This is a genomic window from Meishania litoralis (assembly GCF_042611095.1).
Taxonomy (GTDB): domain Bacteria; phylum Bacteroidota; class Bacteroidia; order Flavobacteriales; family Flavobacteriaceae; genus Meishania; species Meishania litoralis.
The window spans coordinates 807,400-922,742 of the sequence record NZ_JBHFPV010000001.1; the positions used below are offsets into that span (position 1 = coordinate 807,400).

A 115,343-nucleotide genomic window follows, 5' to 3' on the forward strand; every position below is an offset into this window, starting at 1 on the left:
GCGCGATTGGGTCATCAAGGCTTTTCAGGAAAATATGCCATACGATGAATTCGTGCGCTGGCAAATGGCCGGCGACATGATGCCCGACCCGACGAAAGAACAGATCCTCGCAACGACTTTTGGTCGTTTACACCCTCAGAATTCCGAAGGAGGAATTATCGATGAAGAATTTCGTTCAGAGTATGTCGCCGATCGCACCAATGTTGTTGGCGAAGCTTTTTTGGGTTTGACCATGGCCTGTGCCAAGTGCCATGACCATAAGTACGACCCCATCTCGCAAAAGAACTATTACGAGATGTATAGTTTTTTTAATAATGTGAACGAGTCAGGGCAGATATCCTACGATTTTTCGATGCCAGCACCGAACCTGATGTTGACCACTGAAGAACAAGACAAATTTCTCGAGTATGTCGAGGGTCTGATCGAGGAAAAAAAGCAATCTGCCGTAAAGACGATTGCGTCAGAGAAGCCCAAGGTTACTGATTGGATAGCCTCCGGCGGATATAAAAATATCGATGCGAAAGGAACTCCCAGAGGGTTGGTGGCCAAAATCGATTTTAAAAATGGTAGTTTGAACAATGCCCTGAATCCATCGCAAAAAGGAAAAATGAACCGTCAATTCGCGCCAAAACAAATCGCTAATATTGTTGAAGGCTATTCCGGAAAAGGTTTGAAATTCGATGGTGACGCCTGGTTGGAACTGCCAAGTCTAGGTACCTTTCATCGCTATGAGCCCTTTAGCATCGCCTTAAGGGTTTTTATTCCCGAAGATCTTGAAAACGGCGTGATATTCCACAAAGGCATCGGGGCCAAATTGTATAATTTCAGGGGGTACCACTTGGCACTCAAAGAAAATAAATTCGAGTTGCTCTTGGCCCATTTACATCCTGCAAATGCCATTGTCAAATATAGTATTGAAGAAGTGCCTAAAGAACAATGGCTACAGTTGACCTTCACCTATGACGGTTCGAGCAGTGCCAGTGGCGTGAAACTCTTTTTGAGCGGGGCGGAACAACCAACAGATACCTTTGTCGATAATCTGTACAAAGATTTTGTTTTTAGACCTGATACGTATGGTACGAGCGGCGTCCCTCAAGATCCGGGGCTTCAGTTGGGTGCGCGTTGGCGAGGCAAGGGAATAGGAAATGCCATTGTTGATGATATAATGGTATTTGACCACGAGCTTTCCGAAATAGAAGTGCTTCAAATTTCCGATCCCGAAAGATTGAAAGGGCTATTGGCCAAAACCTACCAAGACTTGACAAATGATGATAAGTTGGCACTGGAAAAGTATTATCTATGGACAAATTCAAAAACGTACCGGCAGTCAATATACGATCTTAAAGAAACCCGAAAGATATTGGCGGACAGTATTGAACCCATTCAGGAAATAATGGTCATGAAGGAGATGGACGAACCCCGAGAATCTTTCGTTCTTGAACGCGGATTATATGATCAATTTGGGGAGCGTGTCTATCCGAATACTCCGGAAAAAATATTTGCATTCCCAGACAGTCTTGAAAAAAATCGATTGGGCTTGGCCAAGTGGGTAACCGACGCGAACAACCCCTTGTTCGCTCGGGTAACGGTCAACCGCTACTGGAAGAATATTTTCGGAACCGGTATCGTTCGTACTGTCGAAGATTTCGGCAACCAAGGCGAGTTGCCGAGCCACCCGGCCTTGTTGGATTGGTTGGCCATTCGATTTGTTGAATCAGGTTTTGACGTAAAGGCTTTGCACAAGCTCATGGTCATGTCGAATACCTACCGACAATCTTCTTTGGTGAGTGAAGAATTGATGGAAAAAGACAAGGCGAATCGACTTTTGGCCAGAGGTCCATCACGCAGGTTGACTGGCGAAATGCTCCGTAACAATGTGCTACTGGCCTCGGGACTTTTAAATCGAAAAATAGGAGGAAAAAGTGTAAAACCATATCAACCCGCCGGACTCTGGAAAATCAACGGGGCGGCCTACGAGGAAGATGAGGGAGAAAAATTATACCGTAAAAGCATGTATACCATTTGGAAACGTTCTGTGCCACATCCGACGATTGCCACTTTTGATGCTCCCGAGCGATCTTTCTGTGCAGTGCGTCGCCAAGAGACCAATACCCCGCTGCAAGCTCTGGTCTTGATGAACGATCCTACCTATGTAGAAGCCTCAAGAGTGCTAGGATACAATATGTCGCAATATTCCGACCCCAAAGCGGATATTTCGAATACCTTTAAAAAACTGACGGGAAGAAGCATTCAAGATAGGGAACTGAAACTTTTAGCCGATTTACGCCTGGAAGAATACGAAAAATTCAAAACAAACGAACAAAAGGCCGAAGGATGGTTGAATACAGGGGAATTCCGTATTTCAAACACCAATGACGAAGCCCTAGTTGCCGCAAATGCGGTGGTTGCAAGTACCATCATCAATTCGGATGCCGTGATAACAAAAAGATAAGGTCTCGCCTGACCACTCCGAAGGTGGGGACTTTTATCTCAGAAGTTAAATGTATTTAGTGTTGTTATTAAAAAGTAAAGCAAGAGTTCCCTCCCCCTCGGAGAGGGTTAGGAAAGGGACTCAGGGTATTGAAACTAAAAGACATGTGCCATAACCACGAGAATTTAAGATCGAACAACAGAGACCTGCAAGAAGTAGAACGACAAATGGATCGTCGTAACTTTTTGACCAAAACCTCCATGGGTCTGGGCGCCATTGCCCTAGGCTCGTTGTTAAATGCCGATAAAGCTTTTGCTTCGGTAAAAAATGGTGTTCTTGATACTGCAAGTGCCGATGCGTTGTTGAAATCGTATAACAAAAATCGATTGGGACTGCCACATCATGCGCCCAAGGCCAAACGAATCGTCTACCTATTTCAAAGCGGCGGCCCTTCGCAACTTGAAATGTGGGACTATAAACCGAAGCTAAAGAATATGTTCGGGCAAGATTTGCCCGACTCCGTGCGACAAGGGCAACGCCTTACCGGAATGAGTGCCGAGCAAACGTCTTTCCCCATGGCGCCCTCGCTATTTGATTTCAAACAATATGGAGAAACCGGAACATGGGCCAGTGATCTATTGCCATACACTTCGGAAGTTGTCGACGACCTCTGCTTTATCAAATCGATGCAGACCGATCAGATCAACCATGACCCAGCCATTACCTTTATGCAGACCGGGAATCAATTACCGGGCAGACCATCGATAGGTGCCTGGTTGAGCTACGGCTTGGGTTCCGATAACGAGAACCTTCCAACTTTTATAACATTGATTACAAAAAATATGGGTGGACAGCCCTTGTATTCCCGTTTATGGGGCAATGGTTTCCTTCCAACGGAACACCAAGGGGTGCAATTCCGTTCCGGGAAAGACCCTGTACTCTATCTAAGCGACCCCGAAAATTATGACGGCAATGACAGAAGGCAAATGTTGGACTATCTCGGCAAACTGAACGAAGTGCAACATGATACCTACGGCGATCCTGAAATACAAGCACGAATGGCGCAGTATGAAATGGCATTCCGTATGCAGACCTCGGTTCCTGAAGTGACCGACATGTCCGATGAACCCGATTACATTTTCGATATGTATGGCGAAGACAGCAGAGATCCCGGCACCTATGCCGCAAATTGCTTGATGGCCAGAAAACTTTTGGAAAAAGATGTAAAATTCGTGCAATTGTACCACCAAGGATGGGACCAGCACAGTTATTGTCCCGGTGGTGTGAAGGCACAATGCAAACGAACAGATCAGGCCAACGCAGCATTGATCAAAGATTTGAAACAACGCGGCATGTTGGAGGATACTTTAGTTGTCTGGGGTGGCGAATTCGGGCGAACGGTTTACTCCCAAGGGCAACTGACTCCTGAAAATTATGGTCGCGATCATCACCCAAAGGCCTTTACCATGTGGATGGCCGGCGCGGGTGTAAAAGCCGGACACACCCATGGCGAAACCGACGATTTTAGCTATAATGTGGTCAAAGACCCGGTACACGTACATGATTTTCATGCGACGCTTATGCATCTATTCGGTATCGATCACGAACGGCTTACTTTTAAACATCAGGGAAGGCGTTATCGATTGACCGATGTACATGGGCATGTGGTCAATGATATACTTTCGTAAATACCAAACCCTTAATTGCAGCAAGCAGATAGTATGAGCCGTCAAAGCTTGTATCGGGCCAACACATTTATTAAACCATATATTTCTCGCTCAATGGAAAAAAATGAACAATGAGCTTTCATTCCGTTATAAGTTGCCGATTGCGTTCTGAATTACACCGATATACTTTACTTTTATGTACTAAGATTCGAATACCTAAAGCATGAAGCAGAATGAAAAACACGCCATGTCGAAAGAGCTGGCACAAAAAATAGACGAAAGTGGCGTTGTTGCCGTACTCATAATCGATGAGGTCAAGCATGCCGTGCCAATGGCAAAAGCTCTTTTGAAAGGCGGTGTCGATGCCATTGAACTGACGCTTCGAACCCCTGCGGCCATCGATTCGGCCAAGGCCATAAAAAAGGAAGTTCCTGAAATAACTTTGGGTTTTGGCACAGTATTGACCACGGATCAAGTGAAGGCAGTAGTAGATGTAGGGGCCGATTTTGCGGTTTCGCCAGGTTGCAACCCTAAAATAATCGCAGAGGCCAGAAAACAGGGCCTAGACTTTGCCCCAGGCGTCATGACCCCCACCGATATCGAAATTGCCATCGAACACGGGTGTCGGGTCTTAAAGTTTTTTCCTGCCGAAACCTCGGGGGGCATGAAACATCTTGAAAGTATGGCTGCCCCATATATACATCTGGGCCTGAAATTTATTCCGCTGGGCGGATGCAACATAGACAATGCGCCGCTATACCTTAAATCTCCTTTGATAACGGCAATCGGGGGCACTTGGATAGCCAAAAGACCCTTGATCCAATCAGAGGATTGGGAAGCCATAACAACTAACGCCAAAGAAATAAGAACATTGATCGATCGAATCAAAAAGAACTGATTAAACCCGAATAAATCCTTATATTCCTTGTCTTACTTATTAACATTCCAACAAACATGAAGAAAGTCGTAACCTTTGGGGAAATTATGGGGCGTGTGGCCTCTCCGGAAAACCTGCGCCTAAGACAGGCAAGAAATTTCGAAGTTACCTATGCAGGTGCCGAAGCCAGCGTGGCGGCTTCGATCTGCAATTATGGTGGAAAAGCCCGTTACGTGACCGCCCTTCCAAAACATCCGCTAGCTGAAGCTGCAATGGATTCAGTACGTGCCGTCGGTATCGATACCGAATATATCTTGCGTACCGACGAAGGCCGACTGGGCCTCTATTTTCTGGAGACCGGTGCCAATCAACGCCCAAGCAATGTTGTATATGACCGGGCCGATTCGGCCATATCGATTACCCCTGCCGACAGATACGACTGGAAAAATATTTTTAAGGATGCTCAATGGCTCCATCTTAGCGGCATTACTCCCGCCTTGTCCAAAAATGCGGCGGAGGCGACCCTTGTCGCCGCCCAACAAGCAAAAAAAGCAGGGGCCTCCGTTTCTATTGACCTGAACTTTAGAGGCAAACTATGGAAATGGGATTCAAACTATTCCCAAAAGGATTTAGCCCAAAAAACCATGCGTGAAATTTTACCTTTTGTAGATGTCGTAGTCGGCAATGAAGAAGACTGCCATGATGTACTGGGCATTCAGGCCGGTGATACCGATGTTCATTCGGGCAGTTTGGATACATCACGCTATCCCGAGGTGGCCAAGCAGGTCGTACAGCAATTCCCGAACATTAAAAAAGTGGCCATAACGTTGCGGGAAAGCCTCTCTGCCAGTCACAACAATTGGGGCGCCATGCTTTATGATGCCTCCGAAAATCAGTCCTTTTTCGCTCCTTTGGATGCAAATGGAGAATATAATCCCTATCAAATCAAAAACATAGTCGATCGTGTGGGTGGTGGTGATTCGTTCGCTGGCGGGCTCATCTTCTCATTGATAACGTCCGAACTTAGCGAACCACAGACCGCATTGAATTATGCCGTGGCGGCTTCTTGTTTAAAACATTCCATCAAGGGCGATTTCAACTATTCGACAAGGGCCGAGGTCGAACGCCTGATGGGCGGCAATGCTTCTGGCCGTGTGGTTCGCTAAAAACTTCCTTGGAATAAATATTGAACGAACATGAAGCAATTGAGCATTGAGGGAAGCATCGTTTTAGGACTAATCCTTTGTCTTGTCGGGTGTAAGCGCGAAGGTGCAAAGTCCGATCAAGAAGTAGCGACCAAAGAAATAACAAAACCCAATATTGTAATAATATACGCCGATGATCTGGGATATGGAGAGCTAGGTGCCTATGGTGCCACTATATTGAAAACACCCAATCTGGACAAATTGGCGAACGGGGGAATACGATTCATAAATGGATATGCTTCTTCAGCCACTTGTACCCCGAGCCGATATGCCCTTCTCACCGGAGTGTATCCTTGGCGGAACAAACAGGCCAAAATTCTTCCCGGAACGGCCCCATTGATTATCGACACTGCGCAAACGACACTTCCTAAAATGCTCAGGGAACAAGGTTATCACACAGGCATCGTCGGCAAATGGCATTTGGGATTGGGAACCGGAAACGTCGATTGGAACCAAAGAATTTCACCGGGACCTAACGAAGTAGGTTTCGACTACAGCAATATTCTCGCGGCGACCCAAGATAGGGTTCCTACCGTTTATATCGAAAATGGCCATGTGGTCGATCTCGATCCGAACGATCCTATTGAAGTCGATTATGAAAAGAACTTTCCGGGAGAGCCGACCGGTCTTGAAAACCCGGAATTGCTCAAAATGAAATGGCACCACGGACATAACAACAGTATCGTAAACGGAATTCCGCGAATCGGGTTTATGAAAGGGGGTGAAGCCGCCAAATGGGTCGATGAAGATATGGCCGATTACTTTTTGACCGAAGCACAGCAGTACGTTCGGCAGCATAAGTCAGCGCCTTTTTTTCTATACTATGCGCTGCAACAACCACATGTTCCGCGCACCCCGCATCCTCGATTCGTCGGCAAATCGGGTATGGGTCCAAGAGGTGATGTCATCGTAGAAGCCGACTGGGTCATCGGAGAATTCATAAAAACCTTGAAAGACGAAGGCCTATTGGAGAATACTTTGATCATCTTTTCCAGCGATAACGGGCCTGTGGTAAACGATGGCTATTATGATGATTCTGTTGAAAAATTAGGCGATCATAAACCTGCCGGAGTTTTAAGGGGCGGCAAGTATAGTTTGTTCGAGGCCGGTACCCGTGTACCTTTCATTACCTATTGGAAGGGCCAGATCGAGCCAGGTATGTCGAATGCACTAGTGTCACAAATAGACCTGCTTTCGTCGTTAGCGGCACTCACTGGGAGTACTACCCGCGGAGCGGATAGCAAGAACTTATTGGATGTTCTTTTGGGAAAAACTGAAAACGGGCGACAAGAGCTCGTTTTAGAAGCTTCGACAAAAACCGCTTTCCGAAAAGGCGATTGGGCAATGATACCGCCTCATGAGGGGCCACCAATCAACAACTATGTAAATATCGAACTGGGCAATTCAAGCGAATATCAACTTTATAACCTTAAGGAAGATATCAGTCAACAGACCAATTTGGCCGAATCAAATCCTGAAAAGCTAAAGGAACTGATCGACGCCTATGAAGCAATTCGAGGGACCGATGAATAAAAAAGCCCTTTTTAGACGAACAGCAACAGTATTGTCAAGATTATACCACCAATAGTAAAATATATTCCTTTTTTAAAAACAGAGGTGGTCGGTTTGAACATCCAAAAAGCCGATACCGCAAAAAATAATAGTGAAATCCCGAAGAAAATTCCGAGCCAAAAAAGAGGGTGGCCCGAGTGCATCTTATGTATCTTGTTCATGTTCTCTAGCAGTAGCGGCAGTTTCTTTTCGGTATATTCGGCAACACCTGTTCTTTTGTTATAAGTACCCCCTTGAAAATACAACAGGTCTCCTTCTTCCTTATCGACCCTAAAACGGCCCATTTCCAAAGCCCTTCCCAAATCTTCGGCCGCAAGATTGGGTTCCAAAACCTTTTCATGATGGATTTCCTTTTTCAAATAATCGGTATTTCTAAAGGTCAATACAATGCCGCTGATCGCATAGACAATCATAATTCCGGCCAAAAAGAAACCCAGATATCTGTGAATTACCCTAAATGTTTGTTCGGTCTTTCTTCCCATAATCCATACGTGTAAAAAACTATACTTAACCACAAGCCATTATCCAGATCAATACGGCTACATAAATCAAATATACTGCGATATGCTTGAAATATTTTCTTCCGTTTTGCATCTGATCCTACGCTGATTCTATTTTTCCAAAATATCGAAGTCGATTAAAACGGCCTAAAAGAATAATACCCCTAGACCGCTTATCTAACAAACAACGCTTAAAATTTATTGTTGTGCCATTTCAAGATTAATGGTCATATCGACCTCATCGCCCAAAGTCGGGGTGTCGCCCCCCACCTTGAATTCCAATCGGTTTACGGTACCGGTCAATTTCAGTCCGGCCTTTAATTTTTTGCTACGTTGGTCGGTAATAATACCATTGAGCTTTCCTTCCAAAGTCACCGGTCTTGTAACACCGTGCATGGTCAAATCGCCCGTCAACTTAAACGTTTTCTCCCCGGTCTTTTCAAAAGAAGTAGTTTGAAAAGAAATCGAAGGGTATGTTTCTGCATCAAAAAAATCGGCACTTCGCAAATGTTCGTTCCTACGGTCATTACGGGTTTCTATGCTCGCGGTTTGTATATCGACGGTAAACTTAGGTTCGGCAAATGAGTCATCAGCTACCGCGGTAATGTCGAATTCACCAAAATGGCCCTCTACTTCTGAGATCATAAGGTGGGTAATCGCAAAACCGACCTTCGAATGGGCCTTGTCGGACTTCCATGTACTCTGAGCCGTAAGCGAAGCACAGATGACAAACGATAAAATTGAAATTGTTCTTTTCATAGTGTTAAAGATTTTAGTTTAAGATGATTTATTAAATTCTAGATATAGGTTGCTATTAATTATCTTGGGCATCAACGACCAATGTCTTCAGAAGTGCGTAACCATCTCCAACGTTTCCCCTGATGTCGTCGGCCATGTTCTGTTCAAGACTGTTGCGAAAAATGCCATCACGCTCGTTGGGTACATAATCGGTTCCCTGATAACGTTCCGTCTTATAAACGGTATCACAAATATCTTTGGGAAAAGCGATTTGCGTCACCAGCAATGACTTCTTTGCCCCGGTCAAAACTTCTATATGAATATGTGGTGCCCTGCCCCGATAATAGCCTGGAAAGATGCTGACAAACGAAACTTGCCCATTGGCATCGGTTACCTGCCTGCCCCTTAAAAAATGTTCATGGGTCAAATCTTCACGTTGCATACCATAACCGCCATATTCAGAATAATGGCCTTGGTTATCGCAGTGCCAAATATCGACCAGGACATCGGCAAGCGGTTTACATGTGTTATGTTTGTTCAAAATGGTCAATGTCGTCAACAATGCAACCCCTTGTCGGTCGCCCACAATATTTTCCCGCACATAATCGGACGGCGTTTTGTTCGGAAAAGGCCCTTTGGTTTCCCTTGGGGATGTTTCACAATCATCATCCGAATTGCCCGTAAGTACCCCATCATTATCAGAACTGGTGGCGGCTATGCCGGTGAGGGCAACAACCCCGCCTAGGGCAACAAAACCTTTGGTCAAAAACTCCTTTCTTTTCACGTTTTCAAATTACGGTTTTCGGTCAAAATCTTCGTCGCTGACCCGAATATTGCATGGCTTCACCTTTGCCAAAGCCATAGCTAAAACCCAATGCGATAAAGCGGCCTCGTTGCCTTCTGCTATACACTTCGAAATCGTTTTGGGCGATCAGGTCTTCATTGATCCGTGAAGCGAACAAATCCCTAACACTGAAATTCAACACCGCCTTACCTTTCAAAATGTCCTTTCGCAACCCCAGATCCATGAAAAGAAAATCGCTACGTATACCCTGTACTGTCTTGACCTTGGATCTATAGTTTCCTGTCATTTCCAATTCGAAATCGGCAGGCAGTTTCAGCTTTGTCATCAGTTTAGAGGACCATTGATCACCATTGAAATCAAAGACCGTGTTTTCAAAACTTCCTTTTCTGTCGAATTGACTGTAATTAAAATCCCCGTTGAGCGTCATCCAGTTGAACGGACTAAATTTTGCATTGAATTCGATGCCCGTCGTATTGTTCTCCCCAATATTTTCAGGTCGCACCGTATTTACGTTATTTTCAAAAACCGATACCCGTTCGATGACATCGGTCGTATAGCGATGGAAGATTCCGAAATTCAACGAAGCTTTTCCTAGAATATAGATACTTGTAATCTCATAAGAATCGGTGAATTCGGGTTGAAGGTCAGGATTTCCCTGTCGGATACTGAAGTTGTTACGGATATTGAAAAAAGGATTCAAATCCCACAATCTAGGTCTGTAGACACGCTTCGAATAACCTGCCTGCACCGAAATCTTATCGGTGAACTTATACGATGAATGTACACTTGGAAAAAGGTTCGTATAATTCTGTTCATTGACCTCATTGGTATTGGCAAGCAAGGTGTTCAAACTGGTCTGTTCTAGGCGCAAGCCCGTCTTGACCCCCCATTTTTTTCCTTCGTACGATCCTGTACCATATAGGCCAAGCACATCTTGGTCAAATTCAAAAATATTGGTCAAGCCCGGATCTATAATAAAATTGAAGCCGTTAAAATCGCTCACCTCATAGTCGTTGGCCACATCGTTTAGTACATATTGGACGCCTGATTCCAACTTCCATTTTTCTGAAAAAGGCCTGGTATAATCCAACTTAAAAGTGAATACGGATTCCTTGAAATCAGTTCTTGTCCGTTGTTCTTCATCTTCGGCGTCACCACTGATGGCCGTATTGACAAACTCGGAAGACTGATCTTTTGCGAAAAAGTTGCCCAATGAGCTAAACACAAGGGTATGATCCTCGTTTCCGTCAAAATCCTTTTTATACTGCAGTTCAAATTGAAGTTTCGGGTTCTTGGCCTCGGTCACTTCGGTGCGCTGCCATTCCGAGGTTGTTTGATCGGTGGCATCAAGCGCCGCAAAATCGGTAGTGGAAGGCTGATCTTCAATTTCGAGCGCATAATTGCCCGAGAGCGTCAATACGTTATCGTCATTGATATAATAATCCGTACCGAGCACAAAATTGTAGTAGGTCTCGTTTCTATATTCTGTTCCGTTTGACAAGATGGTGGTATTGTTCACCAAATCAACATTTCGGTTTTCACGATCATCGGGCAACTCGCGCAAGCCAAAACCCAACTGACTGAACAAATTGAACTTTTCGCTTCGGCGGTTCAGGCTCACCCCGATGCTATGCGCATCAGGCGCACCCGTATTGACCGAAACAGAACCGTTGAACCCTTTGCGCTGATCCTTCTTGATTACGATATTGATGATTCCCGACGTACCTTCGGCATCATATTTCGCCGAGGGATTGGTTATTACCTCGACCCTATCGATCATGTCGGCGGTAATCGTACCCAAGGTATTACCTTCCTCGCTTGCGATTACAGAAGGCTTTCCATTGATCAGAATCTGAACGCCCTGACTGCCCCTAAGACTTATCTGCCCTTCGATATTCACATTGACCGATGGTACATTGTTCAATACCTCCAGTGCGCTCGCGCCCGTACTGCTCAAATCTTTGCCAACGTTAAAAACACGTTTATCAAGTTTGAATTCGGTACGCGATATTTCCCCTTCCACAACCACTTCCTGCAACTGTTGGGCATCTTCCGACAACGCAACAGTACCCAGGTCAATGGATTTGTTCTGAGCGGGTGGCTGCGCAAATGTTTTGCTTTGAAAGCCCAAAAAACTTATTTCGATATAGAAATCGGTGGCATCGGTCTCCAAAGTAAAACTACCATCTTCTAATGTTGTCGTACCTTCTATCGGTTTTTTGGTTTCATTATCGGCAACGAGAACGGTCGCAAAACCTATGGGTTGACCACTGGTTTCCTCGATTACCTTTCCGACAATGGCAGTAGTCTGCGACTGCGCCATAATCTTATCAACCTTCAAAAATAGAAGTCCGAATAGGGTCAGGCTAAAAAGAAACTGTTTGCGCATGATCTTACCACTTTAGATTAGATATTTCAAAACTCGCACTTTTATTCGACCTTGAGATTCAATTTTCCGTGAACGACCTAGGTTGACGTGCGAACGACGCGCCTATTATCGATATGCCGTTGACCCTTCTAAATCTGTCGATTACGGTTTTTAAAAAGGGGGACTAACATAAAAACGTAATTTTGAAAGATGACGGCAAAAAAACACTTTTTAAATAATACCGGCCAAGAGGTGCTTTTTCAGGTGCTGTTGCATATCGTACTCTTTCTTTTCTTCTCGTTTGACAAAGATGAACCACAGATACAGCAGTTCGAAATCGTTGTCTTTATGAATTACGCGATCGGAGCCTTTATTATCAACTATGTTTTGCTTCCTACGTTCTTTTACAAAAAAAAGTATCTACGATTCTTTTTTTCGGTTGCCTTCATCATCGCGGTGATCATCTTGGTCGAAGAGTTTGTTCTTGAGCAAATCTATTTTCCGGATACAAAGGGAAGATATTTTCCCGGAGTCTTTTACTGTCTGCTCGATGTGATGCCGGTAATTACCATTTTGGCCGGTTTTAAATTCGCATGGGATGCCTCGAACAAACAAAGAGAAGTCGATGAGTTGCGCTCTTCAATGCAGGAAAGCGAACTACAATTCTTGAAATCGCAGATCAATCCGCATTTCTTGTTCAACAACCTCAACAACCTTTATTCATACGCCATCGAGCAATCGCCGAAAACACCTTCGATTATTTTGGAACTATCATCGGTTCTTAGATATGTGCTATACGACTGTAAGGAGAAATTCGTGGCGCTTCAAAAGGAAATCGAACATCTCAAAAACTTTACCCAATTGAACGAGCTTCAAATTGAGGAACGTGGAAAGGTCACTTTTAAAACCCAAAACATCAAACCCGAATTTCGTATCGCACCTTTGATCTTGACCGTATTTATCGAAAATGCCTTTAAGCATAGTACGGCCAGCCAATCAAAGGATATAAGGATCGATATCGATATTAAGGTCACCGATAACGGAATGTTGGAATTCAAGTGTGAAAATTCATTTCAACCACACGGAAACACCCAAAATCTTTCAAAGGGAATCGGCCTACAGAACGTAAAAAAACGTTTGCAGATCTTGTACCCCAGTGCCCATGAACTCAGTATAAATGAGAACGATGGACTTTACAGCGTAATTTTAAAAATGCAATTAAAGACCCAAGGCAAATGATACGCTGTATTATTATCGAAGATCAACCACCGGCACAGCGGGTATTGAAAAGGTTTATTTCCGAAATCGGAAATATTGATTTAAAAGGTACTTTTTCAGATGCCTTGCGGGCCATGGATTTTTTAAAGACCGAGCCTATAGACCTAATTTTTCTGGATATACATTTGCCCAAAATCTCAGGTATCGATTTTTTAAAAACCCTGAAGCACAAACCGAATATCATTTTGACCACCGCTTTTTCGGACTATGCGTTGGAAAGCTATGATTATGACGTGGTCGATTATCTATTAAAACCTTTTTCCTTTGAACGTTTTGTACAAGCGATTTCAAAGATACCCCAACCGACAAGGCAAGCGACGAGACATGAGGGCGAAATAAAAACCCGGCCCACTCCCGATGTGCTTTTCATTAAATCGGGCTATGAACTTATCAAAATTGAGATTTCCAATATCAACTATATCCGATCGGATTCCGACTATACTGAAATCGTGACCGACGAGCGAAAATACCTGTCTCAAGAACCCCTGCGCCATTGGACGGAATATCTCGATGACAATCAATTTGTACGGATACATAAATCGTATATTGTAAACACCACAAAAATTGAAAAGATAGTCGGCAACCAAATCCGTTTGGATAAAAAAACCACCTTGCCGATCGGTAGGGCGTTCAAGGAAGGTTTTATGAAACATGTTATAAAATAAAAAACGTACAATATGAAAAAGCTGAAAAAAGAAGACATCAAACAAGAGGTATTCGACCTCTATGACGACTATGCCCACGATAGAATACCCAGAAGGCTATTTCTTGACAAGTTATCTGCCTATGCCGTTGGCGGGATTACCGTAGGTTCGCTATTAAGTTTCATCTCGCCCGATTATGTCAAGAAAATTCAGGTTCGACAAGATGATCCAAAATTAGTATCAGAATTTATTTCTTATGATTCACCCAAAGGCGGGGGCTCTATCAAAGGGTTGTTGTCAAAACCTTCCGATTCCAAGGGAAAGCTTCCGGGTATTGTTGTGGTTCACGAAAACCGTGGGTTGAATCCACATATCGAAGATGTTGGTCGCCGTGCCGGTCTTGCCGGGTTTATTTCATTGGCCCCCGATGCATTGACTCCGTTAGGCGGGTATCCAGGAACAGATGACGAAGGGCGCGAACTACAGCGCAAACGCGACCGTAACGAGATGCTACAAGACTTTATCGCTGCCTTCGAATATCTAAGAAACCATCCTGATTGTACTGGAAAAGTCGGTGTTGTCGGGTTTTGCTTCGGGGGATGGATCTCGAATATGATGGCCGTCGAAGTGCCCGCTTTAGGGGCTGCCGTTCCTTTTTATGGTGGCCAGCCCAAAGAGGATATCGAAAAAATCAATGCCCCTTTATTGCTGCATTTCGGTGAATTGGACAAGCGCGTCAATGAAGGTTGGCCCGCTTATGAAGCTGCTTTAAAAAAACATGGCAAGGAGTATACGGCCTATATGTACGAAAATGCGAACCATGGTTTTCACAACGATACCACACCGCGATATGACCGCGAGGCCGCCGAATTGGCCTGGAAAAGGACGATCGACTTTTTTAAGGAGAAACTTGCTTAACAATATTGTATTCAACGGAAACCACTTGTAACCCATCAAGACTATGAAACTTCGAATGAAGCATCTTTTTTGGGTCATTGCCCCTTGCCTTCTGATTTTTGGGGCATTCGCGCTTCAGCAAGGTCCTGCGTCACAAAACGAAAATGGCGAGAAAAACGATTCTTTGCCTAGCCGCCGACAGCTACGCCGAAACTTTTTTCAAAAGCGGGAGGTTTTGGTCGTTTATGGGGCGAAAGAAAAACTACTTACGGACAAGTATCGGATTCTCCTGGATTCTTTGTCTCAAGCCCCGGAAGAAGATTCAAGAAGAAATATTACTATCAAGTTCAAGGAAGCATCTCTTGTAAGCGATTCCGATATTCAGACCAATATTCTCTTCTTGGTCGGTACTGCGGAGGGCAATCAGGTCTTGAAACGACTGGTAAGGAAAACCCCATTTGAAATCGGACCGAATAGTATTCGTTTCAATGGAAAGGACTATATTTTCGATGATGCGATACTCTCCGTTGGTTTTTATCCCAATGCCGAAAATGACACGTTGCCCATCACCTTTCTGACGGGAAACAATGAAACCAAAATCCATGCTTCTTTTGAAAACAAGGTCAATCAGGGTAATCGTTATTTTTTTCGGCAAAACATGGATTATGAACTCTACGACAACAAGACAAGAACCGTTTTAGGCGATTTTGATGAGCAATGGCAATTGGATACCTCTATTTTTTTTGACTTTTCATCGGGAAATGATCTGGCACATAGTTCAAAACATTACGATTTTGTCACACATCAAAATGCAATCGATAGCGACACCATTTCAGAACTTGCCGACGAAATCGAAAAAACCACAAGTTCTATATTGGATTTCCTTGGCAAGTCTGATGAAAATCCGAAATACACCTATCATATTTATAAAAGTGCCGAAGAAAAAGGCTTGATGACGGGCAATACGGCCCAGGCCCATTTTGAAAGCTCCGACAATTCGGTCCATACGGTCATCAACGAAATTTATCAGGATAATTTCATCGAAAAGGAAAATGCACTTTTGATCAATCAATTTCTTGACGCCCCAAAATTATCAGCTTTTGAACATGGGCTACCGGTTTACTTTACGAATCGATGGCAACGAAAAGGTTATCATCACTGGTCGGCACAATTGTTCGCTTCGGGCAATGCGCTCACTTTATCGGAGCTTTTCGACAATGAAATCATATCAATCGAATCTCCTTTGATCGTCGATTGTATGTCGGCATCCTTAGTCGATTTTCTATTGAAAACCTGGGGCAGGCAAACATTCCTAAAAAGGTATACGAACTGGCTACCTTCCCAGCAAGAAATTCAACACCTTGAACCCTTATGGCAAGATTATCTGTCGGAAAAGGCAAGTATTGCTGCTTTAAGGGATAAAAAGAAAACCGAACTCCCCTACCTAAAGGGTTTCAACTTTGCCCACGAAGGATATAGCATTTATAACGGGTACGGTTCTAAAAAGGGAACCGAAGCCATCGAAAAGCAGCATGAAATGGGTAGCAACGCCATTGCTATCGTACCATATAGCTATATACGCGACAAAAATAAACCGGCCCCTTTTCATTTTAGTAGCAGCGCAGGTTCAGAAAATGACGAAAGTGTGGTCCATTCGGCCTATCAAGCGAAGCAATTGGGCATGTACAGTCTCTTAAAACCCCAAATCTTCGTCGGGGGCAGTTGGCCGGGCGATATAGAGATGTCGACCGCGAACGATTGGAAAAAATTCTTCGACTATTATTATCGGTGGATCAGGCATTATGCCTTCTTGGCCGAAATACATAAAATGGATGCACTATGTCTCGGGGTCGAATTTACAAAGGCAACCCTTGGCCAGGGCGAAGCATGGCGAAAGATGATACAAAAGACCAGGGGACTATTTCATGGCAAAATCACCTATGCGGCGAATTGGGGGCAAGAGTTCGAAAATATCGATTTTTGGAACGAACTTGATTTTATCGGATTGAACTGCTACTATCCCCTAAGCAAAAAAGACGATCCTACCGATGCTGAAATGAGGGCCAAGTTCGATACGATCAAAACAAAGATCAAGACCGTTTACGATAGGTTCAACAAACCGATTGTCTTCACCGAAATCGGGTTTAGAAGTATTAATATGCCCTGGAAAAATCCACATGCCGAAGGTGATGACAGTTTTAACGAAACCCATCAACAACGCTGTTATGAAATCGTGTTCGAAGGCATTAAAAATGAGCCATGGTGCCAAGGTATTCTATGGTGGAAATTTCCCAGTTATCTCGAATACCGCGGTCGTGAAAACAGTGCCTTCACACCGAACAACAAGAAGGCCGAAATGACCGTACGCAAATGGTTCACGAAATGAAACAAGTACCTCCTTTAAAAACTTAGCGCATCATCCCTTTGGGGGAGGTGGGCCATTCCTTTTAGGAAAGGCCAGACTATCGGCCGGGTAGGTCCGTTTCAAATAATCCATTTGGGTTTTGGCCCAATCGATAATCATCGCGCGCTGTTCGTCGGATAGATTTGCCTCTGCGTGAAGGCCAAAGTTGGTATACGAGGGCAAGGGCATTTCACCTTCCTCGACCATTTCAACGATTTCTTCGAACTTGTGGTTTTGAACGAACAACGGACGCTTGGTGAATTCTGAAAAATTCAAATCTTTTTTACCGTGTTCTATATGGTCGTTGAGCCACCAAGCTATAGGCTGCACGTTAGAATACCAAGGATATATCGTTTTATTCGAATGGCAGTCGTTGCAGGAAACTTGAAGCAAATGGTTCACTTCGGCCGGTACTTCGTATTTGGTCGAAATGTCATAGGTAAGGTCGTTCGATTCGTTTTTTTCAGGTCTGAAAAACTGAATGATTACGAACAGAATTACAAGTGCAAGTAAAATCTTTTTTAGCATAACCAAGGTTCAAATTAAGTTATTATTTATCGGATTTAGAATTTCAAGTTTGCCATAAACTCTGCTCGGTTTAAAGAAGTTCCATCAACTTGATATTCATGTATAATTTTACAATTGATAGATATTACGGTTCAAATAATCGTTTCTAAATTTTCCCTGTGGGTCGAAATTCTTCGCTAAAGCAAGAAAATCATCGAACCTTTCATAACGTTCGGAAATCTTTAAAGGGTCCATCGAAAAGAGTTTCCCCCAATGGGGCATATAGCCAAAAGGTTCCAGCTCTTTTTCGATCATGGTGATCAATTCACCTACTTCTTTTGGATTTTGCTTCCAAGTAAAGTGAATGGCGACACAATCTTTATTATAGCATGGGCTCATCCATAGGTTGTCCGCTGCGATTGTCCTAATTTCGGTGATAAATAGTTGAGGGTGTATTTGTTCCCGCTTTTTTTCCAAGGCCAATATCGCTTCCAAAGCTTTTTCCCGGGGAACGAAGAATTCCGATTGCAGTTCTTCACCACTGCTCGGGGTAAAGCCCATTTTAAAATGGGGCAGCCTATCGTACCAAGGCCCCGGTACACCCATTTGGTCCGTACAGTTGACCGCCGATAGTTCGGTAATGGGATGTAGGTTTCTAGTGGCGGCTTTCGCTCCGTAGTACTCATTTCCCAAATCTTTGACTTCTTCGTCCATCCTTCTTTTGACCCAGACTTGGCTCACTTTTTGATCAAGCCAATCGGTAAACAGGCTGACACTGTAGCCCCCGGCAAGAATGGCATCGAAATTCTCCTTTAAGGATTCTAGGAGAAGATCTTGAAACACATCTTGCCGCACTTCAAAGGTCTTCTGAATATGCAATGTCATTTCAGTTACGATTCCCAAGGCACCCAAATTGACAACGGCACCATCGAATCGATCATCGCCCCTTTTCAATCGAACGATCTCACCTTTTCCGTTGACCAATTCCAGGGCGGATACCGAACTGGGCAGATTGCCATTGTTGACGCCCGAACCATGGGTGGCCGTGGCACAAGCCCCGGCCACCGAAATATGTGGCAATGATGCCAAATTATGGACGGCATACCCTTTTTTATGCAACTCAGGAGCAAACTCACCGTACTTGGTACCGGCACCGACCTTTACAGTCATGTTTTCTTCGTCTATTCCGATGACACCTTTGAGGTTCTTTGTCGAAATCTGGTTCAACGGACTATCGGCAATATTGTTGAAACAATGGCAAGAGCCCAATGCTTTTTGTACATCCAGATTTTTGACCAATGCCTGTACCTCTTCGACCGTTTTGGGCTCGTGAAGATTCTTGGCCCTATACGCATAATTACCCGCCCAGTTCTTGCGAACGACCTCAGGGGCCACTTCGTCTACGACTTTTTTCGTTTCCGTTTTGCAGGATGTCAACGGTGTCAGGGCGGTGGCCGCGGCAAAAGTTGCCGTTGTTTTGATGAATTCTTTTCGCTTCATGCGGCAGCTTATTTAAAGCCGATATTCCCGATTCCTTCATGGCTGATTTTAATGGCTTCCAAAGGTTCAAGGCCGTCGAAGGTCATGTCTTGCTCCACAAAGTAATACTGCATTCCGGAGCGTTCTTTTTGCGCTAGGATAGTCTTAAAATCGATTGTGCCCTCGCCCACCGGCGCAAATCGGCCTTGCTCGTCCATATCCTTAACATGCCAAGCCTTAAAACGACCAGGATATTTATCGAAATAAGCGATGGGATCCGCCCCTGCCTTGGTTACCCAATAGAGATCCATCTGAAAATTGACGAACTCGGGATTACAATGCTCCAAAAGGTAGTCGATCGGCACAACTCCATCCTCGTTCTCCTTGAATTCAAAATCATGGTTATGGTATAGCAATTTGAGTCCAGCGGCATTCGCCTTCTCGCCTAATGTATCCAATATTTCCGCCAAATTTTTTGCCCCTCCGGTCATTCCCATGGTCCTAGTTTCTTGATCAAAACTGAAAAGCCCCATTGGAGGTACGGGTATTACAAAATATTCGAATCCGGCGGTCTTGACATCGGCCATCATGGCATCGGCATTTTCAAGCGTAACGGAACCTTGATGCGTACTTATGGGGTTTAAACCAAGTTCTTCGAGATAGCTCTTAAAAGCATCGGGAGCCATATTGTAAAACTTTCCATCGACATAACCGGCCGCCTCAATATTTTCGTATCCCGCATCAGCTACCGCTTTTAGGGTAGCCCTTGCATCTTCGCCCATGGCATCACGCACAGTGTATAGCGCCAAGCCTCCGAACTTGGCAACGTCGCTTTCTTCCACATTGGTTTCCGCCCTATTATCCTCTTCTTTGGCCGCATCTTTACTAGTCGTATTTTTGCATGCATGGCTTCCTACCATGATAAAGGCCAATAGTAGACCCTTAACCAGTACATCGATTCTTTTTCGTTTCATTTTGTTCATTTTTAAGTGGTTATTTCTTGTTCTTGTGATTTATTAATATGGTTCGACTTGAAACTATAAAGATAGGGTGCTTTGTGGGCCTTACCTTGAAAAAGTTTTTCATGCCGTTCCAAAATATTCATTCCTAAAATACGTCTTTGAAAAGTGGTACGGCGCAACGCTTCACCTAAAATAGCTTCATATACCTTTTGCAACTGTTTCATGGTGAATTTGGAAGGCAACAGGTTCATTCCGACCAATTTTTTTTCGAGATTATCACGAAGCACTTGTAGCGCCTTTTCTACAATCAGGTCGTGATCCATCATTAATGAAGGAAGTTCGTCGATAGCATACCATTCGATACTATCGGAAAGCGAATCGGGCTTCGGACTGACCTCATCATAGTTGATCAAGGCATAATAAGCCACTGTAATAAACCGATCGAGCATCCATTCATTATGTTTCAGGTCATGGCCGTTCTCCTTCAATATTCGTTTCATGGCCGATGGGTTCGAACGCGTCAGACTTCCAAACGTATGAAATTGTTCGAGATAGATGTCATCAAGCCCCGTGCGTTCTTTTACGCCCCTTTTTACGGCATCGTCTAGACTTTCATTTCTTTTTACAAATCCTCCGGGCAAGGCAAAAAGCCCTGTATTATGGTATTCTAGAACGAGTATCTTGAGTTGCTTTCCATTAAATCCGAAAATGACCGAGTCATAAGAGAGATTGTTTATAAAATCTTCACTACTAAGGTCTTGCACTGTTCTTTGCTCGTTCAAAAAAGAAAGTTTTTTCAAATAAAGGATAATAATCCAAGAAAACAAAGTATTATTGTAACAAATTGAGACAATAATATTTTCAAAGAACACCACTATGAGAACCATATTATCATTTCTACTTATTTTACCGATGATCATGACCTTTGCTCAAGACAAAAATGCCTTTCCTGTCCAAACGAAAACGGTACACGGCATCATAGAAGGAAACTACAATACCCATTCTGGCATCCAGACCTATTTTGGAGTGCCCTTTGCCAAACCACCCATTGGCGAACTACGTTGGAAGGCCCCGCAACCTTTGGACGATTGGGAGGGGGTAAAAGAGACCAAGACTTTCGGCCCGCGCCCTATGCAGACCATGGTCTTTGGCGACATGAAATCGCGATCGAACGGGGTCAGTGAAGATTGCCTTTATTTGAACGTATGGACCCCGGCGACCCGCAATACCAAAGACTTGCCCGTTCTTGTCTATTTTTTTGGTGGCGGCAACGTTGCCGGTGATGCCTCGGAATACCGGTACGATGGGGAAAGCATGGCTAAAAAAGGTATGGTCGTGGTTACGACCAATTACCGTCTGAATATTTTTGGATTCTTCGCCCATCCCGAGTTGAGCGCCGAAGCGCCTTATAAGGCTTCGGGCAATTACGGCCTACTTGATCAACATGCGGCCTTGAAATGGGTAAGGGACAATATTGCAGCTTTTGGTGGCGATCCAAAGAAAGTGACCATTGCGGGCGAATCGGCCGGATCTATCGGGGTAAGTCAGCAAATGGCCTCTCCTTTATCAAAAGATCTTATTGCAGGTGCGATCGGTGAAAGTGGCGCGAGCATCAAACCGACCATGGCTCCCATACCTCTGAAGGAAGCCGAAAAAATCGGTCTCGAATTCGCCAAAAACGCTGGATATACGAGTTTGGCCGAACTTCGAAAATTAAGTACCCGTGAAGTCTACGAAATCTATAACGAGTCGCAGCGTTTCGGATTTCCGGCGGTCATCGATGGGTATTTTCTGCCCAAAACCCTCCCGGAAATCTTCGAGGCCAAAGAGCAGGCCCAAATACCGTTGTTATTGGGATGGAACTCGGCCGAAATTCCAGGAATGGCATTTACCCAAGGGCCTTATTCCAAAGAAAATTATGAAGCCAAGGTAAAAGAGGCCTTCCCCAAAACCTATAAGGAAGCCCTTGAACTCTACCCTTATGGAAGCGAAAGGGAAATCGAAATCTCCGCAACGGCCTTGGCCTCGGATCGGTTTATTGCTTATAGCACCTGGAAATGGTTCGACCTACACAGAAAAAATAGTGCCCAGCCTGTTTATCGCTATCTGTATAGTAAATTGCGTCCGCCTTTGAGGGACAATACTTTGACTTCGGGACTTGCTGGAGGTACGGTAAAAAAAGATGCCGATGCTCCCCAGGCCCCGACTCCCCAACCTGTCGGGGCGCCCCATGCCTGTGAAATAGAATATTGTATGGGCAACCTACATTTGGTGGACGATTATGCGTGGACTTCCGAAGATTATAAGGTATCTCAAGATATGCAGAACTATTTCGCGAATTTCATCAAGACGGGAAATCCCAACGGCACCGATTTGCCCGAATGGAATCCGGCTCAGGCCAAAGACGATTCCCCATCGGTAATGATAATCGATGTAGAAAGCAAAGAAAGCAAAGCAGTAGATGATGCACGCTATCGCTTTTTGGATAAGTTCTATTTAGAAAAATAAATTCGCTACCTTAATGCGATAGATTTCAAACTTAGGTTTCTCCATGAAAGGCAAAAGGACAAGATTTACATTTTTATTACTTGTTTTAACGGGATTGGCGGCGACCGCCCAAAAAGAAATCGGACAATTTGATAGAAATCTTGATATAGGCAACCCTAAGATCAAGGGAGAGGCCAAATACAATGAACAGGACCAGACCTATACGCTTAAGGGTTCTGGAACAAATATGTGGTTCGGAAACGATGAATTCCAATACCTGCATACCACACTTCAAGGAGATTTTATACTCAGAGCGGAAGTCAAGTTCTTGGGAGAAGGCGCAGATCCGCATAGAAAAGTTGGCTGGATCATCAAGAACGATCTCGATGCAAACTCACCACATGTCAATGCTTCGACACATGGCGATGGTCTGACCGCGCTGCAGTATAGAAAACAAATTGGTGGTGATACCGAAGAAGTGATTTCAGAAGCAACATTTCCCGATGTGATTCAATTGGAAAGAATTGGACAGACCTATATCATGTCAACCGCTAAATTCGGGGAAGAATTCACAAGTGTGACCTTGAACGATATGGAAATGGACACCGAACTTTACGTCGGCCTGTATATTTGTTCGCATAATCCCGATGTTTCCGAGACCGCCGTTTTTCGAAATGTCAGGATCATAAAACCAGTCGATCCCGACTATAAGCCCTATACCGACTATTTGGGAAGCAATCTCGAAATTCTCGATATCGAAACCGGACTGCGTAAGATAATCTATCGGTCGGTGCATTCCATTCAGGCGCCCAATTGGACCGTCGATGGAAAAAAATTGATCTATAATTCCAAAGGTCACCTCTACAATTATGAACTTGAAAACGGACAAATTTCTCCCCTCAACACGGGTTTTGCCGTCAACAACAACAATGACCACGTATTGACATTTGACGGCACGGTCTTGGGAATCAGCAACCATAATCAGGATGATGGCGGCACCTCCGCACTCTATTATCTTCCCGCCGAGGGTGATTCCCTTCCAAAAATGGTCACCAAACCAGGTGTTGGCGCCTCTTATTTTCATGGTTGGTCGCCCGATAACAAGAAAATGGTCTTCACTGGAAATCGGAATGGCGCCTATAACATTCTTACGGTGGATATCGATACAGGCGAGGAAGTTCAACTGACAAATCTAAAAACGTTGGACGATGGCCCGGAATACAGTCCCGATGGTAAATTTATTTTCTTTAATTCCACACGCACGGGTAAAATGAAGTTATGGCGTATGGAACCCGACGGGTCGAAACAGACCCAATTGACCTTTGACGAGTATAATGATTGGTTCCCCCATATCAGTCCCGATAAAAAGTGGATCGTGTTCATCTCTTTTCCAAAAGATTTGGATCCAAGCACGCATCCGTTTTACAAGCACTGCTTGCTTCGCATTATGCCCTATGAAGGTGGTGAACCCAAGGTTATCGGTTATGTATACGGAGGACAGGGAACCATCAATGTGCCCAGCTGGTCGCCCGATAGTAAGAAAATAGCCCTTGTTTCCAATACAGGATTTTAGGGAAAATCCGGGTTTGACGATCAGCTAAGGGTAAATTCGGGCAGTTTTATGATTTCCCCGCCCCTTAATGCCGATTCGTGCGCCAATATGCCCACGCAGGTAATGTTGGCCGATTGTTTCGCGTTCGGATAGGGCGATTCGTCTTTGATCAAGGCGTCGATAAAGGCATGCACCAAATGGGGATGCGAACCCCCGTGTCCGGCCCCTTGGGTAAACGAAAGATGTTGGTTTTCGTCTTCGTCGTAAACCCCTTTCGTGGTAAACCCCTGGATTTCTTCAGGAAGCAGTTTTGCAAAATCAGGACTTTCAATTTCCTCAGGTATTTCGGGTTCGGGTTTCTTGGCCGTGTGTACGACCAAAGGTTTCCCTTCTATCAATGGCCATTCGACGGATTTCTTGGATCCGTATACCTCGAAACTCTCGCGATATTGTCGTGCCACATCAAAAAGCGAGCGATATACCTGGGCACTCAAATCAGAGTTTTTGAATTTGATATGGGTAGTCTCAACAGCATAGGGCGAATCGTATTCTTTGATCAATTCATCCCGAATGGTGCCGGATCCAAAACAGGAAACGTATTCTGCCTCATCTTTGGTCAATGCCAGTACCGGACCAACACAGTGGGTCGCATAATGCATCGGGGGCAGTCCGGGCCAATAATTGGGCCAACCGTCCATATCTTGTTGGTGGCTCGCCTTTAGAAATTGTATTTTGCCCAATTCGCCATTCTCGTACAACTCCTTCATATAGAGAAACTCACGTGCATATACGACGGTTTCCATCATCATATAGGTTAGTCCGGTTTCTTCGGTCAACCGTACGATTTCCTCACACTCTTCGACGGTGGTCGCCATAGGTACCGTACAGGCCACATGTTTCCCGGCCTTTAATGCCTTGATCGATTGTTCGCCGTGATTCGGGATGGGTGTATTGATATGTACCGCATCGATTTCTTCATCCTTCAAAAGCTCGTCGTACGAGGTATATAGCTTTTCTATGCAGAAGACATCCCCGATTTCGTTCAGTTTGGTCTCGTTACGCTGGCAAATGGCGACCAGATTCGCATTGGGGTATCTTTGATAAATGGGGATGAACTCGGCACCGAATCCTAGACCGATGATAGCTACATTTATTTTTTTTGTACTCATTTTTCGTTTTATGAATTGAATGTTTTCTTTAAAAATTTCAGGCCCTGCGATGCAAATTCATCTTGACTTTCGGCCAAGTGTTTCCAAATACAAACGGCACCGGCCAGTTCCTTGATCTCAGGGGTAAAACTTTCGATGACGATGGCACCTTTGTAACCGATATCCTCTAGACCATCCTTAAAATCATTCCAAGGAGTAAGTCCGGTTCCAGGAATACCCCTATGGTTTTCGGATACCTGAACATGGATCAATTTGTCTCCTACCGAATTAAAGGCCTCTTTAATGTTCTTTTCCTCGATGGTCATATGAAATCCGTCCAACAAAACCTTTGCCCGGTTATGGTCGATATCGCTTACCAACCGCATTACATCTTCGGCGGTATTGACCATGTCCGATTCAAATCGGTTCAAAGGTTCCAAAGCGATCGATTGACCAAAGGTATCGGCCATTTCACAAACTTTCCGAAGATTGGATACGGCCAGTTGCCATTCAAACCTTCGCTGTTCTTCGGGAACCATACGAGCTTTGCCAACGGCAGAGTACATCGGCCCAGCCAAGAAATCGACCTCCCATAAACTGCACAATTCAAAGCATTTTTCCAAATAGCGAAAACAGTTTTCGTGTAGCGAAACGTCTTCGGAGGTCAGGTCTTTCGTAGGGCCGAAAACACCGCAAACGGTAGGAAGGAGTCCGTTGTCTGAAAGCGCTTTCTTTACGGTATTACCATCGATCAGATCGGGGTCTTCGACCGGAATCTCAACAACGTCGAAACCCATCGCCTTGATCTTTGGAAAAAGCGAAATCGAATCGGTCGTAAAAGGGGACTGCCAAAGCCACGTACTCGCCCCAAACTGCATTTCCTTATTCATATATGCTTAAAAAACCTGTTCTACTTTACGATCATTACCCCTTGCATAATGCGCCAATGCCCTGGAAAAGTACAAATAAAAGGATACGTACCCGGTTCTGTAGGCGCCGTAAACCTTAAGGTTGCCTTCTGTTGAGGATCCACAAGACCGGTGGCAAACAAAACCTCGCCCATCTTTGGTATATATTGGGCATCGGCCCCATTGGGATTCATGGCCAACTTGTCAGCGGCGGCACCGACTTTATCTTTGGTACCCGGCTTTACAATGACCAGATTGTGTTGCATAAAATCGATATTCTCCAAGACCAATTCGACTGGTTTTCCGGCCTTTACGGTAAATTCGGTAATATCGTATTTCATTTCATTTTGAACGGTCTTGATGGCTATTTTTGTTGCACCACTGTCGGTTTCCCCTGAACCATTGTCCAAAACATCAAGATTGCCCACATAGTTTTTTGCGAAAACTTCCGCTATAGAAGCCCCTCCGAACGCATTGTTGGCACTTTCATTGAAATCGGTCTCGACCTCGTATTTCCAACTTCCTGCTAGAGAGACCGTCTTGTTGCCCGACCTTATATACATTTGATCGGGTCTTCCATAAATTCCTCCCCTCCCGCCAATGTCCTCCACCCGTATAGCTATAACATTACCGCTATTTTTTAATAATCCATTCGGAACACCATAATAGCGGTTCTGCGTATGTTCTTTTTCTGTGGCCCCAATTTGTTCGCCGTTGATATAGACCACATCAGAATCATTAATAGGCCCCAAAGAAATATATGTGGAACTGCCAGCGCCACTGAAATTAAAATTACGCCTGAACCATATGATTCCATCCATATCAAGGCCAGCATCTTCAATATACTGCGGTAGTTGCATGGTATTCCAGTCTCGATCATTATAAGCGATGTCTTGTTCCCTTTCAGGTGCTGACGATATCAGTTTGAAATCAGGATTCTCTTGTACGAACATCCCCATAAAACCTTCAGAATGTCTATTTGCCAACGCATATACAGCCTTTGACAGCCAATCATCGCCCAGTATTTTCTCATCTTTGCTAAGTTCATAAACCATTTTTCCTACCGCTGCGGAGGAGGGCCTCTCTGTAAAGTACAGCAGGGCTGCCAACCGGACCGAAGCATCACGATCATTCAACACTTGTGAATTCATAATCGCGCTATCGGTCGCCTCATCTTTCGTAAGTATCTGTATCGCCGCCTTTCGAACGGCGGCAACGGGATGGTACAGTCCGCCTTGCACCACTTTTCGTGCTTCGTCATGGGTGTCGATATCTACCAAGCCCTGAATCGTCCAGAGGGCGTGTAGGGCACCGGGATTCAGACCCAAGGCATCAACCCTAGAATCGTTGGCCATTTCATAGAGTTTTGGCAGCACGTCGACCACCTTACCCTCGATCAAAAGACGTTGGGCGGTCAAACGCCAAAACATATTATCATTCGAAAGTGCATGTAGCAAATCATCGTTATTTTCCTTATCCAAAGTGCGTGGAGCTTGTTCATCATTCCACTTGGGCACAACACGCCAGATACGCCCCCTTGATTTATCACGCAACGGGTTGACATAGGCGTTACCATCACCATTTTCGGCATCGAATCCGCCACGTTCCGTAGTCGGGGTGGGGTTGTGCTGAACGATAAAGTTATACCAATCGGCCACCCACACGTTGCCATCAGGCCCAACTTTTGCCTCTACGGGCGATACCCATTCATCGGAACCGGCGAATAGATTGCCGCCATCCATTTCAATATACCCGGCACCCTCTTTCACGATTTTAGCCGTATGGACGAGCCCTCCAGTGGGCTCACAGACAAAGGCGACCTTGTTCCAATATTTTTCAGGATAATTGCGTGCCGTATAAAAATGATGCCCGGCGGCCGCGGTAAAGCCACCGAAAACATCGACCTGTCTCACGTTAGGGGTGATCGGCTGCATGGCATAATGTCCGTCGATCTTTAAACTACCCTTGGCAGGGATACCGACCAAGCCTTCCATCGCGGCATTCGGTATGCCCAAAAAGACACTATGGGTATTGTTGGCGGTGGAAGCAAAGAGCGAATTGTCTTCGGTAATGCCCAACCCCCAAGTATTGTTACTGGTGTTCGTCAAGACTTCGAAGTATTCTTTTTTCGGATTGAAACGATACATATTCTGATTGAAATCGAGATCTTGACCGTAGATATTACCTTCAAAACCAGAGTAACCGACCACGCCATAAACATTGTTGTCGATACCATATTGCAGGTTCGATGGCCCGGCGTGCGTATCGAAGGTGCCCCAACCATCGATCAGTATTTCCCTAACATCGGCCCTGTCATCACCATCGGTATCCTTTAAAAAAAGGAAGCGCGGTGCTTGGGAAACGATAATGCCGCCATCATAAAATGCAAAACTGGTGGGAATATTTAGATTCTCGGCGAAGACGGTAACCTTGTCAGCCTTTCCATCATTATCGGTGTCTTCAAGAATCTTTACCCTATCATCACCTACACCATTATCTTCGCGCACGGTATTCGGGTAATCGACGGTCTCGATGACCCATAGCCTTCCTTTTTCGTCCCAATTCATGGCAATGGGGTTGATAATATCAGGTTCTGACGCGAAAAGTTGCAAATCGAAGCCCGCGGGCACCTGAATCAATTTGGCCGATTCTTCGGGCGAAAGTGGCAGTTGATATTTCAACGGTGGGTCGCGCTTTTCGTAATTGGGAATGTTATCACGTGGCTCGTATTTCAAAGTCGGGATGTCCTTTGCGAAAGCTTCCCAATTTTTCTTGCCGTTGTCATCAACTGCCCATAATATGCCGTTTTTGACCAATTGTTGAAACCCGGGATTGGTCCAAGTACGTTCGTCATGTCCGTAAGCCGTATAAAAAACCTTGCCCGAACCATATTGCTTGACCCAAGTCCACGGTTCACGATGATCGCCCTCGACACGCTCCATTAAAACCGTAATGTCGTCGGCTATCTTGTCATGCACATAGGTTTCGTCCCAAGTTGAAAATTCATTCAACCCCTGCATCGTGGGGTGCTCTTTATCAATAATGGTCGCACCGAACGTGTCGGTGCCATGATCCATGAACTGTGCTCCCACCAAGTCAATGTATTCGGGTGAATTTTTAAAACAAAAACTAGCGGAATGAATGGGAATAAAGGCATGCCCTTCAGAAATATAATCCAACAACGCTCTCTCCTGTCCTGGTTTTATGGTTTCGTGGTTGGCATATACGATCAAACCATCGTATTGTTGCAAGTTTTCCAGATTCAAATCATCGACATCTTCGGTATAGGTTATATTGATACCGTCTTTTGTCAACGCCGAGGCCAAAATCGGAAAATAAGCCCTAGAGTTATGGTGTTCGATCTCGTGCCCGAGAAAAAGAAGTTCAATGCGGCGTGGAATATCATCGGCAAACTGTTTTTTGGATTCGGACTTACATGCCAGTAAGAATATTACGGCGATTGAATATGCAAAGATCAGGCGGGTAATTTTTTTCATGAGGATGGATTTATTGCCGTTGACCGTTCTGGCAAAACAATAGTAAGTATTAATCCGATTCAAAAATTCCTTTCTTCTATCCCATTCTGACTTTATTATATCATAAAATTCGCTTTTTATAGTTATTATAGATAAATTAGTATTGTTATCTTCAAAAACAAGAACAAAGGTATTTTGAAATCAGCACTGCAAAAATCGCTCATTCCAAGAACGCACGCGTTCATGGTGCAAGAATTGAAACAGCCTGTATTTGACCCCAATTGGCACTTTCATCCAGAGTATCAATTGTTTATGGTGTTGAAAGGAAAAGGAACCCGGTTCATCGGAGACCATGTCAAGCCGTTTCAAGAGGGCGATATCACTTTTCTTGGTCCAAACTTGCCCCATTTTTGGAGAAGCGATACGGAAGACTCCGCCAGTGATAGCGATATTCATGCCGAAGGCATTGTCGTTTATTTTCAAGAAGATTTTCTAGGAAAATCGTTGTTGGACAAAGAAGAGGGTATCATGTTGCGAAAACTTTTCAAAAAAAGCCTTAGAGGTTTTGACGTCACCGGTAAAACGGCTACTTCCGTACGGCGGATGCTCTTGGATTTACCTACCCTTGAAGGTTTTGATACCGTGCTAGGGCTTTTGCGTATTCTGAACCTACTTTCAAGAACCGATGACATTGAACTCTTGGCCAGTTCAGGATATACGAACACGCTACGCGAGGGAGACACGGAGAGAATGAACCGTGTTTACGCGCATGTATTGAAACATTTTAAACGAAAAATACCGATTTCGGAACTAGCGGCCTTGACGCACATGACGCCTACTTCTTTTAGTCGCTATTTCAAGACCCATGCCAACAAAACATATTCAGAGTTTGTCAGCGAAATACGTGTAGGCCATGCTTGCAAGTTATTGATCGACAAAAAAATGAACGCTTCACAGGCATGTTATGAAAGTGGATTTCGAACCCTGTCAAATTTCAACAGACAGTTCAAGGCTTTCACAAATAGAACCCCTTCGGCGTATAAAAAGCGATATGAAATGACCTGATCTCTGAATTTCCATACCATTTAAAATAGTCATGACCCCATCAAATAGTATGCGAGATGACCGGTCTGACTTATTCAGCGGTGAAATCGGTTTTCTTGGTTCGTACCGTACAACCGGTTATTTTGTTATATTGTACAGTTCATCCTTACCTTAATTTATGCTCTCTCCGATTGAAATCACCAAAAATCACAAATTCGGACAAATCGTTCGTACAGCCGATTGCCTTACGCAAAAAAAGGCTCCCAAACTGAATAAAAATTTGTTTTTCAAGCTTTTGTCAACTGTGCTTCTTGGTTTTGCCACAAGCTGTAATTTCTCGGATACCAAAGAAAATAAGGAATCGGTAACCCAAAAAAACAATTTGTACGTAGGAAGCGAGCTAGCCGTTCAGCACGGCATGGAATTGTTCAACCAACACTGCGCCAGCTGCCATAATTTTAGGGAAAACGAAATCGGTCCCAATCTAAGCGGGGTTACTTCCGAAGTACCTAAAGATTGGCTAAAGACATTTATAAAAGACCCCAAATCGGTTATCGAAAATGGCGACCCTAGGGCAAGCGCACTTTTCGAAAAATATAAACTGTACATGCCTCCCTTTTCTAATTTTAATGACGAAGAACTTGAAGACCTCTTAGGTTTCGTACGCAAGTTTTCGGAGGCCGAAAAGAAAAACAAAAGCACACGTAAAGATGGAATACTCGACCCTATCGTAGATAAAATTCCGACCGGGGACCTAAGTTTGGTTCTTGAAGAGTGGCTCACTTTACCACCAAGCTCTCAAGCAAGCCCATTGGCTCGCATAAATACGATGAGGGGTATAAAAACCCGAACGGGTGAGCGGTTGTTCTTGGCGGATCTTCGTGGAAAGTTATACGAAATAACGAACGGGAATATTAAGGTGTATCTTGACCTCAATTTGGAAGAGGATAATTTCATGGATAATCCCGGCTTCGGAACCGGACTCGGAAGTTTCGCCTTTCACCCCGATTTTGAGACCAACGGACGCTTCTATACGACCCATACCGAGCCGCCAAAAACCGCCACCGCCGATTTTGCGGTACCTGATAGCATTCGAACTACCTTGCAGTGGGTATTGACCGAATGGCAGGTCGATGATACGGCCGCTATAAAATTTAATGGCCTAAAGAGGGAAGTGTTGCGTGCCGATATGGTCACCGGCGTCCACGGATTTCAAGAACTAACTTTCAATACCACTGCGGAAAAAGGAACGGACGATTATGGCCTATTATACCTTGGTATCGGTGATGGTGGCACAGCACTGTCAGGATACCCCGAATTGTGCGATAATCCAAGAAAAATATGGGGCAGTGTATTAAGGATCGACCCTACCGGTAACAACAGCAAAAACGGCAAGTATGGTATTCCAAAAGACAACCCTTTTGTAGATCAACCCGATAAACTTGGTGAGATTTGGTGCCGGGGCTTTAGAAACCCGCACCGTATTTCATGGAATCATGATCGACCCGATCAAATGTTCATCTCCAATATCGGGCAACACAGTGTAGAGGAAGTCAACTTGGGAGAAAAGGGTGCCGATTTCGGCTGGCCCGATCGTGAGGGCACTTTTCTTTTCGACCCCAATGCGAATACCGAACTGGTTTATCCGCTTCCAAAAGACGATGCCGGTTATTCCTATCCCATAATCCAATACGATCATGATGAGGGCAATGCGGTATCAGGCGGTTTTGTTTACACGAACACTACTATTCCATTGCTAAAGGGTAAATACATTTTTGGCGACATTCCCAGAGGTACGCTTTTTTATGCTGAAACCGGTAATATGATAGAAGGCGCACAAGCTACTGTGTCAAAGTTGGGCGTAACTATGAACGGGCAAATGTCAGATATGGAGGCCATTACCCAAAACCAACGTGTAGACCTTAGATTTGGTCTCGATGGTTCCGGTAACCTCTATATTTTTACCAAAAGCAATGGCAAAGTATATAAGGTGGTCGATTGCATATCGACGTCGTTGTAATGAAGGCTTCCCTGTTTTTGTACGAAAACGGATAAGTCTTCATTGTGACCTTGCCGGCCTGGTTGCTCTAAGGCATTTTGTTTTTAATGTTCAGCAAAAAAACTTGATCGCTAAACCTTTATAGGGTTATAATAAGAAAATAAAAAAGCTCTCAAGAATTTGAGAGCTTTTTGCGGTCTGGACGGGACTCGAACCTTGCTTTGCCAGCCCTGTCGCTGTGGCACTTCTGCCAAATATCTTTTTTATTGTTGACGATTTGTGACCTAATTCCCGTGGGTTATAGTTCATTTTGATTCGTCCGATGCAAAAATAGTAATTCTTTTCAATTAATAACATTTAAAATGAATAAAATTTAAAAGTTTTAGGTCATAAAAAGTGGTAATTCATTTGAAATTTTAACTGCCCGTTAGTAGTGAAATATTCTATTGATTTACAATAACTTTCGTGGTATCAAAATCTAGTAAGGAGAGTTTATTATCATACAATATTACCGCAATTTAAACTCGTAAAATACATCCATCAAAAGACTACGGCATAAATCCAACGCTCTTTCCTTTGCTTATTTATTCCGTTTCCTTTTGAGCCAAGATTTTATCTTCCGTTTGGTTCCTGCTTAAATATTGTTTAATCTAAAATTTAAGTATTATGACAACAAAAGCAAGTATCACAAGTAGAAACGGTAAATCAAGTACAGCCGTTAAAAAGGAAGTCAAAGAAAAATTGACACAAAGAGCAATTGGACTTCAAATTCAAAACCTGAGTATTGATAAGGTCATTCCAGACCCAATGCAACCAAGAAAGACATTCAACGAAGCATTATTACAACAGCTTTCCGAGAGTATCAAAAAGCACGGTGTACTTCAACCTATTACTGTACGTAAATCTGGAAAAGAGTATGTCATTGTAATGGGCGAACGCAGGTTTCGCGCTAGTAAATTGGCCAGTAAGAAAACGATACCCTGTATCGTGAGAATGTATAAGAATAATGATGTTTTGGAAGTTCAAATCATCGAAAATCTACAAAGACAAGATGTCGAACCTACCGAAGAAGCAGAAGCAATTGCCTTTCTGAGTGAGAAATATGCACCTTCTGAAATAGCAAAACGATTGGGACGAAGTGATAATTTTATAAGACAGCGTTTGAAATTAGCTGGACTTATAGAAGGGTTTAAGCATTTTGTTCGCAAAGGGGATATGACCATTTCATTAGGGATTGGCGTTGCACTATTTGGACCAGAAGAACAGCAAATGATGCTTGAAACTATGGGCGAAGATTTCAATGCCCATCAAGTTAACAGAATGATTAAAGACCAGACCTTTGATTTAGAAAAAGCATCTTTTGATGTCGCTGACAAGAAATTGATTGCAAAAGCTGGAGCTTGTATCGAGTGTCCGTTCAATGCGGCAAATCAGGGTAATTTGTTCGGGGATGGTAAAATGGTATGTACTAAATCAGCTTGTTATGAATCGAAGAAAAGCAAGTCGTTCTTGAACCTGATTGATAAATCGAAGAAAGAAAAAATCATTCTTATTCCGGAGATACAGAAGTACTGGGCAGACGAAGAACGAAATCAGCATATTATCGCGCAACTAGAAAATAGCGGATTGAAAGTCTATCTTCTTGATGATGTGGAAATAATTGAATGTCCAATTGAACCAACCAAAGAGGCAATCAAAAAAGAGTACCAGCATTACGATTACTCTGAAGCAGAACTAAAGGAGGAATATGACAATGTCTTTGAAAACTACACAGAGGAATTGGTAACGTACAATTCTGCAAAAGAAAATGGATTTGCAAATGGTATCGTTTTCCATCCTGAAACATACAGACACAAAGAAGTCTTTGTAAAGATTATTGAGAAATCTCAAAATGAATCGACAATGCATTCAGCACCATTGGCTATCAGAAAAATGGCAGATTGCTCGCCAGAAGAACAAATCATTAAAATCAACGAACGGGAAGTCCGAAAAAAGCAGATTGAGAACAACAAACAGTTTGAAGAAGTTGTACAGATGATTAGAGAGACCAAATACATTGATACGAAGAAGACACTTTCGACAGATGAAATGGTCGCCTTTTCAATATCACTTTTTGAAAATAATGTGGACTATATGAGCCAACAAAAGTACTTCTCAAAGTTTTTGGGAACTACTTCCAAAATGACTAAGGTTGAAATGGTTCAGCACTTTAAGAAGAATTTCAAAAAGGAAATTTTCCACAAGCTAATACGGTATATACTTACCAAGCAAGTCCATTTTGGAGACAGCAATCACGTCAATAACCTAACGAACATTTCATTCTATGCTGCAATGCAAGGGTATTACAAATCTAAGATTGCCGGCATAGAAAAAGAATATGCCGAGAAGCGAAACAAGCGTGAAGAACGTTTGAAAGAGCGTATCACAGTTCTTGAAAAGCAAATTCAGGAACTTAAAGATTAGCTTTTGTTGTTTGAAGAAGGGTTGGCATTCGTGCTGGCTCTTCTTCTTTTTTTTGATAATACTTTAATAAAAATGGTTATGAAGTAGAATAATAATCAATCAATAGTAGCGCAAAGGTAAACTCGTAAAATACACCCATCAAAAGACTACGGCATAAAGCCAACGCACCATCCTTTACTTATTTATTCCGTTTCCTTTTGAGCTGAGATTTTAGCTTCCGTTAGGGTTACCGCCCAAATATTGTTTAATCTAAATTCAAAAGCTATGTATTTACAAAATTTACAGCAGGATGAAATCTTTGTTCCATCAGAAATGAAATCCTTAAAAACACTTACGCAGATGGAATCTCGACGTGGGCTTGAAAACGTCATTATTTCCAATGGAAAAATTGTCAATGTAGTATCAAACAGCTACGGACACATTCCAAATCAATTGTTCTTCAAGAAAGCTGAAGAAATGCTATCCGATGCACAACTGAACTATCACAAACGTACCATCAATAAAAATGATAGGTCTTTCATTACAGACTTCATTATTGACGATAAAAGTCAATTCTCTGTGAAAAATAAAGAGGATTTGATACTGCCGATGCTTCGGTTTAAAAACTCTTATGATGGTAGCGAAAAGACCTCTGGCCACTTTGGTTTTTACAGAAAAGTATGTTCCAATGGTTTGCACGTTTCTCAGGCAGAAATCGAGTTTTCAATTAAGCACAGTAAGAATAATACACACCTTATTATGCCAAGGTTGAACAACTTATTTGACAAGTTTTTGAATAATGAGTTCTATACCATTACCAAGAAATTTGATAAGATGAAAGAATTTAAAATCATCGATACACAAGAGTTCGTAAAGGCCATTCTTGACAAAACTAAACTGTTTAGATACGAGTGTAGTGATAAGAATAGTGACCCTTCAAAAAAGTCTCGTGAGGTCATTGAGATTTTGAATTACGAAGTCTTGTTACTTAATGAAGAACCGAATCTATGGTTAGGCTACAATGCTTTTAACTCGGTACTGCATAATACATTGAAGAAAAGTTTTGGCCAACAAGAACGATGGGATAAGAAATTATTCGATGAAGTCTATGAAATGGCTTAGAGATATTTAAAGGTTTATCCAGTACCTATCTAAACTGGATTTTTTCTTACATCTACATCTACATTCAATATTCGATTTAAGAAATAGTTCCTAACAAAAAATTGAGAACATTTAGTTCATTAGCGGTGCTTCTAGAACCAACAAGCCCGCAAATAAATTGCGGGCTAAAATACCTTCGTATCTGCGGATAGAGAGAGATTCGAACTCTCGGTACAGTTTCCCGTACGCCTGAGCTTCAATCAGGAGCCTTAGACCACTCAGCCATCTATATTTTGACCCGTAATTTATCCTTTCTTTGAATAAACTGGCTTGAGATAACTAGTTCTAAAGCCATTGGGCGTTAAGTTATGTATTCCTAATAAATCTGCAATTTCCTTAGTTGTAGCCGCCGTAAATCCTGAATTATTGATTCCATCAACAAATCTTCTTAAATTATCCTTCAATAAATTTAAAGATTCTTCATCAATGACACGGGTGTTTTCGCTGGTATTTACATTCCAACCTTTAATGTTCGGCGGTTGTAATGTAACCAAATTATGATTAGCTGCTGGTCCATATAAATTCTTAAACCATTCACCAGAGCCTAAAAGTTGATTGATATTGTCCCTTGTTATAACATCGTGGATGGCTCTCGATTTTGCTTCGAGCACTAAGTAATGCTGGTCGGTCATCACCCATAGAACATCTGGTCCATTTCCAAATTCAGCTTCTGGTTCTTGTGTATAAAAACCAATTAAACTTCCAATTTCTGCCAATGCATTTTCAAACTTTGTATGCGGTATGTCTTGACTAAAACTAAGATTTTCAAAGAGACTTTCAATATACATTTTAAAGTCTTGGGATGTTTCAAAGCGCTTAACAAAAGTAAGTGCCTGAATCGCTTGTTCTTCATTAGCAGTAATCTTAGTATAACTGTGCCCATTTTTAGACTGAAGCATATGAGAAGTCGTTTGGGCAGCTTTTAATTGTAAATCATTCGATTTCGGAGCATTATCAAGGAATAAATAATTTGCAGACTTTTCAAAGTACCATCCGCGCTGCTTGGAAGTTAAATCAACAGAGTCAACAATATCCTTTAAAATAAGGTTACTCGCACCTTCATAATCCCTTCTTCTGAATTGGTCTATAGCTTTCGACTCTACGTCTGCAATTTCCAAATTTTTCAAAATACGGTCATCTGTTTTATCGACTTCGATTTTTGATAAAATATCTGAGTGGTATTCTCGCCAACTCATATCTTGTACTAAGCATAGGCTTGCTGTTTCTTTAATTGTTTCTAGAGCATTGTCTTTCGATTCTTCATCTAATAGGGAAAGCCCCAATTTAAGTTGTTCCCTAGTAACAGGCGTGAAGTATTGAAGATTAGATTTGTTACCTACAAATTGTAGTAGGTCTTTACCCATTAGAAATACCGTACAGTAATCACTTCCAGACCGTACAGCTCTACCTAATCCTTGCTCTATTATCTGTGCTTTGAGGGAGGCTTTGACAGATTCTAAACGGAGTTCTGCATATAGCTGTTCGTAAGAGCTAAAAGATGGGTAACCGTCAAGAATGAGTACTCTACACATATCCCCATTTAAGTCAACCCCATCATATCTGTTGACTAACACATAAAACAACCCTTTTTTTTCTTTTAATTTCCCAATGTCTGTATTAATACTATCATTTTTTAAAATTTCAGCCCCAATATCTTCCCACTTAGCAGCTCTTTCTGAGGAAGGTGTCAATACCATTACATTAATTCCAGATTTAGAATAATCTCTTGCTAAGGTCATTATCTGCTCATCGACTATTCTGGAATCAAAACGTTGTGGAGCAAGTATTAACCGCTGACCAACATCTTTACGGTCTTTTGGTATCAAAGCATTTTTGATGCTGTTTTTGTCAATTCCCAAGTCTTTAATCAAATCTATTTGGTCTTCAAATGTGGCAGATAAAATATATCTATGTTTGGCCTCATTGAAGGCTCTTACATTATGGAATGGAACATAAGCTGGTGCTATTTCAATCCCTCTGGGACCGACATAACAATCATATGATTTAAGGTCGTCGGCAATTAATCCCCATTTGAAAAATAACTCGTCGTCATCACTAAACTCACCTATGAGTTCTATTAATTCATCATTACGTGAAAGCCAAGACCAATAAGGTACTTTCAATATTTTAGCATACGGGTCGCCCTGTATCAATCTGTGATAAGTACCTGGTGCTTGATATTTCAAATCGCCTTTGAATAATTTCAATAATCTCTTTGCTAAATCGTGACCAAATGGAATTAGTAATGTAGTTGCATCTCTAGCTATATCCAAACAGACGTGTGCATCATCGAGAACAATAGAACCAACATCAATATTGTCCCTCTCAAAAATTGAACGGGAATTGAATAATTTTTGGAATGTACATAGAAGTATTGCTTTTGAGTTTAGAAAGTCATCAGGAAATACACTTCTTTGTCCTGCGTATTCTACTTCACAAACAGGTATTCCATATAAATTTGCTTGAATCTTTGCTTGTTCTAATAGTTGCTTATCAGGGCATAAATATAAACTAGGTCCAACACCTTCAACCATTTTCGAATACAACATTAAAAGGCTAACCAAAGTTTTTCCAGAACCCGTATTCATTTTGCAAAGTACATCACGTTGTTCACGTATTTTATGCCAAGAGTTTAATACCTCTTCCTGTATTCCACGTAAATAAGCGTATCCTTCCTTATGGAACAAAGTTTGGAAAAGTTCAATTGGTTCAAAGTTGAGTTCCTTTGGGGTAGTATCTTCTAGTTTTTTCTTAAAAATATTCATTAATAATCAGATTCTATTAGCTTGATAATGTAATAAAATTTAACATATAACTATAAGGAATATTTATTTTGTTTTGAGAAAATTTTATCTAAACTGAACTGACCAATAAATAGATTCAGAAATTTCATAATCCACTCAGCACATTCCCCTTCATTTCGCGAAAAGCTACATTTCGGAAAAAGAGCTTCGGTACATAAGTCTTGGACACAATCCCCAATTTCAGCTTTCCATTCCGTTAACCCTTCCCGATGCTCTGGGAAGGAACACTACATTCCATAGCCAAAATTGTGAATTAAGTCCGCTTGCCAAAGCGGAAAGCCATCACTTCGGTTTTCTTAACAGAATTTGCGGTAAGCCCTTCTTGAGTGCTTCCTAGAAAATTCTTAAAAACCGAACCGCTGTCTTACACATTTTAAGGGGTTTATAATGGATAAAGCCTTTATTGTTTTTCGGGTCGTCGAAAAACAGGCACGACATAACCAATTCTAATTTAACCACAGCTACTTATTTCGCTTAACTGTCGGTACGCTCAAACGCAACTGCGTTTAAAAGAATTGCTAATGCCCTTATGGAACTTGTCAAGACTATACAGAGTTTTAGTGAAAAATAAGGTTTCTACTTCCTTGAAAATCCAAGGATTTTACTACGTCGCAAACACACCTGATTTTACCTTAAAAGTCTTGACAAAACCCACTCTATCCATTGTGCGGTGCACGAAAGAAAAGAACAAACACCCCTTAAAATTTAATCTGTTTTAAATCAATAGGGGAAATATGAATCACTTAAATATTTTATTATGAGTACTATTAAAAATCACGTACAGTTAATTGGAAACGTTGGACAAGAACCAACAATTACGAACCTTGAAAGCGGAAAGAAAGTAGCCCGTTTTTCATTAGCCACAAATGAGTATTACAAAGACAGCAAAGGCGAAAAACAAACAGATACAAATTGGCATACAATTGTAGCCTGGGGCAAGACTGCTGAAATAGTAGAAAAGTATGTTCAAAAAGGCAAAGAAGTTGGAATATCGGGAAAACTAAAAACTCGAAGCTATACAACTGATGATAACGAACAACGCTATGTAACGGAAGTGGTAGCTGATGAAATCCTTTTACTTGGAAGTAAAGGCGATAAGTAAACCTAAAATGAAAGAGGGCGTAACAGTCGAAAGATGCGCCCTCTTTTTCATTATTCACATTTTAAATACTATAAACAATGAAAGCACAAGTTAACGAAATAAAAATAAGCTACAAAGGTGGACTGAAATCTTCAATGTGGCAGAAAATTAGCAGTTCACAAGATGCAGCTGAACTACTTTATGAAGATTGGGATAAAGATACCATAGGCATACAAGAAACCTTTAAAGTTGTATTGTTGAACAACAGCAATAAGGTAAAAGGGGTTTATCAACTTTCACAAGGTGGAATTACAAGTACGCTAATAGACCTTCGGATATTGTTTGCGGTTATTTTAAAATCTCTATCAGTAGCTATAATTTTAACGCACAATCACCCAAGTGGAAAATTACAACCTAGTGATGCAGATAAGAATTTAACGAACAAGATTAAAAAGGCTTCCAAACTATTCGACATTACCATTCTTGACCATTTGATATTTGCGCCTAATGGCGATTACTATAGTTTTTCTGATAACGGAATTTTGTAAAATAAACAGCTATGGTATATCTCAATTTTACAGACTTGAGCGAAGAGGCTCAAAACCGACTTTTAGAAAATTCTAAAAAAGATGTGGAACGAAAATTTGGGGATGCTATCCGTAAATACGTAAAGGAAAATTATATCTGTTTTGAAACGGTAATTGAGGAAGAAGCACTTCGGAATTTGTATTCTTACACATACGTATTCAATGTATAATTTTGTCAATTTTTAAATCCGACACCTCTCAATTTATTGGAGGTGTTTTTGTATGCAATTCATATCCAATTCAAGAAAAAAAATGTATCTTTACATTGCTGAAATTCAGCGCACAAATTAAAGTAAGGTTATCCAATTTTTGACTTTCGCCGATACGCTTACACATCGAAATTAAACATACTGGAAAATCATTTTCCTTGAAAATGGCAATCGGCTTTTTAGCCGGATTGTATGGATTTTTGTCCCGCGAGCGGGACGAAAAGGAATAGCAAGAGGGTAACACGCTGCGCGATGTTTCGGATTCCTTTTCGTTTTTAATTACCTGAAAATCAGTTAATTAAATTTATTATAATTTCTTAACAATCAATGATTTGCGACAAACGGGCTGGGAACGCCCATTTTTAGGGAAGATTTTGCGACAAATCGGCGAAATATGGACTCATTTACTGGAATTAGATTTAAAAAGGAAACCGCAAAACGTTTCCAAACTTTCTCACGCACTTACTTCAAATCGCACACCGAAGCAATGTCCACAATGCTGGATTTTTTCTTCTACAATGAAATTTCGCCAAAGGAAAAATTAGGACCGACTGGACGTACAATTGAAGCTAAATTACTCAAAAGAATAAATGCGGTCATTGCCATAATGCGGGATGTCGAAAAGACCCAAACCAAACCTACAGTGGCTATGATTCAATCTCTTTTTGAAACAGAAGAACCAACCAAAAAACCGCTGATTGTAGAAAAGAAATATGCCGAAGAAAAGAAGGAAGTCCGTTTTCGAGAAAAGCAAAACACAAGTAATCAACTCTAATTTTTTGAGCTATGTATATCACAATCACACCGCAAAAATTAGGCAACAATTATTCACAAAGTTCGGCTGATTTTGTAGGCTATTTAGAGAAAGAAAATCAAGGCTTGGAACAACACGATATGGAACACTTTTTCAATCAATATGGCGATGAGATTTCCACTGAAGAAGTAGTCAGAGAAATTGATGGAAACACCGCAAAATTAAAAAAGAAAGAACCCAAGTTTTATTCGATTACGGTCAGTCCTTCAAAATATGAATTACGAAAACTTCAGAACAACAGCCAAGATTTAAAAACCTACACTCGTGAATTGATGAAGGATTATGTGGCTTCATTCAATAGGGAAATTAATGGGCGACCCATAACCATCGATAACATAAAATACTATGCTAAAATAGAACACCAACGCACATTTAAAGGAACGGATAAGAAGATAAAAGAAAATCAACCTTTTGCTACAAAAATACTTCAGCTCAAAACGGATGTTCGAAATATTCAAGAAGGACGAGCTGAAGGAAATATTAAAACGATGAAAAAGGAAATTGCTAGACTGGAACGGCAAGCCCCACATCAACAAAATGGAAAACGGATTGTCCAGGGAATGAGAAAGGATGGAAACCAAAGCCATATCCATATCATCGTGAGCAGGAAGGATGCTTCTAATTCGGTCAGTCTTTCCCCAGGAAGTAAGCACAAAGCTTCTGAGGTTGAAATGCACGGCAAAAACGTAAAGCGAGGGTTTGATAGAAACAAATTTTTTGAGAAAGCAGAAAAGACATTTGACAAGACTTTTGGCTATAAACGAAACTTTGCCGAGACCTATAAGGCACGAAAGGATTTTGTAAAAAACCCTAAGCTATATTTTGCTGCTTTGATGAAATTACCATCTAACGAAAGAGCATTGGCTTTCAAAATGATGACGAAAACGGGATTGCCAATCGTTCCTAGTATTCCCGTTAGTCAAGCGCAAATTGCATTGCGGGTTTTCAAACGTTTAAGACGTGGCGCTGAAGTGGCCATCAAATCTAGTTCCATCGGAATCTAATTGGTATGGAGATAGATAATGTCATAACAATACTTTCAATTATTGGTTTGACCAGTACTGTTTTCTATGCGATGTTTCGAGTAAGCAAGTATGCGTTTCTTTTGAATATCGCAATGCTTTCATTTCTCATATTCTCTATTTCTGAAGGGAATGAATTAGTATTGATACTTCTTTATTTGGCGTGTCCTCTAATGCTAATCAATACAGGATTGTATGTTTTTCTGCATAAAACTGAGAACTCTCAAAATAGTAATACTAAATACCAAGTAAATTTTGGTACGAAGAAAGGAAACTTCAAATTAGATAATATTAAACGTGGCGCATCCGTCATCGGATCCGCCGGAAGCGGAAAAACCGAAAGTGTCGTTTATGGATTTCTAAGACATTTTCGGAAAGAGAGTTTTTGCGGAATTATTCACGACTATAAAGATTTTGAGCTGACCGAAATGGCTTATCCACTATTCAAGGATAGTGATATACCGTTTAAGGTCATTTCCTTCGATAAAATCATCCATAGGGTAAATCCTATTGCACCAAGCTATATAGAGAACGAGGAAAGCGTAAATGAAGTTTCTAGGGTGCTTATTGAAAACCTTTTGGAACAACGGGAAAGCGGAACTACAGGAACAACAAAATTCTTTAACGATGCAGCTGAAGGTTTGATAGGTGGATTGATTTGGAAACTAAAAACCGACTATCCCAAATACTGTACATTACCTCATTTAATAGCGATTTATCAATTATTGGATACTGATAGCCTTATCCAGTTTTTGGAAACCAATACCACATCGAGAGCAATGGCAGATGCTTTTATTAGTGGTAAGGATTCTGATAGGCAGACAGCTGGTGTAAAAAGCACATTGGCCAATGCCCTGAAAAGAATTAGTACACAACGCATTTTTATGGCACTATCCGCAGATGATGTTCCATTGAATATCAATAGCGAAGAAAATCCTGCAATAATTTCCGTAGTAAACAATCCAAAATATGAAACGTCTTATTCGCCTGTAATTGCTACCATTATTCACACCATTACCAAACAAATGAGCGTGCGAAATTCTAAACCTTCATTTTTGTTGATGGAAGAAGCACCAACCATACGATTATTAAATATGCACCGAATCCCTGCAACTTTGCGTAGTTATGATATTGCTACCATTTATGTAATGCAGGACAAAATTCAGAATGATATGATGTATGGGGATAAGGCAAGCAAGGCGATTTTGAGTAATTTGTCCTATCAGTTTTTCGGTAAGGTCAATGACCCTGACACAGCCAAATATTACGAACGCTTTTTTGAAATCATCAAAGACCCAACTAAAAGTATAAGTCGTGGGCATAATCTTGATTTTGATACACGGATTACGACTGGAGAAAAGGAAATTCCGAAAATTAGAGCAGATGTTTTCTTTAGGTTAAAGCAAGGCGAGTTTATTACTTATGCAGATGGTAAAGATAAAAAGGTGCAGTTTAAATTGGCTGACATTCTACGAGAATTACCAATGGTATCAAAACCGTTTTCTCAGGCTGATTTAGAGGCTAATTTTGAGAGAGTTTATGTGGAAGCGAAGTCGATATTTGAGTAATATTTCTGTACTGAGGTTAATTAAGGCCCGAATAATAATATTATTAATGAATTAGTTCGTGAAGCAAATGAATGATTTATCCAAATTTTTGGAATATGTCCAAATAATAGTAAAACTTCGATTATCAAAATCGCAAAATCATTTGTACCTTTGGAATTAATTTAGTATGTAACTAACTATCAGATATTTTGGACAACTTTCGATATGATTGATTTTGATATAATAGAAAATTTAGGCTTGGACAAGGCCGTCTCTGTTACTTCGGAATCCAATCAAATTTCTGAAAGTCAGTTAGTTATAATCAATCAAGTGAAAGACTTCGGAATTGATGAAATCTATTTCAGTACCGACGAAAATCATAATAGTTATCCTGCAGTTTTTTTAAAAAAAGTTGAAAAATTTGATGACCGTGCACTTCATCAAGTTGCAAAGACTCAAAAAAAAATCTGGAACTTCAAAAAGGTAATTTTTCTATACGTTTATTCGGAAACTGAAATCCGTATTTACAATTGTGCTGAGAAACCTCTTATAATCAAATCAGATGATTTTGACTATAAGAAGGAGCTTAAAACACTCGAAATTGAGTCTTACGAGTTCAAGGATAAAAACAAGCTCAAACAACTTCAAAACCTTTTTTCCACCATTGCCATTGATACAGGTATCATATGGACATTGGAAGAAGCGTTCGAGATTAGAAAGAAAATAAGCCTTCAACGAAGGGTTGATAAATATCTTGTAGAGAGCCTTACTTATACTGCTAGGCAACTACAGGCAGAAGGATTAGAAATAAACCTTATCCATAAAATAATAATGCGTTCTCTATTTCTTTTGTATTTAGAAGATAGAGGTGCAACTGATGAAAAATTTTATTCTGAAATAAAAAAAGGTGCAAAGTCTTACTTCGACATTTTGGACGATGCAGATAAAACATATTCTCTTTTTAAGAAATTAGAAGAATATTTTAACGGTAATGTTTTTACTGTAGATAGCAATGAGTCAATCTCTAGGGAACATTTAAAAATTATTCAAAAGTGTTTTATCAACGGCAATGATAATTCCTTACAGCAGAATCTTTTTGAAGATTTACGCCTGTTCGATTTTAGCATTATTCAAATAGAATTGCTGAGTGAAATTTATGAGAATTTCCTTGCTGAAATAAACCCTACTTTAAAGCAAGACACAGGTACTTATTACACACCGCCTTCCCTAGTTGAACTCATATTGAATGAGAAATTACCAATCTCTAGGACAGAAAAAGAATTTAATGTTAAGGTATTAGACCCTACTTGTGGTTCTGGGATTTTTTTAGTTGAAAGTTTTAAACGTCTGGTCAAACGTCACGAAAATGCCAATTCAGAAAAGCTTACAGACTTTAATGAGCTGAAGAAGCTGTTGACGGATAATATATTTGGTATAGAGATACACCCTCAGTCCATCAAGGTAGCAGCTTTTAGTCTTTATTTGGCTTTGGTAGACAACTTGAATCCTAAGACAATTTGGCAAAATAAAGACTATCGCTTACCATATCTGATAAATGACCCTTCGGATGATACTCTAGTTGAACAAGGCAATAATTTGTTTCGTTCAGATACTATAAAGGAGAATCCAGAAATAGAAAAAATTGATTTTGATTTAGTTGTAGGGAATCCGCCTTTTGGCACTAAGAACCTATCCCAATCTATTCGAGATTATAGTGATAAATATGGGTTCGCAAAAGAGATGGTTCTTCCATTTCTTCATAAGGCAACAAAGTTCTCTGATAATGGAGAAATTGCCTTGATTTTCAATACCAAAATCCTTACCAATACCAAAATAACATATCAAAATTTCAGGAAGTGGCTTTTCAATGAGTGCTATGTAGAGAAAATATATAATTTCTCGATTTTACGAAATGCACCTAAAGATTTTGGTGGTCAATTGTTTGGTTCAGCAACTGGACCAATCAGTATTGCATTTTATAGAAAAAGTCAACCGAAGAAAAAATCTGACACAATTATCTATTATGCCCCTAAGACTTACATTAAATCCAATGTTATAGAAGGTGTTAGCATTGATGGCACAGATTTGAAATATCTTCCACGGGAAGAATGCAAAAAACCAACTTCAAAAATTTGGAAAATTGCAATGTGGGGTGGAATTGGAGATATAAATTTAATACAAAAACTAAATGCTTCAGACAATCTAGAACAGTTCATTTCGGATGAAAAAATTGACAGAGGCTCTGGATTACAGTTTTTGAATAATTCCACTAAAAACCCTAAAGTAGATAACGAAATTCCAAATAGATACATTACCCCTAAGAATATTAGACGTTACGTTTCATATTCATTTTCAGATTTGAATTCTGGGCTTACTCAACGGTCAAAAGAAATATATGCTAAGCATTATGGCGTTCAGGTAGAGGACTTACCTACAATTAATGTATTTAGACGCGTGGGAGCGAAAAAGACTTATTTTGCACCGCATATTTTAATTAAAGAAGGTCTTTCCAATTGGAAAATTTGTGCTTCTTATGAAGATGAAGCCTGTTCGTTTAATAGTAAAGTTCTAGGTCTTAGTCATACCGATTCAAAAGTACTTAAAGGGTTAACTTGTTTTATAAATTCAAAACTTGCTTATTATTATCTTTTCTTATGTTCAGCATCTATCGGAATAGAAAGAGAAGAAATCAAACCTAACGAAGTTTATCGACTACCATTTTCTTTGTCTAAAAAGAACTTATATCATCTTGCTGATATTTACGACAGGATGATAATTGATGAATCTAAAATTTTCAACACAAATACAAAAAAGTTTGAACAAGAGATTGATAATTATATATCTAAATGTTTTGACTTTTCAATCGATGAAAGCTTAATTGTAGACAATTTTGTGGAATTTACAATTCCATTATTAATTAAGAGGTATCAATATGTTCTTGGTCCAACTAACAAAGATGAAATTCAAGATTATGCCTTAAAGGTTTCACAGCATTTAAATGACTTTTTACAAAATCAGAATCTCTATGCTAATTGTACTGTTTATGAAAACATAAGTCATTTTTCACCTTTAATGATAACCAAGGTTACATTTGGAGATTCTGAAATGGAAGTTTCAATATCTAGCGTGAATATACACGACATATTGCGAGACTTGGATAAAGAATTATGGCAAAAGAAAGCAACCAACATCTATTTCAGAAAAAAATTAAATTATAAAACAGGCAACGAGATTTTTATTGTTCGTCCCAATCAGAGGCGATTCTGGACTCAATCGATGGCGATTGAAGATGCTTCAGAATTAATACTGGAAATTCTTAATGAAGTATAGTAGATGGGATTAAACAAAGTAATAGTTGCCAGCTTCAAAAGAGGCTTTGAAGAAAAATGCTTTCAGCTGATAACAGAATCTTATGTTTCAGCTATGGAAACCAAGGTCATCAAACTCAACTGGGATGAAAATGACATTACTTCGGAATTGCACGAACACATTAAGGAAAACCCACTAAGATTAAAGTGGAGTATAGTTACGAATGTTGAGCAGCACTTACCAAAAGATGGTATAAAAAAGGAAAAGGGTTTTGCAGCGAAACTGCCTAGGATAGACCTTAGATTGGTAACCATAAATTCGTCTTTAGAGTATGAATACCATATGGAAGCCAAAAATCTTAAGGAAAAAGATTCTGGTTTAAAACGACGTTATATTGATACCGGAATTAACAGTTTTGTTTCTAAGAAATATGAGAACGGATGCCTACTTGGATATGTCCTAGCAGGAGCTTTACATAAGACTGTGTACGGTATAAACAAGCTTCTAAAGAAAGATGATAGAGAGCCTGAGTTTTTAAAGCCTAAACCATATCACTTACACGATAAGCATTATGAATCAGAGCACCCTGACGATATGAGAATAAAACATTTTATGTTTGATTTTACGGCTTTAAATAGTGCCTAAAAGTTCATCTATTTTATCCTCTAGAAATACTTTAAACAATACTTTAATTTCATTTGGAAAACAATACAGAATTATCAAGAGAAATCCTTAGTGAATTTCTTGAACGATGGAATATTGAAACAGTTAAGTCAATGAATCTGGAACAATATGTTTCGGTTGGGAACAAAGATACATTCTGCCAATGGTTGGAAACTAAAACTAGAGCTCTTGGCAGTATTAAAGGCATAAACTCTAGCAAGTTTGGAATTTATAAACGAAGTGACCCAAATGCAAATCCAAAAAACTTAATAAACGACAATCTTTATTCCTGGCAGCGTTACTATGGAGAGAATAGAAAAGAAGCGTTTGAAAACGTAAAAGCTGAAATCTTAAAGATTATTGAATATTCCGAAAAGGGAGACTTTGAAAAAATTGATGATTTGCATTTAACTCTTTTTGTAAAATGGAAAATTGCTTATCTCTATTCAAACGAAAGACTAATTCCAATATTCAAGAAAGCTGTACTACATAAAATTGCTGAACACTATGGCTTAAATGTTACTAGAAAAACCAAGACCTCTCAAATTCAGAATTTAATTATTGCCAATAAACCATCCCATTTATCAATATATCAGTTTGCTGATTTTTTGTTTGAGAAATATGGTAGAGATAATGGAAAAACAACTAATACTGGAAAAAAGAGAAAAACTAAGAGAAAGGGAACCAGTTCGAGAAATTCTGCAAAACAAAAAAGAAAAGGAAGCACTAGCTACATTGCAGAGCAAAAGCACAATAAGATTCAAGAAGTTTTACAAAAGAAACTAGAAAAGAAATACGGAAAAGATAATGTTGTGTTGGAGGAAAACTACGTTGATGTTAAAGTTAAATTAGAAAATGAAATTCATTTTTACGAAGTAAAGTCATCGGCCTTTGCCTCTGATTGCATCAGAGAAGGTCTAGGTCAAATCATATCATATATGCAAAAGGACGATGACGACAGAACAAAATTATTGTTCGTTGCTGGGCAGTACCCACCTAACCAAGATGAAAGTGATTATTTGAATTTTATACAGAAAAAATTAAAAATCGATTTTGATTATGTTAGTGTTGAATTGAAAGACTAACCATTAAAAAGGCCCTTTTTCCCTAGGACCTTTATTAGTCACTTTCCATTGGTTATTTTCTTTAACGAGTTTAAAGATGCCAGGCTTATTATCATAATTAGAACTGTATTTGACCCACGCAATATCAGTCTCGATAACTTCATCTGATATTGTAACACTTGCATCATTATCTGCGTCTGGCACTAAACCCTGAATCATTATTAAACTATCATAGCCGTCGGAAGTTGTATGTTTTTTTAAAGTGCTATTATCTTTAGCATAAAAACTTTCTACCACAATCTTAGTGGTTTCTGATGGCGACATATTCTTGGTTTCAGAACAAGAAATGAATAAAAGTACGAGTGAGCAAAAGACTAAATTTTTCATAATATTATTAATTTGGGTTATTGATATATCTATGCGACATATTCAGTTTTATATTGCGTTCGCCATCCTTCTCGTTCAATTCCAAAATTGCCCTACGGTCATCTGATAATGAAAATTTGGGCATAACGTAAACAAACCGCACCATTTTACCTTCTGCAATTTTTGAAGGCAGATGCTGCTTGTAAATAGGTTCTTGATATAAGCTCTGTAAAGATTTCTTTTTCCCTTTTTGTCGAGTCTCGATTGAAAGGTTCAAGAAATTTAAATCGTAATCCAATGTAGAATTATTCTCAATCTGAATAACGAAGTAGAGTTCTTCTTTATCAAAAACAACATTTTCAACATTCAAGACAATGCCTTGCGTTCGCTTCTTAATCCGACCAATACGTTGGTTTCTGTTAAGAAGATAGGAGCAGAATTTTTGATAATAGTAGGTTCTGTTATCTATATTTTTTTCAGAAGTTACAACCTGAATCGAATCGATTTCTATTGGTTTTTCATTTCCAATACTATTTGATAATGGAATGAAATAATTGAGCTTTGATAGCTGCTTTTTATATCTTACAATATACGAAAAAATTGCGCCATTTCTATTGACTACCAGTAGATTACTTTCTTTCCCGGGCTTCGCCTGAAGTAATCCGAAATACTGTTCTTTTTCACGATTGTAGGTAAAGACAAATTTATCTGAACCGGTTATGCCTTGTCTTATGGGTTCTGGGAAAAATAGCGCAACATTTTTAGTATCGTTTGCGTAAATTGTGTCTAGTACCGTACTTGTTTGCGCTTTTGCAAAAGCAGAAATCAATGATATCAATATTAAAAATAGGGTTCTCATAATTTTGGTTTTAGAATTAATTTGTAGTTGTTAAGCACAGTTACCTTCACGCTTCGATTACGACGTCTAAATACCTGTGTAATTCCGCCCACTTGTGGAACAGTTGGAATGTTGATATCGCCTATAACATCATCCAAAACTTCCGTGGTAGCTTCTGCCCTGAAATTGTTCTGTACATAGATACCTTCGCTACCATCCAACAAATCGAAAGCTTTAAGTTTGGTAGGATGATGCCTTATGTTTTCAATCTCGATTAAAGCACGATTGGGTTGAAAACTTATAAACCCAAAAACGGGTGTGTTCTTTGGCATCAGCTTACCATTGATAGTTGCTGATTTAGTTAGGCGCATTCGTAATCGGGTATTTGCTTTAACAACCTGGTCGCCATCTACAACTACATAAATAGTTTCATCTGTATTGCCAATTATTGAAACTTCATTGGGTTTAGGCGAAGCAGCAAAGAACAGTTGGTGTTCCAACCCTAACTCTTTGGCTTCAATTTTTTGTTCTCGCTTTATTTCAGCAGAATCGATTTGCTGAGTATTGTTTTGAGCAACTTTCTTTTGCCCAAGGTTCTGATACTTCTTTCCAGAATATTGAATCTTACCAGCATCATAAATACTGTCTACAATGCGTTCTTTTTCTCGTTCCGGAAGGTCTGGGTCATAAAACCCCAAGGAATCAATCAGTTTTTCGTCATAGATGCTCGGTGCGTTATTTTCTCGCACTTCCTTTAAATCATTAATGGCATCCAGTTTTGAATCATACTCTTTTTGGTTTTCGTCCAATTCGGGTATCAAAGTCTGTTCAAGGTTTTCATTCTCACTTTCATCATTGCCCATAACTATCATAGAATAGGAAATCAGGAATATGAAAATCACAGCCAGTACTGCTGCAAATACTATTTTATTTTTTTCAATCTTCATCATTTATTTTTTTTAGGGTGTTCTCGAAATAGTTTGTAATCAACAATCCGTGCGGATTGTTTGGAAAGTTTCTGTCAACTGGAATTAAGTTTCCACTAGAAACAAGTTCGTAGGTATCGATTATTGAACCTCTATTGATTTCAAAAATGGTAACAGTTCTAAAGACGTATGTTCCGTTTTGTTCTTCGATTTGTGAATCAATACTCAGTACTTTCTGAACTAGCGAGTATTGCAGCAATCGGTTATAGACACCATCCGCTTTTTTCTGTCGATATAGATTGTCCACAGAACTATTGCCCAACCAAAGTGCCTTTTCCAGATTACGCTCATAATTACTGGCATCGATATTATAGAAGTAGTTGTGGAACAGGTCTAGATGAGCTAATGCTTCTACCTTGAAATTTTCTTTTTGGGTTACGAGCTTCAGCGGAATAATACTACCATCAGTATTAATGGCAAAAGCACTATTAAGAGCTTCTTTATTCGTCTTAAATGCCATCCAAAGTGAAAAGGTGCTGGATAGCATTGCAAAAATGACAACTGCCAACACGATAAATCTGTTCAACTTTAAGACTGCATAGATGTTTTTGTAAGGTGTTTTCATTTTCATTGGAATTAACTGGTAAACAATCTGAGGGTAAACGATGTGGCTCGTTTGTATAATTTGAATTTTAGAAAAACAATGAAACCAACTGACCCAAGTTGAACCACAGGCGCAAAAAAGCCCTGGCCAACATCTGTCCCAAAAAGGTTTGTCCAGAAGTTCGTATTGATTTCAGTATAGAGCGCATTTACAAATACATTGACCAAAAAGAATGCTGGTACCAACATATAGACGGCAGCGTATAATTTGAAAAATGTATAGGCAAGCGAACGGAATTTTTCAAAAACTGCCAGACTAATAACAAGTGGGAAGAAGGCTTGCATTATTCCCAATAAAAAATAACGTTCTGCAAGGAATAGCGGGTAGATGAACAAATCCAAAATCCAGAGGATAAGGCTGATGATAAATGCAAATATTTTGAATCCGAAAAGTGGTGTAACTAGAGCCTCATATAATAAGGCCATTGCCGCTTGAGCGGCCTCTAAAAAATTTATTTCTTCTTCTATGGGGATATCCTGCATTTGTAATGGCAATAAAGCCGGTGCTGTGCCACGATATTGCGCTTCAATGGAAACCAATATACTATCGAAAAAGCCCAGGACCTGTGTTGAAAATATGACCAGAAGAACGACTGCAAAGTTCTTGGTCAATTCCCCTGGGCTCAATCCCCAAGTGTAACCATCATTATCCGCAATGCCCTCATTGTATTTTTTTAGGATATTGACCAGAAAGAACAAAACGGCAAGCGTTTTCATTCCTGCAATAGTATATTGCGAGAAACTACTGTTCTGTATGGTTTGAAACACCGCATCGACGTATTCCAGTCCAATTCCTAAAAGTATGGTTGCGGTCATTTTTAGTATTCTGTTTCTCGATTATTTATTTTATCCTGCATTTTTCTAAAGGAAATGATATCACGATACCGCTTCGTTCTGGTCTGGATATTGGAAACCATTTCCTTGGATTCCTTTTCTTTCTGTTTTAACACTTCAGCACGTTCAGCATCGGACATCTTTAGATTATCGCTAGATAAAATTTCGCCCATAAAATCAACCGTGTCCAGAGAGTTTTGGACAATGGCATCAAATGATTCCGCAACCCGTGTAACTTCCTCGGGCTTGATGTAAGGCGAGTTTAAAATATCCTGTAAATCGTTTTGCATTACATTGATAAGGCGTTGGTTGTTCTGTGCAATTTCCTGAACCGCCCTGAGTTGCTGTACCACGCTTGATACTTTCTCAATGCTTTCTTTAGCGTCTTTTAAAAACTGTACTGATTTAATAAGTTGGCTCGTCTGTTTTGCAGATTCTACAAGAGACTTTACCAAGCTTACAAAGTTGGTGTTGTCATAAACTGGCATTCCCTGAGCAGTAGCACCGCTAGGTAATAAAAGGGCAACTGTTAAGAATAGCCCGAACAAGATTGTTTTGATTTTTGTTTTCATAATATTATGTTTTAGATGTGAATTCTTTAATTGCCAATTCCATATCATTGGTCTTTTCATAAATGGCCATTATGGCCTCGTTTTCTTGTCCATCGGTTAGGTAGGCTGCGTACACTTCTTTAGGAACTTCTAGCCTGAAAATGTTACTTTCCTTACCTATCTTGATGAACATTTCGGTGTATTTCCTTGGTCCGGAAAGATTGTTTTTGATGGACTTTAATTGGTTTAAATCGTGGCTAGATAGGTTGAGCCTTTTGACCAGTTCGTCATAGCCTTTTTCGTTATTCAGGCTATAAATGACCTGTGTATTTTCCAGTATGCTTGCCGATGTTGAATTATTGGGAAGCTGATTAATGGATTGAAGAATAATGCCTATCGCACCATTCTGTTTACGAATGGCTTGGTAATAGAATTCTACACTTTCTAATACGTTATCAAACTTTAGTTGTTTGGCAAACTCATCAAAAAGGATGATGCCTTTTTCAGCTCTGTTTTTCCAAATAGTTCTTTGGATAGCTGACTTAATCAGCTTCAACATTACGGATAGGATTTCCTTGTTATCTTTGACTTCATCCAGTTCAAAAACAATCAAGCGTTTGTCCTCGATTTTATAAGTTTGGTCTTCGCTGACTTCAAATAGAAAGCTATATAGACCATCGCCGACATATTCGGACATTACGTGCAAGAAGCTGATAATATTGAAGTAGTCGGGATGGATTTTCAAGGTGTCCAGAAGGTCTTTCTGATTCCTTTCTATAAAGTTGTAGAAACCATCTAAAGAATGATTTTCCGAAGTATTTTTGTAATAGTGGCGCAATATCTTTTTGACCGAAACCGATTGTGCTTTGGTAACCATTAAATCTGAAGCGAACAGTTCAAACAGAAAGACTGATAAATCTTCCAATCGTTCAGGTGTGAGGTCATTTGCATCACTTATATAAAATGGATTGATACCCAAGTTTTTGCCACTTTCATAACGAAGCACAGTATATTTTTCGGGATAGAGTTTGGCAAATTTGGTGTAGGATCCACCGAGGTCAATTATGACCAGGCGGACACCACTTTCAAAATACTGGCGCAGAATGTTATTTGCCAAAAAGGACTTACCTTCACCAGTAGGTGCAAAAATGGCAAAGTTTCTTGCCTTAATGCGCTTCTTGCGCTCATCCCAAACATCTTTTAAAACAGGAACATTGTGTTCCCTATCATTAAAGATGATTCCAGTAGCATCAGAATTGTAGTTTGTGTTGTTTATAAACAGGCATAGAGCGTGCTTTAAATCGGTAACATATAAATCGTTATTTGAAAAATTGGAAGAAAAACAACAGTAACTATTGAGTATATAATTCTTCCGTTCCTCACCTCTAGGATAGTATGGAATGATGTCCAGTTCCTTAAATTCAGTTTTGATTTTAGAACCGATTCGACTTAAATTTTCTGGATTCTTATCCCAATAAATTATATTCAAATGACCACGAATAATGCGAGCATTATCATCCGCATTTATTTGGTCAAGGATATGCTGAATTTTACCGAGGACTACTTTATTCTGAGAACCGAAGTTGGAACTTTTGTTGAGTTCCTCAACTTTCTTATCAAGTAACTTGCGCCACTTCTGTTTGTCATCCAAATAAAGGATTTGGTTGACGATATGATTTTCGTTAAGCGTAAGCCCTAAGCCATCAATAAACCCTTGATGAAACACAAAATCGTCAGAAGTGAATTTCTCATTGGTCTTGCTACTCTGTACACTTTCGCCAAAGCACAGTTCGCTATTGATAGCCAGGGCATCAAAATGGTTTTCGCCAATATTGACGCTTTTTTTATCTAATATGATATCGGTGTCAAACCCATCATTAAAGCCATTGAAATATCCGTTGGTTAACTGCTGTATTTCTTTCGCTTTAAGCGAAATAAAACTCATTTTTCTGCTATTGTTTATAAAGGAAACAGAGTCACTAACAGCCCCAATAAAGCTCTTAATGTTGTCATCTAATCGTTGGACAATTCCATTGGAAACTTTGCGGAAAGGGTTGACGTATTTTGAGTTATTCAGAGCTTTGTTCTTAGTTAGCGTAAAGAACAAAAAGCAACGATGTTCCATATAGTCGCGCCCTTTGAAGTGGTCGTGCGTTGCCTTTTCTAAAAACGTTGTATCGGGAAGTGCTTCTGAAGTATAGGTCTTTTTTAGGTAGATGTCCTGTTTTTGGACTACTGTACCAATAGGCAATGATTTCAGGGCCTGAAACCAAGCCCCGTGAATGTCTTCAAAGTCTTTTTCGGATAGTGAATAAATTTCTGGCAACGTACCTTCATAGCACAGAACAACATTGCCATTATTGGCAAATATGATATTGTCTTGAATATCTACAATAGGTTGATATGCTGAAAGATTAATCTTGTTCATAATCGAAGCCTGAGTTTTTTTTATTACTTATTATTCTCGGAAAAGCCTTAGCCATTTGAAAAATTTGTGGGTTATGTGTTATTCTTGTTAGGGCAACATATAAGGCGGCATTAAAAACAAGTACACCAATTATTATCCCGAAGCTGAAAGAGAAGATGATGACGAGCAGCGAAGCCAAAATAGAAACCATCATCAGGGCAAACAGGGAAATAGGCAGCCCAAAAATGACTGCCCTTTTCCTAATGTTTTTATAGACCTCGTATTTCTTCATACAGCTATTCTAATAAAGCCCTCGATGAGGGTTGATTTATACTACGATTCCTATTAAGTATGTGAAGATGCCGACAACTGCGCCAGCAATCAAAACAAACACAAGCACTCTAGTAATTCCTTTTTTAAGGTCTGCGTTTTCCCCAAAGAAATGTCCTGCATTAAACAAGAAACCAACAAGAAAAATGACACCAAGTAAAATTGGAAATATGGTACGTATGGTATCGCCCACATCGTTAACGGAATCTTCAATTCCCCCAATTTGAGCAAAAAGTGATGTTGAGAGCAACGATAAAAAAGTTGCTAAGTAGATTGATTTTTTCATAATAAAACTGTTTAGATTTTTTATTCATTTTCTCTTTCTGAAATTTACATATATTTGTACATAAATAACTGAAAATCAAATATTTGTGAATAAAATATTATTTGAAATCAATTGAATTTAATTGCTGCTATTTGGCATCAAATTTTATGAGTTTTTGAAGGAAAAATGTTGATAACCTGAAAATTGAAAATGAAAAAAGTGCTCAAAAACGTCAGTTTTGTGATTTTGGTTCTAAAAATGTGTATCGTTTTAGGACAAGAAAAGAGTACTCAAAAACGAATTATAATTGATGTTGGACACGGTGGAAAAGATACTGGTGCAATAGGCATAAATAAAATCCAAGAAAAGGACGTTGTATTGGATATTGCGAATGCCATTTTGAAGCTAAATGATGAATTAGATAAGCCTCTGGACATTTATTTAACCAGGTATACTGATACACTCATTTCGCTATCGGATAGAACGAAGCTGGCCAAAGCTCTAAAAGCTGATTTGTTTTTCTCTCTACATTGTAATCATTCAGATAATCCGGATGCAAGAGGGATAGAAGTTTATGTTTCACAAAAGCAAGCAAATAATTCTAAAGAATCTATTTATATAGGTTATCAATTTGAAAAAGCACTTTGCAAAGCTATAGGATATGAAAGTAGAGGTGTGAAGTTCGCAAATTTTCAGGTACTACGTGAAACTATTGACTATTGCCCCTCGGTTCTTTTGGAACTGAGTTTTTTGAGTAATGGGGATGAAAGCAGTTATATTTCTGCTTCTAAGAATATCAAATTAATTGCCTTCGCCATTTTATTATCTATTAAAAACTAATACTATTATGAAAGATATATTTTTAGAGTTGACAAAAAGTTTAAAAGCTATTGTGATACAATTCATTGCAGAAGTAGTTTTACTATATAAATCTTTTAGAAGTTAGACTACTTCCATTTATTTCTAGCAGTTCTATTAATCAAATTGTTGCTATTTTAAATATTACGTATTTAAGTATTTGCTTAAATAAGAAAATAATGTAACTTTGCTTTATGGAAAATAATTCTTGTATAAGACAACAAGCTGATTTAGAACAAATCAATCGTTGCAAAGAGACAGTTTCAGAACTAAGTGAATCTTTTGATTATTTAGCGAATGGACTTTCATTAGTTGGGAATAGCGTAAGACTTAAAATACTTTACGTACTCTTTGAAGAAGATAGGCTTTGCGTTTGTGATTTAAGTGATATTCTTGGAATGAATATTTCGGCCATTTCCCAGCATTTGAGAAAAATGAAAGACCGAAATCTATTAGAAACCGATAGAGAAGCCCAAACGATTTATTACTCATTGACCGCTGAATATGAAAAACTACTCAATCCGTTTTTCGCAATACTTGATAAAAACAAAGTTTTAGAAGCGATATGAAAAGTGAAAACAAATTAATTGGAGCAGGCTTGCTAACTGCAATTACAGCTTCCTTATGCTGTATTACGCCTGTTTTGGCTCTCATCGCAGGAACAAGTGGAATTGCTTCAACATTCTCTTGGATAGAACCTTTTAGACCGTACTTAATCGGACTCACAATTTTCGTTCTTTGTTTTGCCTGGTACCAGATGCTAAAGCCTAAAAAGGAAATCGACTGTGAATGTGAGACAGGCGAAAAACCAAAATTCACACAGTCTAAAACTTTTTTAGGAATTGTAACTGTATTTGCAATCGTAATGTTAGCATTTCCATACTATTCAGGAATTTTTTACCCAGACACGGCAAAACAAATTATCGTTGTAGATAAATCGGATATTAAAACAACTGAATTTAAAATTAGCGGAATGACCTGCGCGGGTTGTGAAGAACACGTAAACCACGAAGTAAATAAACTCAGCGGAATCGTGAGCTCAAAAACATCATATGAAAGTGGAAATGCAATCATTGAATTTGATAAAACCAAGACCAATGAAGCGGAAATTGAGAAAGCAATTAATTCTACTGGTTATAAAGTGACCGACAAAAAATAAAAATAATGGAAACTATATTGACATCTGAAATCACTTGTCCAAACTGCGGATATAAAAAAGTAGAAGAAATGCCAACAGAATCCTGTCAATTCTTTTATGAGTGTGAGAGTTGCAAAACGGTTCTGAAACCAAATGAAGGAGATTGCTGTGTATATTGTTCTTATGGGACTGTGCCCTGTCCACCGATTCAAGAGAACAAAAGTTGTTGTTGAAAAATCATATTTAAGTTCACTTCCTCTTATCCCCAGCCTCTTTATCAAAAGCAATCAAATTAAACAATTCTCGCATCCGGCTACGAACACGGTTGCCGTAGCGTTCTTCCAATTCCTCGGCATTGAGATTGGTGGTTGCGTGGGTTTTGATTTTATGCTTGGTCTCAAGGTATAGTTCATATCTGGATAATAGCACTTCGCCCATTACGTTCAGGTCTTTACCATAAAACCGTCCAGCAGGTTCGATACCTAAATCATCAAAGCAGAAAAATTTTGTGTTACCATATTCCTCAATGGTCTTAAAACCAAGATGGTTGAAACTAAAGGTTACGTTCCTGCAAGGAATCATTTCATAAGGTCTTTGCATCGGAACAATATATCTCAGCAATTTCATTAAGCTGGTTTTCCCGCAACCAACTGGTCCGGAAAGTAAGATACCCTTATCGATGTCAATTCCATAGGTTGTGCAATTGGATTTATCTTTAATGAAGTAGGAACAAAGCTTTAGCAGTATATCTCTATCTTCATCATAAATTCTGAACTTTTCGCCGAAAAGCTGTTTCCCTTTAGCGTTCAGGTAAATTAAGATTTTTGGGAAATCATACAGTACACTTTTGCCGTCAAATTTTCCTAGCGAATATTCCACGCCACCTTCAGTAATTTTAGAGGGGTTGTCCATAATCTTTGTTTTTAGTGGTTCGCAAGTTGTCCTTGATTTGGGACGCTTGTTTTTTGTTTGATTCATTTTTTTCGTCAAATAATTCCGTTCTGTCCATCCAATTTGTGGCTACAGCTCGCCAATCACGAATTGCTTGCCCATCACTTGTTTGCCAGTTTCGGGTTTCATAGTGCTCAAAGAACTTTTTCCCCTCATCTGCATCAAAACCATTTTCTTCAAAAAAATCAATAACCACCTGCCTGCCTTTTGGCTGTTTTATATAGTTTTCTTGTTTGGTATTGTTTGTATTAGATACCAGTACTTGTCCATTTATGGGATGGTGCTGTCCCACAACTGGTTCACGTATGGGATAGTACTGTTCCGCAAGCTGTTCTAATGTGGGATTGTACCGTCCCATATCTGGTTCACTACTTGTCCCGATAATAGACATCTTGATTTTACTTCCTTTGTATGGATTGTTAGATGGAAAATAGCATAGGTAAAGCCACGAGTCCAAATCCGTAACGCAGCGGTGGTATGTGGATTTTGAGCCTATTTTAGCAGCACGCATTAAGTCTCTTCGGTTAACGTAAAATTCATCCGCAAATCGGCTACTGTTCCATTCTTGGAACAGCGCCATATACAGACTGATATGGGTAGGATTTAGGCGGTCATCAAAATAGAACTTTTCAAAAGCCGCGTTAAGTAGCTTTATATAGTTCATCATTTAAGAATTTGAACCTTGCTGAACACGGTTGGAAGTCATTATGTTTTGTATTTCCTCAGCATCGTAGTAAATAATACCACCAACTTTGGTGTAAGGTAAAGTGCCATTGATGCGAAGGTTTTGTAATGTACCTGGACTTACCTGAAGCAAATCCATAACCTCAGATGATTTAAGGTATCTTTTGAGTTTTCCAGTGGCTTGTTTGGATAATAATTTTTTAATGTCATCGAGCAATTCCATTTTGAATTCCCGAAGGTCGTCTGTTGTAATAATACTTGTAGGCATAATAGAACGGTTTTTAAAGTAAGAGACTATCGCATCGTTGTCAATTAATTTGATAGCCTCTGACCTGATTTGACTTTCGTTCTACAAATTTGGATAGCTTTAATGGATTTTATTCCCCAGTACAACCGTACTACGGTCAAAATTTAACATTTTGAAATTTCAATTGTTTTAACAGTGTTTAAAGGTGCTTCCGTAACTAACAGACCTTGAAATTGTATCAAAATTTATGAAAAACAACTACGGAATACAATTACCGTAGGTCAACCGTAGTACGGTCTTTTTTTAACATATAAAAAAAGGAACGAATGATAGCAACTAGCGACTATTCCTCGCTTTTGTCCATTTCCGAAAGAAGGGAAGCTGTCAACTGGTCGAGGAATAATGTTCGGCTATTTTTGCGATTTTTAATGTCCTGAAATGTTTTGTAGATTTCCTTTGGAGTAAAGTCGAATACTTCTTGCAAAATTTTAGATAATTTAATAATACTTAGACCCTTTTGTTTTGTCATTCCAGCAGCACTTAGCGAATATAGAAGTTCAACCCAATCTGTATTTGTGAATGGCCAAGGAATTTTTTCCGTAGGTTTTATATTCACACTATTTCCATTTACTCTATTTTTAATAGAATTTTTCTTTTGGTCCATATAGTTGATTAAAGATATATAAGCCTTGAACTTTCCTAAAAGCATATCTCTCGGTGTACAAAAATCAGGGTCTTGAAAATAGAATTTGGAAGTAGTAATATGATAAATATCAAAATGCTCTCTGGTGTAATAAGCTTTGTCAAAATGGGTTGCACCAGATTTAACGTATTGCCCGAAATCAAGATTATAAAGAAAAAAGCGATTTAATTTATTGATTTTCTTTTTTACAAATTTTAATTGTGCAGCTCTGTCTGCTTTTGGGAATTGAATTTCAAAAGAATGAATTTCTGAGAAGTATATAAGCTTAACCAATGGCACTTGTTTTATTTTTTTGAAGAAGATTATTTCTTTCTCAACACTTTCAAAATCATTGGTCAGAATGTTTCTTTTGAAAGTACTAAGCAAGTTTCTGCTTAACTGAATAGAACGATAGGATTGTTCCAAAATCGGTAGATTTTCGAGCCTTATCTCGTCTAATGCTACGAGAAGATTTTTGCCTAACGTTTCTAAATCCATTTGCAGCCATAAATACAGTTAAGCCCAACAATATTGCGGGCAGTCTTAGTTTGGGTGGATTAGTTGTTGTTAGAGTTCTTTAGTTTGCGAATGCGCAGGACAGGTACTTTGTTAGCAGAACTTTTTACGACATGGGACATCTAAAGAACTATTGAAATGTAATAACATAATTTTGAAAGAAGCAAATTTTATTCCGTAGATATCTACGGAATAAACCGTATTTTCCTACGGTAATCGCTCTAGTATTAGGAACAACGCTACTTCGACTTTTTTCGGTATCGATTAATGAATTGTCTTCTATTTTTTACACCTGTTTTTTTATAGATGTTTGAAGCGTGTTTGGAGACGGTACTTTCAGCAATGAATAAATCCTTGGCTATTTGCTTATAACTAAGATTGCTCAGAATGGACAAGGTAATTTCTATTTCCCTTCTTGTCAAGTTTTCGTAAATAATTTTCGTATCTGCTGAGTGAATTGCTTGTTCTTTGCTCATAGCAAATACTTCGTACATTTTGGTCTTGTTTTCTAAAAAATATAAATGTCTATCTATTTCTATAATGGATATGGCGTAAAAAGCTGTGTTCATAACTGTAAAAGTCAACCATTGAAAATCCCCGATTAAGGTCAATATAGGTAACAATGCAATACTTGTCACACTAATCATCGATAATCTGTTACGACGTAGGATATATTCATTTGGATTGTTTGGATGTGAAATTCTTTCATAAAACATTCCTAAGAACACAAAGGCAAGAATTGAAATAGGTATGGTAAAAAGTAACCTTGAAGAGTCCAAGGAATAAGTAAAGAAGTATGGGATTAAAAATAGTATAATAAAACTTCCAGAAGACAAAATCGCCAAATTTCTAATGGAAGAATTGTACTTTAATACTATGATATCATATTCTTTATAGAGGTAGTAAACTATATAAACACATAAAGCTATGGCAACACCATAGGTTATGATATACTGAAGAATAAGAGGGCCAGGAAAATTCTTGATTGGCAAAAAACCACCGGTTAGATTATAAGTAATGAATAGTATACCCAAAGATAAAAATCGTTTATAACCACTTGAATCTTTTCTAGTTGAATAGTAGAGTGTAAACAATACAATGACTGTATCTAATAAAAGATAGAAAAAAGTAGTCCAATGTATTGATGTTCCAAACATTTATCTTTTTCATCGCTGCTCAAATTTGTTGGTTTCTAAATTTTTTTTCACATTTCCCCAATGAAATATAGTACCGTTCATTGCTACATATACATCTGGTTTTAGAAATTGAACTGAGCATAAGGCGTAACCTAAATTAAAAGGGGCATCTGTACCATTGGATGTGCCTAGAACAAATGAGCCAACCAAGACTATCGTTTTCTTTAGGTTAAGTTTTCCGATATATTTTGCGGTATCTTCCATAGTGAAAGTACCGTGGGTTAATATTATTTTTCTCGCGCTCGTAGCTTTGATTTTATCAACCAAAAGCCGGCGGTCATCATCTGTAATAAAGCGACTATCTTTATTGAGGACATTTTCTATCGAATAGGAAAATGAAACATTTGCCGACTTAAAAAATTCCTCAATTGAGATTTTATTTTCTTGGGTCTGCTTATTTTCTGTATCATAGTCCAGCCCCTCAATTGTACCGCCTGTTGTGATTATATGTATCATAAAATAGGACTTGTTGTGACCTATAAATATAATGGTTATTATTTGTAATTAATTTTCATTCAGTCAATTGTGGCGGTCAGGAATTCTAAGATTCCTTCCATTTCATTCTCTGCAATCGTACCGCATTTAAAATGGCCAACAAAGCGACACCCACATCCGCAAAGACTGCTTCCCACATTGTAGCTAATCCACCTGCACCTAAAATCAGAACTATTGCTTTCACACCAAATGCCAAACCAATGTTCTGCCATACAATTCTTCTGGTAGAACGACCAATTTTAATTGCTCGTGCAATCTTGCTCGGTTGGTCGGTTTGGATGATGACATCCGCCGTTTCAATAGCAACATCACTACCTAAACCGCCCATTGCAATACCTACATCGCTTGCCGCAAGCACAGGTGCATCATTAATACCGTCGCCTACAAAGGCTACCTTTGTATTTGGTTGCTTTTTTAGTTCTTCTACTTCGTTCAGCTTATCTTCTGGTAGCAAGCCGCCCTTTGCCCAATCAATATTGAGTTCATTGGAAACCTGTTGTGTAATGGAATCTTTATCGCCCGAAAGCATTATGATTTTTGATATACCTGCTTCCCTTATTTGCTTGATAGCTTGATGGGCATCTTCTTTAAATTTGTCAGCAATCGTTACATAGCCTACAAATTTTCCGTTTATGGCAACCATCACAATGGATTCAACAACATTATCCGTTTCAGAAGGAACCTCTATGTTGTTTGAGGCCATCAAAGCTTTATTACCGACCAACACCGTTTTTCCATTGACCGTTCCTTTTAGTCCCTTTCCGGCAACCTCTGAAACATCGGTCGCCTTATAATCCAAACCATCCGCTTTATATTCCAGTATCGCTTTGGCAATGGGATGGGTGGATTGTTCTTCAACCGCCATCAGGTATTTCATAAACTCAGCTTCGTCAAATGTGATGGACTTGATTTCCTTGATTTTAAAAACCCCTTTGGTAACGGTTCCGGTCTTGTCCATTACCACCGTATTTACCTTGGTCATTGCATCCAGAAAGGACGCGCCCTTGAATAGAATACCGTTGCGCGATGCTGCGCCTAATCCACCAAAATAGCCTAAAGGGATAGAAATAACCAATGCACAGGGGCAGGAAATCACTAGGAATATCAGGGCACGGTAGAGCCAATCCCTAAACACATAGTCGTCCACAAAAAAGTAAGGCAGGAAGGTCAGGCCAATGGCGAGGTACACAACGATTGGTGTATATATCCTTGCGAACTTCCGTATAAATAATTCTGTCTTTGATTTTCTTGCAGTCGCATTCTGTACCATATCCAAAATTCGGGCAATGGAACTGTCCTTAAATTCTTTATTGGTTTCCACTTGAATGACACCATTGAGGTTGATGCTTCCTGCAAAAACTTTTTCGCCTTTTGCAATGGTGTCGGGTTTGCTTTCACCAGTTATTGCAGCCGTATTCAACGATGCTTTTTCGGATAACAAAATGCCGTCCAAGGGAATTTTTTCGCCCACGCGTATCTGTATCTTTTCGCCAATCTCGACTGTTTCGGGGTTGACTACAACAAAATTCCTATCACGATAAACCACCGCTTCATCAGGTCGTGCGTCCAACAAAGCCTTAATGTTTCCTTTCGCACGATTAACCGCTGCACTTTGGAACAGTTCACCCACGGCATAAAATAGCATTACTGCCACACCTTCGGGGTATTCGCCTATGGCAAATGCACCCAAAGTGGCAATAGACATCAGAAAAAATTCAGTAAAAAAATCGTCATTCTTAATACTGTTCCATCCTTCCTTGATAACGGGAAACCCAACTGGAATGTAAGCCACCAAGTACCAAACGATTCTGACCCACCCCTTGAAAAATGGAAAGGCATCAAAATAATCAATGGCAATACCAACTATCAGCATCACAAAACTGAAAATTGCAGGTAGATAGGTTCTGAAACTAGATACTTGTTCAGGATTGCTGTGGTTATCCAGATGTTCCTTAGGGTTCAAATCGCGTAAGTTTACTTTTTTCTTTTTCATTTATTTTTTAATCACATTTGATGTCATTTCAAAAACTACTTTGATAATTTGAGTATTCTCAGAGCGCCGCGCATTACAAATGCAAATACAATTCCGCCTATTGCCAAATCAGGCCATTTACTATCCAAAAAATAGACAAGTGCACCCGCAAGTATTACCCCGCCGTTGACTATGATGTCGTTGGAAGTAAAAATGGCGCTTGCCTGCATATGAGCCTCTTTGCTATTGGTCTTGTTGATGAGCCAAAGCGATATCAAATTACCCGCTAATGCGAAAATTGAAACGATAATCATCCATTGAAACAGGGGTGTTTCGGTATTGCTAAAAAACCTTCTTAAGACCTCGGCAAACCCAAGCGTCGCCAACCCCATCTGAAAGTATCCGCTTAATTTTGCCACTTTCTTTTTTCTGGAAATGGCACCACCTACTGCAAAAAGGCTTAATGCATAAACGATGGAATCTGCCAGCATATCCAATGAATCTGCCACAAGACCCATTGAGTCTGATATCCAACCAGTAGTCATTTCTACTAAAAAAAAACCGAAATTAATACCCAAGACCCACCAAAGAATTCTTTTTTGTTTGGATTGGTCTTCCACTACTGGTGGTTCGGCCTCTGTAGTTCCCTCAAAGGAATCCCCAAGTTTTAAACTGGCTACAGATATTTGAATTTCTTCGATTCCATCCAGATGATATACTTCCAACTTTCTGTTGGGTATATCAAAGTCAAGATACTTGACTTGCTCAAAACCATCCAACTTCATCCGAATCATCTGCTCTTCCGATGGACAATCCATCTGACTTATTTTAAAAGTGCTTTTTTTCAAAATCAATCTAATTTGTTTGTATATTAAAGTAAATTACTACTGCATTTTTCACATATTCCTGTAACCACGAGATTAACATCTTCTGCCAAATATCCATCCGGTAAATTAATTTGCGGAATTCTATGTTCGGTCAAACAAATAGTTTCATTACAATTGGAACAATGAAAATGTAAATGCAAATCTTGTTCTATTTCACAATTACAGCCTTCTTCACAAAGGGCGTATTTAGAGATTCCAGTTCCGTCATCTATTTGATGCACCACGTTTTTTTCCTCGAATGTTTTTAAGGAACGGTACAATGTGGTTCTATCCGCTTTTTCAAAAGCAGATTCAATATCTTTCAAAGCAACCGCACTATTCTTTTGTGCCATAAACTTGTAGATAAGGATGCGCATCGCTGTCGGGCGTACCTTTTTTTCATTCAATAATTTTTCAATTTCACTCATATGTTCGTTCTAATCTGTATGTTAGTCATCATCACCAAGTTCGCCTTTTTTCATTTCTGCGATTAAATAGTAGGCATTATTATATGCGTATTTTGTGTTCGCTTCTTGTTCGGTCAGAAAATCGATGGAAACCCACTCACCATCTTGAGTGCTCTTTGTTACTTCATAGGGCATAAAAGCCCAATTATCACCTTCTTTTTTAGCTGAAAACACAAAGAACCTATCACCGTTAGTAACTATGGCACTTTCGGGGAGTGCCATAGCTTTGGAACCATCTATTTGAATGCGCCCTCGAATGTACATTCCTGGTATGAGGTTGCCTTCCTTGTTCTCGATTTCAGCGTGTACGTGTATTGCCTTGGGGTTTTGCTCAAAAGTCTTTCCTACGGAATATATTTCCGCAGTAAGTTCTTTACCCGGTATGGATTGGACGTTGAACCGAACTTTCTGTCCTACTTTGACTTTGTAAACATCCTTTTCAAAAACCATCAAATCCGCGTGTACGTGATGGGTGTCCACGATTTCCATTAAATCGGTCTGTGGTTCTACATATTGCCCTGTTTTGATTTCTACTTTTTGAACAAATCCTTCAATGGGACTTCGTAATGCCACACGCTGGTAAATTGTGCCGTTTCTTAGCCCAGAAGCACTAATACTCAATTGCTTTAGTTGGGCTTCCAATCCGTTTACCATACTACGCGAGGCCTGATATTCCGCTTCGGCCTTTTGAAAATTGGCACCGCTTCCCACCCCTGCATCGTACAGCGTTTTTTGTCGCTCATATTCTTTTTTGAGAAATTCTCTATTGCTGTATGCATTGAGGTAATCCGTCTGTTTTTGTATGATGTTGGGGTGTGAGAGATAGGCGACTGTTTGCCCTTTGTTGACCTTATCGCCCTCGATAACCTCTATGGAAACCACATTGGCACCTACAACCGTTGTTATGGTGGCCTCGTTTTGTGGTGGCACTTCGAGTTGTCCGTTGGCTTCCACATAACCACTCATATTGCGCATATGCAAAGTATCCACTTTCATTTGCAGGGCGTTAAACTGCTTTTCCGTCAATAATACTTCTTCGACTTCGCCTTCGGAATGCCCTTCTTCCATTTCGGAATTTATTTCTGTGTTCTCTTTAGTTTCGCTTTTTGAATCGCCACAAGCGGTCAACCCTAAAAGTATTGCCAGTAGCCCGATAATTGTGTATTTGGATATATTTTTCATTTTATTGCTTGAAATATTGTAGTTCAAAAACTGATTTTAAATAATTGTCGAGAGTGTTCAGTGCGTCCATTTCGGTCTGTATGGCATCCCGTATAATTTGCGTGAACGCGGCGTAGTCCACCGCACCTTCTTTGTATGCCAGCAATGCACCTTTGCGCTGTTCCTCGGCGAGTGGCAAGGCTTTGCCCCTATAAAATTGCCAAGATGCCTTCCATTTCTGATAGGACTGTACGGCTTGCTGATATTCGGATTGCATTCGGCGTTGGGTAAAATCCGCATTCGCCTTTGCAATTTCGCTGTCAATTTTAGCGGCTTTGGCCTGACTACGCTGTGTGCCTGAAAATAATGGGACGGAAATGCCTGCTTGATAGGTGTAAAATCCGCTATTGCCATCGACCTGTTGAAGTCCACCTTGTAGGTTCAACTTCGGTAGCAAATCGGTACGGGCTTCATTATAGTTCGCTTCGGCTTCGTCGATGCGCCTTTGCGAAAGTTTCAATTCTGGATGATTTTCTATACTTGTAGGTATTTCCAAAACGGATATTTCACTTTCGTTCAGTATGTCGGGAACCGTGTAATACGTTTCTGAGACCAACCAAAGATTGAGCTTTTGCAGGGCTATGAAATAATCACTTTCTGCCTGTTGCAATTTATTGTTGATTTGCAAGGCTTGATTTGTGGCCGAAGAATATTCCAATCTTGAAATGGCTTCTACCTCAAAGTTGAGTTCGATGGCCTTTTCAAACTGTAAATAAATGGAATCCAGTTCACGGTACAGTTCATATTTCTGTCGCTGTTGGTATGCCAGCGACCACGCCTTTTTTACTTCCTGTTCCACTTGCAGTTCGGAAAGGTCAAGAGCAGTTTCGGCCAATGTGATACGATGTTTTTGTAAACGCTTCTTTGCACCGATTCCGAACAGATTGATGTTCTGCTGCCCTACACCAACCAATGTATAGACACCCTGACCCACTCTTACTTCCTCACCGCCCGTGAAAACTTGGGTCTTGCCAAGGTCATAAGCCGTGCCTTTAAGGGCGTTCTGTTTTTGGATTTCCAACTGTTTTGTTTTCAAAAGCGGATAGTTTTTCTTCGAGATTTCCACTGCCTGTTCCAATGAGATAACCGGTAGTGAGTCTTTCGGTCGGACTTGTTGGGCTTTCACCAAATTGGACGTAAACAATAGACAGACTACTGCCGTAGCGGTAACGAATTTTGGATTGGGTTTTTTCTTCCGTTCTGAACGTTTCTCTACCCATTGATAAAAAATGGGAAGGATAAAGAGCGTCAAGAGCGTGGAAGTAATCAATCCACCGATTACCACGGTTGCCAAGGGTCGTTGCACTTCTGCCCCTGCAGAAGCTGAAATCGCCATAGGAAGAAATCCTAAAATATCGGTAAATGCCGTCAACATAATGGGGCGCACTCTGCGTTTTGTTCCCTCAACAATGCGGTCTTTCAAGTTGGTTACACCTTCTTCCTTTAGTTCGTTCAGACCGCTAATCATTACCAGTCCGTTCAATACTGCGACCCCAAAGAGCACGATAAAGCCGACCCCTGCGGAAATACTAAAGGGCATATCCCTGAGCCATAGGGCAAAAATACCGCCTATGGTCGCCATAGGGATAGCCACGTAAATCATTAAGGTCTGCGGAAAGGATTTTAATGCAAAATAAATCAAAATGAAAATCAACAATAAAGCAATCGGGACGACGACCTGTAATCGCTCACTTGCCCTTTCGAGATTTTCAAATGCACCGCCATACCGAATAAAATAGCCGGGTGGTAAATCAAGATTTGCATCCAGTTTGTCCTTAATCTCTTTAACCAAGGATTCCACATCACGTCCACGTACATTTACACCTACATAGGTTCTGCGGTTGGTATTGTCGCGACTTATCTGCATCGGTCCTGGTGTGTACTCGATATTTGCCAATTCTTGAAGTGGAATTTGGGAACCGTTCGGTAAATCGATAAACAGATTCCTTATATCGTTGATGTCGGTTCGGTTTTGCTCGTTGAGCCTAACGACCAAATCGAAACGCTTTTCGCCTTCAAAGATGACACCTGCATATCCGCCTGCAAAGGCGGATTGCACCATCATATTCAGTTGGTCAATACTGACCCCGTATTGTGCCAGTTTATTGCGATTGTACTTTATCGTCATCTGGGGCAGTCCCGAAGTTGCTTCCGCCCTCATATCACCTATGCCTTCGGTCCCCGCAATGATTTTAGTAATCTCGTTAGCTTTTGCAGCAAGAACATCGATATCCTCACCATAAATTTTAATAGCAACATCTTCACGGATGCCTTCCAAAAGTTCATTGAACCTCATTTCGATGGGTTGGGTAAACTCAAAATTAACGCCCGGGATAATGCTTACCGCTTCCTTCATCTTGTCGATAAGCTCATCCTTAGATTCAGCGGACACCCAATCGTCCTTTGGGTTCAGTATGACAAACACATCGGCAAAGTCCATTGGCATTGGGTCCGTGGGTACTTCGGCCACCCCGATACGGCTTACTATTTTATCCACTTCGGGAAATTCCGCCTTTATAATACGCTCGACTTTGGTAGTGGTCTCTATGGTTTCGCTGAGCGAACTTCCAGGCTTAAGTATGGCGTGAAATGCAATATCACCTTCATCTAGTTGAGGAATGAATTCGCCACCCATTTTGGAAAATACAAATACAGCTATTGCGAATGTTGCAACTGCAATACCCACGACCCACTTTCCTTTTTTTAAAGCTCGTAATAAAAGAGGTTTATACTTTCTTTGCACCCAAAATACAAAACGGTCGCCCCACGATTTCTTTTCTGTCTTGGGTGGTTTTAAAAATATTGCGGACATCATTGGTACATAGGTTAGGCAAAGAAACATAGCACCTATCATAGCAAATATGAATGTAAGCGCCATTGGTTGAAACATTTTGCCCTCAATACCTTCCAACGCCAGTATGGGCAAGAACACAATTAGAATTATCAATTGCCCAAAGAAGGCAGCGTTCATCATCTTTTTTGATGCATTTGCGGCTATATCATCACGTTTTTCCTTGTTTAAAGACTTCTTTTTTAAGATGTAGCTTCCCATTAAGAATACGCTGGCTTCCACGATTATTACCGCCCCATCTACGATAATGCCAAAATCGATAGCACCTAAGCTCATCAGGTTCGCCCATACGTCAAAAACGTTCATAAGAATAAATGCGAACAATAGGGACAGCGGAATAGTGGAAGCTACAATCAACCCACCACGCCAGTTACCCAAGAGGAAGACCAAGACGAAAATTACGATGAGTGCGCCTTCCAAGAGATTGTTTCGTACCGTTCCCGTGGTTTCGCTTATTAACTTGCTTCTATCCAATAAAGGCTGTATGACAACCCCTTCCGGTAGGGACTTCTGTATTTCGGCCATTCGCTCTTTTACACGGACAATGACATCGTTTGAATTTGCCCCTTTGAGCATCATAACCAACCCACCAACGACCTCGCCTTCGCCATCCTGTGTCAAAGCCCCATATCGAACAGCTGAACCATACCGTACATCGGCAACATCGCTTACGGTAATGGGCAAACCATTTTCATTTTTAATGACTATTTTTTTAATATCATCAAGGCTTCGCACTAAACCTTCGCCACGGATGAAGTTGGCTTGATGGTTTTTCTCAATGTACGCACCACCCGTATTTTTGTTATTTGTTTCCAATGCCTTAAAAACATCCGTAATCGTTAGTCCGATTGCCCTTAATTCGTTAGGGTCAACGGCGACCTCATATTGCTTTATTTTTCCGCCGATGGCATTAATTTCCACAACGCCAGGTACCATTGCCATTTGCCGTTGCACAATCCAATCTTGCATTGTACGCAAATCGGATAAGGAATATTTATCTTGAAAATTAGGTTCGACTTTTAGGGTGTATTGATAGACTTCGCCTAAGCCTGTGGTAATTGGACCGATAGAAGGTTGACCAAACCCTTCAGGAATCTGTTCACGTACTTCGGTCAGTTTTTCGGAAACAAGCTGACGGGGTAAGTAAGTTCCCATATCGTCATCGAAAACGATGGTAACCACGGAAAGTCCAAAACGCGAAACCGAGCGAATTTCCTTTACATTGGGCAAATTACTCATCGCAACTTCTACTGGATAGGTTACGAATTGCTCGATATCCTCTGTGCCCAGATTGGGCGATTGTGTGATGACTTGTACCTGATTATTGGTAACATCCGGCACAGCATCAATGGGAACTTGGGTCATACTATAAATACCGGCACCAATTAGAGCCAATGTAAGCAGACCGATAATGAATTTGTTATTGATTGAAAACTCAATGATTCTGTTAATCATAGATAAAGAGGGTATTAATTCAGTTTATATTTGCATTGAACACATTGAATACAATACAACGCGCAGTATTGATATATCCAAATTTGGATATATCAAAACAGGATATAGCTATCCCATCAAAACTGAATTATGCCCGAGGGGGCTGAAAAAGGGAAAGGGGTATGTCTTTGCCCAAGCTATCAAAGTGGGCAAAGTTATCTTGTGGAATTACTGGCTGTAGTGGCTCAAAAGGCACAATACCAAAGTCTATACTGTGACAGTGGCAACATTGACACTCACAGAAAGGCGAGCACAATTCGCAGCCTTGGTCGTGTTCGCCATCAAAATCAACTACAAACACTACTTGGGAATCATCTTTTGTTTCCGCAGTATCGCTACAAGGCACTAAGTTTAGTGCCAGAAAGTAAATTGATAGTATGAATGCAAAATATTTCAAGTTACAAAGATAAAAATATTTTCGTGCAACTGTGTTGCAAAGATGAGTTACACTATTGAATCGAATCAATTACACTTCCACAAGTTAACATCTGTTCCCCATAATATGGGTTGTTAATCTCTTTATCCTTACTTATCCAGAATGCCCCTCTGTTATTATTTGCCATTGGACATTTTTGAATATATACCTTCGGGTTTAAGCCTTGTATAGTCTTTACAATCGGTACGAAATTTTGGTTCAATACAACAAAATGACTACGCTGATTTTCAATGTCAACACTTTCAGCAATTGACAACAACATCTTTTTGATTTTGGAAATATGAGCTTGTTCCATTTTACCCAAACCTGAATCAGAAAGAGACTTTAATTCTTCCAAGGTGTTTTTTGAGAAAGTTGAAACCTTTTGAGAATCACTAGCTACAAAGGCGTCTTTCATTTTAAGATATGGTTTCAAAACAGATTGAAACGCAATTTGGAATGTCTTTGGTAATTTCATTTGCATTGTTGAACTACCATTGGTTTCATTACCTGTATTCTGCGTTCCTAAATGCCCTTCGTGACCCGTCATAGTTTTGCCGCCTGATTTGTTCATCATTGACTTCTTACCTTGCAACTGCGCTGCTGCATCTACCGTGAATGTTCCATTGGTTACTATCTCATCACCCTCTTGTAATCCAGAAGCAACCATAAATATGTCGCCAACTCTATTGCCGAGTGTTACTTCCTGCATTTCAAAAACTGGTTCATTGGGATTGGTCTTTATATAAACCAATGAGCGTTCACCTGTCCACAACACAGCACTCGCTGGAATGCGAAGTTGAGCCTCTGAACCATTTGATTTGCTTTTGATTTTACCTGTGACAAACATTCCTGGCTTAAAAAGTCCTTTGTTATTTTTCAAATTAGCACGCACTACTACTGTCCTAGTCTGGGTATTCAAAACAGGGTCTATAAAGGAAACCGTAGCATCAAATACTTCATTTTGATAGGCGTTGGTAGTAACCTTGATTTTTTGTCCTTTTTTAAATTCAGAAATCTGATTTTCATAGGCATCAAATTCCGCCCAGACGGAATTTAAATTGCTAACTTTTACAATCGGTTGCCCTTGTTTTACATAGTCGCCTTCAGAAGCCATTTTTTCAGATACTGTGCCGCTAACGGTAGCGTATATAGGAAAGTTTTCTCTAACTTTTCCAGATTCCTCTATACTATTGATTTGGCTTTCTGAAAGCTTCCAAAGTTTAAGCTTGTTGCGTACCGCTTTGTATAATTCTGGTTGAGATGCTTTAAGCGAAGCTGCGGTAATCAATTCTTGTTGAGCCGCTACCAAATTTGGTGCATAAATAGTGGCAAGCAATTGTCCTTTTCTTACTTCCTGACCTTCAAAGTTGACATTGAGACGTTCAATCCTGCCGTCAAAATAACTAGCTTGAATCGCGTTTTCTTCCTCATTCATTTTAATTTTTCCTGAAAGGGAAATCATATTCTCGTTGTCCGCAGATGTATTGCCTACAATAGTGGTTTGAATGTTTGCCAAAGCCATTGCATTTTTCGTCATCTTTATTTCGTTCATCGCAAGACCATCAGCACTAGATTCAGCTGGAATTAAATCCATACCACAAATGGGGCAATCCCCAGGTTCTGGTTGCATAATTTGTGGATGCATAGAACACGTCCACATCTGTTCAGCATTTTCGCCTGAATGGTCGTGCGTTTCGGTCATATCCGTCTCATCTTTTTCGATAGAACCACCACTAAAAATGAGCCACCCACCGAGCAGTCCTAAAAGAGCTGCGATACTGATGTATAAAATGTTTTTATTCATAACTTTTCAATTTTAATTAACTTTTCTAATCAATTTTCTTGGAACGTAACCTCAAAGCATTTACTATTACAGATACGGAACTAAAACTCATTGCCAAAGCTGCAATCATCGGCGACAGCAGAATTCCAAAAAATGGGTAGAGCAAGCCAGCTGCTATCGGTATGCCCAGTGTATTATAAATGAGTGCAAAAAACAGATTTTGTTTTATGTTCTTCATAACAACATCGCTTAGATTGCGAGCTTTTACAATTCCGTGTAAGTCGCCTTTTACTAATGTGAGAGCAGCACTTTCAATGGCTACGTCTGTTCCTGTTCCCATTGCTATGCCCACATCACTTTTTGCTAATGCAGGAGCATCATTGATACCATCACCAGCCATTGCCACTACCTTTCCATTTTTCTGAAGTTTTTCAACTTCTTGTAATTTATTTTCTGGTAGCATTCCTGCTTTAAAATCTGCAAGGTTCAGTTCCTTTGCCACCGCTTGGGCGGTATCGTGATTATCGCCAGTAAGCATTATGACATCAATGTTTTTGTCCTGTAGTGCTTTGATAGCTTTCGCGCTTGTTTTCTTGATTTTATCGCCTACAACAACATATCCAGCTACTTTTCCATCAATAGCCATATAGGAGACCGTTTTGCCCTGCTCTTGAAAGGTTTTTGCTTCACTTTCCATAGCATCTGAAAGTTTCGCATTTGCGACTTCCATCATTTTGGCATTGCCCAGAGACACTTCTTTTCCATTAACGTTTCCTTCAACACCTTTACCAGTAACGGCATTGAAACCGTTAGCTTTTAGAAATTCCATTTGCTGTTCTTTCCCATACTTAATAGTTGCTTCCGCAAGGGGGTGTTCACTTTGGCTGTTTAATGACACTATGTATTGTAGTACTTCGTTTTCGGTAAAGCCATTATCAAAAGACCCAACTTTTTCGACCGTAGGTTTTCCCTCTGTGATTGTTCCAGTCTTGTCAACAATGAGCGTATCTACCTTATCCATTTTTTCGAGAGCTTCCGCATTTTTGATAAGCACACCATTCTGCGCACCTTTCCCAACGCCTACCATAACAGACATTGGTGTGGCTAATCCCAAAGCACAAGGGCAAGCGATTATTAATACGGCAATGGCATTGACCAAAGCATAGACATAGGCTGGTTCTGGTCCCCAAATCGCCCAGACTGCAAATGTTATCAAGGCAATTATTACCACAACTGGCACGAAATATCCCGAAACCTTATCAGCCAAATTCTGGATTGGTGCGCGGCTACGACTAGCATCATTCACCATATGGATAATTTGGGATAATAGCGTGTCCGAACCAACCTTTTCAGCTTTCATTAAAAAGGACTGATTACCATTGATTGTTCCACTACTGACTTTATCTTCTACAGTTTTATTTACGGGAAGAGGTTCGCCTGTAATCATCGATTCATCAATAGAAGTTTCCCCTTCGGTTACAACACCGTCAACAGGAATCTTATCGCCTGGTTTTACTCTTAGAATGTCACCCAACTCAATCTCGTCGATACTAACTTCTTTTTCTTCACCATCCACTATTTTAATAGCTTTATTAGGTGCTAACTTCAATAGTTCTTTTACAGCAGAATTGGTCTTACTATGAGCACGAGCTTCGAGCAGTTGACCCAATAGGACTAAAGTGAGAATTACCGTAGCAGCTTCAAAATAGACGTGAACAGTACCTGCTTCGGTCTTAAATTGGTCTGGGAAAAAATCAGGCACGAGCATTCCGAATACACTGAATAACCAAGCAACACCAGCACCGATACCAATGAGGGTAAACATATTGAGGTTCCACGTTTTTATACTGCGATACGCACGCTCAAAGAACATCCAAGTGGCGTAAAACACCACAGGTATGGAAAGCACAAACTGAATCCAGTTCCAATACTTCATTTCCAATATATCATATAATGGATTGTTGGTCAGCATTTCGGACATTGCAATTATGAAAATGGGTAATGTAAATGCGACCGCTATCCAGAATTTTTTGAGCAGTTTTATATAGGTCTTTTCCTCTGCGGACAGGTCGGGTTCCATAGGTACTAAATCCATCCCACAAATTGGACAGCTTCCCGGTTCGCCCTTGACGATTTCGGGATGCATCGGGCAAGTGTATTGCGTATTAGAAGCAGTCGATAGATTCATTTCTTCAACCAAATCCATTCCGCAGACTGGACAATCACCTGATTTGTCATAAGTTTTATCCCCCTCGCAATGCATAGGGCAATAGAACGTTCCCGTTCCTTTACCTTTAGGCTTTTCTTTCTCTTTAGCTGACGAGTGATGATGTTCGCCCAGTTTATGAATACTGTATGTATCACCATCGAATTTTAAGGCTTCCTGAAATTTCTCGATGGGAATATGTGATTCCATCTCAATGGTAGCTTCCCCTTTTTCAAGATTGACAACTACCTTAATTACCCCTTCTATATTAGAAAGTGTATTTTCCACGTGGGTTCTGCAACCATTGCAGGTCATTCCGTGTATGTGATAGGTGTGTTTCATTTAAATTCATATTTGTGCCTGACAAGGGAAGGGGATGCTATTAACCATCAACCAAAATTCCCTTCCCACATCAGGACTTTATTCTAATTCATCCTTCAAAAGATTCATATAATCGATTAACTCTGTTTTATTATCGTTTGAAAGAATTGCGTCTTTATGTACTAAGGTGTACGAACCCAAGGGCATTTCATTTTCCTCAATCTGACTTATGATTGACCTTAGCTTACTTTTCTTTCGTCTGTTAGAATAGTTGCCCCATTCATTAAAATTGAATTCATCTTTACCTTCGTTTATATGATATTGTAAATACCAAGCTATTGGTTGTACTTTATTATACCACGGATAACTTGTATTGTTGCTATGACAATCATAACAGGAAGTGCTGACCGTTTTCATTACCGATTCAGGTACTTTGTTTGCAATCATAAAATCGGTTTCAGGAACAGTATCACTCTGATTGCGTTCGGTAGGGATGAATTGAATACCCACCAATACAATCCCTAGAATCCACGCTATGATTTTAACTACTTTCAATTAGTTTATTTCTCGTTGTACTTTACCACATTTCAACATTTTGCTACCGTAATACGGATTACGTATTTCTTCTTTTGTACTTAACCAAGCTGTGCCGCCATCATACATAGGGCAGAATTGCTCGTATAGCTTTGTATTTGTTCCTGTAATTGTAACCAAATCTGTAACATCTTTACTTAGAGTCTTAAAATGTTCTCTTTGGTGTTTGATGTCGCTTTCACTAATATGTTCAGCGTGTTCGGTGGCATCTTCTATAATGTCCTTCAATTCCATTTTTTCACTATCTGAATAATTCGATTCATCAAAAGACTTAAGGGATTGTGCCAACGTATTCCCAAGTGTTTTAGCTTTAGAATTATCATCATTTACCAACGCATCCTTTAAATTGAAATAGTCATTAAGGACTGCGAGGGCTTTTGCATCTTGTTTACCTTGCTTAACTTGTATTTCACTTTGTGTTGAATTTGTAACTTTTTCTTTGTTGCCATCTTTACAAGACGTTGAGGCAAAGGCTGTAAGTACTAATGCGCTTGCCATTAATGTTGCTTTAAGTGTTTTCATTGTTATCGTTTTTTATGTTTATTGATTTATTAAATAATTGATTATCGCAGATTGTACATAATACATTTGCACTGATGCGATTTGATTAATTTGAAACTTCAGTTGTAATTCTTGAATGTCTAACACATCGTTAAAATCGATAGTTCCCGTTTCATAATTCTTAATTAGAATCTCTTCGGCATCATTAGCTTGCTTAAGATTTTTTTCCTGAGTATTGAATTTTATCCGTGCTTGATTGCGTTGTGATTTTGCTTTTGCAAAAGCAGTTTCTAAAGTATTTAACCGCTCGTTTTTTTGCGATGTAATTTCCTGTTGTCGCAACTTGTTCTGTTTGGAAACAGAACTGTACTTATTATTGAAAATGGGAATGGAAAGTGTAACCATTGGCATCACTATATCCTTTCCGTTATCACTAAAGTTCATCGCTGGTCGCTCTGCAACAGGAACATAGTCTAGCCCAAATCCTAGATTTGGCCCACTTTCTTTTTGGTTCAAAAGTTCGGATTGTTCTACGGATTCATAGAGCTTATCATATTTGATTAGTTCAGGATTGAGCGTCAACCCTTCATTGCTAAAAACAAGGTCTTCAACGGGAATTTTCATTTCTGGAACAACTTCCACGGCAATACTTTCCTTCCGATTCAACAGGTTATTGAACACCGTTTGTTCGGCTAAGTATTCTTCCTCTAAAACTTCTTTCTGTTGTTGCAGTTCGTTTTGACGGATTTGCAAACGCAATACATCCACAGCTGAGGCTTTTCCAACTTCAACTGATGTTAATGCCAACCGCTCGTAGGTTTGCAATAATTGAATATTATCTTCTAGTACTTTTTGATTCGCCTTGTTAGCATATAACCTGTAATAGGATTGGGCAACCGAAAGTGCCAGTTTGCGTTTAGCAATGGCGATTTCTACAAATTCCTTTTCTGCCATTGAACTAGCATAATTTTCCCTTGCTGTAATTGTTCCAAACCAAGGCAACATCTGAGATATTGAAAAACGCGCACGTTGCGCACCTGTTCTGGTTTCAGGTTCGCTCACAAAATAGCCTGCACTTATTTTGGTATTGGGCAATGTATTGACCTCACTTACCTTTTCACGGGCAATGTTATATCGCAATTCATACGCTTGAATATCTGGATTGTTCGCCTCTGCTTCTTGAATGTAGGATTGCAACTCTTGCGCTTTCGCGAAAGTGGAAACAAGCAAAAGACATACTATAATTATTATATTTTTCATTTGCTCGATTGTTTTAATTGGAATTCTTTTTTCATACTGAATAGCACAGGAACAACAAACAGCGTAATCAATGCTATTAGCATCCCGCCAAAACTTGGTATAGCCATCGGTATCATTATATCGCTTCCTCGACCCGTCGATGTCAAAATCGGCAATAGGGCGAGTATCGTTGTTGCGGTTGTCATCAAACAGGGTCGAATTCGCTTTTCGCCAGCTTCCACTATCGAATCACGAATTTCATTTTTGTTTTCAGGGGTATTGCGGTCAAATGTTTGTGTGAGGTACGTAGCCATCACAACGCCATCATCAGTAGCAATACCGAACAGCGCAATGAACCCGACCCAAACCGCTACGCTTAGATTTATAGTGTGCATCTGAAACAAATCCCGTAGGTTCTCGCCAAAGAAATTGAAGTTTAAGAACCAGTCTTGACCATAGAACCATATCATTAGGAAACCACCCGCAAAAGCAACGGCAATTCCAGTAAATACCATTAGCGAAGTAGCTACGGAACGGAACTGGAAATAAAGAATCAAAAAGATAATTATTAGTGCCAATGGAACAACGACGGACAAAGTTTTCTCTGCACGTAATTGGTTCTCATACGTTCCCGTAAACTGATAGTTAATACCTTTTGGGACGGTTAATTCGCCACTATCGATTTTCTCTTTAATCAACGCTTGGGCATTTTCTACCACGTCCACTTCTGCAAAACCGTCCAGTTTATCAAAGAGAACATAACCCACTAAAAAGGTGTCCTCACTTTTTATGACCTGTGGGCCTTGTTCGTAACGAATATTCACCAAATCACCTAGAGGAACAGGATTTCCTTTTTCTACGGGTACATAAATATTCTTTAAGTCCGTAGGGTTTTCTCTTAGTTCACGAGGATAGCGTACACGTACTGCGTAGCGTTCGCGACCTTCAACAGTTTGAGTAAGGGGCATTCCACCGACGGCAACTTGCAAGATTTCCTGAACCTTCATTATTGAAATGCCATACCGTGCAAGTTGTTCTCTATCAATATCAATAAGTAAATAGGGTTTTCCGACAATACGGTCGGCAAAAACAGCTTGCTCTTTAACACCTTCAGCCTGTTTAAGAATGGCTTCGAGTTGCAATCCGAAATCTTCGATTTCACTTAAATTTTGACCTTTAACTTTGATACCCATTGGCGCACGCATTCCTGTCTGTAACATTACCAACCGCGTTTCAATCGGCTGCAATTTTGGTGCTGAAGTAATGCCAGGTAGTTTCGTAACTCGTACAATTTCATTCCAAATATCATCCGGACTTTCAATTTCAGGACGCCAATTTCGATAGTACTCGCCATCATCGTCAATAATCAATTCATTCCTTATAACCGTAGTTTGTAGTTGTGATGCTTCATAATTTGCATCACCTTCAACTTCATTGTTAGGGTTGATGACCAGCTTGTCATTTTTTAAAACAAAAAGACCATCATCATTGACTTTGTATCGTTCTCGTTTTCCTTCCGGACCCATCATATATTCAGACTTATACTGAATAAGGTTTTCGTACATCGAAAGTGGTGCAGGGTCAAGTGCAGATTCGGTTCGTCCAGATTTACCGACCACCGTTTTTATTTCGGGGATAGTGGCAACGGCCATATCCAATTGTTGTAAAATTCTTTTGTTTTCTTCGACCCCAGCGTGTGGTAAAGATGTTGGCATCAATAGGAATGAACCCTCGTTTAGTGAGGGCATAAATTCCTTACCCGTATTCTGCATTATCAGTACACCGAATATGATTATAGTTGTTGGTACGGAAAGGAATAGAAGTTTATTCCGTAAAGCCCACCTTAAAATTCTTGTATAGTATTTGCGGAACACCCAAAATGTGCCTAGTAATCCAAAGCAAACGACACTTACAAAAATGAGGTTCATCGCAATGCTTCGGTCAAAACCTAAAGGTCGCCAGTATTCAGCCAATAGGAAAACAATGGCTAAAGATGAAATGATGATGTTCACCAGATTTGCTTTTTTTTGGGTCAGCTTTTCTTGTAATCCAGCAATTCCGGAAGCGCCAAAGGCAATCAATATAAGACCGAGCCAGAACCCGTACACCATTGCGATTATTCCAGCGATTATCAAAGAAATATTTAGGATGTATTTGAATGGGTTTTTAAGGCTTTTCTTTCGGAATAAAAAAGCTGCAAATGGTGGTATTAAAAATAGTGCAACTATAATAGATGCTGTGAGTGCCATTGTTTTTGTAAAGGCTAATGGACGGAACAGTTTCCCTTCAGCACCTACCATTGTAAAGACAGGAATGAAACTAATAATGGTTGTTAGTACAGCTGTAAGGATTGCACCAGACACCTCTGCGGTAGCATTGTAAACAACAGTATTTATTGGTAGTTTATTTCCTTCAGCATCTGTGTTTTCCATATCCAAATGCCTTATAATATTCTCGGAAAGGATTACACCCACATCGACCATAGTACCTATGGCAATGGCAATTCCAGAAAGTGCTACGATGTTTGCATCTACATTGAAAAGTTTCATCGTTATAAAAACCATCAACACCGCAACAGGTAACAACCCAGAAATTAAAACAGAAGCTCTGAGATTAAAGACCATTATGATGATGACAAGAATGGTAATTAAAATTTCCAGCGTTAACGCTTCGTTTAGCGTGCCTAAAGTTTCTTGAATAAGTTCTGTACGGTCGTAAAACGGAACTATGGTAACTTGTGAAGTGCGACCATCAGCCAATTCTTTAGACGGTAGTCCAGCACTTAAACCATTGATTTGGTCTTTTACATTGTTAATGACTTCCATAGGGTTTGCGCCATATCTAGCCACGACCACACCGCCGACAACTTCCGCACCCTCTTTGTCAAGTATGCCACGTCTAGTAGCAGGTCCTAAATGAACTTTGCCAACATCTTTTATCCTGATAGAAGTAAATTCTTTAGAGGTAACAACGGCATTTTCTATATCTGTAATAGACTTTATATAGCCCAATCCACGGACAAGATATTCGGCTTGGTTCATTTCCAAAGTCTGAGCGCCTATGTCTTGATTACTATGTTTAACAGCTTTTACAATATCAGCCAAACTAATACTGTACTGGCGCATCAATTCAGGATTTACATCCACTTGATATTCTTGAACGTAACCACCAATAGAAGCAACTTCTGAAACACCGCTTGCCGATGACAGTGCATATTTCACGTAATAATCTTGAATGCTACGAAGTTCCTGTAAGTCCCATCCGCCTATAACATTACCATCCTTATCACGCCCTTCTAGAGTGTACCAGAAAATCTGACCCAATCCTGTGGCATCAGGGCCTAAAGCGGGATTTACGCCATTGGGCAATAGACCACTTGGTAATGAGTTGAGCTTTTCAAGAATTCTACTTCGCGACCAATAAAATTCTATATCCTCTTCAAAAATGATATAGATGCTCGAAAATCCAAACATCGAGGAACTTCTTATAGTTTTTACCCCTGGTATTCCTAACAACGAAGTAGTAAGCGGATAGGTAATTTGGTCTTCAATATCTTGTGGCGAACGCCCTTGCCATTTGGTAAAGACGATTTGCTGATTTTCGCCAATATCGGGTATGGCATCAACGGCCACGGGGTTACTTGGCAGAATACCCGTTTCCCAACCAAAAGGTGCATTAACAATACCCCAACCCACAAATAGAGCGAGCATAAGTACTGCAACGAGTTTGTTTTCGATTAAAAATTTTATGCTTTTATTGAGCATACATAATGATAATTAGACAGTTATACAAAAGTTGGGTTTGATGTTATTCTGAAAAAAGAACACAACAAAACGAGCCCAAAACGGAATACCGCAGGGCAAATAGTTTACTGTCTAAAAATCAAATTAAGTACGTCTCGTAAAGAATCTGTACGTCCCGTTCAATAAATGGGGGCGAGTAATCTTTGAAAGGAATGATGTTCTCATCAAGTCCTTCAAAAAGATTTATATAACTATAGAAGAATGAAACAACAAACGTTTGTTGTTCAAAAGTAAGTTTGTCAAATGATGTTTGTAGTTCGTCATTGCCTTCTTTTACAATCTGTTGGTCGGTACAACAATCATTTTCGGTCATAACAGGATTTTCACAACTTTTAGCAGGTTGTGCTTTTTCCATACCACAACTTTCCGCTTTGGTAAATACCGAAAAGTCAACTAAAGAATCCCCACAATAATGCATATCAACAGTGAATGACATTGTAGTAAACAAGACTACAAAAGCCATCAAAACGGATGATATTTTATGAAAAATCTGCTTCATCTAGAATGCAAAGCTACAAAAATTTAACAGTTTTTATTAGGATTAACAGAACTTTAATTTTGTAAGCGACGACTTTTTCCAACTTTATATCTAAATAATTCTATCAATATTATTCGTAATTAGCAAGTCTTGTTTTGGGCTTTAGCTAAATGACAATCTTTGAAAGCTTTACCACTTTTGCAAGGACAAGGGTCATCTGGAGATATAAAAGTTTCTTTTGTAACAAAATCTGGTTCGCCGTCAAATTTACCTTCTTTTCCAGTTTCGGCAATATTGAAAATTTCTTTTAACTCAGCCTCTTTTCTTTTTATTTCCGCTGCGGATGGTTTAAGTCTTCGGGTAAGTTCCATATCAAAAACACTATCCCATATTCGATACGTTTCTGAATCTTTATTAGGTGGTTCACTAAATACTTCCCCTTCCTTATTTAAGGTTTTGAATTTTTTAAAATCTTCTTTTAATTCTGGTAATGTAATAAAGAATGTATCATTGGGTTCTACTGCAAAAAACAGATTTCTTAAAAATTTGTCATTGGTACTAAATACTCTTGCAAACGGGGCATAAAACAAGTATTCTAAATCCAAAAGATTTGTTAATCGCTCACCGCACAAAGAATTATTGATTCCGATATAGTATAGACAGACGACTTCATAACAATACATAGCGTAACCTGCCATATTCTGTAAATTTGGATGTGATTCATTTTTCCATCTGGATTCAATAGTATTTTGTAAATCAGGATTTATTTCAAAATAATCCATCACTAGATTTAAAGTGTCAACTGGTTCAATTTCTATGTAAAGTCGTTCTTTCAACCTTTCCTTCAGGCTTAAAAACTTTTCTTGATTTGAAGGTTTATGGTCTCTTATTTTGATGTCTTTAAGATGGTTAAATTTTGTTTTGAATGATTTAACTACACCTTCATCCTTGGATTCCGTTCGCCATACATCGGCTATAATTTCATCCATTGTGTCAAACTCACCTCTTTTCCATCGCTTTATAGATAGCTCTTCTTCAGTTTCAACAAAAGTCATCCCTTTTTTGGTAGGTGTTTTTATAGATTTTTGAGCACTTAAAAACGGTCTATTATCAGCTGTCGTAAATTCGCCTGTTAAAGACTTTTCAACCAAGATTTTATAATCCATATTTACATATGCATTATAGGGAAACATTTTCTTCGCTAAGTCAGTAACTTGTTCTTTAGGTGGTTTTCTGCCTTCTTTTTCCTCTTTCGCAAGGTCACCCAAAATCTCTGAAACCAACAAGGGCGTAACGTTCACGATATAATATTTATGCAGTTCAACTATATCCTCATAATTGAAGCCTTGAAATGTTGATTTATCCAGTACTACAGGTATTGACATAATTCTTATTTTAATCTCATTATTCCACGTAATCTAACCTTGTTCAAAATAGTTAAAATTAAAGACATAGGTCTAGGGTAAACGTTTTGGGTTTTAAGAAAAGTTTTTTTTTAATTCAATTAGTTTTATTTACCCCTAAATCATTAAATTTCTCAAACAGCTCTTTCCATTTCTCTCTGACCAATTTTATCCCTTAGAAGAGCCATATCATCACTAACTTTTTTCTCAACTACTCTTGCATAAATTTGAGTTGTAGATAGTTTGGTATGACCTAGTAATTTTGAAACCGTTTCAATAGGAACACCGTTGCTCAAAGTAACGGTAGTTGCAAATGTATGCCTAGCCATATGAAAGGTAAGATTCTTCTTGATACCGCACAGGTCAGCTATTTCCTTTAAATAACTATTCAGTTTTTGGTTAGAGAGCTTTGGAAGAAGATTCGTGCTACTTTGGGTTCTAATGTGGTCCTTATACTTATCAACTAAAGATTGTGCTTGAAACAATAACGGAATTTTGAATGGTGTACCCGTTTTAACCCTATCGGCCATTATCCAAGGCTTTCCGTCTATTCCAATTACAATATTATTGCTAGTCAACTCAATAATATCACTATATGAGATACCGGTATAACAACTAAAAACAAATAAATCTTTAACAACTACCAGACGCTCAATCGAAGAGTTCAAGTCCTCGATACTCTGTAACTCTTCACTTGTCAGAAACTCACGTTCTTTCTTTTCATTCTTCATTTTAAAATTGACAAAAGGGTCTCTGTCTAACCATTCCATCCGGTAGGCTAGAGTTACCATTCTACGAAGACGTTTTATATGCTTCATAGCAGTATTGTTACCAATTTTACTTTGTCCTGCTTTGGGAACATAAGAGCGAAGAAAATCCTCAAAGCCTATGACAAAACCGTAATCGAGTTCAGAAAGAAAAATATCAGTTTCCTCATACTCTTTTAAAATATACTCTAGCATATATCTTTGGCTAGTTTTATATTGACCCATTGTATTTTTATGCAGTTTGTGCTGCATTTTTTCATTATAATAATCAATAAGATTTTGAAAAGAAAAGCGCTTTTTGTCCTCACCTAAAAATCTGGCTTTGACCATTTGGGAAGTAAATAGCTTTTCTTCCTTTTTGAAGTCCTCGTATATTCGATAAATCTTTGATTGTACCTCGTTCAAATAAAGATTGAGAATACGTGAATCTTTATCTGTTCCATTGGCTCTTTGGGTTTTTTCATCCCAAGTAGAAACATCTATCTTCTTTTTGAGGCTAATGTTCACACGCTTACCATTCTTGGTAAGTCGAACGTAGATATTTGCTTTGTTGTTTATGGCACGTTTACCGTATACCCAAAACAGTACTGAAAATGTTGATGAAGTTCGCATAGTTGTCGTCTTTTAATGGTTAAACATCGCTGGACGAAAGTCAAATCAACTATCTTAATTATGAGTAAGTTACGTTATTCTGTCAACATATTTATGATAAAAAAGATATGTTGACGATTTGTGACCTTTTAGATGCAAATGATATCAAATTAAATGATTGCTCTAAAAAAATAAAACCTTGCAAATCATAGGATTTGCAAGGTTTTGTGGGATTTTGTTTTCCCTTTAAGCGGTCTGGACGGGACTCGAACCCGCGACCCCCTGCGTGACAGGCAGGTATTCTAACCAACTGAACTACCAGACCAATGATTTTATCTTAAAAATAGACTTCCGCAACAGCGGAATTCAAATCTTGTTCAAACACTTTTTGCAAAGTGTGTGCAAATATACATTGCTATTTCAATTGCGCAAACAATTTTCTTAAAAATAAAAGCCCATTTTGGCGTATGGCCCAAGGTCTAAAGAAATTTTTGGCGCTCGATCATCAGCGTATTCAAAACCTTTGAAAAATCACCCTGTACATCGACACCTACATATTTTATCCTATACTGGGCGCACTTCAGTTTAAGTTTGTCGAAATAAGCTTTCATATATTTTTCATACCCCTCTTTGACCATATCGGAATACAGGTCGATATGCTCACCGGTCTCAACATCAAAAAAACGCTTCGGGGTGCTCTCAAAGTCAAAATTAAGTTCGGTAGCGGTATCCAGTAAATGAAACAGCACAACTTCATGTTTGTTGTACTTCAAATGGCGAAGTGCATCAAAAAGCCGGTCATCATCGGTCTCGGACTGGAACATATCGGTAAACAAGAAAATCAGGCTCCGGCGTTTGATCTTCTCCGCTATCTGATGCAGGTAGGTGTACGTGTTGGTCGCTTTCGACGGTTGGGTATCCAAAGTGATTTCAGAAAGTTTCGCCAACAGCATTTGATGATGGCGCTCGCTTCCTTTTTCAGGGTAATACAAATCATACCCTTTCGAAAAAACACTCAGCCCGACGGCATCACGTTGTCTTTTCAGAACATTCATCAACGCGGCAATGGCCAAAACCCCGAAACCTATCTTGTTCAAGTTTTCGATGCCCAAATTCTTTACCTCAGGGTAGTACATCGAAGCTGAATTGTCCAAGATCATGTGACAGCGAAGATTGGTTTCCTCTTCGTATCGCTTGGTATAGAGTTTATCGGTCTTGGCAAAGAGTTTCCAATCGATATGCTTGGTACTTTCGCCCGTATTGTAAATCTTGTGCTCGGCAAATTCTGCCGAGAAGCCATGAAAAGGGCTTTTATGTATTCCGCTTATAAAACCTTCGACCACCTGGTTCGCCAAAAGTTCCAAGTTTTGGAACAGCGTGGCCTTGTTCAACTCCGACTGTAGGTTCATAAAGCGAATATAAACCAAAAAAGGGCCGACTTTCGCCAAACCCTTTATAATAAAATATTAAAACCCTTTACTTACAACACTGCATCGATAGCATCGGTATAGACCTTTTTCGGTGATACCCCGACCTGTCTATTCACGATTTCACCATCTTTGAACACCAATACGGTCGGTATATTACGAACCCCGTATTTGGCAGCAAATTCTTGGTTTGCATCTACATCGACCTTGCCCACGACGGCCTTGCCTTCGTACTCAGTGCTTACCTCGTCAATGATAGGGCCTACCATTCTACAGGGTCCGCACCAAGCTGCCCAAAAATCGACCACAACGGGTTTATCACTTTTTAAGACTACTTCGTCAAAAGTAGCATCTGTTATTTCTAAAGCCATGTTAATTACTTTTATTTATTTTACAAAGTTAGTCAAATATTCTTCTTCTTACTTACGGGCAATTTATTCATAAAACCTATTATGGTATCAATAGAACTTATTCATGATCAATTCAATTTATAATGAAAATCCTGTGCTTCGAGGGTGGTCAATAATTCGCTTGAAATTTGCACCTTTTTCTTTCTACTCACCAAATTCACCTTGATCTGTTCTTCCATTTCATAGACGACAAAGTTCAACGCATGATCCCCTTTATGTATATGCAAAGTGTCTTTTAGGGTCTTGATCCGTTTTTCCTGTAAAGCGGCAATATCTAATTTGATGGTCAGTTTTTTGGCATAGGTATCCATGACTTCCTGAAGCAACATAAAACTATTGAACTGCAAACGGGGGTCTCCTTTCTTGCCCGTATCCCTGTTGATCCATCCTTCACGAACGAATACTTTTATATAGACGAACGAATTGATCATCAAAAAATGGCGGTATTTCAAATATTCCTCTCCAAAAATCCTGAATTCAAAAGAATCGGTATAATCCTCAACAGTGAACAAGGCCCACCCTTTTCCGTTTTTTGAAATACGATGTTGCACATCGGTAATGACGCCTGCAAATGACAATTCCCGATTCACATAATTCTCCAATTCATTCGCACATGAAACGCTTGCGTTGCAAAAGGTATTGATCTCAGTCTTGAAATCATCCAATGGGTGACCTGAAATATAGATGCCCACAACTTCTTTTTCGCGGCGCAATTTTTCCATCGTGCCCCATTCTTCACAAGGGGGAACCACAGGTTCGGGAATCTGTACCTCGCTCGCCTCACCGAACAAGCTCACCTGGGCCGAGTTTTCGTTTTCCTGGAACTTGGCCCCATACTTGATGACCTTTTCCAAAAAAGTGATACCGTCACCTTCATCGTGAAAGTATTGCGCCCTATGGGCCGTACCAAAAGAATCGAAACCACCGGCAACGGCCAGGTTCTCAAAGGCCTTTTTATTGGCTGCTCTGAGATCGACCCGTTTGGCCATATCGAATACCGATCTAAAATGTCCGTCTTCCTTTCTCTTCGATACGATAGTTTCTACCGCTGCCCGGCCGACCCCTTTGATGGCGCCCATTCCGAAGCGAACGGCCCCTTCTTTGTTAACGGCAAATTTGTAGTACGATTCATTGACGTCAGGCCCGAGCACATCAAGGCCCATACGTTTACATTCTTCCATAAAAAAGGTCACCTGCTTGATGTCGTTCATATTGTTGCTCAAGACCGCCGCCATGTATTCAGCGGGATAGTGCGCCTTCAGATAAGCCGTTTGATAGGCAATATAGGCATAGCAGGTAGAGTGACTTTTATTGAACGCATAGGAAGCAAAGGCTTCCCAGTCCTTCCAAATTTTTTCAAGGATTTCTTTCGGATGACCGTTCGACGCACCACCTTCGAGAAATTTAGGCTTCATCTTTTGCAGCACGGCGAATATCTTTTTCCCCATGGCCTTTCGCAACACGTCGGCCTCGCCCTTTGAAAAACCCGCCAGTTTTTGGGATAGCAACATTACTTGCTCTTGATAGACCGTAATGCCATAGGTCTCTTTCAAATACTCTTCCATTTCAGGAAGGTCATAGGTGATCTCGGCCATACCGTTCTTTCGGGTAATGAAGTCGGGAATGTACTCCATCGGCCCGGGACGGTAGAGCGCGTTCATCGCGATGAGATCATCGAATACGGTCGGTCTTAAATTTTTTAGATGTTTCTGCATTCCGGGGGATTCGTACTGAAAAATACCCACCGTATCGCCCCGCTGGAAAAGTTCGTATGTCTTCTCGTCATCCAACGGAAACTCGTCGGGTACCAATTCGATGCCGTGCTTCGCCTTGACGATCTTGACGGTATCTTTGATCAAGGTCAGGGTCTTCAATCCCAAGAAATCCATTTTCAATAGACCGGCACTTTCGACCACTGAGTTATCGAACTGGGTCACATATAAATTGGAATCCTTGGCGGTCGCCACGGGAACGAAATTGGTGATATCATCAGGGGTAATTATTACCCCACATGCATGGATACCCGTATTACGCAACGAACCTTCGAGCACCCTTGCCATTTTCAGGGTCTGGGCCTCTAGATCATCGCCATCGGCTATGTTCAACAATTGATTTACCTTTTCAAGTTCCTCGGCCCGGAACCTTTTTTTGAGTTCGGACTCCTCTACCCCGAAAATCTTCGCCAATTTCGACATGGTCGGAATCAGCTTGGCGATTCGATCGGCATCGCCCAAAGGAAGGTCCAATACCCGTGCCGTGTCACGAATAGAGGATTTTGCGGCCATAGTGCCGTAAGTGATAATCTGCGCCACCTGATTGGCCCCATATTTATTAATGACATAGTCCATGACACGGCCACGGCCTTCATCGTCGAAATCAATATCGATATCGGGCATCGACACCCTATCCGGATTCAAAAACCGCTCAAAAAGCAAATCGTATTTCAAGGGATCGATGTTCGTGATCTTCAAACAATAGGCCACAACCGAACCGGCGGCAGAACCCCTTCCCGGCCCCACCGAAACATCCATTTTTCGGGCTTCGCGGATGAAATCCTCTACGATCAAAAAGTAACCGGGATAACCTGAATTCTCGATTGTCTTCAGCTCAAAATCGATGCGCTCCCTAATTTCAGGGGTGATTTCGCCGTACCGCTCTTTGGCCCCTTCATAGGTGATATGGCGCAAATATGCATTTTCACCTCGCTTGCCGCCGTCCACTTCGTCTTCATCGACCTTGAATTTTTCAGGAATGTCGAATTTCGGCAGCAATACGTCCCTGGCCAAATCGAACGGTTCTATTTTGTCGATAATTTCTTGAACGCTCAAAATCGATTCGGGGAGGTCTTTGAAAAGTTCCTTCATCGCTTCCCCCGACTTGAAATAATACTCTTGATTGGGCAGTCCGTATCGGTAACCCCGGCCTCGACCTATCGGTGTGGCCTGTTTTTCCCCATCCTTTACGCAGAGCAGCACATCATGTGCTTCGGCATCTTCTTGCGAACAATAATACGTATTGTTCGTCGCCACCAATTTTACTTCGTGCTTATTGGCAAATTCAATCAAGACCTGATTGACCCGATCTTCATCTTCTTGCCCATGGCGCATTATCTCGATATATAGGTCGTCGCCAAACTGGTCTTTCCACCAAAGCAAAGCTTCCTCGGCTTGATTCTCGCCTATGTTGAGGATCTTACCTGGCACTTCACCGTACAGGTTTCCGGTCAAAACGATAATATCTTGCTTGTATTTCTGAATTACTTCCCTATCGATACGAGGCACATAATAAAAACCATCGGTATAGGCGATCGAAGACATTTTACAAAGATTCTGATAACCTTTTTTGTTCTTGGCCAATAGTACGATCTGATAGCCATAATCTTTAACGTTCTTGTTGGTATGGTCTTCACAAACGAAGAATTCACAGCCGATTATCGGCTTGATTTCCAATCCCGTAGGTGGCTCGCCATGGTTGATTGCTATGGTATTTTTTTCTTCGACACTTTTGTTATGGGCCTTGATCTCTTTGACAAAATGAAACGCGCCCATCATATTCGCATGGTCGGTCAGGGCCACGGCCGACATATTGTTTTCGGCCGCCGATCGCACCAGATCCTTGATGTTTATGGTAGACTGCAACACCGAAAATTGCGAGTGGTTATGCAGATGCGCGAACGGGGCATCTTCGAGGGTCTTGATATTTTCCCTTATCTCTTCCTGCGATACACCGCCCGTGTCTTTTTCCCAAAGGGCATCGGCTATTTTCTTCGAGGCTTTTTGAAGATTGATGTGTTTAATACCGATCAATTCGATTTCCTGCGGATTGGCTTCCGAGAAATTTTCAAAATAATCGGATGGCACATCGAGCTCCTCGACGGTATAGTGTTTTCTTCGAACAAGTTCCAAAAAACAACGTGTCGTTGCCTCGACATCGGCGGTCGCGTTGTGCGCCTCTGCAAAGGGTTCTTTGAACAGGTATTCATGGAGTTCGGTCAGTGTCGGCAGTTTGAACTTCCCGCCCCGGCCTCCGGGAATTTGGCACAATAACGCGGTCTCTTCGGTACAGGTGTCCAAAACCGGAAGGTCTTGCAATGCATTTTCGACGCCCGAGCGGTGAAATTCCGCCCCCATGATATTGACGTCGAATCCCACATTTTGGCCCACGATGAACTTCGTTCGTGCCAGGACAGCATTGAATTTTTCCAAAACTTCGGAGAGCGGAACTCCATCCTGTTCGGCCAAAGCCGTAGAGATACCATGTATTTTCTCGGCATCATAAGGTATGTTGAACCCATCGGGGCGTACCAAATAATCTTGATGCTCGACCAAATTGCCCATTTCGTCATGCAACTGCCATGCGATCTGAATGCATCGAGGCCAGTTATCGGTATCGGTGATGGGGGCATCCCAACGCTTGGGGAGTCCAGTGGTTTCGGTATCGAATATTAGGTACATATATTAACTTCTGTCCGTTCGCGCCTGCCTTTTGCGGCAAACAGTGGCAGCGGATAACTGCCCAAAATAGCACCGATAAAAATAGTGAAAAACGGCCCGTAGCAAAAGGGGAGTTGTCATGAGTTATCAACGCTCGAAAACCAAACATTCCATTTCTTTTATTGTATCTTGAACCTCAACAAAATTCGCACCATGAAGAACTTTTTACTCCTGTTCACTTTAGTTTTATTGATGCTTCCCGAAGTCAAGGGTCAAGATTCCGAAAAAAAACCACCCAACTTCATTATCATTTTTGCCGATGACCTTGGCTACGGAGACCTGAGTTGTTTCGGGCACCCGACCATCAAAACCCCAAATCTCGATAGAATGGCCAACGAAGGCCAAAAATGGACGAATTTTTATGTTGGCGCCAGTGTATGCACACCTAGCCGTGCCGCCCTGTTGACAGGACGACTTCCCGTTCGTAGCGGCATGGCGAGCGACAGACATCGTGTGCTTTTTCCCGATTCAAAAAATGGATTGCCCCCTAGTGAAATCACCTTGGCCGAACAGTTGAAAACGGCCGGCTACGCAACGGCCTGTATCGGCAAATGGCACTTGGGCCACAAGAAACAATACCTGCCCACCAATAATGGGTTCGATTATTATTTCGGAATTCCATATTCCAACGACATGGATCGACTGCAAGGCGATGCCTATAACGACTATTGGAAACGACCCAACGACTCTATCAAAACGGAACACTTCAATGTACCCCTACTTCGCAACACGGAAATCATTGAAAGGCCGGCCAACCAAAATACAATAACGACGCGTTACTCCGATGAAGCGGTCAAATACATCAAGGAAAATAAGAAAAAACCGTTCTTCATTTATTTGGCGCACAATCTGCCCCATATTCCGCTTTTCGTTTCCGACAATTTCAAGGGAAAAAGCGAAAGAGGACTGTATGGCGATGTTGTGCAAGAAATCGATAATGGCGTCGGCAAAATACTGAACACGCTTAAAGAAGAAGGTCTGGCCGACAACACTATTGTGGTTTTCACTTCCGACAACGGTCCATGGCTGCCCTTCAAGTTGAACGGTGGCAGTGCCGGACTTTTAAAAGCCGGCAAAGGCACTACATGGGAAGGAGGCATGCGCGAACCGACCATTTTTTGGGCACCAAAGCGTATCAAGCCCGGAATCATAACCGATCTTGGTACGACCATGGATCTATTTGCCACATTCAGTTCCCTGGCCGGACTAAAATTGCCGGATGATCGGATTTTGGACAGTGTAGATTTGACCGGGACTTTACTTGACCAGGAACCAAGCCCAAGAAACAATGTGCTTTATTATAGGGGTACCGAACTCTATGCCGCCCGACTTGGTGATTTCAAGGCCCATTTTATAACCCAGGGCGCATATGGCGAATTCGGCGAACGTATTGTTCATGATACCCCTCTCCTGTACAACTTGAATTTTGACCCAGGCGAGCAATTCGATGTTGCCGAAAAGCATCGAGATGTCATCAATGATATCATGGAAATGGTCGATGAGCATCGTTCAAAATTGATAAAGGGAAAAGATATGTTGGCCGAAAGGGAATAGCATTGTGAACTCATTTAAACTTTTTGGATTAAAACAAAATTCGGGCATTTTCCGCCAATTGAAAAAGTTTAAATGAGTTCTGTATTAAAGCTATTGCACATTTAAAGATTTGAAGTATATTTGCAGCCCTTTTTAGGGCCAATAAGATTCCTGCATAGGCAGGAGACAGAATAAAACAAAGAATTAATAACCAGGGTCGGGCACCCTACAAATTAATGTGATATGCCAGTAAAGATTAGATTACAGAGACACGGTAAAAAAAACAAACCTTTCTATTGGATCGTAGCAGCCGATAGCCGTGCGAAAAGGGATGGTAAATTTTTGGAGAAATTGGGCATCTACAACCCGAATACCAATCCCGCCACAATCGAAATCAATGTTGACAATTCGGTACAATGGTTACAGAACGGTGCACAGCCCACCGATACGGCGCGTGCCATTCTTTCTTATAAAGGAGTGCTTCTAAAGCATCATCTTTTAGGAGGTGTTCGTAAAGGCGCATTGACCGAGGAGCAGGTCGAGGAAAAATTCAATGCTTGGTTGGAGGAAAAGGAAAAATCCATTGCGGCCAAGGTCAGCGGACTGGACAAAGCTAAGGAGGAAGCAAAGAAAAAAGCATTGGCAGCGGAAAAAGAGGTGAATGAAAAAAGGGCACTGGCAGCCGTTGAAGCTGAACTTCCGGAAACACCGGAAGGAGAGGGCGCCGAAGCCGAGGTTGAGGCCGTAGCCGAAACCCCTGAGGCCACTGCCGCGGTCGAAACAGCAGAAACTGTCGAAGAGACCAAAGAAGAAGTCGCCGAAGAGGCCCCAAAAGCGGAAAATGATGCCGAGGAGGCAGCAGCTGCTACCGAAGAAGAATAAGTACTTAAAGCGATGCGCAAAGAGGAGTGTTTCTATCTGGGCAAAATCGTTTCAAAATACAGTTATAAAGGAGAGGTTCTCGTAAAACTCGATACCGACGAACCCGAACTTTACGAAAATATGGAATCAGTTTTTATTTCCTTGGGAAATAACCTGGTTCCATTTTTTATTGGCCGATGCCGTTTGCACAAATCGAATCTTCTACGCATCGATTTCGAGGAAATCAATGACGAGGCGGATGCCGATAGAATTATGGGTGCCGAATTATACCTTCCGCTGACCTTTTTGCCCAAACTTGAGGGCAATAAATTCTATTTTCACGAAATAATAGGATTTACCGTTTTAGATAGTGACCATGGGAATATTGGAACGGTTCAAAGTGTCAATGACACCACCTCACAGGCCCTGTTTGAAATTCAAAAGGGTGATAAGCAATTATTGATTCCCATTAATGATGAAATCATTACCAAAGTTGATCGCGAACAAAAAACCATTCACGTAAAAACACCTGATGGGCTGGTAGAACTTTACCTATCATAAAGTTTCGGCCTGATTTTTTAAAGTCTTATTTCAAGGCTTTTTCACAATACTCCAAACATTTTTTAACCTCCTCGACCGCATTTGAACCTTCAGGTACTTTGTACTCAAGTTCAATAGTGCCCGGAAAGGTGTATTTTTTATCGCGCATTAGTTGCAAGGCCTCTGCAATCGGGGTATCACCAGTACCCCAAGACAAATTCCCCTTATTGTTTTGGGGCGTTTGTCGATCTTTTAAGTGCATGCTTTTGATACGATCGTGCTTTGCCCTGACTATATCCAAAGGCGTATCATTGCCTGCGGCCACATAATGGCCGAGATCAAGGTTCAACGCATTATAGTTAGATTGCTCTAAGGCCGTATCCCATAAAGTAGGTGTTTGCTGTTCATGGCCATGGTACGCTATATAAACGCCATGTTTTTTGGCCAACTTGCCCAAACGTAAGGTATGGGCATCATCGCTAGGGTGCTCGACAGTAACATGATCGGCCCCCAATACCTTGGCCATCCGCATTCCCCATTCGATATCATGATCTGAATTTTCCAATCCGAAGGTATTGCGGGGTTTAAAGGCGTAAATGTCTACCCCGGCATCATTGTACATTTTTCTAAATTCGGCGAACTTGTCCTTATGGTCACTTTTACGCCATTCTGAGACCCTTGAATCGTAATCTTTTTGTTGGGCACTTAGATCGTCCAATTCTTTTTGTTCGTCTTCTGTCAATTCTTCATCACGCTTTTTTCGTCGCAAGCCCCACATCTTATTCATGTCAATAGGGTTTTCAGGCCTACCGGCAAATACCTCGGCCGGATCTCCGATCAATTCGATGGCGCTGACTCCACAATCAAGAATATATTGAAGCGTAGCCTCTGCACTTTGATCTTCCATACTTCTAAAGGAATAGGTAATTACTCCTATTTGTACGCCATTGATCTTTGAATTGGGTTTTCCGTAGTTCTTCAATATCGCTGGAGCCCCAAAAAGTGATGGCCCTACCAAAGAAGCCCCGGTCGCGACCAAAGATGTTTTTCCAATAAAAGACCTTCTACTAATAGTTTTTTTATCCATTTCTTTTAAGTTTTAGTGCAACTCATCATTTATTGACTTATACCGGTCTGTCTACCGAATATTTTCATTTGTTTCATCGACCAGGGGATCTTTAAATCTTCAATCGACTCGACATCTTCCATTAATGTAATTCGAAGGAACTTCGCATCTACCGGCTCAAAAACAAGCGCAACCTTTGCTTGGCGCCCCTTCTCCTCTACTAATTTTGACCAATTTACACCGTCATTCGAGGCCTCCAGTACATATGTTCTTGGATAAGTCTGAATCGGCGGGGGAGCATCTGGCCGCCATCCCCTGGAATTCGGTTGAGAGGTAAAATGCAGTTCTGACACTTTTGCCTGTCCGGGCAGTTCTATTTGAAACCACATACCTTTCTTCTGGTCTTCCCCTGTGGTCCATCCCTCAAAATTAAAGGCACCTGAAGGGGCCGACGTACCACCTATTCGTGTAGGTACGCTATGACTTGCCGTAATCTTCCATTGTCCATTGGGCACTAGTTCTTGCGGAACTGATTCCATCAGCTCACTATAGATGTAAGGCCCTTCACGTTCCATTGTTTTGGTCCGTACCTTACGTACATCTTCGGCAGTAACCATTGACCCCTCATTGGATAAATTGGTTCGTATATAAGATACAATGGCCGCGATCCATTCATCAGATTGTTCTTTGTTGCCCACCATAATACCGGCGGGATAGGTCTTTCCATCGAGTGGACCTTCAAGTCCGTGCATCACCGTTTTGATCACGTATTCGGGATGGGACTGCACCCGAACGGAGCCTGTCAAAGGAGGTGCCATCACCAAACCCTCGCCAACGGGTGTTCCCGCCCCATCGTTTCCATGACATTGTACACAGAGCTCATTAAAAATCACTTTTCCCTTATACAAGGTACTTTTTTGGGCATCGGTAAGTTCGTTGGCGGTTACTTCCCACCAATTTCTGACCTCTTTGGGTTCCAAAATCTGTGAGCCGATGGTCTGTATGCCCTTGGCCCGATTCGATCTAAGCAGTTCTTTCAAAGCAATATCCAAAGACGGAACCTCCAAAACATGTGCCGACAACATCGCCTGCAGGGCCACATCAACATTTTCATCTTCTAGCAAATTCAAATAATCGTCGCCCAAAGACTTGTTACCCGACTTGTACAAGGTCTCACCGACACGCATCGCCTGAATACGCATTCGGGGATTGGGATCCTCTAAAAGTTCCCGAACCATTTTCGGTTTAAGCGTACCGAGGCCTTCCAAACTCCACAATGCATGAAATCGGGCCAAGAGATTATCGCTGCCGGTTACTATTGCTTCCAGTTGTGGTGCGACACTTTTGTCTTGGGACAAAACGATCAATTGTTGGGCCTGATCGCGCCACCAACCGTTCGGATGTTCCAAATGCCTGACAAGTTGGGCCGGCGTTTCATTGAGCATGTTCGGCCTCGTCTTGTCGCGCTCCTTGCTGTCATGGGTAATACGCCAAATACGGCCTAGCCCTATGACCTTGTCCAATTGATATTGTTCGATTTTTGCACGGAGATAAGTGCCTTTTTGCGCCCATTGGCCTTCTTGTATGATGCCATGGTACATATCGGTAATATATAAGGTACCATCGGGCGCAGTCGTCATATCGACCGGACGGAACAAAGGGTCGGTTGAACGTAGAAACTCGGATTTTTGGTCTTGAAATGCATTATGCAAGGTAGTTATGCCCTCATTAACTACGGGATTCACCTGACGTACGATACGGGCAACAGGTTCGCCATAGAACAATTGCCCATAAAGGCTTTTTGGCAAACGATCACCCCGGTAGATATCGTTTCCGGCAGCACCGGTGACCCTTTTTGGCCCGCCATTGTTTTCGCGCACCCGATCCATGCCTTCTTGCAAGTCACCGATCAAAACAGCGGCACCCCAGGGTTCTTCAAATCCTTCGGCATAATTATCCTCATAATTGAAATTTCCATAATGTACCGGTTGTTGAAATTGGGACGGTAGCCCGCTTGCGCCGCCCAAAAACCATACCTTGCCATCATCGTCATGGGTCACGCCCCATTGCGCCCTGTTATAACCTGTGTTTTCCCGAATAACGCCCGTAGGGGTTTCCCGAACCCGAAAAGCATTGTATGTACTATAAAGCCAATTATCCATATTGTAGTACATAAAGGCCTGCTGGTGTTCCACATTGCCCGATCGCCCATAATTATTGGTAAAAAGTTCTTTCTTATCGGCCTTGCCATCTCCATTGGTATCGGTGAACTTATATACATTGTCCTCATCGGAATTCATGGTCAGAACGGCATCTTTACCATAAGGCAATACAAAACGGGGGAAAATAAGACTATCGACAAAGACCGTTCCCGTTTCATAAATACCATCATTATCGATGTCTTCCCATCTCGAAATTCTACTGGCAGGCTCTAAAGTTCCGTCAGAATCTGCCGTGAGCATATACGTACGCAATTCAAGTACGAACATGCGTCCATTGCCGTCGAATGAAATGGCTCCCGGTTGTTCAATCTGAGGTTCGGTGAGCACCGGTTCAATATGAAAGCCTTCGGGCAACAAAAACTTCTTGGCTTCTTCCTCTGGGTGTAACGGAAGTACGGGTGCCTTAGGTTCCAAATCGGCTCCCTTCCAATCCTCATGTTCGGGATCTACACCTTCCGGCAATCCAATTTTTGGCAACGAATCGGACATTGACTCAATGACAAGATCGACCGGGTCCAACTTTTTTTCTTTCGAGGTACAACCGTAAAGACTTGAAATTAAAACGGCGACTACAAGATATTCAAATCGAAAAGACCTATTTTTTTGCTTAAGAAAACTCAGATAACAAGACATCTCTAAATTATTGGAAGGTAAAGGATGAAAATTAAGTATATTGAAGCCAACAAACAAGCTTTTTTTATGTGCTACCAAAACACACATGTCATTTTTAGAACATTCAAAAAATTAAGGAATATCTTTTTTATCATTAATATCGGTCTTGTTCTTTCGTGCAAGGATAAAACCGAGAACGTCCCCGAAAAAAAACCAGTACCTCCGAATGTTGTCCTAATCTTTACCGATGACCAAGGCTATCAAGACGTCGGGGTTTTCGGCTCCCCGAATATTCTGACCCCCAATCTGGATAAAATGGCGGCGGACGGCGTGAAACTGACAAACTACTATTCGGCCCAAGCGGTATGTTCGGCGTCAAGAGCGGGGATTTTAACGGGTTGTTATCCGAATCGAATAGGTATCCACAATGCCTTGGGACCGGGCAATACCCACGGAATCAACGATACCGAAACCACCTTGGCCGAAATGTTAAAAGCAAAAGGCTACAAGACCGCGATTTTCGGAAAGTGGCATTTGGGCCATCATGAAAAATTCCTCCCGACCCGGCACGGTTTTGATGAATGGTTCGGCATTCCCTATTCGAACGATATGTGGCCTTTTCACCCCCAACAAGGGCCTATTTTCAATTTTCCAGACCTGCCTCTATATGAAAATGAAACTGTTATCGATACCCTTACGGAACAATCGCAACTCACTACACAAATAACCGAACGCAGTGTTGATTTCATCAATAGGAACAAAGACAACCCTTTTTTCTTATATGTACCGCACCCACAACCCCATGTACCCCTTTTCGTGTCGGATAAATTCAGAGGGAAATCAGAAAGGGGATTATATGGTGACGTCATAATGGAAATCGATTGGTCGGTCGAACAAATTATAAAAGCCCTCAAAAAGAACGGTCTTGAAGAAAATACGATCGTCATCTTCACTTCCGATAACGGCCCATGGCTCTCTTATGGCAACCATGCGGGAAGCGCCCTACCTTTGAGGGAAGGCAAGGGAACGGCCTGGGAAGGTGGTCAACGCGAACCCTTCATTATTAAATATCCTGCAAAATTGAAAGCCGGGCAGGTCATAAACACCCCTATCATGGCCATCGATATTTTACCTACCATAGCCGAAGTAACGAACGCGGAACTGCCCATGAAAATCATAGATGGTAAAAGTGTTTGGCGCGTTCTTACCGGGGAAAGCATTGAAAGTCCGCAAGAAGCCTATTTCTTTTATTATCGTGTCAATGAACTTTTCGGGGTGCGTTATGGCAAATGGAAACTTTATTTTCCGCATCGTTATCGTACCATGGACGGCCAAGAACCGGGCAAAGACGGGCAACCCGGCGAATACCGAATGGTCGACCTTGAAGAAATCGAACTTTACGACCTATCGAACGACATTGGTGAGACAAATAATGTAGCCGATGCCAACCCAGAAGTAGTGGCCAAAATCAAGGTGTTGGCCAACGACATACGCTCACGTTTGGGCGATTCACTATTGGAATTGGAAGGGTCCGAAACCCGTGAACCGGGGAGATTGGAATGAGCCGACCCTTCAGATTCAAACAATTTATCGTTCGACAAGACCGATGTGCCATGAAGGTGGGAACCGACGGCGTTCTTCTCGGGGCTTGGGCGTCACTTGAAGAAGAGCCGAATTCAGTACTCGATATCGGTGCGGGAACGGGTATAATTTCGATGATGATGGCCCAAAGATGTCGCGCCGAGACCATCGACGCCCTTGAAATCGATGGCAACGCATACGAACAGTGTGTCGAAAATTTTGAGGCCTCGCCATGGGCCGACCGCCTATTCTGCTATCATGCGGGCCTCTTAGAATTTGCATTGGAGATAGAAGACAAATACGATTTGATCGTTTCTAACCCTCCTTTTTATTCGGAGGGTTTTGCAAGCGGAAATACCTCCCGGGATACCGCGAGACAAAGTCGATCACTTCCTTTTAATGAACTTCTTGACTCTGCCTCAAAATTACTTTCAAGCGAAGGTGTTTTATCAATTATCGTTCCTTTTAAGGAAGAAGAACATTTGATAACCCTGGCATCTAAGAACAACCTGTTCTTGAATAGAATTATGAGAGTAAAAGGCAACCCTTCCTCAGAAATAAAACGATCCCTTCTTGAGTTTGGATTCGATAAAAAAGAGACCAAAATCGATACATTGATAATCGAGTACGAAAGACATCGCTACACTACCGAATACATAACCCTGACACAAGATTTCTACTTAAAAATGTAATCTGCCGTATTGGGTAATCGTCAATTTTTTGAGTCGGACGGATACTTTTTCCAACGTCCGTTTTGTGTCATTATGTAATACCCGAACAACCGCAAACGATAGGTCTATACATTCGGCAAGAACCAATTCATTATGTTTTTTCTTTAGAAAGAAAATCTGCATATTCCATTTTTTCGATTATATACACAACATTTTATTCTTTCCATGTTATATTTCATTAGTACATTTGACTAAAATTTCATTTGCCTGAAATGGGCAATGATGAATACTGATACCAAAAAGTAAATACATTGCAAATTGCGCTTGTCGACCAATAGACTGGCCTGAGCATGTAGCGTAAAAAAATACAAATAGATGAAACCCGATCTTTTCGAAGCTCCCGATTATTATAATCTAGATGACCTATTATCGGAAGAACATTTACTGGTTCGTGATGCGGCCCGACAATGGGTAAAGCGAGACATTTCGCCCATAATTGAAGACTATGCTCAAAAAGCCGAGTTTCCAAAACAGATTATCAAGGGATTGGCGGAAATCGGGGCCTTTGGCCCGTATATTCCCGAGGAATATGGAGGGGCCGGATTGGATCAGATCAGTTACGGACTCATCATGCAGGAAATCGAACGCGGCGATAGCGGTGTTCGCTCGACCGCATCGGTACAATCTTCTTTGGTGATGTACCCCATCTTTACATACGGTACCGAAGAGCAACGAAAAAAATACCTTCCAAAATTAGCGGCCGGGGAACTTATGGGATGTTTCGGACTCACCGAACCGAACCATGGGTCAAATCCCGGGGGAATGGAATCAAAATTCAAGGATATGGGCGACCATTATCTCTTGAACGGGGCCAAACTTTGGATATCAAATTCGCCTTTCGCCGATATCGCCGTTGTTTGGGCAAAAAATGAAGCAGGAAGGATACACGGACTTATCATCGAGCGAGGTATGGAAGGTCTTTCTACCCCCGAGACCCATAACAAGTGGTCTTTGCGGGCTTCGGCTACGGGAGAATTGATATTCGATAATGTAAAGGTGCCCAAAGAGAACCTTTTACCCGGTAAAAGCGGACTGGGCGCACCGCTCGGTTGTCTTGACTCGGCGCGGTATGGAATCGCTTGGGGGGCCATAGGTGCAGCCATGGATTGCTACGACACCGCACTGCGCTATGCGAAAGAGCGTATACAATTCGGCAAACCGATCGCCTCGTTTCAGCTGCAACAAAAAAAATTGGCCGAGATGATCACTGAGATCACCAAGGCACAATTGTTGGCTTTTCGATTGGGCCAATTAAAAAATGAAGGTAGGGCCACAACCGCCCAAATCTCAATGGCAAAACGCAACAATGTCGATATGGCCCTGAAGATTGCCAGAGAGGCAAGGCAAATGTTGGGTGGAATGGGAATTACGGGAGATTACAGTATCATGCGGCATATGATGAACCTCGAAAGTGTGATTACCTATGAAGGAACACACGATATACATCTATTGATTACGGGGGCCGACATTACCGGTATAACGGCTTTTCAATAAGATCTTAACTTCGAACATAAACCAATAATACTTCGTCGTCGGCAATGCCGGGTTCGTCTACAAATGTCAATTTCAACGACGTTCCTTCGATCGTATAGGTATATTGGTCACCGTTCTTCAAAGTAATGAGATTACCATCAACGATGTAGTTTCCGGCGGCATCGTTTAGAAACTCGAATTCCCCCGTGTTTTCCACCATAAGACTACTTCCTTCGAAAGTTATTTTATGTCCGCTGAAATCGGGGGTTTCTCCAAACCCGCAGTAACAGAGCACATCGGTGAGCACCCATTTTCCTTCCAGCTCCACATTGATGACATCATCGAGGTCATCGGAACAAGAGACCAAAAACAGGGTCGCCAATAGTATGGTGGTTATTCGTTTCATATATCACCCGAGATATATCAAGGATCGGTTTCTATTTGTAGAACGCTTAAAACCTATCATTAAGTATGTGGAATATATTCTTTTTTGAACGCTTAAAACAGTTTTGCCTTGTCTGACCACAAAAATCAAGACGTTCACATCATTTAATTGTCCTAGTCGATATCGCGCCGTAAGTTTACCATGTAATTGTTTCGAAAGTAAATTTTTTCATTTTCATATAGTGTTCTCGTAAAAGAGTCTGGTCTTGGTTGATCGGGCTCTTTTTAGTTTTAGCAAGCTTGATTTACCTTGCCCCCTCTTCACTTGGACTAAGCTTCTTCAGGAATCTTTCTAAAATCAATTTTTGATCGAAACAGAAGGATTATTTTCTATTCGGGAAGGCCCAATGGTTTTAGGAAGTTTTGATTTGCATAATTTCCAATCCGTACCCCCAAACTATATCCTTCCTCGGAATCATAACGAAAATGTATGCCCAAATAGACCCTTGACATGGCTGCTTCCAAGCCTGCCTCCGAAAATGAATTAAAGGAGCGAGCGGGAGGATCCATTTTTATTTTTCCAGAAAAAGGGCCGGCCTTATCGACTTCTTCCGTTTTCATTGTAAAAGAATATTGGTCTCCCGTGCCTAAAGTATTTGCCAAAACGGTCATGGCTGCTGTACTGGCCGTCCCGTGGGCCGAAGGATATGATGGGAAGGCATAGGTGTGCTTATGCAAATTGTTCCAATCTAGGTCAGGTTCAGTATTCGGGTTTTCGTCATTTGCTGCCCAACGGATGGCCGTATAGGGGCGCCAATGGTTGTAATGAAACTTGTTGTCAAAGACATTTACATAAGCATCGTAGATGGCCATATTCAACAATGCGAATACCCTGGCCGACTCCCAAAGATCAAGCTTTTCTTTGAGTACTAATTCCCTTGCGAGACGATTGTGTGAATTCTCCACAAAATCCTTCCACCACATGGCCAAATGCGATTGGTTATCTGTCCTTGTCTTGCTATCATAACGTCCAACATCTTTTACCTCATTGAATGCTTCGGTATATGCATCGCTATTGATTTCAGGTGGTGGCGGAGATCTGAAATAGGCTTGGTCGGGCAACATAAAAGGCTCGGCAGCCGCCCATCCCGCTCCAAAGACAAAACCTTCAGGTGTGCCACTATGTTCATTGAATTCTGCATATACCCCCGGGGCCATAGGGTGCCATTGATAATCTGCTTCACCATTGTATCTGTCTTTTGCACGTTTATTCAGAATTGCGCAGGCAGCTGCTTTCCCCAGTTTAATCCCCTTTTTCTTTGCCCTTTTATTTGGTACCATAGTGAGTTGTTCCGTCAAAATTTCGAACAATTCTTTTTGTTTTTCCGGAAATTGATCGAAAGCAACCTCATATGCCGCCTGCTCCATGGCCGCAATGGGGTCGGCTTCGGTAATCTTTGAATGTAGTGCATATGGGCTATATCGAGGATCAATGGCATTAAGGGCATCATGTATGGCAATATGCATCATGGCTTCAGTACGGACCGCTTTGAGCGTCATGAGACCATCCTCTTCGATGGCCAGTTCCATAACTTTTTTATTCCATGCCGTTATCAATTCACTCCCCGAGGGCATATGTTCTTGAGACTTCATAGGAATTGACAAACAGCTTAGTATTAGAATAAACATGCAATTTTTTATGATGCCAAAATTCTTCATTTGAAATCTTTTGATAAAGTTATTGGGTTTCAACACCTAATGCTTGTTAATAATTCCATTCCTCCGTCCATTGCATTGACGTTGTATCATTAAAATGGGCAACCTTGGCAAAGATTGGATAATAATCTTTCGAGTAAGTATAATCATACGTTCTGTTGGTTACAAACCTACCATTAGTACCTTGTTCCGTTTTCATCATTTTGGTGATATTGTTCTTACTTTGCCAATAAAAAGGCCCAAAATCGATGGTCTCCAGGCCTGTTTCAAAGTTCGTGACATAAAAGGCGTCGAACCCGAATTGCTCCCTGATAATGGTATAGTACGGGTTAACGTTATTGTCATATTCGTATTCGAATTGTTCACTGAATACAAATCCGTCGGGAGAGTTCAATTCCGTTGTAATTTTTGCGATGTTTTCCTCGATCCATTCCACCTCTATTTTTTTGGAAGTGGTGCCACTGTCTGTTACGCTGGCAATAAAGATTTGGATTGGTTTTGGAGCACTGGTATCTACGATACTAACCCTGTCCTCATAGATAAATGAAATATCTTCAACCAGGTTTGTTCCGCCTAATTCCCGAATCTCGTGATAAATTCTTGTCAATGCCTCAAAGGGACTGTCATATTCAAACAACCAGCTTTCCGAGCGTTCAATGGAAGACCCTGTAACTGTTTCCTGCATATCCTTATAATAGTTATATACAAAGGCCTCTTGCATCCCTTGGTAACTTCGCTCTAATTTTTCAGTTGCAGTATCATATTTAAGACCCCAACCCCTTTGGTTATGATCTTCAAGCTCGTCAAGATACCCGTCGTCGGCATATTCAAAATATTTATCGGCGGTATCTATGGCATGCCTCCTTAAAACTACGATGGACGGCGGTTTTACAAAAAAGGACTTTACCGGACTACTTGTCGATGCGCCTTTGGCATCTTTTGCAATTACCTTCCATTGGTATTCCCGATAAAAATCTAAGGTGTCGATACTCGTAAATGAATTGACCGTTAAAGCTTCTGCCAACAATGAAGTAGGTTCGCCCTGTTTTCCAAGATAAAGGTCATAGGTAACTTCATCACCATCGGGATCTAGGGCTTTTTCCCAACTTAAGGTCGGAGTTCGCAGTTCATCTTCGGCCCCGTTCTCTGGTGATAAAAGGGTAAACGCACCCGGCGGACGGTTTTGTTCAAGTTGCGGTTCTGGGCCTTCATCTTTACCACAATTGGTCAATAAGAGGAGAACTGTGATTAAAATGATTGTTCCTATATTTTTCATCATGTACTTAATTTTGAAAAAAATGATAATCAATGGTCCATACTTCGTTGGTTGCACTACCACCAAGAATCCAGATTTTGTTTCGGTGAAAGAGCGTGGTGAACCCGCTTTTTATGGGAAATCGGTTTGTAGGCGAGGCATCGTACCATTCCCTACCATCTTCAGAATACCAGATATCATTTTCGGCACCACCACCGATTACCCAAATCTTGTCATTAAAGACCAGAACCTTATGAAAGCCCCGTGGCGAAAATTCGGCATGAGCAGTTATTTCGTTCCAAGAAATGCCATCGGTACTGTTCCAGACATCGTTTTTGAAATCCCCGTTTTCGTCTATACCTCCGATTACCCATAATTTATCTTGGAAGGCGACCGTCTGGTGAAAATTACGCTTGCCGAATGCGGCCTGTTCTACAGTCCTTGTCCAATTTGAGCCGTCTGAAGAAGCATAGACATCCCCTAGTTTGCCCGAATTATTGGATCCCCCAATAATCCAAAGCATATTGTTATATGAAGTAAACGTATGTTCCGCCCGCTCCGTAAAACCCATATTTTGATCCAATTTATTCCATCTTCCTCCATTATCACTGTACCATATATCCGAAGCAAAAACACCTTCCGCAACACCTCCGGCCACCCACAATGTATCTTCAAAAACTGTAGCGGCGTGAAAGAACCTTGGGGTGAACCGTTCTTCGGAACCAACAATTAATATTGACCAATTTTTACCGTCCGAACTCTCCCATGGTGTACTGGAGGCCTCTCCATTATCGAAACCGCCCAAGACCCACATTTTTTGATCAAAGACTACCGAGGTATGGTTTTCTATGGGATAAAAGGGGGTCTGAGCGTCCAACTTTTTGGCATCATCCAAGTTTTTAACCCTGAAAGTAAAAACGATAGAGCTTGTCTCTCCTTCCTTACCATCTTTGGCTACTACTTTCCAATAATAGTCCCTGGCTGGGGAAAGGGCCATAGTAGATTCCAGCGTAAAGTTGGTACCGGCAATGTTCTCTGCGACCTTATTGATGGGCTCCTCGATGGTGTCCACATATAGGTCATAGGTAATGCTATCCCCGTCAGGGTCCATGGCCGATTCCCATTCAAGCGTTGGAGTCGGGGTGACATCTATAGATTCATCCGGCACATTGATAAGTTCAAATGAAGATGGTGGCTTATTTCCCTTATTTGGGTCAAGTATAACATAGTCATCACTACCGCAGGATATTAGAAATAATACACCCACTAAAAAAATGAATTTTCTCTTTTCCATTATATCTAAATTTTGAACTAGGGTAGTTCCAACATGTTAAATCTGGCAAAAAAGAGGTAGAACCTTTATCTCTTGGCAGAATTGAAATGTTTTGTATCCCTTCTATTATAATAATGGCAAGGTAAAAATGAAGTAGCGGAAAGCATTTTCCCAAAAACTCAAATAATGTTCTCTAAAGCTCATTTTTGTGCTCAAGAGTATATGTTCCGGAAAGATTTTCGGAGCTTAAGAGGAGGTTGTTTGTACTTTTCCTTGAAAACCCTTACGAAATGTGAAGTATTCTCGAAACCGGCATCTAGCGTAATTTCACTGATATTAAGGTTCGTGGTTTCAAGTAGATACTTACCGTATTCCAGTCGCTTGTTTTTAAGCCATTTGCCAGGGGAAGTACCATATTTTTTAGAAAAATCCCGATTGAATGTTGCGAGGCTTCTTCCACTTAATTTGGCAAAGTCCGTCATACTCAGATTGAAGACGAAGTTTTCTTCCATGACCCTTTCGAGGGATATTTTGACGCTACTCGATGTTTCGATAAAATAAGAGGTCAGTGCCGGATTATGGTCCTGGGTCATAATATTTATGATTAGTTCCCTGAACTTTATGCCCAAAAGATCTTTTGATGGGGCTGAGCGCAAGGAAAAGTAATTGAGCACTGAATTGAAGTAATCTAATAAGGTTCTGTCAAGATGCAAGGGTATGACCGTATCGGAATGTTTTGAACAAGACTTAATTTGGTTCGAAGGCAAATGGTCTTTAACAACGGACTTAATAAATTCATCGGGGATAAAGATGAGCAGTGCACAAAATTCCCCATTCAATATTTTGAAGACGCGATGCGCTCCCTTGGTAAGAAATGCGCCGTCACCGACCTTGAATATATATTCTTGTTTAGGGGTCTTCCATTTGGCACCGCCTTTTGTGACGTAGCAAAAATAATTTTTATCGACCCAATAATCCAGTGGCGAAACCTCAATAGGGCAATCATATGCCGTAAACAAGAGTTCATCGACGAAGAATTGTCTGAATACCGGGTTGTCCTTTACAAAATTATAAAAATCGAGCATGGTAGGATATAAATCACAATATCTTCAGATAAACAAACTCTAAAAAACAATATAGATACGTTATGCGACTAACTTATATTCATCAAGTTAACGAATTTTCAATCGAAAATGAACAGGATTTTGCAGAAAAACCATGCTGCTGTTTTAAGAGAAAGCCCAATAGTAATGCAGTCAATAGTCCGTGCAATCGACAAAGCTTTTTAAATTTTTCCTTATTCCCTTTCAATTACTATGGTCGTTTTTTAGAATTGCCTATACCAAATACTATTCTGCCGCTATCTCCAAGCTCACCTTTATCGACTTACTGATCGGGGTCCTACTTTTTTCCGCAAAATGGTTATATGGCACCAAAACATTGGTTTCCGGAAAGTAGGCCGCCAAATTTCCTTTCGGTATTTTATAAGGAATGACCAAAAACCGTTGTGCCGTGCGTATACGATTGTCATAATTGCTCTTGATATTTACGACATCAAACTTGTTTAGATTCAGGGATTGCATATCACCGGGATTCATAAATAATACCCTCCTTTCATTATAGACCCCCCTGTACCGATCATCAAGTCCGTAAATGGTGGTATTGAACTGGTCGTGCGACCTGATGGTCATCAACATAAATTCGTTCTTGCCCTGTCGCTGGTCGGGCAAATCGTTAATGGTGATTTGGGCCCTACCGTTCGGAAGTTTGCTGAAATCGCGTTCACGAACATTGTTGGGCAGATAATACCCCGTGCCCTTTGAACGCTCGGTAGTGTTTTCAAATCCCTTTGCTACCTTATCGATATATTCCCGAATCAAATCAAAATCATTCCCCAAGACGAGCCAGTCCACGGAATGATTTCCTTTGAAATAGGCATGTGCCATTTTTGCAATAAGCTCGGGTTCGCTAATAATATTACAGGAGGCAGGTTTGAGCAACCCTTTGGACTGTGTGACACGACCCATACTGTTCTCTACCGTAAAATAACGCTGTTTCCCGTCTTTTATATCTTTTTCCGATCGGCCGATAGTGGGCAAAATCAATGCCGTTTTGCCCGTAACAAGATGGGTACGGTTCAGTTTTGTGCTCACCTGGACCGTCAGGTCACATCGCTGTAACGCATCTGCCGTATATTCAGTATCGGAAGCGGCCATCAAAAAATTGCCACCCAGGCACATAAAAACCTTGGTTCTGCCTTCATGCATGGCCCTTATGGCACCGACCGTATCGACACCCTCTTTGATCGGTGGTGTAAACCCCAAATGTTTTTCGATGCGTTCGTTCAACGATTCGTCGACATAATGCATAATGCCCACACTTCGGTCGCCTTGTACATTGCTGTGGCCGCGCACGGGGCATGTACCGGCATTCGGTTTTCCAATAGCGCCCTTGAGCAATAATAAGTTCACATACTCGCGAATATTGGCTACCCCATTTTTATGCTGTGTCAGGCCCATCGCCCAACAAATGATGATCTTTGATCTACCGGCCAAAAGCGAAACCGCTTTCTCGACACGCTTTTGGTCGACCCCGCTCAGCCGCAACAATTCATCCTCATCATACTTGGCAAGGTCGGCGATAAGTTCTTCATAACCTTCGGCATAGGTTTCCAAAAACTGATGGTCGAAAACCGCACGGTCTTTGGCATCGAGGTCGGCCAATTTTTTAAGGATCAATTTGACCAAAGGAATATCTTGGTTGATCTTAACGGGCAAATGCAGGTCGGCCATGCCCTGTCCAGAACCGATCCACCCGTTTAAATGTTGCGGATTCTTGAAACTTACGAGTCCGGTTTCCTCAAGTGGATTGATACTTATGACTTTCCCGCCGTTCTTTTTACACTTTTCAAGGGCCGAAAGCATTCGCGGATGGTTCGTGCCGGGGTTCTGCCCCGCCACTATGATTACTTCCGCGCCGTAGAAATCTTCCAGTTTGACAGAACCTTTTCCGATTCCCAAAGTTTCGCTCAGGGCCACTCCACTTGATTCGTGGCACATATTGGAGCAATCGGGCATATTGTTGGTTCCGAAGGCACGGGCGAACATTCCATACAAAAAAGCGGCCTCGTTGCTCGACCTTCCGGAGGTATAAAAAATCGCCTCGTCAGGCGAATCGAGCTTATGCAATTCGTCCGAGATCAAATCGAAGGCTTCTTCCCATTCGATGGGTTCGTAATGAATACTTCCCGGGCGCAATACCAGCGGTTCGACCAAACGCCCGAACTTATTCAGTTCATAATCGGTAAGAAGGGAAAGTGCTTCAACGGAATGTTTTTCAAAAAAATCGGCATCGACCTTTTTCATGGTCGCCTCATCGGCCAAGGCCTTGGCCCCATTTTCACAGAACTCACCGATTTTCGAAGGCTTTTCAGGGTCGGGCCAAGCACAGCTAGGGCAGTCAAAACCATCTTTTTGATTCATTTCGAGCAATGCCCGCATCGACCGAACGACACCCATTTCCCTAAAACTATGCTCCATGGCGGCCTTTACCCCCAAAGCCCCTGCAGCTACCTGCAGAGGTTCTTTAAGGTCAATGCCCGTAAAATCTTCAGAGCCTTGTATCGAAACGTTTCTTCGAAATTCTTGCATGTGATAATATACTTTTTACATTCCGACAAAATGAATCAACAAGCCTTCGGATTTGGATAATTGTCCGATTGATCCTCAGCGGTATTTTCAAGACAGGCAAAATCTTTTTCGAGCAACAAAAAGAGTTCCTTGCCATTGTCGAGCCGAAACATATTCTGAAAACCGACCTCATCATTGGCCTCCCAATCACCCAGTTCATTTTTGGGCAACAGAAGCGTTATTGTATTATCATTGAACCTTGCCGTTAATTGTCGTACCTCGTTTGAAATCGCCACTGCATACGAAAAAAAAGTGTTGTCGAATTCCGTCCGTTCCTCGAACCGCCCATCGGTACAGAGTACTTTTACCTCGGTCCGGGTCAAACGAAAGCGAATCGAATTACCTTTTATCCTAATTTTCATATACTTATATCACTTTTCAATCGTATTCCGTCTAAGGTAACAAATAAATAATATTCGTACTTTAGAAGATGATTGTCCAACATCAGCCAAATTCACCTATTATGATTGCCAACTTTAGCCAATACGGGATTAAGAAATTATTTTTGCCAATTACCAGTGTCGTTCTCTTGGTTTTTGGCTCGTGTAAGGATAAGGCCCAAGAAAAGCCGACCGAAGCTATGGTCGAAGAAGTCGGAACTGCTGACGGGTTCGAGTCGATTTTTGATGGAAGCACTCTTAACAATTGGGATGGCGATCCTACCTACTGGCGCGTGGAAAACGGAAGCCTAATTGGAGAAATTACCCCGGAAACCCTTTTGGATGCCAATACCTTTATTATTTGGCAAGGCGGCGAGCCCTCTGATTTTGAGCTTAAGTTAGAATTCCGAATTTCGGAAAATGGCAATAGTGGCATCAATTATCGTAGTGAACTTTTAGATACGATTCCCTTTGCGCTTCGAGGGTATCAAGCCGATATTGACGGTAAGCATCGGTATACCGGCCAAAATTATGAAGAAAGAAAGCGTACGACCTTGGCCTATCGCGGTGAAAAGGCAGAAATCTCAACACAAGAAAATGCTTCAGAGCCCGAATCGCTAAGAAACAATGTACAAAGAAACGCATGGCAAAGCCGAAAAGTATTGGAGTCGCTAGGACACATGGATTCGCTAAAAACGAAGATTAATAATGATTGGAACGAAGCACATTTGGTCGTTAAGGGCAATACCATGCAACATTTTATCAACGGTATTTTGATGAGCGAGGTAATCGACAACGACTCTGTCAACAGAAATGCTTCTGGCAAACTAGGTATGCAAGTACATGTAGGGCCGCCCATGAAAGTCGAGTATCGGAATATTTCATTAAAACAATAATCACCCTGTTATAAGATTGTCGGAAAGTCTTCTGCGTGCAAAGGCCCGTATGATTCCCACCAATACCAAGCGGTCACCCTGCGCATGGCATATAAATCTTTTCCATCGGTTCTCACATTGATCATACCGTTCAATCGTTTTTTGAACAATCGGGCACCGATTATATCGTTAATGCTCAATGAGCCATCGGGCACTACTTCCATCAAATCAATTTCATTGACATCGGTAAAAGTGCTGGCGATTTCCGTTGAAAAGACCAATGGGGCCCTTGAGCGCGAAGCCAAGCCAATGGCCCCTATAAAATTGGCGCGCGGATGCCCATGGTCTGGTGAGTCACCCGAAGATACGACCGAAATTTGAGGGCGGACGGCCGCAAGAAACGGGGGATGGAATTCGTGGCTACCATGATGCGGTGTTTTCAGCACATTGGCACGTAATTTCTGTTCAGTTCCCGGATGTTCCAACAAATATTTGCTGCCTTCGATGTTCACATCACCTGAAAACAATATCCGTACTTTATCATATTGTATGGAAAAAACGACCGAATGACCATTAATGGTGTGCGGATGGTTCTTGAACCATTTAAACCTCGGATTTCCCACTGCGTCATGTGCTATAACAGGACCCAATATTTCCATAGCTATAACTGGATCGCCAGTGTCAACAAATCCCGTTTCATGGTTTACCGCGGTATAAATAATATTTTTCTGTTGTATCAAGGCGATCCAATCATCGAACGGATTGCGCAGCTGCAAATTTTGTAGATCGGCCAATCCCGAATGATACGTTGTCAAATAATTACCATCGGCACTGCGGTCTCCCGATTTCTCATCCATCCCGTCAAAAAGCCCTATTCCGTTATGAAGAATCCGTTTGACCTCGATTTTCGGATGTTCAAGAATATCTATCAATCCTTTAAGATGATCTCCATCGGCATGGCTCAAGACCATTAGGTCGATAACTAAATCGGGCGAAGCAAGATCCGCCAGTTGGTATTTCCACTGCAAAAAGCCCTTTGCCTGACCATTGGCACCACCATCGATCAAGATTTTTTTTCGATTTGGGGTCACCACCAAGGCCGCATCTCCTTGACCTACATCAATAAAGTAGATTTCCAATTCGCCATTTACCATCAATTCATCGGTGTTGACATATCCTTCATACTTATTTCGATAGGTGGCCTTGATCCTACCGTTCATGGGCTGACCGCTGGTCTTGACCTCTTCGCCATAAATCAATATTTGTTCATAACCGCCATCCGTATCGTTCGTATAAAGTTTTGCGGTTTTCTTTTTGATATAACGGGTCTCCATGATGAACTTGTTTATTTGGGTGGACAAAAACAGATGTAGGGTAATTCTTTAAAAATAAGGTTCTTCGAATACTGAGGAAAAATTAATGTATAATCGGGACGAATTTATGTGCCGATGGTTTTTTTCGAGTTGTGGGCACTACATTGGTATCGACTTTGTAACTGTCTTTTTGTTGAAAGACCCTGACACTTGTTTTCATATCGGCGTATCTAGGGTCTGGAATATAATCTTGTTTCAACATTTTGATGACCTCGATGCTCAAAAAACCGAACTCGCTGACCACTTTGCCATAAAAGCGGTAAACGCCCCTGCCCCTGAAATAATACCGGGCCGCCACAGGCGGAAAGAGCACCGTGTCAAAAACTTGGCCTTCTTGATCGATCATGGTCGCAAAATGCATACGTTTGCCATTGTGAGTGGTAGTATTCTTAACGGTCACCAGATAGCCATAAATATCGATATGACGGTTCAAAAAGCGCCTTAAATCCTTAGTGCACCGATTATTCTTTGGTGGCTCGGCCAATAAATCGAAAGGACTGCAAAGGCAAAACCCCAAAAGCTCCATTTGGGTAAAGGCCGTTTCCAATTTGGTAGTGTTCAGTTGGGGGATCTTGAAATTTTGGTGTCGCGGAGGAAACAGTTTCGGGTGGTCGATCTTTACGTTCTTATTGAGAAAGAGGTAGGCCTTCCACAGCAATTGGTGCTTGTTGATCCCGGTAAACCGAAAAGCATCGATACGGATCAGAATACTGGCCTGGTCTATGGTCATAAAAACACGATCGAGAAAATCTTCCAAGGAGGTAAAATTTCCATTTGCCGTTCGCTCTTTCAAGATGCGTTCAGATACACGGTTTTCAAGTTCTCGCAGATAGCCGAAGCCAAGAAAAATATCGGTCCCGTAGATTACATTTTTAT

Annotated in this window: 91 protein-coding genes and 2 tRNA genes (2 of these 93 only partly in view); 35 read left to right on the forward strand and 58 right to left on the reverse strand. The window is 40.9% G+C overall.

Annotated elements, in window-relative coordinates:
* The 5 genes from ACEZ3G_RS03655 to ACEZ3G_RS03675 all read left to right on the forward strand — a co-directional run.
* On the forward strand, window positions 1-2,452 hold the 3' portion of the coding sequence (locus ACEZ3G_RS03655; RefSeq protein WP_432424119.1) for a DUF1553 domain-containing protein. 791 nt of this gene lie to the left of the window's left edge; only the last 2,452 of its 3,243 coding nucleotides appear in the window; the start codon falls outside the window, past its left edge; it ends in the stop codon at window positions 2,450-2,452.
* 143 nt (window positions 2,453-2,595) lie between these two features.
* Window positions 2,596-4,119 carry a DUF1501 domain-containing protein gene (locus ACEZ3G_RS03660; RefSeq protein ID WP_432424120.1) on the forward strand — a complete coding sequence of 508 codons (1,524 nt, stop codon included), beginning with the start codon at window positions 2,596-2,598 and terminating at the stop codon, window positions 4,117-4,119.
* Window positions 4,120-4,321: 202 nt separating this feature from the next.
* Complete coding sequence (locus ACEZ3G_RS03665; RefSeq protein ID WP_432424121.1) at window positions 4,322-4,996, forward strand: bifunctional 4-hydroxy-2-oxoglutarate aldolase/2-dehydro-3-deoxy-phosphogluconate aldolase; 675 nt, start codon at window positions 4,322-4,324, stop codon at window positions 4,994-4,996.
* 56 nt (window positions 4,997-5,052) lie between these two features.
* Window positions 5,053-6,141 carry a sugar kinase gene (locus ACEZ3G_RS03670; RefSeq protein ID WP_432424122.1) on the forward strand — a complete coding sequence of 363 codons (1,089 nt, stop codon included), beginning with the start codon at window positions 5,053-5,055 and terminating at the stop codon, window positions 6,139-6,141.
* A 30-nt stretch (window positions 6,142-6,171) separates the two neighbouring features.
* Window positions 6,172-7,713, forward strand: a complete 1,542-nt coding sequence (locus tag ACEZ3G_RS03675) for a sulfatase family protein (protein ID WP_432424123.1) — start codon at window positions 6,172-6,174, stop codon at window positions 7,711-7,713.
* Window positions 7,714-7,724: 11 nt separating this feature from the next.
* On the opposite strand, the gene ACEZ3G_RS03680 is transcribed toward ACEZ3G_RS03675, so the two are convergent.
* From ACEZ3G_RS03680 to ACEZ3G_RS03695, 4 genes are all read right to left on the reverse strand, one after another.
* Window positions 7,725-8,234, reverse strand: coding sequence for a hypothetical protein (locus ACEZ3G_RS03680; RefSeq protein ID WP_432424124.1), 510 nt, complete (start codon window positions 8,232-8,234; stop codon window positions 7,725-7,727).
* Between the two features lie 216 nt (window positions 8,235-8,450).
* Window positions 8,451-9,011 carry a YceI family protein gene (locus ACEZ3G_RS03685; protein ID WP_432424125.1) on the reverse strand — a complete coding sequence of 187 codons (561 nt, stop codon included), beginning with the start codon at window positions 9,009-9,011 and terminating at the stop codon, window positions 8,451-8,453.
* A gap of 55 nt (window positions 9,012-9,066) precedes the next feature.
* Window positions 9,067-9,774 carry a dioxygenase family protein gene (locus ACEZ3G_RS03690; protein WP_432424126.1) on the reverse strand — a complete coding sequence of 236 codons (708 nt, stop codon included), beginning with the start codon at window positions 9,772-9,774 and terminating at the stop codon, window positions 9,067-9,069.
* Between the two features lie 22 nt (window positions 9,775-9,796).
* Complete coding sequence (locus tag ACEZ3G_RS03695; RefSeq protein WP_432424127.1) at window positions 9,797-12,184, reverse strand: TonB-dependent receptor domain-containing protein; 2,388 nt, start codon at window positions 12,182-12,184, stop codon at window positions 9,797-9,799.
* Between the two features lie 189 nt (window positions 12,185-12,373).
* Between ACEZ3G_RS03695 and ACEZ3G_RS03700 the strand changes: the two genes are divergently transcribed.
* Genes ACEZ3G_RS03700 through ACEZ3G_RS03715 form a run of 4 tightly spaced genes read left to right on the forward strand, consistent with a single transcriptional unit; the run spans window position 12,374 to window position 17,368 of the window.
* A complete protein-coding gene (locus tag ACEZ3G_RS03700) occupies window positions 12,374-13,402 on the forward strand; it encodes a sensor histidine kinase (RefSeq protein ID WP_432424128.1) in 1,029 nt (342 codons plus the stop codon).
* Entirely contained in the window at window positions 13,399-14,106 is a 708-nt protein-coding gene (locus tag ACEZ3G_RS03705; RefSeq protein WP_432424129.1) for a LytR/AlgR family response regulator transcription factor, read from the forward strand. The genes ACEZ3G_RS03700 and ACEZ3G_RS03705 overlap by 4 nt, the downstream gene beginning before the upstream one ends.
* A gap of 12 nt (window positions 14,107-14,118) precedes the next feature.
* Window positions 14,119-15,003, forward strand: a complete 885-nt coding sequence (locus ACEZ3G_RS03710; RefSeq protein WP_432424130.1) for a dienelactone hydrolase family protein — start codon at window positions 14,119-14,121, stop codon at window positions 15,001-15,003.
* A 55-nt stretch (window positions 15,004-15,058) separates the two neighbouring features.
* Window positions 15,059-17,368: a glycoside hydrolase family 113 gene (locus ACEZ3G_RS03715; protein WP_432424131.1), complete on the forward strand. Its 2,310-nt coding sequence runs from the start codon at window positions 15,059-15,061 to the stop codon at window positions 17,366-17,368.
* Between the two features lie 30 nt (window positions 17,369-17,398).
* On the opposite strand, the gene ACEZ3G_RS03720 is transcribed toward ACEZ3G_RS03715, so the two are convergent.
* From ACEZ3G_RS03720 to ACEZ3G_RS03735, 4 genes are all read right to left on the reverse strand, one after another.
* The gene (locus tag ACEZ3G_RS03720; protein ID WP_432424132.1) at window positions 17,399-17,914 is read right to left on the reverse strand and encodes a heme-binding domain-containing protein; all 516 of its coding nucleotides are present in this window, start codon (window positions 17,912-17,914) and stop codon (window positions 17,399-17,401) included.
* Window positions 17,915-18,022: 108 nt separating this feature from the next.
* Entirely contained in the window at window positions 18,023-19,393 is a 1,371-nt protein-coding gene (locus tag ACEZ3G_RS03725; protein ID WP_432424133.1) for a D-arabinono-1,4-lactone oxidase, read from the reverse strand.
* Between the two features lie 8 nt (window positions 19,394-19,401).
* Window positions 19,402-20,346 carry a sugar phosphate isomerase/epimerase family protein gene (locus tag ACEZ3G_RS03730; protein WP_432424134.1) on the reverse strand — a complete coding sequence of 315 codons (945 nt, stop codon included), beginning with the start codon at window positions 20,344-20,346 and terminating at the stop codon, window positions 19,402-19,404.
* 11 nt (window positions 20,347-20,357) lie between these two features.
* The gene (locus ACEZ3G_RS03735) at window positions 20,358-21,116 is read right to left on the reverse strand and encodes an NUDIX hydrolase (protein ID WP_432424135.1); all 759 of its coding nucleotides are present in this window, start codon (window positions 21,114-21,116) and stop codon (window positions 20,358-20,360) included.
* Window positions 21,117-21,210: 94 nt separating this feature from the next.
* On the opposite strand from ACEZ3G_RS03735, the gene ACEZ3G_RS03740 reads away from it, so the two are divergent.
* Together ACEZ3G_RS03740 and ACEZ3G_RS03745 are read left to right on the forward strand one after the other, a co-directional pair.
* A complete protein-coding gene (locus ACEZ3G_RS03740) occupies window positions 21,211-22,842 on the forward strand; it encodes a carboxylesterase/lipase family protein (RefSeq protein WP_432424136.1) in 1,632 nt (543 codons plus the stop codon).
* Window positions 22,843-22,885: 43 nt separating this feature from the next.
* Entirely contained in the window at window positions 22,886-24,394 is a 1,509-nt protein-coding gene (locus ACEZ3G_RS03745; RefSeq protein ID WP_432424137.1) for a TolB family protein, read from the forward strand.
* A gap of 20 nt (window positions 24,395-24,414) precedes the next feature.
* Here ACEZ3G_RS03745 and ACEZ3G_RS03750 read toward each other — a convergent pair whose 3' ends face one another.
* Genes ACEZ3G_RS03750 through ACEZ3G_RS03760 form a run of 3 tightly spaced genes read right to left on the reverse strand, consistent with a single transcriptional unit; the run spans window position 24,415 to window position 29,926 of the window.
* The gene (locus ACEZ3G_RS03750; RefSeq protein ID WP_432424138.1) at window positions 24,415-25,542 is read right to left on the reverse strand and encodes a Gfo/Idh/MocA family protein; all 1,128 of its coding nucleotides are present in this window, start codon (window positions 25,540-25,542) and stop codon (window positions 24,415-24,417) included.
* Window positions 25,543-25,550: 8 nt separating this feature from the next.
* Window positions 25,551-26,411 (reverse strand): sugar phosphate isomerase/epimerase family protein, encoded by an 861-nt coding sequence (locus ACEZ3G_RS03755; RefSeq protein WP_432424139.1) that lies wholly within the window; start codon window positions 26,409-26,411, stop codon window positions 25,551-25,553.
* Window positions 26,412-26,431: 20 nt separating this feature from the next.
* Window positions 26,432-29,926 (reverse strand): PVC-type heme-binding CxxCH protein, encoded by a 3,495-nt coding sequence (locus ACEZ3G_RS03760; RefSeq protein WP_432424140.1) that lies wholly within the window; start codon window positions 29,924-29,926, stop codon window positions 26,432-26,434.
* Window positions 29,927-30,100: 174 nt separating this feature from the next.
* Here ACEZ3G_RS03760 and ACEZ3G_RS03765 point away from each other — a divergent pair, with 174 nt between their 5' ends.
* The 4 genes from ACEZ3G_RS03765 (at window position 30,101) to ACEZ3G_RS03780 (ending at window position 36,512) form a co-directional block, all read left to right on the forward strand.
* The gene (locus ACEZ3G_RS03765; RefSeq protein WP_432424141.1) at window positions 30,101-30,970 is read left to right on the forward strand and encodes an AraC family transcriptional regulator; all 870 of its coding nucleotides are present in this window, start codon (window positions 30,101-30,103) and stop codon (window positions 30,968-30,970) included.
* Between the two features lie 283 nt (window positions 30,971-31,253).
* Window positions 31,254-32,969, forward strand: a complete 1,716-nt coding sequence (locus ACEZ3G_RS03770; RefSeq protein WP_432425141.1) for a PQQ-dependent sugar dehydrogenase — start codon at window positions 31,254-31,256, stop codon at window positions 32,967-32,969.
* Window positions 32,970-33,614: 645 nt separating this feature from the next.
* Window positions 33,615-35,411 (forward strand): ParB/RepB/Spo0J family partition protein, encoded by a 1,797-nt coding sequence (locus ACEZ3G_RS03775; protein WP_340200709.1) that lies wholly within the window; start codon window positions 33,615-33,617, stop codon window positions 35,409-35,411.
* A gap of 264 nt (window positions 35,412-35,675) precedes the next feature.
* Window positions 35,676-36,512 (forward strand): DUF932 domain-containing protein, encoded by an 837-nt coding sequence (locus ACEZ3G_RS03780; protein ID WP_340200711.1) that lies wholly within the window; start codon window positions 35,676-35,678, stop codon window positions 36,510-36,512.
* A gap of 184 nt (window positions 36,513-36,696) precedes the next feature.
* Here the strand turns inward: ACEZ3G_RS03780 and ACEZ3G_RS03785 are convergent.
* Together ACEZ3G_RS03785 and ACEZ3G_RS03790 are read right to left on the reverse strand one after the other, a co-directional pair.
* Window positions 36,697-36,781 (reverse strand) — tRNA-Phe (locus ACEZ3G_RS03785).
* Window positions 36,782-36,796: 15 nt separating this feature from the next.
* Entirely contained in the window at window positions 36,797-39,316 is a 2,520-nt protein-coding gene (locus tag ACEZ3G_RS03790) for a DEAD/DEAH box helicase (RefSeq protein WP_340200713.1), read from the reverse strand.
* A 796-nt stretch (window positions 39,317-40,112) separates the two neighbouring features.
* Here ACEZ3G_RS03790 and ACEZ3G_RS03795 point away from each other — a divergent pair.
* The 9 genes from ACEZ3G_RS03795 (at window position 40,113) to ACEZ3G_RS03835 (ending at window position 49,672) form a co-directional block, all read left to right on the forward strand.
* The gene (locus tag ACEZ3G_RS03795; protein WP_246906069.1) at window positions 40,113-40,457 is read left to right on the forward strand and encodes a single-stranded DNA-binding protein; all 345 of its coding nucleotides are present in this window, start codon (window positions 40,113-40,115) and stop codon (window positions 40,455-40,457) included.
* Window positions 40,458-40,534: 77 nt separating this feature from the next.
* The gene (locus ACEZ3G_RS03800) at window positions 40,535-40,984 is read left to right on the forward strand and encodes a JAB domain-containing protein (protein WP_303507660.1); all 450 of its coding nucleotides are present in this window, start codon (window positions 40,535-40,537) and stop codon (window positions 40,982-40,984) included.
* A gap of 11 nt (window positions 40,985-40,995) precedes the next feature.
* Entirely contained in the window at window positions 40,996-41,193 is a 198-nt protein-coding gene (locus ACEZ3G_RS03805; RefSeq protein WP_246906063.1) for a hypothetical protein, read from the forward strand.
* A gap of 433 nt (window positions 41,194-41,626) precedes the next feature.
* Complete coding sequence (locus ACEZ3G_RS03810) at window positions 41,627-42,007, forward strand: BfmA/BtgA family mobilization protein (RefSeq protein WP_062054296.1); 381 nt, start codon at window positions 41,627-41,629, stop codon at window positions 42,005-42,007.
* An 11-nt stretch (window positions 42,008-42,018) separates the two neighbouring features.
* On the forward strand, window positions 42,019-43,050 hold the full coding sequence (gene mobB / locus ACEZ3G_RS03815; RefSeq protein WP_340200720.1) for a MobB family relaxase: 1,032 nt from the start codon (window positions 42,019-42,021) through the stop codon (window positions 43,048-43,050).
* A 5-nt stretch (window positions 43,051-43,055) separates the two neighbouring features.
* The gene (locus tag ACEZ3G_RS03820; protein WP_432424142.1) at window positions 43,056-44,636 is read left to right on the forward strand and encodes a type IV secretory system conjugative DNA transfer family protein; all 1,581 of its coding nucleotides are present in this window, start codon (window positions 43,056-43,058) and stop codon (window positions 44,634-44,636) included.
* Window positions 44,637-44,840: 204 nt separating this feature from the next.
* Window positions 44,841-47,945, forward strand: coding sequence for an HsdM family class I SAM-dependent methyltransferase (locus tag ACEZ3G_RS03825; RefSeq protein ID WP_432424143.1), 3,105 nt, complete (start codon window positions 44,841-44,843; stop codon window positions 47,943-47,945).
* 3 nt (window positions 47,946-47,948) lie between these two features.
* Entirely contained in the window at window positions 47,949-48,569 is a 621-nt protein-coding gene (locus tag ACEZ3G_RS03830; RefSeq protein WP_432424144.1) for a hypothetical protein, read from the forward strand.
* 53 nt (window positions 48,570-48,622) lie between these two features.
* Window positions 48,623-49,672 carry a hypothetical protein gene (locus ACEZ3G_RS03835; RefSeq protein ID WP_432424145.1) on the forward strand — a complete coding sequence of 350 codons (1,050 nt, stop codon included), beginning with the start codon at window positions 48,623-48,625 and terminating at the stop codon, window positions 49,670-49,672.
* Window positions 49,673-49,675: 3 nt separating this feature from the next.
* Here the strand turns inward: ACEZ3G_RS03835 and ACEZ3G_RS03840 are convergent, their stop codons facing one another.
* Genes ACEZ3G_RS03840 through ACEZ3G_RS03880 form a run of 9 tightly spaced genes read right to left on the reverse strand, consistent with a single transcriptional unit; the run spans window position 49,676 to window position 56,852 of the window.
* Window positions 49,676-50,038, reverse strand: coding sequence for a hypothetical protein (locus ACEZ3G_RS03840; RefSeq protein ID WP_432424146.1), 363 nt, complete (start codon window positions 50,036-50,038; stop codon window positions 49,676-49,678).
* Window positions 50,039-50,045: 7 nt separating this feature from the next.
* A complete protein-coding gene (locus tag ACEZ3G_RS03845) occupies window positions 50,046-50,876 on the reverse strand; it encodes a DUF4138 domain-containing protein (protein WP_432424147.1) in 831 nt (276 codons plus the stop codon).
* Entirely contained in the window at window positions 50,873-51,802 is a 930-nt protein-coding gene (gene traM, locus ACEZ3G_RS03850; protein ID WP_432425142.1) for a conjugative transposon protein TraM, read from the reverse strand. Before traM ends, ACEZ3G_RS03845 begins: the two co-directional genes overlap by 4 nt.
* Window positions 51,792-52,406 carry a conjugal transfer protein TraK gene (locus ACEZ3G_RS03855; RefSeq protein ID WP_432424148.1) on the reverse strand — a complete coding sequence of 205 codons (615 nt, stop codon included), beginning with the start codon at window positions 52,404-52,406 and terminating at the stop codon, window positions 51,792-51,794. The genes traM and ACEZ3G_RS03855 overlap by 11 nt, the downstream gene beginning before the upstream one ends.
* Before the next feature lie 11 nt (window positions 52,407-52,417).
* Window positions 52,418-53,260: a hypothetical protein gene (locus ACEZ3G_RS03860; protein ID WP_432424149.1), complete on the reverse strand. Its 843-nt coding sequence runs from the start codon at window positions 53,258-53,260 to the stop codon at window positions 52,418-52,420.
* Window positions 53,261-53,262: 2 nt separating this feature from the next.
* On the reverse strand, window positions 53,263-53,850 hold the full coding sequence (locus ACEZ3G_RS03865; protein WP_432424150.1) for a conjugal transfer protein: 588 nt from the start codon (window positions 53,848-53,850) through the stop codon (window positions 53,263-53,265).
* A 4-nt stretch (window positions 53,851-53,854) separates the two neighbouring features.
* Complete coding sequence (locus ACEZ3G_RS03870) at window positions 53,855-56,257, reverse strand: TraG family conjugative transposon ATPase (RefSeq protein WP_432424151.1); 2,403 nt, start codon at window positions 56,255-56,257, stop codon at window positions 53,855-53,857.
* Entirely contained in the window at window positions 56,244-56,528 is a 285-nt protein-coding gene (locus ACEZ3G_RS03875; RefSeq protein WP_432424152.1) for a hypothetical protein, read from the reverse strand. Before ACEZ3G_RS03875 ends, ACEZ3G_RS03870 begins: the two co-directional genes overlap by 14 nt.
* Before the next feature lie 36 nt (window positions 56,529-56,564).
* Window positions 56,565-56,852: a hypothetical protein gene (locus ACEZ3G_RS03880; protein WP_073243663.1), complete on the reverse strand. Its 288-nt coding sequence runs from the start codon at window positions 56,850-56,852 to the stop codon at window positions 56,565-56,567.
* 189 nt (window positions 56,853-57,041) lie between these two features.
* Here ACEZ3G_RS03880 and ACEZ3G_RS03885 point away from each other — a divergent pair, with 189 nt between their 5' ends.
* From ACEZ3G_RS03885 to ACEZ3G_RS03900, 4 genes are all read left to right on the forward strand, one after another.
* On the forward strand, window positions 57,042-57,671 hold the full coding sequence (locus ACEZ3G_RS03885) for an N-acetylmuramoyl-L-alanine amidase family protein (protein ID WP_340200744.1): 630 nt from the start codon (window positions 57,042-57,044) through the stop codon (window positions 57,669-57,671).
* Between the two features lie 212 nt (window positions 57,672-57,883).
* Window positions 57,884-58,258 carry an ArsR/SmtB family transcription factor gene (locus ACEZ3G_RS03890; RefSeq protein WP_340200746.1) on the forward strand — a complete coding sequence of 125 codons (375 nt, stop codon included), beginning with the start codon at window positions 57,884-57,886 and terminating at the stop codon, window positions 58,256-58,258.
* Window positions 58,255-58,848: a mercuric transport protein MerTP gene (gene merTP / locus ACEZ3G_RS03895; RefSeq protein WP_340200747.1), complete on the forward strand. Its 594-nt coding sequence runs from the start codon at window positions 58,255-58,257 to the stop codon at window positions 58,846-58,848. The genes ACEZ3G_RS03890 and merTP overlap by 4 nt, the downstream gene beginning before the upstream one ends.
* 5 nt (window positions 58,849-58,853) lie before the next feature.
* Window positions 58,854-59,060 carry a GDCCVxC domain-containing (seleno)protein gene (locus tag ACEZ3G_RS03900; protein WP_340200749.1) on the forward strand — a complete coding sequence of 69 codons (207 nt, stop codon included), beginning with the start codon at window positions 58,854-58,856 and terminating at the stop codon, window positions 59,058-59,060.
* 16 nt (window positions 59,061-59,076) lie between these two features.
* Here the strand turns inward: ACEZ3G_RS03900 and ACEZ3G_RS03905 are convergent, their stop codons facing one another.
* The 25 genes from ACEZ3G_RS03905 to dnaE all read right to left on the reverse strand — a co-directional run bounded on the left by ACEZ3G_RS03905 (window position 59,077) and on the right by dnaE (window position 92,864).
* A complete protein-coding gene (locus tag ACEZ3G_RS03905; RefSeq protein WP_340200751.1) occupies window positions 59,077-59,739 on the reverse strand; it encodes an ATPase in 663 nt (220 codons plus the stop codon).
* A complete protein-coding gene (locus ACEZ3G_RS03910) occupies window positions 59,723-60,442 on the reverse strand; it encodes a hypothetical protein (protein ID WP_340200966.1) in 720 nt (239 codons plus the stop codon). The genes ACEZ3G_RS03905 and ACEZ3G_RS03910 overlap by 17 nt, the downstream gene beginning before the upstream one ends.
* Before the next feature lie 3 nt (window positions 60,443-60,445).
* Window positions 60,446-60,730, reverse strand: coding sequence for a helix-turn-helix domain-containing protein (locus tag ACEZ3G_RS03915; RefSeq protein ID WP_340200753.1), 285 nt, complete (start codon window positions 60,728-60,730; stop codon window positions 60,446-60,448).
* A gap of 322 nt (window positions 60,731-61,052) precedes the next feature.
* Window positions 61,053-61,889: an RteC domain-containing protein gene (locus tag ACEZ3G_RS03920; RefSeq protein ID WP_340200755.1), complete on the reverse strand. Its 837-nt coding sequence runs from the start codon at window positions 61,887-61,889 to the stop codon at window positions 61,053-61,055.
* A gap of 257 nt (window positions 61,890-62,146) precedes the next feature.
* Window positions 62,147-63,064, reverse strand: a complete 918-nt coding sequence (locus ACEZ3G_RS03925) for a LuxR C-terminal-related transcriptional regulator (protein ID WP_340200757.1) — start codon at window positions 63,062-63,064, stop codon at window positions 62,147-62,149.
* 9 nt (window positions 63,065-63,073) lie between these two features.
* Window positions 63,074-63,559, reverse strand: coding sequence for an asparaginase domain-containing protein (locus ACEZ3G_RS03930; RefSeq protein WP_340200759.1), 486 nt, complete (start codon window positions 63,557-63,559; stop codon window positions 63,074-63,076).
* 85 nt (window positions 63,560-63,644) lie between these two features.
* Window positions 63,645-65,591, reverse strand: a complete 1,947-nt coding sequence (locus ACEZ3G_RS03935) for a heavy metal translocating P-type ATPase (RefSeq protein ID WP_340200761.1) — start codon at window positions 65,589-65,591, stop codon at window positions 63,645-63,647.
* Window positions 65,592-65,626: 35 nt separating this feature from the next.
* On the reverse strand, window positions 65,627-66,388 hold the full coding sequence (locus ACEZ3G_RS03940; protein WP_449288533.1) for a cation transporter: 762 nt from the start codon (window positions 66,386-66,388) through the stop codon (window positions 65,627-65,629).
* A gap of 53 nt (window positions 66,389-66,441) precedes the next feature.
* Window positions 66,442-66,864 (reverse strand): Fur family transcriptional regulator, encoded by a 423-nt coding sequence (locus ACEZ3G_RS03945; RefSeq protein ID WP_340200764.1) that lies wholly within the window; start codon window positions 66,862-66,864, stop codon window positions 66,442-66,444.
* Between the two features lie 21 nt (window positions 66,865-66,885).
* Window positions 66,886-68,085 (reverse strand): efflux RND transporter periplasmic adaptor subunit, encoded by a 1,200-nt coding sequence (locus tag ACEZ3G_RS03950; RefSeq protein WP_340200967.1) that lies wholly within the window; start codon window positions 68,083-68,085, stop codon window positions 66,886-66,888.
* 1 nt (window position 68,086) lies between these two features.
* The gene (locus tag ACEZ3G_RS03955) at window positions 68,087-72,430 is read right to left on the reverse strand and encodes a CusA/CzcA family heavy metal efflux RND transporter (RefSeq protein ID WP_340200766.1); all 4,344 of its coding nucleotides are present in this window, start codon (window positions 72,428-72,430) and stop codon (window positions 68,087-68,089) included.
* A gap of 127 nt (window positions 72,431-72,557) precedes the next feature.
* Entirely contained in the window at window positions 72,558-72,935 is a 378-nt protein-coding gene (locus tag ACEZ3G_RS03960) for a DUF6660 family protein (protein WP_432424153.1), read from the reverse strand.
* Window positions 72,919-74,691, reverse strand: coding sequence for an efflux RND transporter periplasmic adaptor subunit (locus ACEZ3G_RS03965; protein ID WP_340200768.1), 1,773 nt, complete (start codon window positions 74,689-74,691; stop codon window positions 72,919-72,921). Before ACEZ3G_RS03965 ends, ACEZ3G_RS03960 begins: the two co-directional genes overlap by 17 nt.
* Window positions 74,692-74,716: 25 nt before the next feature.
* Window positions 74,717-77,218 carry a heavy metal translocating P-type ATPase gene (locus tag ACEZ3G_RS03970; RefSeq protein WP_432424154.1) on the reverse strand — a complete coding sequence of 834 codons (2,502 nt, stop codon included), beginning with the start codon at window positions 77,216-77,218 and terminating at the stop codon, window positions 74,717-74,719.
* 78 nt (window positions 77,219-77,296) lie between these two features.
* On the reverse strand, window positions 77,297-77,752 hold the full coding sequence (locus ACEZ3G_RS03975; RefSeq protein ID WP_340200773.1) for a heme-binding domain-containing protein: 456 nt from the start codon (window positions 77,750-77,752) through the stop codon (window positions 77,297-77,299).
* A complete protein-coding gene (locus ACEZ3G_RS03980) occupies window positions 77,753-78,313 on the reverse strand; it encodes a DUF3347 domain-containing protein (RefSeq protein WP_340200774.1) in 561 nt (186 codons plus the stop codon).
* 18 nt (window positions 78,314-78,331) lie between these two features.
* Complete coding sequence (locus tag ACEZ3G_RS03985) at window positions 78,332-79,552, reverse strand: TolC family protein (RefSeq protein WP_340200775.1); 1,221 nt, start codon at window positions 79,550-79,552, stop codon at window positions 78,332-78,334.
* Window positions 79,549-83,295, reverse strand: coding sequence for an efflux RND transporter permease subunit (locus ACEZ3G_RS03990; RefSeq protein WP_340200776.1), 3,747 nt, complete (start codon window positions 83,293-83,295; stop codon window positions 79,549-79,551). The genes ACEZ3G_RS03985 and ACEZ3G_RS03990 overlap by 4 nt, the downstream gene beginning before the upstream one ends.
* A 118-nt stretch (window positions 83,296-83,413) precedes the next feature.
* Window positions 83,414-83,833 (reverse strand): HYC_CC_PP family protein, encoded by a 420-nt coding sequence (locus ACEZ3G_RS03995; RefSeq protein WP_413788819.1) that lies wholly within the window; start codon window positions 83,831-83,833, stop codon window positions 83,414-83,416.
* 119 nt (window positions 83,834-83,952) lie between these two features.
* Entirely contained in the window at window positions 83,953-85,197 is a 1,245-nt protein-coding gene (locus tag ACEZ3G_RS04000; protein ID WP_432424155.1) for an SEC-C metal-binding domain-containing protein, read from the reverse strand.
* A 152-nt stretch (window positions 85,198-85,349) separates the two neighbouring features.
* Window positions 85,350-86,594: a site-specific integrase gene (locus ACEZ3G_RS04005; protein WP_340200781.1), complete on the reverse strand. Its 1,245-nt coding sequence runs from the start codon at window positions 86,592-86,594 to the stop codon at window positions 85,350-85,352.
* A 230-nt stretch (window positions 86,595-86,824) separates the two neighbouring features.
* Window positions 86,825-86,898: transfer RNA gene (locus ACEZ3G_RS04010), tRNA-Asp, on the reverse strand.
* Between the two features lie 154 nt (window positions 86,899-87,052).
* Complete coding sequence (locus ACEZ3G_RS04015) at window positions 87,053-87,982, reverse strand: DUF58 domain-containing protein (protein WP_432424156.1); 930 nt, start codon at window positions 87,980-87,982, stop codon at window positions 87,053-87,055.
* 71 nt (window positions 87,983-88,053) lie between these two features.
* Window positions 88,054-88,371, reverse strand: a complete 318-nt coding sequence (gene trxA, locus ACEZ3G_RS04020; RefSeq protein WP_432424157.1) for a thioredoxin — start codon at window positions 88,369-88,371, stop codon at window positions 88,054-88,056.
* 107 nt (window positions 88,372-88,478) lie between these two features.
* Window positions 88,479-92,864, reverse strand: a complete 4,386-nt coding sequence (dnaE, locus tag ACEZ3G_RS04025; protein ID WP_432424158.1) for a DNA polymerase III subunit alpha — start codon at window positions 92,862-92,864, stop codon at window positions 88,479-88,481.
* 192 nt (window positions 92,865-93,056) lie between these two features.
* Here dnaE and ACEZ3G_RS04030 point away from each other — a divergent pair, with 192 nt between their 5' ends.
* The 3 genes from ACEZ3G_RS04030 to rimM all read left to right on the forward strand — a co-directional run bounded on the left by ACEZ3G_RS04030 (window position 93,057) and on the right by rimM (window position 95,858).
* Window positions 93,057-94,457, forward strand: a complete 1,401-nt coding sequence (locus tag ACEZ3G_RS04030) for a sulfatase family protein (protein WP_432424159.1) — start codon at window positions 93,057-93,059, stop codon at window positions 94,455-94,457.
* Between the two features lie 222 nt (window positions 94,458-94,679).
* Complete coding sequence (locus ACEZ3G_RS04035; RefSeq protein ID WP_432424160.1) at window positions 94,680-95,318, forward strand: 30S ribosomal protein S16; 639 nt, start codon at window positions 94,680-94,682, stop codon at window positions 95,316-95,318.
* A 12-nt stretch (window positions 95,319-95,330) separates the two neighbouring features.
* Window positions 95,331-95,858, forward strand: a complete 528-nt coding sequence (rimM, locus tag ACEZ3G_RS04040) for a ribosome maturation factor RimM (RefSeq protein WP_432424161.1) — start codon at window positions 95,331-95,333, stop codon at window positions 95,856-95,858.
* 25 nt (window positions 95,859-95,883) lie between these two features.
* Here the strand turns inward: rimM and ACEZ3G_RS04045 are convergent, their stop codons facing one another.
* Together ACEZ3G_RS04045 and ACEZ3G_RS04050 are read right to left on the reverse strand one after the other, a co-directional pair.
* Window positions 95,884-96,924 carry a sugar phosphate isomerase/epimerase family protein gene (locus ACEZ3G_RS04045; protein WP_432424162.1) on the reverse strand — a complete coding sequence of 347 codons (1,041 nt, stop codon included), beginning with the start codon at window positions 96,922-96,924 and terminating at the stop codon, window positions 95,884-95,886.
* A 29-nt stretch (window positions 96,925-96,953) separates the two neighbouring features.
* Window positions 96,954-99,758, reverse strand: a complete 2,805-nt coding sequence (locus tag ACEZ3G_RS04050) for a DUF7133 domain-containing protein (RefSeq protein WP_432424163.1) — start codon at window positions 99,756-99,758, stop codon at window positions 96,954-96,956.
* Between the two features lie 66 nt (window positions 99,759-99,824).
* Here ACEZ3G_RS04050 and ACEZ3G_RS04055 point away from each other — a divergent pair, with 66 nt between their 5' ends.
* The 3 genes from ACEZ3G_RS04055 (at window position 99,825) to ACEZ3G_RS04065 (ending at window position 103,543) form a co-directional block, all read left to right on the forward strand.
* A complete protein-coding gene (locus ACEZ3G_RS04055; RefSeq protein WP_432424164.1) occupies window positions 99,825-101,300 on the forward strand; it encodes a sulfatase family protein in 1,476 nt (491 codons plus the stop codon).
* On the forward strand, window positions 101,297-102,010 hold the full coding sequence (locus ACEZ3G_RS04060) for a tRNA1(Val) (adenine(37)-N6)-methyltransferase (protein ID WP_432424165.1): 714 nt from the start codon (window positions 101,297-101,299) through the stop codon (window positions 102,008-102,010). The genes ACEZ3G_RS04055 and ACEZ3G_RS04060 overlap by 4 nt, the downstream gene beginning before the upstream one ends.
* A gap of 354 nt (window positions 102,011-102,364) precedes the next feature.
* Window positions 102,365-103,543 carry an acyl-CoA dehydrogenase family protein gene (locus tag ACEZ3G_RS04065; RefSeq protein WP_432424166.1) on the forward strand — a complete coding sequence of 393 codons (1,179 nt, stop codon included), beginning with the start codon at window positions 102,365-102,367 and terminating at the stop codon, window positions 103,541-103,543.
* 4 nt (window positions 103,544-103,547) lie between these two features.
* Here the strand turns inward: ACEZ3G_RS04065 and ACEZ3G_RS04070 are convergent, their stop codons facing one another.
* The 7 genes from ACEZ3G_RS04070 to ACEZ3G_RS04100 all read right to left on the reverse strand — a co-directional run bounded on the left by ACEZ3G_RS04070 (window position 103,548) and on the right by ACEZ3G_RS04100 (window position 112,201).
* A complete protein-coding gene (locus ACEZ3G_RS04070) occupies window positions 103,548-103,928 on the reverse strand; it encodes a hypothetical protein (RefSeq protein ID WP_432424167.1) in 381 nt (126 codons plus the stop codon).
* A 368-nt stretch (window positions 103,929-104,296) separates the two neighbouring features.
* Window positions 104,297-105,559: a vanadium-dependent haloperoxidase gene (locus ACEZ3G_RS04075; protein WP_432424168.1), complete on the reverse strand. Its 1,263-nt coding sequence runs from the start codon at window positions 105,557-105,559 to the stop codon at window positions 104,297-104,299.
* Window positions 105,560-105,671: 112 nt separating this feature from the next.
* Window positions 105,672-106,901: a fibronectin type III domain-containing protein gene (locus tag ACEZ3G_RS04080; RefSeq protein ID WP_432424169.1), complete on the reverse strand. Its 1,230-nt coding sequence runs from the start codon at window positions 106,899-106,901 to the stop codon at window positions 105,672-105,674.
* 4 nt (window positions 106,902-106,905) lie between these two features.
* A complete protein-coding gene (locus ACEZ3G_RS04085; protein WP_432424170.1) occupies window positions 106,906-108,171 on the reverse strand; it encodes a Kelch repeat-containing protein in 1,266 nt (421 codons plus the stop codon).
* Window positions 108,172-108,362: 191 nt separating this feature from the next.
* On the reverse strand, window positions 108,363-109,235 hold the full coding sequence (locus ACEZ3G_RS04090; protein WP_432424171.1) for a helix-turn-helix domain-containing protein: 873 nt from the start codon (window positions 109,233-109,235) through the stop codon (window positions 108,363-108,365).
* Between the two features lie 264 nt (window positions 109,236-109,499).
* Window positions 109,500-111,800 (reverse strand): FdhF/YdeP family oxidoreductase, encoded by a 2,301-nt coding sequence (locus tag ACEZ3G_RS04095; RefSeq protein ID WP_432424172.1) that lies wholly within the window; start codon window positions 111,798-111,800, stop codon window positions 109,500-109,502.
* Between the two features lie 35 nt (window positions 111,801-111,835).
* On the reverse strand, window positions 111,836-112,201 hold the full coding sequence (locus tag ACEZ3G_RS04100; protein ID WP_432424173.1) for a DUF7009 family protein: 366 nt from the start codon (window positions 112,199-112,201) through the stop codon (window positions 111,836-111,838).
* A gap of 101 nt (window positions 112,202-112,302) precedes the next feature.
* Between ACEZ3G_RS04100 and ACEZ3G_RS04105 the strand changes: the two genes are divergently transcribed.
* The gene (locus ACEZ3G_RS04105) at window positions 112,303-113,115 is read left to right on the forward strand and encodes a 3-keto-disaccharide hydrolase (protein ID WP_432424174.1); all 813 of its coding nucleotides are present in this window, start codon (window positions 112,303-112,305) and stop codon (window positions 113,113-113,115) included.
* Window positions 113,116-113,123: 8 nt separating this feature from the next.
* Here ACEZ3G_RS04105 and ACEZ3G_RS04110 read toward each other — a convergent pair whose 3' ends face one another.
* Both ACEZ3G_RS04110 and ACEZ3G_RS04115 read right to left on the reverse strand, forming a co-directional pair.
* Window positions 113,124-114,428 (reverse strand): ComEC/Rec2 family competence protein, encoded by a 1,305-nt coding sequence (locus tag ACEZ3G_RS04110; protein ID WP_432424175.1) that lies wholly within the window; start codon window positions 114,426-114,428, stop codon window positions 113,124-113,126.
* An 82-nt stretch (window positions 114,429-114,510) separates the two neighbouring features.
* Window positions 114,511-115,343: the 3' portion of a DNA polymerase III subunit alpha gene (locus tag ACEZ3G_RS04115; RefSeq protein ID WP_432425143.1), read on the reverse strand. The gene runs 2,245 nt beyond the window's last position; the window shows 833 of its 3,078 coding nt (coding positions 2,246-3,078); its start codon lies beyond the right edge, outside the window — the gene reads right to left on this strand; the stop codon is at window positions 114,511-114,513.

Bases quoted from the DNA above. Each gene is read 5' to 3' on its own strand.
- ACEZ3G_RS03820 (WP_432424142.1), top strand. From the start codon at position 43,056: ATGGAGATAGATAATGTCATAACAATACTTTCAATTATTGGTTTGACC.
- ACEZ3G_RS04080 (WP_432424169.1), bottom strand. From the start codon at position 106,901: ATGATGAAAAATATAGGAACAATCATTTTAATCACAGTTCTCCTCTTA.
- ACEZ3G_RS03900 (WP_340200749.1), top strand. From the start codon at position 58,854: ATGGAAACTATATTGACATCTGAAATCACTTGTCCAAACTGCGGATAT.
- ACEZ3G_RS03915 (WP_340200753.1), bottom strand. From the start codon at position 60,730: ATGCCTACAAGTATTATTACAACAGACGACCTTCGGGAATTCAAAATG.
- ACEZ3G_RS03805 (WP_246906063.1), top strand. From the start codon at position 40,996: ATGGTATATCTCAATTTTACAGACTTGAGCGAAGAGGCTCAAAACCGA.
- ACEZ3G_RS04060 (WP_432424165.1), top strand. From the start codon at position 101,297: ATGAGCCGACCCTTCAGATTCAAACAATTTATCGTTCGACAAGACCGA.
- ACEZ3G_RS03710 (WP_432424130.1), top strand. From the start codon at position 14,119: ATGAAAAAGCTGAAAAAAGAAGACATCAAACAAGAGGTATTCGACCTC.
- ACEZ3G_RS03840 (WP_432424146.1), bottom strand. From the start codon at position 50,038: ATGAAAAATTTAGTCTTTTGCTCACTCGTACTTTTATTCATTTCTTGT.
- ACEZ3G_RS03865 (WP_432424150.1), bottom strand. From the start codon at position 53,850: ATGAAAACAAAAATCAAAACAATCTTGTTCGGGCTATTCTTAACAGTT.
- ACEZ3G_RS04085 (WP_432424170.1), bottom strand. From the start codon at position 108,171: ATGGAAAAGAGAAAATTCATTTTTTTAGTGGGTGTATTATTTCTAATA.
- ACEZ3G_RS03750 (WP_432424138.1), bottom strand. From the start codon at position 25,542: ATGAGTACAAAAAAAATAAATGTAGCTATCATCGGTCTAGGATTCGGT.
- traM (WP_432425142.1), bottom strand. From the start codon at position 51,802: ATGAAGATTGAAAAAAATAAAATAGTATTTGCAGCAGTACTGGCTGTG.
- ACEZ3G_RS03795 (WP_246906069.1), top strand. From the start codon at position 40,113: ATGAGTACTATTAAAAATCACGTACAGTTAATTGGAAACGTTGGACAA.
- ACEZ3G_RS03980 (WP_340200774.1), bottom strand. From the start codon at position 78,313: ATGAAAACACTTAAAGCAACATTAATGGCAAGCGCATTAGTACTTACA.
- ACEZ3G_RS04050 (WP_432424163.1), bottom strand. From the start codon at position 99,758: ATGTCTTGTTATCTGAGTTTTCTTAAGCAAAAAAATAGGTCTTTTCGA.
- ACEZ3G_RS03925 (WP_340200757.1), bottom strand. From the start codon at position 63,064: ATGTTTGGAACATCAATACATTGGACTACTTTTTTCTATCTTTTATTA.
- ACEZ3G_RS03845 (WP_432424147.1), bottom strand. From the start codon at position 50,876: ATGAGAACCCTATTTTTAATATTGATATCATTGATTTCTGCTTTTGCA.
- ACEZ3G_RS03995 (WP_413788819.1), bottom strand. From the start codon at position 83,833: ATGAAGCAGATTTTTCATAAAATATCATCCGTTTTGATGGCTTTTGTA.
- ACEZ3G_RS03665 (WP_432424121.1), top strand. From the start codon at position 4,322: ATGAAGCAGAATGAAAAACACGCCATGTCGAAAGAGCTGGCACAAAAA.
- ACEZ3G_RS03705 (WP_432424129.1), top strand. From the start codon at position 13,399: ATGATACGCTGTATTATTATCGAAGATCAACCACCGGCACAGCGGGTA.
- ACEZ3G_RS03725 (WP_432424133.1), bottom strand. From the start codon at position 19,393: ATGAAGCGAAAAGAATTCATCAAAACAACGGCAACTTTTGCCGCGGCC.
- ACEZ3G_RS04110 (WP_432424175.1), bottom strand. From the start codon at position 114,428: ATGGAGACCCGTTATATCAAAAAGAAAACCGCAAAACTTTATACGAAC.
- ACEZ3G_RS03905 (WP_340200751.1), bottom strand. From the start codon at position 59,739: ATGGACAACCCCTCTAAAATTACTGAAGGTGGCGTGGAATATTCGCTA.
- ACEZ3G_RS03930 (WP_340200759.1), bottom strand. From the start codon at position 63,559: ATGATACATATAATCACAACAGGCGGTACAATTGAGGGGCTGGACTAT.
- ACEZ3G_RS03965 (WP_340200768.1), bottom strand. From the start codon at position 74,691: ATGAATAAAAACATTTTATACATCAGTATCGCAGCTCTTTTAGGACTG.
- ACEZ3G_RS03790 (WP_340200713.1), bottom strand. From the start codon at position 39,316: ATGAATATTTTTAAGAAAAAACTAGAAGATACTACCCCAAAGGAACTC.
- ACEZ3G_RS03890 (WP_340200746.1), top strand. From the start codon at position 57,884: ATGGAAAATAATTCTTGTATAAGACAACAAGCTGATTTAGAACAAATC.
- ACEZ3G_RS03935 (WP_340200761.1), bottom strand. From the start codon at position 65,591: ATGAAAAAGAAAAAAGTAAACTTACGCGATTTGAACCCTAAGGAACAT.
- ACEZ3G_RS03870 (WP_432424151.1), bottom strand. From the start codon at position 56,257: ATGAACAAGATTAATCTTTCAGCATATCAACCTATTGTAGATATTCAA.
- ACEZ3G_RS03740 (WP_432424136.1), top strand. From the start codon at position 21,211: ATGAGAACCATATTATCATTTCTACTTATTTTACCGATGATCATGACC.
- ACEZ3G_RS03745 (WP_432424137.1), top strand. From the start codon at position 22,886: ATGAAAGGCAAAAGGACAAGATTTACATTTTTATTACTTGTTTTAACG.
- ACEZ3G_RS03875 (WP_432424152.1), bottom strand. From the start codon at position 56,528: ATGAAGAAATACGAGGTCTATAAAAACATTAGGAAAAGGGCAGTCATT.
- ACEZ3G_RS04105 (WP_432424174.1), top strand. From the start codon at position 112,303: ATGATTGCCAACTTTAGCCAATACGGGATTAAGAAATTATTTTTGCCA.
- mobB (WP_340200720.1), top strand. From the start codon at position 42,019: ATGTATATCACAATCACACCGCAAAAATTAGGCAACAATTATTCACAA.
- ACEZ3G_RS03810 (WP_062054296.1), top strand. From the start codon at position 41,627: ATGGACTCATTTACTGGAATTAGATTTAAAAAGGAAACCGCAAAACGT.
- ACEZ3G_RS04070 (WP_432424167.1), bottom strand. From the start codon at position 103,928: ATGAAACGAATAACCACCATACTATTGGCGACCCTGTTTTTGGTCTCT.
- ACEZ3G_RS03945 (WP_340200764.1), bottom strand. From the start codon at position 66,864: ATGAGTGAAATTGAAAAATTATTGAATGAAAAAAAGGTACGCCCGACA.
- ACEZ3G_RS03715 (WP_432424131.1), top strand. From the start codon at position 15,059: ATGAAGCATCTTTTTTGGGTCATTGCCCCTTGCCTTCTGATTTTTGGG.
- ACEZ3G_RS03755 (WP_432424139.1), bottom strand. From the start codon at position 26,411: ATGAATAAGGAAATGCAGTTTGGGGCGAGTACGTGGCTTTGGCAGTCC.
- ACEZ3G_RS04065 (WP_432424166.1), top strand. From the start codon at position 102,365: ATGAAACCCGATCTTTTCGAAGCTCCCGATTATTATAATCTAGATGAC.
- ACEZ3G_RS03760 (WP_432424140.1), bottom strand. From the start codon at position 29,926: ATGAAAAAAATTACCCGCCTGATCTTTGCATATTCAATCGCCGTAATA.
- ACEZ3G_RS03920 (WP_340200755.1), bottom strand. From the start codon at position 61,889: ATGGATTTAGAAACGTTAGGCAAAAATCTTCTCGTAGCATTAGACGAG.
- ACEZ3G_RS04095 (WP_432424172.1), bottom strand. From the start codon at position 111,800: ATGCAAGAATTTCGAAGAAACGTTTCGATACAAGGCTCTGAAGATTTT.
- ACEZ3G_RS03990 (WP_340200776.1), bottom strand. From the start codon at position 83,295: ATGCTCAATAAAAGCATAAAATTTTTAATCGAAAACAAACTCGTTGCA.
- ACEZ3G_RS03660 (WP_432424120.1), top strand. From the start codon at position 2,596: ATGTGCCATAACCACGAGAATTTAAGATCGAACAACAGAGACCTGCAA.
- ACEZ3G_RS04030 (WP_432424159.1), top strand. From the start codon at position 93,057: ATGAAGAACTTTTTACTCCTGTTCACTTTAGTTTTATTGATGCTTCCC.
- ACEZ3G_RS03910 (WP_340200966.1), bottom strand. From the start codon at position 60,442: ATGAACTATATAAAGCTACTTAACGCGGCTTTTGAAAAGTTCTATTTT.
- ACEZ3G_RS03675 (WP_432424123.1), top strand. From the start codon at position 6,172: ATGAAGCAATTGAGCATTGAGGGAAGCATCGTTTTAGGACTAATCCTT.
- ACEZ3G_RS04090 (WP_432424171.1), bottom strand. From the start codon at position 109,235: ATGCTCGATTTTTATAATTTTGTAAAGGACAACCCGGTATTCAGACAA.
- ACEZ3G_RS03880 (WP_073243663.1), bottom strand. From the start codon at position 56,852: ATGAAAAAATCAATCTACTTAGCAACTTTTTTATCGTTGCTCTCAACA.
- ACEZ3G_RS04015 (WP_432424156.1), bottom strand. From the start codon at position 87,982: ATGAACCTACAGTCGGAGTTGAACAAGGCCACGCTGTTCCAAAACTTG.
- ACEZ3G_RS03700 (WP_432424128.1), top strand. From the start codon at position 12,374: ATGACGGCAAAAAAACACTTTTTAAATAATACCGGCCAAGAGGTGCTT.
- dnaE (WP_432424158.1), bottom strand. From the start codon at position 92,864: ATGTACCTAATATTCGATACCGAAACCACTGGACTCCCCAAGCGTTGG.
- ACEZ3G_RS04075 (WP_432424168.1), bottom strand. From the start codon at position 105,559: ATGAAGTCTCAAGAACATATGCCCTCGGGGAGTGAATTGATAACGGCA.
- ACEZ3G_RS03985 (WP_340200775.1), bottom strand. From the start codon at position 79,552: ATGAAAAATATAATAATTATAGTATGTCTTTTGCTTGTTTCCACTTTC.
- ACEZ3G_RS04055 (WP_432424164.1), top strand. From the start codon at position 99,825: ATGTGCTACCAAAACACACATGTCATTTTTAGAACATTCAAAAAATTA.
- ACEZ3G_RS03860 (WP_432424149.1), bottom strand. From the start codon at position 53,260: ATGACCGCAACCATACTTTTAGGAATTGGACTGGAATACGTCGATGCG.
- ACEZ3G_RS03950 (WP_340200967.1), bottom strand. From the start codon at position 68,085: ATGAAAAATATATCCAAATACACAATTATCGGGCTACTGGCAATACTT.
- ACEZ3G_RS03695 (WP_432424127.1), bottom strand. From the start codon at position 12,184: ATGCGCAAACAGTTTCTTTTTAGCCTGACCCTATTCGGACTTCTATTT.
- ACEZ3G_RS03885 (WP_340200744.1), top strand. From the start codon at position 57,042: ATGAAAAAAGTGCTCAAAAACGTCAGTTTTGTGATTTTGGTTCTAAAA.
- ACEZ3G_RS03680 (WP_432424124.1), bottom strand. From the start codon at position 8,234: ATGGGAAGAAAGACCGAACAAACATTTAGGGTAATTCACAGATATCTG.
- ACEZ3G_RS03670 (WP_432424122.1), top strand. From the start codon at position 5,053: ATGAAGAAAGTCGTAACCTTTGGGGAAATTATGGGGCGTGTGGCCTCT.
- ACEZ3G_RS03970 (WP_432424154.1), bottom strand. From the start codon at position 77,218: ATGAAACACACCTATCACATACACGGAATGACCTGCAATGGTTGCAGA.
- ACEZ3G_RS04100 (WP_432424173.1), bottom strand. From the start codon at position 112,201: ATGAAAATTAGGATAAAAGGTAATTCGATTCGCTTTCGTTTGACCCGG.
- merTP (WP_340200747.1), top strand. From the start codon at position 58,255: ATGAAAAGTGAAAACAAATTAATTGGAGCAGGCTTGCTAACTGCAATT.
- ACEZ3G_RS03720 (WP_432424132.1), bottom strand. From the start codon at position 17,914: ATGCTAAAAAAGATTTTACTTGCACTTGTAATTCTGTTCGTAATCATT.
- ACEZ3G_RS04005 (WP_340200781.1), bottom strand. From the start codon at position 86,594: ATGCGAACTTCATCAACATTTTCAGTACTGTTTTGGGTATACGGTAAA.
- ACEZ3G_RS03775 (WP_340200709.1), top strand. From the start codon at position 33,615: ATGACAACAAAAGCAAGTATCACAAGTAGAAACGGTAAATCAAGTACA.
- ACEZ3G_RS03825 (WP_432424143.1), top strand. From the start codon at position 44,841: ATGATTGATTTTGATATAATAGAAAATTTAGGCTTGGACAAGGCCGTC.
- ACEZ3G_RS03780 (WP_340200711.1), top strand. From the start codon at position 35,676: ATGTATTTACAAAATTTACAGCAGGATGAAATCTTTGTTCCATCAGAA.
- ACEZ3G_RS03730 (WP_432424134.1), bottom strand. From the start codon at position 20,346: ATGAAACGAAAAAGAATCGATGTACTGGTTAAGGGTCTACTATTGGCC.
- ACEZ3G_RS04000 (WP_432424155.1), bottom strand. From the start codon at position 85,197: ATGTCAATACCTGTAGTACTGGATAAATCAACATTTCAAGGCTTCAAT.
- ACEZ3G_RS04035 (WP_432424160.1), top strand. From the start codon at position 94,680: ATGCCAGTAAAGATTAGATTACAGAGACACGGTAAAAAAAACAAACCT.
- ACEZ3G_RS04045 (WP_432424162.1), bottom strand. From the start codon at position 96,924: ATGGATAAAAAAACTATTAGTAGAAGGTCTTTTATTGGAAAAACATCT.
- ACEZ3G_RS03830 (WP_432424144.1), top strand. From the start codon at position 47,949: ATGGGATTAAACAAAGTAATAGTTGCCAGCTTCAAAAGAGGCTTTGAA.
- ACEZ3G_RS03940 (WP_449288533.1), bottom strand. From the start codon at position 66,388: ATGGATTGTCCATCGGAAGAGCAGATGATTCGGATGAAGTTGGATGGT.
- trxA (WP_432424157.1), bottom strand. From the start codon at position 88,371: ATGGCTTTAGAAATAACAGATGCTACTTTTGACGAAGTAGTCTTAAAA.
- ACEZ3G_RS03800 (WP_303507660.1), top strand. From the start codon at position 40,535: ATGAAAGCACAAGTTAACGAAATAAAAATAAGCTACAAAGGTGGACTG.
- rimM (WP_432424161.1), top strand. From the start codon at position 95,331: ATGCGCAAAGAGGAGTGTTTCTATCTGGGCAAAATCGTTTCAAAATAC.
- ACEZ3G_RS03955 (WP_340200766.1), bottom strand. From the start codon at position 72,430: ATGATTAACAGAATCATTGAGTTTTCAATCAATAACAAATTCATTATC.
- ACEZ3G_RS03855 (WP_432424148.1), bottom strand. From the start codon at position 52,406: ATGAAAACACCTTACAAAAACATCTATGCAGTCTTAAAGTTGAACAGA.
- ACEZ3G_RS03685 (WP_432424125.1), bottom strand. From the start codon at position 9,011: ATGAAAAGAACAATTTCAATTTTATCGTTTGTCATCTGTGCTTCGCTT.